Below are 114416 nucleotides of genomic sequence, written 5' to 3'. Positions count from 1 at the left end.
GTGGACGGCCTTCTGTCGGAGCTGGACGAGTACGGGGTGGAGCAGGCGCTGCGGATCGCGGAGGCGAACGAGGGTGCCGAGGTGACGGTGCTGACGGTGGGTCCGGACGACGCGAAGGACGCGCTGCGCAAGGCGTTGTCGATGGGTGCGGACCGGGCCGTGCACGTGAACGACGAGGACATCCACGGTTCCGATGCGATCGGGACGTCGGCGGTGCTGGCGAAGGCGCTGGAGCGGGCCGGGTTCGACCTGGTGATCGGTGGTATGGCGTCGACGGACGGCACGATGGGTGTGCTGCCGGCGCTGCTGGCGGAGCGGCTGGGTGTGCCGCAGCTGACGCTGCTGTCGGAGGTGTCGGTCGAGGGCGGTGTGGTGAAGGGCCGTCGGGACGGTGACTCGGCGACGGAGCTGGTGGAGGCGGCGCTGCCGGCGGTGGTGTCGGTGACGGACCAGTCGGGCGAGGCGCGTTACCCGTCGTTCAAGGGGATCATGGCGGCGAAGAAGAAGCCGGTGGAGTCCCTGGACCTGGACGATCTGGGGATCGGGGCCGGTGAGGTCGGTCTGGCGGGTTCGTGGACGGCGGTGGAGTCGGTGACGGCGCGTCCGGCGCGTACCGCGGGCACGGTCGTCAAGGACGAGGGCGAGGGCGGCAAGGCGCTCGCGGGCTTCCTCGCCGACCAGAAGTTCATCTAGTCCCACCCGTTCGCGCATCCAACGATCGATCAGGAGCAATGAATCATGGCTGAGATCCTGGTTCTCGTGGACCACGCCGACGGCGTGGTCCGCAAGCCGGCCCTGGAGCTGCTGACCCTGGCCCGCCGCATCGGCGAGCCGTCCGCGGTCGTCCTCGGCGCCGGTGACAAGGCGGCCGAGCTGGCCGCCAAGGCCGCCGAGTACGGCGCCGCCAAGGTGTACGTGGCCGACGGTGCCGAGTTCGCCGACCAGCTGGTCGTCCCGAAGGTGGACGCGCTGGCCCAGATCGCCAAGGCCGCCGACGCGGCCGCGGTGCTGGTCACCTCCTCCGGCGAGGGCAAGGAGGTCGCCGCCCGCGTCGCGCTGCGGATCGGCTCCGGCCTCATCACCGACGCCGTCGACCTGGAGGCCGGCGACAGCGGCCCGGTCGCGACCCAGTCGGTGTTCGCCGCCTCCTTCCAGGTGAAGTCGACGGTGTCGCACGGTGCCCCGGTCATCACCGTCAAGCCGAACGCCGTCGCCCCGGAGGCCGCTCCGGCCGCGGGCGCGGTGGAGGACGTCACCGTCGCGTTCACCGGCAACGCCGCCAAGGTCGTCTCGCGCACCCCGCGCGTCTCCTCCGGGCGCCCGGAGCTGACCGAGGCCGCGATCGTGGTCTCCGGCGGCCGCGGCGTCGGTGCCGCCGAGGGCTTCGGCGTGGTCGAGGAGCTCGCCGACGCGCTGGGCGCGGCCGTCGGTGCCTCGCGCGCCGCCGTCGACGCCGGCTGGTACCCGCACAGCAGCCAGGTCGGCCAGACCGGCAAGCAGGTCTCCCCGCAGCTTTACATCGCGGCGGGCATCTCCGGCGCGATCCAGCACCGGGCCGGCATGCAGACCTCGAAGACCATCGTGGCCGTCAACAAGGACCCCGAGGCCCCGATCTTCGAGCTCGTCGACTACGGCGTGGTCGGCGACCTGTTCGAGGTCCTGCCGCAGCTCACCGGCGAGGTGAAGGCCCGCAAGGCCTGACCCCGGCCTGACGGCAGGTGACGGCGCGGGGGCGCGCCCGGGAACTCCCGGGGGCGCCCCCGCGCCGTCGTTCGCCCTGGCCCACGGGTGACGGGTCCCGGCCCGTAGAGTCGGTCGGCGGCGCCGGTCGCGGAGCCCCGTGGGATCCGCGGATCCCACGGATCCTTCGGGCTTCGGGTGCGGCGCCCGGCGCACAGCGGACCGTGGGCATCCGGCCCACCGTGGACAGGGGCGAGGGAAGACGCATGACACTCTTGACGGCGCTTCGGGGCGGTTCCGGCGACTCCGCCGACGCACTGCGGATCTCCGACGGACCGGGGCTCTCCCGCGAGCGGCTGCTCGGCGCGGCCACGGCCGTCGCCGACCGGGTGGCCGGCGCCCCCGCCCTCGCGGTGCTCGCCCGGTCCACCGCCGAGACCGTGGTCGCGGTCGTGGGCGGCCTGCTCGCAGGGGTCCCGGTCGTCCCGCTGCCGCCCGACTCCGGGCCCAAGGAGCGCGCGCACATCCTGCGCGACTCCGGTGCCGCCCTGCTGGCGCACGCCGCCGGTGACGTCCTGCCGGAGGACGCCGGTGTCGCCGGGCTGCCGGTGGACCTGCGCGAGAGCTCGGCCACCTCGTACGCCGAGCCGGACCCCGCGGCGACCGCCTTCGTGCTCTACACCTCCGGCACCACCGGCGCGCCCAAGGGGGCGGTGATCGACCGCTCCGCCGTCGCCGCCGACCTCGACGCCCTCGCCGACGCCTGGCAGTGGACCGCCGAGGACACCCTGGTGCACGGCCTGCCGCTGTTCCATGTGCACGGGCTGGTGCTCGGTGTGCTCGGCGCGCTGCGGACCGGCAGCCGGCTGGTGCACACCGGCCGGCCCACCCCCGCCGGGTACGCGGCCGCGGGCGGCAGCCTCTACTTCGGAGTGCCGACGGTCTGGTCCCGGCTGGCGGCGGACCAGGAGGCGGCCGCCCGGCTCGCCTCCGCCCGGCTGCTGGTCTCCGGCAGTGCTCCGCTGCCCGTCCCGGTGTTCGAACGGCTCGCCGCGCTGACCGGCCACGCCCCGATCGAGCGGTACGGCATGACCGAGTCGCTGATCACCGTCTCCACCCGCGCCGACGGGGAGCGCCGGCCCGGCAGTGTGGGCCTGCCGGTGGCCGGGGTGCGTACCCGGCTGGTCGGCGAGGACGGCGGGCCGGTCGCGCACGACGGCGAGAGCGTGGGCGAACTCCAGGTCGCCGGGCCCACCCTGTTCCGCGGGTACCTCGATCGGCCGGACGCCGACGCCGAGGCGTGGACCGCCGACGGCTGGTTCCGGACCGGGGACGTCGCGGTGATCGGCGCCGACGGCTTCCACCGGATCGTGGGGCGGGCCTCCGTCGACCTGATCAAGAGCGGTGGGTACCGGATCGGGGCCGGCGAGGTGGAGGCGGCCCTGCGCGACCACCCGGCCGTGGCCGACGCCGCCGTGGTCGGCGCGCCGGACGCGGACCTCGGTCAGGCGATCGTGGCGTACGTCGTGCCGGACGGTCCCGTGACGGGTGAACAGCTGACGGACTTCGTGGCGTCGCGGCTCTCGGTCCACAAGCGGCCGCGGCGGGTGGTGCTGGTGTCCGAACTCCCCAGGAACGCGCTGGGAAAGGTGCTGAAGAAGCAGCTGCTGGCGGACTCGGCACACGGGTGACGGGCGGTCACCCGGCGCCGGGTCGGGTGACGGTCGCTCACCTTCCGTGAGCCTTCCTTTGGCGCACTCCACTGCGCGCCGTGACCGGACGCGTGCCTACCGTGACAAGCGGCGCGGGGCGGGCCCCAGGGACCCTCGCACCGCGTCCAGCGATTGGCGACCAGCGTTCGGCGCGACCGAGGGGATCGGCGCGATCAGCGCGATCAGCGAAGGAAGACAGCAGCATGACGACCGTCAACACCGGCGCACCGGGTGCCGCCGACGACGCGACCGGGCAGCCCGCTGCCACCACCTCCCCCCGGCCGGCGCGCGGCGCCCGCCCCTCGCGGGCCGCGCGGGTCCGCCGGGGGATAGGCATGGTGGCCGTGATCGCGGCCGGTGCCGGCGTGATCGGTCTCGGTACCGGTGTCGGGACGGCGGCGGCCGAGCCGGCGCCGGCGCACGCCGGGTGGGACGGGTCGAAGTACTGGTTCAAGAACAGTCAGGGCCAGTGGCGGTGGACGACGCACTACGACGTCTATCTGGCGAGGACCGGCGGCTCGGCCTCGACCTCGGCCTCGACCGTCTCCGCCTCGGCGGTGGCCGTCCCGTCCGGGGGCATCACCCAGGGGTGGGACGGTTCGCGGTACTGGTTCAAGAACAGTCAGGGCCAGTGGCGGTGGACGACGCACTACGACATCTACCTCGCGCGGACCGGGGGGTCGGACACCTCCGCCGCCTCGGGCTCCGCCACGGCCACGGGGGCCGGCTCCTCGGCCGACGCGGCGGCCCCCGCGGCGGACGGTGACGTGGAGGCGGCGATCGGCTTCGCGCTGGCCCAGCTGGGCAAGCCGTTCAAGACGGCCGGCAACGGCCCGGACGGCTACGACTGCTCGGGCCTCGTCCAGCAGGCCTTCCGGCGCGGCGACATCGAGCTGCCCCGGGTCGCCAACGACCAGTACGCGGCCACCACGCCGGTGACGGCCTCCCAGCTGCGGCGCGGGGACCTGCTGTTCTGGTCGGACGACGGCTCCGCCCGGGGCATCCACCACGTGGCGATCTACCTGGGCAACAACCAGTACGTGGAGGCCGCCCGGCCCGGCACGCTGATCCGGATCTCGGGGATCAGCAGCGGCTACTACCCCACCCACATGGGGCGGCCCTGACGCGTCCGCGGGTCGGCCCGGACCGGCACCCGGACCACCGCGGTCCGGGTGCCGGTCCGTGGGCGCCGGTCTGTGGGTCCGGGTTCGTGGGTGAACCGGTGCGGGCGCTCAGGTCGGCGGGGCGGTTGTCCCGGTCCCGGTCAGGTCGGCCGGGCGGGGGAGGGCACCGCGGGCGCCCAGGGCGGTGACCGCGAAGGAACCGGCCGCGACGGCGGTGGCCGCGGCCTCGGGGAGGGACGCGCCCTGGGCCAGCCGCGCGGCGAGGGCGCCGCAGAACACGTCGCCGGCGCCGGTGGTGTCGACGACGGCCACCTCGGGGGCGGGGACGCGGTGGAGTGCGCCGCCCGCCGCGACCAGCGCGCCGGCCGCGCCGAGGGTGACCACGGCTCCGTCGCCGAGTGCCGCCAGTGCGGCGGCCGTCGTGGCGGTGCCGTCCGGGCGCCGGTCCCCGGTGGTGTCGGCGGTGTCGGCGATGTCGGTGGTGGCGACGGTGGTGGCGGCGGACCGGCCGGTGAGCTGGGCGGCCTCGACGGCGTTGGCGACCAGCAGCGGGCGGCGCAGACCCGGGCCCGACCAGTCCGGGAGGACGCCCGCGGGTGCCGCGTTGTGGATCCAGCGCGGCCCGGCGGGCAACGCGGACGCCGTCGCGCGGATGCACTCCTCCGGCACCTCGCCACTGGTCAGGACGGTGTCGGCGGAGGTCAGCGCGAGGCCGGCGAGGGCCTGGGCGACCTCGGTCCCGGTGAGTCCGGCATTGGCGCCGGGGACGACCACGATGCTGTTCTCCCCGGCCGGGTCGACCAGCACGACGGCCAGTCCGGTGGGCGCGTCCGGGTCGGTGCGCACGGCGTCGGTCGCCACTCCGGCCGCCCGCAGGTCGGCCAGTGCGGCCCGGCCCTCGGCGTCGGAGCCGACCCGGGCCACCAGCCAGGTCGGCGCGCCCATGGCGGCCGCCGCCACGGCCTGGTTGGCGCCCTTGCCACCGAAGCCCTGGGCGGAGCCGGCCGCGAGGACGGTCTCCCCGGGGGCCGGGAGGACGGGGCAGCGCAGGATGCGGTCGATGTTCACGGAGCCGATGGCCACGACGCGGCCGGGCGTGCTGGGTGCGGTCATCGTTCCTCTCTATGCGCTCGGGCGCCGATGGGCAAGCACGGGCCCGGCCCGGCGGCCCCGGGCGCGGCTGGATGCACGGACGGTGCGGCGTACGGACGGTGGGGCGTACGGACGACGGGGTGCACGGACGGTGGGTGTACGGGCCGCGGGGTATACGGACGGTGGGGCGTACGAGGTGCGGAGGGGGCGTGCGCCATGGTGTCGGACTCCGGTGTCCAGGGGTGCGCGCTCCGGCGCGGCGAGGGTTGTACCGGTCCTGTGGTAGGGCCTCTGACCTGGGCACATGCCGCTGTCAAACGGAACCGGGAACCGCCATGAGCCGGGCCGACGTGGAGGTATGGGGAACGGCACGGCGCGGGTACCACCTCGGGTGGCGCTGGTTCGGCTGACGGGGGCGCCGCCCGGTGCGAACGGCACCGGGGGAGGTCGAGAAACAGGGGACGTTAGTGATCGTCTGGGTCAATGGCACGTTCGGGGCGGGCAAGACGAGCGCCTGCCGCGAGTTGGTGGAGCAGCTGCCCGGCAGCATGCTGTTCGATCCCGAGCTGGTCGGCTTCGGCCTGCGGGCGATGCTGCCGGCCGACCGGATGGCGGCGGTGTCGGACTTCCAGGACCTGCCGGCCTGGCGACGGCTCGTCCCCGAGACGGCGGCGGCGCTGCTCGGCGAGGTGCCCGGGCCGCTGGTGGTCCCGATGACGCTGCTGCGGGAGGACTACCGGGACGAGATCTTCGGCTCACTGGCCTCCAACGGCATCGCGGTGCACCACCTCGTCCTGGATCCTGAAGAAACGATCCTGCGTGCGCGCATTGCCCAGCGGGAGGAGGTGCCCGAGGACCCCGAACGCAGCGAACGGATCCGGCAGTGGTGCCTGGAGCACGTGCCCCGCTACCTCGCCGCCCGCCGCTGGCTGCGCCGGGACGCCCGGCTCGTCGACACCTCCGGACTCACCCCGCGCGAGACCGCCACCAGGCTCGCGCAGCTGGTGGGCGACGGGTCGGCCCGCTGCCCGATCGTCCAGAGCCCCGATCCCACCGGGGACACCGTGGCCGCCGCCGTCCTGTTCTTCGACGAGCAGGACCGGGTGCTGCTCGTCGACCCGGTCTACAAGCCGGACTGGGAGTTCCCCGGCGGGGTTGTCGAACGCGGTGAGGCGCCGACCGACGCCGCGCTGCGGGAGACCGCCGAGGAACTCGGCGTCCGGCTGGACCCGGCCGCGCTGCGACTGCTCGCCGTCGACTGGGAGCCGCGCACCGGTCCGCGCCGGGGCGGGCTGCGCCTGGTCTACGACGGCGGCCTGCTGGACGCGAACGCCCGGCAGGGGCTGCTGCTCCAGCAGGACGAGCTGCGCAGCTGGCGCTTCGTCAGCCTGGAGGAGGCCTCCGGACTGCTGCCGCCCGGGCGGTACCGGCGGCTCGCCGCGGCGCTGGACGCCCGCCGCTGCGGTGAGCTGCGCTACCTGGAGGCCGGGCGGCGGGCGGGGGTGGGGCTGGCGTCGACGGCGGACGCGGCCTGAGCGGTCCGGGGCTCGGGCCCGGGCACCGGGGCGGCCCGGGGTGCCGGGTCGGTGGAGCGGTCGGTCCGGCGTCCTCGGCCGGGCCGGCCGCTCCGGCGTTCGATCCGTGGTCCCCGTGGGCGCGGCGGCGGTGGCGGTGGGGCCCGGGCGAGCCGTGCGGGGCGGGTGCGGCGGCCGTGACCGGGAGCGGCAGGATGGGGCCATGCCGTTCACCCTGAGTCACCCGGCCGCCGTCCTGCCCCTGCTGCGCCTGGCGGGGGAGCGCGGGCCGCTGGTCGCGTCCGCGCTGGTCGCCGGTTCGATGGCGCCGGACGTGCCGTTCTTCGCCGAGTCGCTGCTGCCCGGGGTGTACCGGTACGGCGGGGTGACCCACCGTTGGTGGGGGGTGCCGACGGTGGACGTGGCGCTCGCGGCCGGGCTGGTGGCGGGCTGGCACGGGCTGGTGCGCGGGCCGCTGGTCGCGCTGCTGCCGCCACCGTGGTCCGGCGCGGCCGAGGCGCTGACGGTCCGCCGGGTCGGTCGGGGGCGGCCGACCGGGGCGGACCTCGCCTGGTTCGCGGCCTCGGCGGCGGTCGGCGCGGCGAGCCACGTCGGCTGGGACGCCTTCACCCACCACGACCGGGCCGGGGTCCGGCTGTTCCCGGTGCTGGGGCGGCCGGTCGCGGGCGGGCCGCCGCTGTGCGAGGTGCTGCAGTACGGCACCTCGGCGCCCGCGCTGGCGGCCGTGGCGGGATACGCGGTGCGGGCGGCCCGCTCGGTGGAGCCGGTCCGGCCGGCCGTCGAGCTGTCCGGCCGGGCCCGGCGGGCGGGCGCGGTGGTACTGGGCGCGGCCACCGCGGCGGGGGTGGTGCACCGGCTCGTTCCGCTGCGGCGCGGGCTGGTGGGGGAGCTGTGTTTCGGGGCGGGGGCCGGGCTCGCGGTCGGCGCGGTCGGGTGGGCGCTGGCCCGGGCCGCGGTGACGGGGGTCCGCGGTGGTGCGGACCGGACGGCCGGGGCGGCCGGGGTAGGGGCGGCGCGGAGGTGGTAGCCGACGGCGCACGGGAGGAACGGGGTGGTGCGGGGAGTGTGAGCGGGGCGCGGCGACCCCGGGACGCGCGGGCGTGCGGCAGCGCGCAGCAGGCGTGCGGAGACGGCCCGTCGGGCGTGGCTCCGGCCATTGGTGCGGGACGCCGGCCCGTGGCGCGCGATGCGGACGTGACGCGGGCCGCGCCGTCGTGGTGGACGGCGCGGCCCGCGAACCCTGGGACCGGCGGAGTCCGGCCGGAGCGGGGTCAGACCGAACGCGGCTCGGCGTAGCGGCGCAGGAAGAGCGCCTCGGCGAGGGCCATCCGCTCCAGCTCCAGCGGGTCGACGCTCTCGTTGACCGCGTGGATCTGGGTGGTCGGCTCCTCGACGCCGATCAGCACGATCTCGGCCTCCGGGTAGAGCGTGCGCAGCGTGTTGCAGAGCGGGATCGAGCCGCCCTCGCCGGAGGCGACCATCGGGGTGCCGAAGGCCTCGGCCATCGCCTCGCCCATCGCCTCGTAGGCCGGACCGGAGGTGTCGGCGAGGAACGGGGAACCGTTGCCCTGGCGCTCGACGGTGACCTTCGCGCCGAACGGCACCTGGGCCTCCAGGTGGGCGACCAGCGCCTCCTGGGCGGCGCCGGTGTCGGTGCCCGGGGGGACGCGCAGGCTGACCGAGGCCTTGGCGAAGGACTGCACGGAGGAGGTGGCGCCGACCACCGGCGGGGCGTCGATGCCGAGGACGGTGACCGAGGGGCGGGCCCACAGCCGGTCGGCGACGGTGCCGGTGCCGGTGAGCGCGACCCCGTCCAGCACCTTGGCGTCGGCGCGGAACTGCTCGTCCGGGTACTGCACGCCGGTCCAGGTCTGATCGGTGGTCAGGCCGGCCACGGCGACGTCGCCGTGCTCGTCGTGCAGCGAGGCGAGCACCTTGACCAGGGCCTGGAGGGCGTCCGGTGCGGCGCCGCCGAACGCGCCGGAGTGCAGGTTGCCCGCGAGGGTGCGCACCGACACGTCGACCACGGTCATGCCGCGCAGCGAGGCGGTGACGGTGGGCAGGCCGGCCGCGAAGTTGCCGGTGTCGCCGATCACGATGGCGTCGGCGGCGAGCAGCTCGGGGTGGGCCTCGGCGTACCGCTCCAGGCCGCCGGTGCCCTGCTCCTCCGAGCCCTCGACGATGATCTTCAGCCCGACCGGGTAGCCGCCGTCCGTCCGACGCAGCGCCCGAAGGGCCGTCAGGTGCATCAGGATGTTGCCCTTGCAGTCGGCGGCGCCGCGCCCGAACCAGCGGCCGTCGCGCTCGGTCAGCTCGAAGGCCGGGCTCAGCCACTCGTCCTCGGCCAGCGGCGGCTGGACGTCGTAGTGCGAGTAGAGCAGGACGGTCGGGGCGCCGGCCGGGCCGGGCAGCTCGGCGTAGACGGACTGGGTGCCGTCCGGGGTGTCGAGCAGTCGGACACCGGTCAGGCCTTCGGCGGCGAAGGCGTCGGCGACCCAGCGGGCGGCCTTCTCGCACTCCTCGACCGGGAACTGACGCGGATCGGCGACCGAGCGGAAGGCGACCAGTTCGGCGAGATCGGTGCGGGCGCGGTCCATCAGGGACCGGACGGCGTCGGCCAGGGGCTGCTGCGGCATTGGGTGTGCTCCGGGTAGGGGTGGTCCGTCCGGGGGGTGCTTCGGGCGAACGGCGTTGACGGGGGATGACGCCGATCATAGGCGGACACGAACGGACGGCCCCGGGGGGAGCGGTGCCCGGCACGGGCGCCCGGGACCGTCCGCGCGGCCGGTGCGGGCCGGTACGGCCGTGATTCGTTCGCGCGTTCGGTGCGGTGCGGCCGACGTCGGCGGGGGCGGCCGCATAGGATTGCTGCCTGTGACTGACTCCGGAAGCCCCGATTCTCGTAGCCCGCTCGACGCCGAGGCCGCCGGGCCGGACCCGCTGGACCCGCTGGACGGCGTCTGGGACGTCGTCGTGGTCGGTGCCGGACCGGCCGGCTCGTCCGCCGCGCACGCCGCCGCCGCCCAGGGCCGGCGGGTGCTGCTGCTCGACAAGGTCGAGCATCCCCGGTACAAGACCTGCGGCGGCGGCATCATCGGCCCGTCCCGGGACAGCCTGCCGCCGGACTTCCGGCTGCCGCTCCAGGACCGGGTGCACGCCGTCACCTTCGCGTATGGCGGCCGGTTCACCCGGACCCGGCGTTCCAAGCGGATGCTGTTCGGCCTGGTCAACCGGGACGAGTTCGACCTGCGTCTGGTGCAGGCGGCCAAGCAGGCCGGTGCGGTGCTGGTCACCGGAGTGACCGTCACCGGGGTCGAGCAGCGCGGCGGCGAGCACCGTACGGCGCTGGTCACGGCCGCGGACGGGCGCAGCTTCGAGGCCCGTGCGGTGGTCGGCGCGGACGGCAGCGCGAGCCGGATCGGCCGGCACGTGGGTGTCTCCTTCGACCAGATCGACCTCGGTCTGGAGGCGGAGATCCCCGTCCCGGCGGAGGTGGCCGCCGCCTGGGCGGGCCGGATCCACCTCGACTGGGGTCCGCTGCCCGGCAGTTACGGCTGGGTGTTCCCGAAGACCGAGTCCGGCAGCCTGACCGTCGGGGTGATCTCGGCCCGCGGGGACGGCGAGCGGACCAAGCAGTACCTGGCTGACTACATCAGGCAGCTGGGCCTCGCGGGGTTCCGGCCGAGCGTCGAGTCCGGTCACCTGACCCGCTGCCGGGCCGAGGACTCGCCGCTGTCCCGCGGCCGGGTGCTGGTCGCCGGGGACGCGGCCGGGCTGCTGGAGCCGTGGACCCGGGAGGGCATCTCCTACGCGCTGCGCTCGGGCCGGCTGGCCGGGGAGTGGGCGGTAAAGGTGGCCGAGGCGGGCACGGCCGCGGAGGTGCGGCGGGAGGCGCTGAACTACGCCTTCGCGATCAAGGCCGGTCTCGGGGTGGAGATGCGGGCCGGCAAGCAGATGCTGACCGCCTTCGAGCGCCGGCCCTACCTGTTCCACGCGGCGGTCTGCCTGGTCGACCCGGCCTGGCGGGCCTTCGCCCGCACCACCCAGGGGCACACCACCTTCGCCCAGGTGATCCGCCAGTACCGCTCGGCCCGCCGCCTCGCGGCCCTGGCCTCGCGCTGAGGTCCTCGCCTGGTTCCAGGGCGGGCCCGGAGCGCCTCCGGACCCGCCCTTCAGGGGTGTCCCTGAGCGGCTACGGCTGTGACTCGGGCGGCAGGATCTGACGCACGATGGTCCGGACGTGCTCCGGTGCCCCGTCCAGCTGACGTACGGCCGCGTCGAGTGCGGACCGCTGGCGGTGCAGTTCCTCGGCGAGTTCCTGGCTCCGCCGCCGGGCTTCCGTGAGGAGACCGCGCAGGTCGGCGATCTCCTCACGCGCTGTCAGGAGCTGCTGCTGGAGGCGGGCGGCCGCCGCGTCGTCGGGGGTGGCGTACTGGTGGAGCGTGATGTTCACGGCGCCGTGGATCACGCCCCCGGCGATGACGTTGACGGTGCCGTTGGCGACCACGTCGTGGTCGGTCCGCAACCGCTCCAGGTCCTTCGCGGTCTCGGCGTCCTGGGGCATCGGCGTCGGGCTGTCCAGCGCCGCACGCATGAGCCCGTGCGCTTTCCGCCTCCGTGCCCCCCGGAGCGACGGGTCCTCGGTGGTGGCCTCGACGACGGCCAGGATGAAGTCCCAGTCGTGTTCCAGGTTGTCCCCGCCCAGCCTGCGGGCGATCGTGGAGACGCTGTGCGAGATGCCCTGGTGGTCCAGTTCGCCCTGCAGCTGCCGGATGCTGATGCCGCGTTCGTTGACCAGCTGGCGCAGGAACTGGGCGAGTTCGGTGCTCTCGACCGATGAGCCCTGCGCAGGTGTGTTCCACGGTCGGCCGGGACGACGTGTCTCCTCCGCCATGACGTTGTCCTCCGTCCTCTCGAACAAACCTGGTTGTCCCGCAACGGCTCGCCGTGTCATCCGGGACAACTCCGGCCTTGGCGCCGGCGCGGCCGTGTGCGTATGGTGGAGAGCTGAGTACCACGAACCCGCCCCGAGGGTCCAATCTGCAGGGCGGGCCCGTGTTCACCTCACCGCTCGAGGGGGTCGCCACCGTGAGAATCGGTGTCGATCCCCTTGAAGCGCGCACAGAGCTTCAGGAGTTCGACCGCGACTCGGACGGTGGTTCGGCCTCTCGGGGAGCCCAGCCATGTTCCGGTGGCCTGGCCGGCCTCGTAGAGGCGTCGTCCCGTCGAACGGGTCATGCCACGCAAGCCGCCGGGCGGCAACAAGCGCTTCCTCATTTTCCCTCCCCGGATCGGACCTCCGTGCGGAGGTCGTGGACCGGTCCCTGACCGGTCCTGGGTCAGGGTGGAGAGGTCCTGCGGAAATCAGCGTACCGCCTTCTGTCCTACGTGTCTCGTGTCTGTTTCTGGAACATGATGAGACATCAAGATCGTTGTCGTGCAAGGGAGTACGCGAGAAGGGGCCGGTCCGCCGGACCGGCCCCTTCCGCTTCCCGTGCTGCTACTTGAGGCCGTTGTCGATCGCCGTGATCAGGGTGCCGCCGGGGGTGTCGCCGGTCATTTCCCAGATCATCGCGCCGAGCAGGCCCTTGGATTTCAGGTAGGCCGTCTTCTTGCCGATCGACCAGGCGTCGTCGAAGGTCCACCACTGGCCGCCGGCGCCGGTGTAGCCGTACGTGGCGACCGACTGTTCGTCGTGGTAGACGGCGAGGTTGGGGAAGGTGGTGATCAGGTTGTTGTACCCGCGGGTGCCGGCCTCCTCGGCGAACTGGCCGGGGGCGGCGCCGGTCGCGCTCTGCCACTCGCCCTTGACGCCGCCGTCGGCGACGCCCTGCCAGCCCCGGCCGTAGAACGCCAGGCCGATGGTGAGCTTGCGCGGGTTGACCCCGGCGTCGAGGTACGGCTTGACCGCCGCGTCGACGCTGAAGTGGGTGGCGTACGGGTCCTGGGCGTCCTGGTAGAGGTTGCCCTGGTGGCCGGTGCGGTTGGGCTCCCAGGAGTTGTCGCTGCCGGCGCCGTGGAAGTCGTAGCCCTGGACGTTGGCGATGTCGAGGTAGTTGAAGATCTTCGAGAGGTCCCAGCCCTGGTTGATCTTCACCGGGTCGGCCGGGGTGAAGGCGGTCAGCAGCTTGTGCGAGCCGCCCAGCGCGTCCAGCTGCTTGCGGAACTCGGCCAGCAGCAGGGTCAGGTTGGCCTTGTCGTTGGCGCTGTAGTGGTTGCCGGCGTGGCCGTCGGGCGAGCCGGGCCACTCCCAGTCGAGGTCGATGCCGTCGAAGATGCCGGCCGCGACGCCGTCGCCGCCCGCGCCGTTGTAGACCGGCAGGTTGCCCTTGATCCACACGTCGAGGCAGGACTTGACCAGCTTCTGCCGGGAGGCGTCGGTGGCCGCCGCGTCGGAGAAGTACTTGGAGTACGTCCAGCCGCCCAGCGAGACGACGACCTTCAGGTTCGGGTACTTCGCCTTGAGCTTCTTCAACTGGTTGAAGTTGCCGCGCAGTTTGCCCCAGCCGTCGTCCGCCACGCCGTCGACCGACTGGGCGGCGCTCATCGGGCGGGCGTAGTCGGCGTCGGCGTCGCCCGCGCCGGTGCCCTGGTCCGGGTCCTGCGGGTTGGCGGTGGTGCCCTTGGTGACGCCCGCCATGCAGGTCAGGTTGACCGGGTCGATGTTCTCGAAGGCGTAGTTGATGACGTCGAGCTTGGCCGCGCTGCCCGAGGTGTCGAGGTTCTTGACGAAGTACTGGCGGCCGTAGATGCCCCACTGGGTGAAGTAGCCGACCCGGGCGTACTTCCCGGCGCCGACCAGGTCGGAGGTGGTGACCTTCAGCGGCGCGGTGGCGGGCGAGGCGTTGTCCGCGCCGTCCCTGGCCTTGACGGTGAAGGTGTAGGAGGTGGACGGGGAGAGGCTGCCGACGGCGGCGGTCAGGGTGGAGCCGGTGACCGTGCGGACCAGGACGCCGTCCTGGTAGACGTCGTACGCGGCGACCTTGAGGTTGTCGGTGGCGGCGTTCCAGGCGAGTGTCACGTCGCTCGAACCCACCGCGGTGGTGCGGAGGTTGGTGGGCGCGGTGGGCGGCGTCGGGTCGGTCGCCGGGTCGAAGGTGGAGGCGGTGACCGGCGCGCTCGCCGGGCCGAGGTTGCCGCGGCTGTCCTTGGCGCGGACGGTCAGGGTGTAACTCGTCGCCGGGGTGAGGTTGGTGACCACGGCGTCGGTGGTGGTGCTCCCGCCGACCACGGTGCTGCCGTTCAGCACGTCGTAGGAGGCCACCGGGAAGTCGCCGCCGGTCGCGGCGGGCCACTTCAGCGCGAGCGTGTGGGCCGTCGCGTCGGTCACCGTCGGGGTACCCGGCGCGGACGGCAGGACGTCCGAACTGCCGTCGCACTTGTCGCCGTTGATGCGGCAGCCGGTGGGTGTGCCGACCGGGCCGTTGGCGACGAACCAGAAGCTGTACGGCTCGGTGGTCTTCCCCGCGGGGACGTTGGCGTTGTAGAACGCGGCGACGGCGGTGATGTGCCGGCCGTTGACCGTCGCGGTCCCGTTGTAGCTGTTCTGAATGGTGACCCCGGCCGGGAGGTCGAACTCCAGGGTCCAGCCGTTGACGGCGGCCGCGTTGTCGTTGCGGACGATGTAAGTGCCCTTCCACCAGGAGCCGTTGTTCTCGGTGGTGAAGGCGGCGGTGAGCTTGCCGGCCGCGTTGGCGGGGGTCGCCAGGGCGGTGATCGCGGCGATCGGGAGGAGCAGGACGGAGAGCAGCGCCAGCAGTTTGCGGCGGGTGCGGCGCGCCTGGTCCCGGCGCGCGCGTGATCGGACGGACATGGTTCTCCCTGTGACTGTGGGGGTTGGACAGGGTGACGCAGGACCGTGCGGATGGAGCCCGGTGGTGCCGGGTGAAGCCGGGTGAAACCCGATGGTGCCGGGTGAAGCCGGACGAAGCCGGGTGGTGCCGGGTGTGGTGCGGTGGTGCCCGGTCGGGTGGTGGGGGCGGTGCGTGGTCGACCGGTGTCCGCGTCGTGGGGGACGCAGCCTGGAGGCACTGTAGGAGGACTGGACCAATGCGTCAACAGGTCTGTACCACTGGCGAGTTGAGGGCGCTGGTCGCGGCCTGTCCTCAGCCGCGGCGCGGGTGGCCGGAGAGCTCGTCGCCGAGCGGGCTGCGGCTGTACAGCACCGAACGGCCGTGCCGCGCCCGGGTCAGCAGCCCGGTCCCGTGCAGCACCGCCAGGTGCTGGCTGACCGTGCCCGGCGTCACCCCCAGCCGGTAGGCGAGGTCGGTGGTGCTGGCCGGCTCGGCGAGCAGCGCGAGCAGCCGGGCCTTCGGTCCGCCGAGCAGCTGCTCCAGCGCCCGCGGGCTCACCGGTGACGGCGGAGTGGCCATCCCCGCCTGCCCCCGGGCCGGGTAACTGATCTGCGGCGGCCGGTCGTTGCTGATCATCGTGACCGCGCCCCGGGCGAAGAAGGTCGGCACCAGGACCAGTCCACGCCCGTTCACCGTGATGTCGCTGTCCCACTCCTTCCAGCGGCGGTCGACCGCCAGCACCCCGTCCGTCCAGCGCAGCCGGTGGTCCAGGTCGGCGAACAGCGCCGCCGCGCCCTGCTGCGCCAGCACTCGGGAGCGGTAGACCAGGTCCGACTCCAGCACCGCCCTGGCCTGCGGCCACCAGCCCGGCGCCAGGCAGGACTCCCAGTACTCCTCCAGGGCGTCGGCGATCCGTGCCAGCAGCCGGGCCGGGTCTGCCAGGCCCGCCGCGAGCAGCGGGGGCAGCGCTCGCTGGTGCGGCAGGAAGGTCTGCTCCAGTTCCGGGCGCAGCTGCTCCGGAGGAAGCGCCCGGACGGCGGCCAGCTCGGTGCGGAAGTCCGGCCACGGGGTGGTCGGCCGGGGCGTCAGGAAGTCCGGGATCCAGCGGTTCGCGGCGACCAGGGAGAGCAGCAGTGCGGAATCCAGCCGTGCGAAGGAGGGACGCAGTCGCTCGAAGGCGGCGGACTGGAGCCGGTAGTAGCCGGGGTGAGTCCACATCCGCAGGCTGAGTGCGGTCTCCTGGAGGGGGGAGCAGGCGAACCAGGTGGTGGCGAGGTCGGCCAGACCGAGCTTGAAGCGGTGCACGGCGGTCCTTCCCCGTCGTCGGCGTCCTCCGGTCGCCCCGCGGCCCGGTGCGCGCCGCCGGTGCGCTGCCGGATTCGGTGCCAGCCTAAATCAGTACTGCTGAGCGGCGGTGCCGGGGTGTGATCGTGCGCATGACCACCCCACCGGCGGCGACCGCCGCGCCGAGCTCCGATCCGCCCGCCTCCGATCCGCCCGCCTCCGGGGCGTCCCCCGGGGCCGGGGCGTCCCCCACCTCCGGGGCGTCCCCCGGGGCCGGGGCGTCCCCCACCTCCGGGGCGTCCCCCGGGTCCTGGGTGTCGCGCCTGCTGCACCCCGACCCGACGGTGCGACGGCTCGCCCGGATCACCCTGCTCAACACGGTCGGCAGCGGTCTCTCGCTCTCCGTCGGCGTGCTGTTCTTCACCCGCTTCCTCGGCCTGAGCGCCGGTCGGCTCGGTATCGCGCTCACCGCCGCCGGGCTCTGCGGGGTGCTCGCCAGCGTCCCCGCCGGGCGCGCCGCCGACCGCTGGGGGGCCCGGCCGGTCCTGGTCGCGCTGGTCGCCCTCACCGGTCTCGGCACCGCCGGGTACACCCTGGTGGACGGCTACCCGGCGTTCGTGGCGCTCGCCTGCCTGGTCTCCGCCGCCGACCGGGGTTCGGCCGCCGTCCGCAACGCCCTGTACGCGGAGGTGCTGCCCGCCGACAAGCGGGTCGCGGGCCGGGCCTACCTGCGGGTGGTGACCAACGTCGGCTTGTGCCTCGGCACCGCGGTCGGCGCGATCGCGCTCCAGGTGGACTCGCGGGCCGGCTACCTGACGGCGATCCTGGCGGACGCCGCCTCGTACCTGGCCGTCGCGGTGCTGTTCCAGCGGCTGCGGGTGCGCGGGTGGTCGGGTGCCGGGTCGGGTGCCGCGTCGGGTGACGCGGTCGGGGCGAGCAAGGCCGTCGAGGAGGGCGCGCCCGGGGGCGGGCGGCGCAACCCGGCGCTGCGGGACGGACCGTTCCTGGTGGTGACCGCGCTCGGTTCGGTGCTCGCCCTGCAGTTCGCGATGCTGGAGGTCGGGGTGCCGCTGTGGATCGTCCAGCAGACCGACGCGCCCCGGATCACCGTGGCCGGCACCCTGATCGTCAACACCCTGCTGGTCATCGCGTTCCAGGTCCCCGCCACCCGGGGCACCGAGCACCCGGTCGCCGCCGCCCGCGCCTGCGGACGCGCGGGGCTGGTCCTGGCCGCCTCCTGCCTGGTCCTCGGCCTCGCCCACGGCGTGCCCGCCGCGCTCGCCGCCGTGGTGGTCCTGGTCGGCGTGGCCCTCCAGGCGGGCGGCGAGGTCCTGAGTCAGGCCGGCACCTGGGCGCTCAGCTACGACCTGGCCGACGAGCGTGCGCACGGCGCCTACCAGGGCGTCTTCAACGCGGGCATGTCCGCCGCGCTGATGATCGGCCCGGCCGTCGTCTCGACCGCCGTCATCGGCCACGGCCTGGCGGGCTGGGCCGCCCTCGGCGCGCTGCTCGCCGGCGCGGGTCTCGCGATGGGCCCCGCCGTCCGGTGGGCGCGGCGGCGGGGCGCGGTTCCGGTGTGACGCGTCGGGTGCGGCCCGGGCTACTCCGGGACCACCGCGAAGGCCTCGATCTCGATCAGCACCTCCGGCAGGAACAGCGCCGCCACCTGCATCGCCGAGCCGGCCGGCAGCGGCAGATCGCCGAGCGCCTCGTCCCGTGCCTCCCGGACGGCGGGCAGGTGCGCGATGTCGGTGAGGAAGTACGTCAGCTTGACGACGTGGGAGAAGTCCGCACCCGCCGCCGCCAGGCAGCGCCGCAGGTTCTCGAAGACCTGCCGCGCCTGCGCCCCGGGGTCGCCCGGCCCGACCAGCCGCCGCTGCTCGTCGAAGGCGACCTGCCCCGACACCGCCACCAGCCGCCCGGTGGCCGTCACCACCTGGGTGTAGCCGGTACCGGGAGCGACGCCGGGCGGCTCGGTGATGTGGGTGAGGCCGGTGTCGGTGGGCTGTGATTCCGTGGTCATGCGCCCATCGTGGTCGACAGCCGATCACCGCACCACGGCTTTCACGGAGGGTGTCCTCGACACGCACCCGGCGTGACGAGAGCGACCGTCAGGAATGGTGAGCGCTTCGTGGGCACGGCACCCCGACTCCCCGACGACCACAGCGCGGTGGCGGATCCCGTACGGGCACCGAAGCACGCGGTCCAGCACACCGAGCACGACCGCACCGAGATCGTCGAGGGCGTCGTCACCCCGGTGTCGCGGACCTGGGCATGCGAGAGCGCCGCCGGGGCCGTCCGCGGGCAACTGACGCCGTGCCTGGACGCGCTGGGTCTGGTGGCGGGATCCGGCGATCTCGACCTGCCCGGATCGGAGAACCGGTTCGTCCCCGATCTCGCGGTGGTCCCGGCGGACCTGGCGGCGAAGACGGAGGGCGCGCTCCTTCCCGATCGGACGCTGCTCGTGGTCGAGGTCACCTCGCCCTCGAACGGGGAGACGGACCGGACGGTGAAGCGTCGCCGGTACGGTCAGTACGGCGCACCGCTGTACCTCCTGGTCGACCGGCAGCACCGCGCCTGCACGCTCTTCAGCGGGCCGACGCGGCTCGGCTACGCCGTCGAGGACGGGCCGCACCCCTTCGGGACGCCGGTCCGGCTGCCGGAGCCGTTCGACCTCGACCTGGACACTTCCGGGCTCTGAACGGTGACGGTGGTGGCCGGCGGGGGCGGAGGGCCTGGCCGAGCGGAGGGTGGGCATGTCAGAGTCGTCCGGGCGCCGCCGCCCACCCGTGGTCGCGGCCCCGTTCCGACCCACCCTCAGCCGGAAAGCAGGACCGTACCGATGACCAGTGAAGCGCCCTTCGTCCGGATCGCCACCGAGGACGCCGTCACCACGCTGACCCTCGACTCGCCGCACAACCGCAACGCGCTCTCCCGCCGGCTGATGGCCGAGCTGACCGCCGGACTGGCCGGGGCGGCCGCCGACCCGGAGGTGCGCGCGGTGGTGCTGACGCACGCGGGCAAGGTGTTCTGCGCCGGGGCGGACCTCTCCGAGGCGACCGGGGCGGACCCGACGGTCGGGCCGCGCGGGCTGGTCGACCTCCAGCGGGCGATCGTCGACTGCGCCAAGCCGGTGATCGCCGTCATCGACGGGCACGTCCGGGCCGGCGGGCTGGGGCTGGTGGGCGCGGCCGATCTGGCGATCGCCGGACCGGCCGCCACCTTCGCGTTCACCGAGGTCAGGCTCGGGCTCGCGCCGGCCGTGATCTCGCTGCCGCTGCGCCCCAAGCTGGACCCGCGCGCAGCCTCCCGGTACTACCTGACCGGTGAGGTGTTCGACGCGGCCGAGGCCGCCCGGATCGGTCTGATCACCCGGGCGGCCGACGCGCCGGAGGCGGCCGAGGTCGCGCTCAAGGAACTGCTGGACGCCCTGCGGCTGGGTTCGCCGCAGGGCCTCGCGCACTCCAAGCGGCTCGCCAACGCCGAGGTGGTGCGCTCCTTCGAGCGGGACGCCGACGAGCTGGTCGAGCTGTCGGCGCGGCTGTTCGGCTCCGAGGAGGCCCAGGAGGGCATGCGGTCGTTCCTGGAGAAGCGGCCCGCACGCTGGGTGCGTTAGGTGTTCCGACCCGTGAGGTCGGCTCAGCCGATGGTGGCGGTCTCGCGCCAGAGCTCGAGCAGCGCCTCGTCGCCCGCGTGCTCGACCCGCCCGGTCCCGGCGGGCAGCCGGTTCCAGAGCAGCAGGTAGAGGTCCCGGGCCGGGCCGGTGAGGGTCAGGTCGGCCGGGGCCTCGGTGAGCTCGACGGACAGCGGGTCCGTGCTGACGGTCGCCAGCCAGCGGCCGGGCCCGTCGGTGGTGCTGATCTGGACGGTGCGCGGCCGCTCGGTGCGCAGCCGGGAGCGGTCGCGGGCGAGGAAGCCGCGCAGCAGTTCGTCGATGCCGTCGAGCGCGAGCCCGGGTGCGGTCTCCGGTCCCTCGGCGCCGGCGGCCGCGTCGGCGTCGATCCGGTGCACGGCCGTCTCGTGCGCCTGCCGGCGGGCCCAGAACGCGAGCGGGCTCGGGGCCGTCGGCAGGAAGGTCCAGCAGTCCAGGTCGGCGGGGGCGGCGAGGAGCGTGTCGACCAGTGCGCCGTGGCCCGCGCGGAACCAGTCGATCAGGACGGCGTCGTCCGGCTCCTCCGCCCAGATCGCCTGCTGGCTCGCCTCGTCCATCGGCGTCGGCCGGCCGTCCCGGAGGTGGGTGGTGGCCCAGCGGTGCACATGGCCGGTGTGCAGGACGAGGTCCCGCAACCGCCACTCCGGGCAGGTCGGGACGGCGGCGTCGAGGTCGGTGCGGGCGGCGGCGTCCGCGAGCAGGCCGCCTTCGCGGCGCAGGGCGTCGATGTGTGCGGTGATCTCCATGATCGGGATTCTGGCAGCACCGGCGGCAATCGGACGCGTGTTCCCATGGACGGGCGGCGGAAATGTTGTGGGGGCGGTGCGCGGCGGGCCGCCGACGGTGACGGGGGACGCTGTGCGGCGGGCCACCGGCGGTGACGGGGTGGAGCGGGGCCGGGCGGGCGACGGGCTCGTGTGACCTTGGCCGCCTCGGCGCCGGGCGGACCGTACGGACCGGTAACGTGAGCGCATGTCGATCACGCGTTCCCTGTTCAGCGCCACCCGGGCCGGCGGCCGGCGCGTTGCGGGTCGGCTCGTCCACCGGGGCTGGCAGTGGGTGCAGCGGGCCGGTTCGGTCTCCAGCGAGAACCCCGGACCGTACCGCTTCGGCGAGCTCGGCGCGGGGACGAAGCTGAGCTTCCCGCTCGGCGCGGTCTTCAACGAGCAGTGGATCACCATCGGCCCGTTCTCGATCATCGGCGAACGGGTGACCATCTGCGCGGGCTTCCTCCCCGGCCTGGATCTCGGGCCCGAGCCGATCGTGCGGATCGGCGGCGGCTGCGTGATCGGCCGGGACAGCCACATCGTCGGCCACCAGTCGATCGTGCTGGGCGACGACGTGTGGACCGGCCCCGGCGTCTACATATCCGACCAGGCGCACGAGTACCGGGCGACGGACCTGCCGATCGGCAAGCAGTGGCCGCGCAACGAGCCGGTGGAGATCGGCTCCGGGAGCTGGATCGGCACCGGAGCGGTGATCCTCCCCGGCGCCCGGCTGGGCCGCAACGTGGTCGTCGCGGCCGGTTCGGTGGTGCGCGGCGAGGTGCCCGACCACACGGTGGTGGCGGGTGCGCCCGCCAAGGCCGTCCGCCGCTGGACGCGGGAGGAGGGCTGGCAGCCGCCGTTCCGCAACGAACCGCCGCGGCCGCTCCCGGACGACATGACCGCCGCACAGCTGCGGGCGCTGGCCGGCTGGGACCTGCGGCTGCCCGGCGAGTCCGAGGTCTGACCGCGCCGGACAATTCGGTTGCCGCCGTTGCGCGGCGTCGGATAGGAAACTCGCATGCTTCGAGGCGAGAAGATCGGGCTGCGGGCCCGGCACGAGGACGACATCCCGGTCCTGCTGACCGAGCTCCACGACGACGTGGCCAACTCCTCGCGGGCCGAGAGCGCGCCGTGGCGGCCGATCCCGCCCGGAGCGAAGGAGTCCCGGCTCTCACTGGACCGCGTGGACGACGCGGTCGTGCCGTTCTCCGTGGTGGAGCTGGGCAGCGGCGCGCTCCTCGGCAGCGCGAGCCTGTGGGGCATCGACAACCACAACCGCCTCGCGCACCTCGGGCTCGGGCTGAGGCCCTCCGCCCGCGGCCGGGGTCACGGCAGCGAGGTGGTCTCGCTGCTGTGCCACTACGGCTTCGTCGTGCGCGGTCTGCGGCGGCTGCAGGTCGAGACCCTCGCGGACAACGCCGCGATGCTCCGCGCCGCCGAGGGCAACGGCTTCGTCCGGGAGGGCGTGCTGCGCTCCTCCGCGTGGGTGATGGGCGAGTTCCTGGACGAGGTGCTGCTCGGCCTGCTGGTCGAGGACTGGAAGGGCCGGGGTCGGGAAACGGTTCGGGGCTGAGCAACGGTCCGGGGCTGAGCAACGGTCCGGGGTCAGGGGACGGTCCGGGCGCCCGGGGTGTGCCCCGCGGCGGCCCGTTCGGCGTCGCGGGCGGCGAGGGCGGCCGTGATCCGGGGCAGGTCGGCCGGCCGGGTGGGGTCCAGGCCGGTGCGGGCGGCGATCCGGCGGAGCCGGTAGTCCACGGTGTTGGGGTGCAGATGGAGCACCTGGGCCGTGTGGCGTCTGCTGAGACCCCCGGCGAGGTGGACCCGCAGCGTGGTGAGCAGCTCGCCCGCGCCGTCCAGCGGGGCGAGCAGTGCGGCGAGTCGCGAGCGGGCCCGGCTGGGCCGGCTGAGCTGGTACTCGACCAGCAGGTCGTCCAGCCGGTGCAGGCCGGGTGCCCGGCCGACGGCCAGGGCCACCTCGAGGACCTCCGCCGCGAGCGCGGCCGCCGCCGGGACCTCGGCGGGCGCCGAGGCCGCCCCGCCCGCCCGGACGGTGACGCCGGCCGCGCGGGCGAGCCGCCGCAGGGTCTCGGCCAGCCGCTCCCAGGCCTGTTCGGGCACGGCCTCGGGGTCGTGCTCCAGCGGGACCAGCACCACACCGCCGCCGGCGGTGAGCGCCGACAGCGCCGACTGCCGGGTGGCGTGGTCGAGTTCGGTGCGCAGCCGGCGCAGCTTGCGGTGCCCCGCCACGGCCCGGTCGACGTCGGGCGAGCGCTCGTCGGGGTGTTCGGCGACGGCGAGGCGCAGCACCGCGTACGCGGGCGGCAGGACGGTCCCGGCCCGGCCGGCCGCCGCCTCGGCCTCGGCGGGCGCGCCGTCCAGCAGTGCGGTGACCAGGGCTCCTCGGGCGGCCCGCCGTTCGTCGGCGTCGCCGCGGCCCTCCGCCAGGTATCCGGCGCAGGTCGCGGCGGCGGCCCGGCGCAGGTGGTTGAGCATCAGCCGGTTGAGCAGCAGCAGGTCGGCCGCGTCGCCGTCGTCGGCGTGCCGGGTGATCAGCTCCCAGCAGACCTCCATGCCGAGATGGTGGGCGAACAGGACGGCGTCCAGTGGCACACCCTCCTCGGCGCGCCGGGCGGCGGCCTCCCGGACGGCGGCGAACTCGCCCTCGGGGGCCGGGAGTCCGGTGCGGACGGCATGGGCGAGGGCGCGGATCCGGCGCGCGGCGACCGGGACCAGTTCGCCGGTGGCCAGTTCGCGGGGGAAGCGTCGGTAGGCGGGTACCCGGTCCAGCAGCGCGGCGACCAGGGCCTCGGCCAACTCGGGCACGGCGCTCAGCAGACGCTGGTCGGCGGCGGTGCCGCCGATCACCGGGATCCGCCAACCGGTTTCGGTGGGGGGTGAATTGTGACCGGTCACAGAGAACTCCGTCGAGGTCTGGAAGCTGCCCGAGACCCAGGTCGGAGGGGCGACCGCAGGATGGAGGCACTCGGGTTACCTGTTGGTAACAAACTTCCGCTCCGGAGGCAACCGTTGAGAACCCCACTTCTCCGCTCCGCCGCAAGGCCGTTGCGCCGCAGGCTTCTTGGGTCTGCCGGTGCGGCGCTGCTGGCCGGCGCACTGCTCGCCGGCGGTCCCGCCGGCGTGGCCCGGGCGGCGGACGCGACCCCCACCGCGATCCCCACCGCGTCCGCCGCCGCTGCCTCCGTACCGGCCGCCGCGGGCGAACTCCCGCCCGACGGCGACACGGTGGCCTCGCCGCCCGGCGCCAACGACTGGAACTGCCGGCCGAGTGCCGCCCATCCGAACCCGGTGGTCCTGGTGCACGGGACCTTCGCCAACCGGTACGAGAACTGGCTGGTGCTCTCGCCGCTGCTGAAGAGCCTGGGCTACTGCGTCTTCGCCCTGGACTACGGCACGGTCCCCGGCATCACCTCCTCCGGCAGCGGGCTGCTGCTGCCGATCGGCGGGCTCGCCCCGGTCACCGACTCGGCGGCCCAGCTCGGGCGCTTCGTCGACCTGGTGCGCGGCGCGACCGGCGCGGCCGAGGTCGACCTCGTCGGCCACTCGCAGGGCGGCATGCTGCCGAACTACTACCTGAAGTTCCTCGGCGGCGCGGCCAAGGTCGGCAAGCTGGTCGCCCTCGCGCCGTCCAACCACGGCACCACGCTGGACGGCATCACCAATCTCGCCCCGTACTTCCCGCGCGTCGCCGAACTGATCTACACGGCCTGCGCGGCCTGCCGGGACCAGGCGGTCGGCTCCGACTTCAACCGGCGGATGGCCACCAGGCCGGACACCGTCCCGGGTGTGCGCTACACCGTGATCTCCACGGTCTACGACGAGGTCGTCACGCCCTACCGGAGCCAGTTCCTGGACGGGGCGGGCGGCGCCGGTGCGGCGGCCGTGGACAACGAGGTGGTCCAGGCGCACTGCCCGCTGTCGCTCGCCGAGCACGTGGCCGTCGCCTTCGCGCCGACTGCGCTGCACCTGGTCACCAACGCGCTCGACCCGGCCCACGCCACCCCGGTGCTCTGCGGCTGAGGCCGTCACCGGGGTGCGTCCGGACCGGCCTCCCGCCGTCGCGCGGGAGGCCGGTCCGTCCGTCCGTCCGTCCGCCCGTCCGTCCGCCCGTCCGGCCGCCCGCCCGTCCGTCCGTCCGTCCGTCCGCCCGTCCGCCCGTCCGTCCGTCCGTCCGCCCGTCCGCCCGTCCGCCCGTCCGTCCGCCCGTCCGTCGGCCCGTCCGGCCGCCCGGTGCGCCGGGTGTCGGTGGTGGCCGGGATACTGCCGCTCACCCGAGGACAGGAGAGTGGCATGGGCTGGGTCGACGAGGTACCGGTGCCGGTGACGGACGCGTGGGCGGACTGGCTCGCCCACGCGGAGGCGCTCGACGCGGCGGGTGATCCGCGGGGGGAGGCGATCCGGCTGGAGCACTCCGGGGCGGCGGGCGACGACGCGCAGCTCGCCGCGCTGTACCGGCGGGTGGAGCGCGACTGCGGGCTGGACGGGCTGCGGGCCGACGGATCGTGGCGCCTCGGCTGGTTCCGCGGTTTCCTCGACACGGCCGTGTTCCGGCCGGCGCCGGAGACCGCGGCGGGGCGCCGGGCGCTGGTGGCACGGCTCCTGGCGGAGCTGCCGCACACCGGCGCCCACGACCCGGACGATCCGGAGCAGTGGGAGGCCGTGCTGGTCGACGCGTTGCTGTGCCACCCCGCCTCCGGGCGGCTGCGCACACTGGAGCTCCACCTGACGGACCATCACCATTCCGCCGGGACGGCGGCCGCCGCGCTCGCCGCGCGGCAGCGTCCCCGGCTCGCGGAGCTGTATCTCGGGCACGACTTCGACACGCTCTTCGAGCTGCACCGGACCTCGACGGGCAACCCGCTGGAGGTCGAGCGGTACCTGCACCACCCGGTGGTCCCGCCCGAGGTGGGCCGGGCGCTGTGGCCCGCGCTTCCCGCCCTGCGCGCTCTGGAGCTCGAAGGGGCCTTCCTGCTCGACAACGTGGTGCACGACGGGCTGACGCACCTCCGGACCAGGGGCGCGGTCTTCTCGGACGGCTCCCTGTTCGGGACGTCCACGCCGGGTCTGGTCACGCTGGAGGTGGAGATCGACCACGACGTGCACGGCACGGTCTCCGGCAATGCGCAGCTGGCGGAGCTCGACCCGGCCGGGTACCCCCGGTTGAGGCACCTCGACCTGGGCGCGGCGGTCTTCGAGCCCGAGGAGGCCGGCGACTTCCTCGTCCTCGCCGAGAGCCCGCTGCTGCCGCAGTTGGCGAGCCTGACCGTGCGGGAGCTGGTGATCGAGGACACCGACGCGGAGCGGGAGCCGCTGGAGGTCCTGGCCGGGCTGGCCCCCCGGTTCGCCCATCTCGATCTGCGGGTGGAGGGCGACACGGAGATCGAGGGGGCCGACGAGCAGGCGGTGGAGCGGGTGCTCGCGCTTCTCGGCCTCGGGGCGGAGGAGAGCGAGGGCGAGGGCGAGGGCGAGGGCGAGGACGAGGACGAGGGCGAGGGCGAGGAGTGAGGCGGCGTGCCGGGCCCGGTCAGTCGACGGCCGTGCGCAGGACGAGCACGGCGGTGGTCCCGGTGGGGCGGAGGGTGTGGGTCGCGGGGGCGGTGAGGTGCGCGGCGTCGTAGCGGGCGAGGGTGGTGCCGGCGTCGAGGGTCGCGGTGCCGGAGAGACAGACCAGCAGGACGGTGGCCCCGGTCGGGACCTCCACCGTCCGGGCCTCGTCCGCGAGGGTCACCTCGGCGGTGGCCCGGCCGCGCCGGGTCATCACGTTGAAGTCGACCAGCGGGCCGCCGAGCAGCCGGCAGTCGGTGGCCGCGTCGCCGGAGAAGGCGAACGGGCGGAACGGCGCGTCGACGACGTGCTCGGTGCCGTCCACGGTCAGGGCCATCCCCGGGCCCTCGACCAGGGTGATCACCCGGTCCACGCCGGGGAAGGCGGAGAACGGTCCGGCCGACCCGACGTCGGCGAGGCTGACCCGCCACCGGAAGTCGTCCAGCCCCGAACCCGCCGGGTACCCGGCGACCTCCCTGGTCACCCCGCCGCCGTTGCGCCAGGCGGTGGCCGGGCGATCGGCGGCGCGGAGGAGCTGGACCGGTCCGGTGCTGTTCGTCATGGCGCGATCCTCGCACGGGGCCGCAGCCGCGGGGGAGGGGAAGCGTCCGGCGCCCGCCGGGCGGTCAGTGCCGCCGGGCGGGTCAGTGCCGCCGGACGGCCAGTGGGAGGAGGGCGGCGACGGTGGCCGCGCCCGCCACGGTGGTGAGGGCGAGCGGCAGGCTGGTCGCGTCGGCCAGGAAGCCGATCACCGGCGGGCCGATCAGCATGCCGCCGTAGCCGAGGGTGGAGGCGAGGGCGACGCCCCGGGGGCCGCCGGCGGCACCGGCCCGGGCGATGGCGAGCGGGAAGAGGTTGGCCAGCCCGAGCCCGACCAGGACGAACCCGGCGAGGGCGAGCGGGACCAGCGGGGCGAGCGCGGCCAGCAGCATGCCGGCGGCCGCGGTGAACCCGCCGAGCAGCATCACCCGGTGCTGGCCGAGCCGCACGGACAGCCAGGTGCCGCCGATCCGCCCGGTGGTCATGGCGAGCGCGTAGGCGACGTAACCGGCGGCGGCCACCTGGGCGCCGGCGTGGACGTCGTCGGTCAGGTGCACGGTGGTCCAGTCGGCCACGGCGCCCTCGCCGTACGCGGTGCAGAGCGCGGTGAGGCCGAGCAGCAGGACCAGCAGGCGGCCGGCGCCGGCGGCGGTGCCGCCGGAGGGGGACGTGGAGGAGGACGGGGCGGCGGACGTGGAGGAGGACGGGGCGCCGACCGGTCGCGCCGCGGGGCTGCGGAGCAGGGCGGCGCCCGCGAACGCGGTGACCGCGAGGCCGAGCAGTCCGGCGATCGCCAGCCACTGGGCGGCCGTCAGGGTGCCGGCGAGCAGGCCGCCCGCCCCGGCGCCGAGCAGGCCGCCGAGGCTGTACCCGGCGTGGAAGCTGGGCATGACGGGGCGGCCGAGCTCGCTCACGATCTCGACGGCGGCGCTGTTCATGGCGACGTTCGCCCCGCCGTAGCCGGCGCCGAAGAGCAGCAGGACGCCGCCGAGCGCGGGCACCGAGTGGGTGTGCGCGGGCAGCGGGACGGCGACCGCGAGCAGGGCGAGCGAGGCGACGGTGACCGGCCGGGAGCCGTACCGCAGGCAGAGCCGGCCGACGACCGGCATGGTGGCCACGGCGCCCGCCGACACGCAGAGCAGGGCGAGGCCGAGCGCCCCGTGCGAGGCGCCGACCTGGTTGCGGATGTCGGGGATCCGGACGACCCAGGCGGCGAAGAGCAGGCCGTCGACGGCGAAGAAGGCGGTCAGGGCGAGCCGGGCGCCGCCCCAGGAGGGGAGGAGGGACGCGGGGAGGGTGCGGGATCGGGCGGCGATGCTGCGAGACTGGGGGGACGGCCGGTCGGCGGGGGCATGGGGACGAATTTTGTTTCGGAGCGGCACAAAGTAAGAATAGGGACGTGCAGCTCTCACCTTCAAGTCCGAAGCCCGGGACCGGGGCCGAACTCGACGCGCAGCGCGACGCCCACCGCCGCGCGGCCCCCGACCGCGGCCGGACGCTGCTCGGTCCGGCGCTCCAGCTGATCCACACCGGCCAGACCCCGACCCGCTCGGCCCTCACCCGCGCGCTCGACGTCACCCGGGCCACCGCCGGCGCCGTCACCGCCGAACTGGAGGCACTCGGGCTGATCACGGTCGACTCCCGCCCGGCCGGCGGCGGCCGCGGCCGCCCCTCGCACCGGCTCGCCATCGACCCCGCGGGCCCGGTGGTCGTCGCCGGGCAGATCCACGCCGACGGTCTGAGCGTCACCCTGGCCGGCCTCGGCGGGCTGCTCGACCCGCCGGTCCACCTGCCGCTGCCCGCCGCCACCGACCCGGTGCGGATGCTGCGCGCGGTGGCCCAGGCGGGCGCCGAACTCGCCCGCGCCACCGACCGCCGCTGCCTCGGCGCGGCGCTCGCCCTGCCGAACCCGGTCACCGAACCGGACGGCACGGCACTGGCCGCACTGCACTTCGCCTGGCCCAGCGGCACTCCCGTGGCCGACCTGTACGACGTCGAGGTGGGGCGCGCCGAGCACGGTCCGAAGGCGTTCGACCCGCTGCCCACCTCCATCGCCAACGACGCCAACCTGGCCGCCCTCGCCGAGTACCGGCACGGTGCCGGACGGGGAGCCCGGCACCTGCTGCTGGTCACCTCCGGCCACCGCGGGGTCGGTGGCGCGCTGGTCATCGACGGGCGGCTGCACACCGGCAGCGCCGGGCTGGCCCTGGAGGTCGGCCATCTGACCGTCGATCCGCAGGGCCGGCCCTGCCAGTGCGGCAACCGGGGCTGCCTCAACTCCGAGACCGACCCGGACGCGCTGTTCGCCGCCGCCGGTCTGACGCCGGACCCGGCACGACGGCTGCTCGACCAGGCCGGTGAGCTCTGCCGGGCCGCCGCCGTCGACGAGCGGGCCCGGGCGGCCGTGGAGCACGTCATCGACCGGCTGGGCCTCGGGCTGGCCGGGGTCGTCAACATCCTCAACCCGGACCGGGTGGTGCTCAGCGGGCTGCACCGCGACCTCCTGGAGGCCGCGCCGGACCGGCTGCGGGCGGTGGTGGCCGACCGCAGCCTCTGGGGGCGCAGCGGCCGGGTGCCGATCGTCGGTGCCGAGCTGGCGCACAGCGCGCTGGCCGGGGCGGCGGAACTCGGCTGGCGCCCGTACCTGGCCGATCCGCAGTCGGTGCAGGTGGGGTAGCCGCGCAGCGGGGAGCCGTGGGTCCCGGTGGTCGATAAGCGGAGCCTGGAGCTTCACATAATGTCACTTATCGTGACACTCGTACACTCGTAGTGAGCGCATCGGAGGGGGGCTTCGAAGAACTCGCACGAGGAGAGTGGCAGGCCGTGGGGACCGAACCGATCGTCGACGTCGACCGCACCGACCCGGAGTACCGGAGTTGGCTCAAGGAGGCGGTCCGCAAGGTCCACGCGGACGCCAACCGCTCGGCCGACACCCACCTGCTGCGCTTCCCGCTGCCCGCCGAGTGGGGCATCGACCTCTACCTCAAGGACGAGTCCACCCACCCCACCGGCTCGCTCAAGCACCGGCTGGCGCGCTCGCTCTTCCTCTACGGCCTCTGCAACGGCTGGATCCGCCCCGGCAAGCCGGTCATCGAGGCGTCCAGCGGCTCCACCGCCGTCTCCGAGGCCTACTTCGCCCAGCTGATCGGGGTGCCGTTCATCGCGGTGATGGCCAAGTCCACCAGCCAGGCCAAGATCGACCTGATCGAGTTCCACGGCGGCGAGTGCCACCTGGTGGACCGGCCCGACGAGGTGTACGCGGCCTCGGCCGAGCTCGCCGAGAAGACCGGCGGTCACTACATGGACCAGTTCACCTACGCCGAGCGCGCCACCGACTGGCGCGGCAACAACAACATCGCCGAGTCGGTCTTCGCCCAGCTGCGCCTGGAGCCGCACCCCGAGCCCACCTGGATCGTGGCCACCGCCGGCACCGGCGGCACCTCGGCGACCATCGCCCGCTACGTCCACTACATGCAGTACGACACCCGGATCTGTGTCGCGGACCCGGAGAACTCCTGTTTCTTCGACGGCTGGGTGCGGGAGGACCCGGACGCCGTGTGCGACCGGGGTTCGCGGATCGAGGGGATCGGCCGCCCCCGGATGGAGCCGAGCTTCGTCCCCGGGGCGATCGACCGGATGATGAAGGTCCCGGACGCCGCCTCGATCGCCGCCGTCCGGGTGCTGGACGGGGTGCTCGGCCGGAAGGCGGGCGCGTCCACCGGGACCGGGCTGTGGAGCGCGCTGCGGATCGTCGCCGAGATGCGGGCGGCCGGGGAACGCGGGAGCGTGGTCACCCTGCTCTGCGACCCGGGCGACCGCTACCTCGACAAGTACTACGCGGACGAGTGGCTGGCGGGGGAGCGGATCGACATCGCGCCCTACCTGTCCGGGCTGGAGTCCTTCCTGGCCGGCGGAGCCTGGACGGACTGACGGACTGACGGACTGACGGACTGGCGGGCCGACGGACTGGCGGGCCGACAGGGCGCCGAGCCGACGGGCCGACGGGCCGCCCGCTCCGGGGTCGGCGCCCCGCCGCCGTGGCGGGGCCGCCCCCGGTCGGCCCGGGCTACGGCAGTCGGGGCGCCGGAAGGTCGGTGGGGACGAGCAGCTGGAGGTCCTCCGTGGACGGGTCGTCGAGCTGCGCCACCCGCATCGCGTGCCGCTCCACCATGGTCTCGAAGACCTGGCGGGCGGTCCGGCCGTTGCCGAAGGCGGGACCGCGCTCGATGCCGGCGAAGTGCTCCAGCAGCGCCAGCTCGGTGGCGTCGGCCAGCGCGTACTCGTGCTCCGCGCACTGGGCGCGGGCGATCTCCAGCAGCTCCTCGGCGGTGTAGTCGGGGAAGGTGACGGTCCGGGAGAACCGGGAGGAGACGCCGGGGTTGGCCGACAGGAACCGCTCCATCTCGGCGGTGTAGCCGGCCACGATGACCACCACCTCGTCCCGGTGGTCCTCCATCAGCTTCACCAGGGTGTCGATCGCCTCCCGGCCGAAGTCGCGGGCGCCGTCCTCGGGGGCGAGCGCGTACGCCTCGTCGATGAAGAGCACGCCGCCGCGGGCCCGGTCGAAGGCGGCGGCGGTGCGGATCGCGGTGGAGCCGATGTGCTCGCCGACCAGGTCCACCCGGGCCACCTCGACCAGGTGCCCGCGCTGGAGCACCCCGAGCGAGGCGAGGATCTCGCCGTAGAGCCGGGCCACCGTGGTCTTGCCGGTGCCGGGGGCGCCGGTGAAGACCAGGTGGCGGCGGAGCGAGGGGGCCTTGAGCCCGGCCTGCCGACGCCGCCGACCGACCGAGATGAGGTCGATCAGGGTCCGGACCTCCTGCTTGACGGTGGCCAGGCCGACCAGTCCGTCGAGTTCGGCCAGGGCCTCGTCGGCAGGCCGGCAGTCCGGGATCGGCCCGATCACAGCGGGTGCGGCAGAGGCCAGGGAGCCTGTGGAGGCGGCGAGTTGGGCGCGCGGTCCGGGGATCTCGGCGGCCGTCGACGGCAGCGCCGCGACATCGTCCGAGGTGCAGCCCTCCACCACCGGGCCGGGCTCGGAGAACTCGAAACCGGCCCGCTCGTTCTGCTCGGCCCGGCACCGCGTCAGCACCGTGCGGCAGCCGTCGATGATGTGGAAGCCGAAGCCCTTGCCGTGCGAGACCCGGCAGTCCTCGAAGGTGCCCCGGCCCTGGGCGGAGACGTAGACCCCGGCGTCGGAGCCGGCCCTGACGGTGCAGTCCCGGAACACCGGGTCGGCGCCCTTGGTGACGATCACCCCGGTCGCCACGTCGGAGATCTCGCACTTGGTCAGCACGCCGCCGCTGCCGTGGTCGCGGAACCACAGCCCGGTGCCCGCCTCCTGCACCCGGCAGCCGCTGAGCGTCACCGTGGCGCCGCCGCTGACCGACACCGCCGAGCTGCGGATCCGGCTGAACGAGCAGCCCTCGGCGACGGCGGCGGAGTCGCGGTCCAGTACGAACAGGGCGTCCGGCAGGTCGTGCAGGGCGCAGTCGGTGAGGGTGAGCCGGGCGCCGTCGCTGACCCACAGCGCCGGGTACTCGCCGTTGGAGCCGTGGATCTCGCAGGACTCGGCGCTCGCCTCGGTGCCCTGGTCCCAGACCGAGAGCGCGCCGCGCCCGAAGTCCCGCACCGTGGAGTGGGCGAGGCTGAGCCGGGCCCGGCCGCGAAGGTCGGCCGCGTTCTCCGGCAGGTCGTGCACCCGGCAGCCGGTCAGCACGAGCTCGGCCTCGCCGTCGAGCGTGAGGCCGTTGCCGGTGACCCGGTGGATGTCGCAGTCGACCAGCCGCCCGCGGGCCCGGTCCTCGGCCTGCACCCCGCTGCCGCGGATCTCGTAGATCTCGCAGCCGGTCAACTCGGCGGCGCTGCCCGGGTCGGAGAGCAGGACACCGGCGCCGCTCGCGTGGTGCACCCGGCAGCGCTCCAGCGCGGCGGTCGCGCCGCCGAGCACGGCGAGTCCGGCCTGACCGGCGGCGGAGACCTCGCAGTCCTCGAACGCCGCCGCGGTGCCCGGGCCGCGGAGCCGCAGTCCGAGCCCGTCCGGGTTGGAGACCGCACAGCCCTTGAGGGTCGGCCGCGCGCCGTCGGTGACCTCGAACCCGGCGGCGGAGCGGGTCTCGACCCGGCAGCCGGTGAAGGAGGGGGCCGCGTCCGCACCGGACACCAGCACGGCGGGGGAGGACCGGTCGCTGCCCTCGATCACCAGGTCCAGGACGGCGGCCGAGGCCGTCACGGTGAGCGGGACGCCCCCGGGAGGGTCGATCCGGACGGTGCCGGGGCCCTGGGCGGGGACGATCGTGACCACCTTGTCCACGACCACGTTCTCCCGGAAGGTCCCCGGCCGCACCGTCACCGTGTCGCCGGGTTCGGCGGCCGCCAGGGCCTCGGTGAGCGTGTCGTACTCGCCGGCGCGCCGCCGCCAGCGGGATGCGCTGTCCTGGGTGACCCGGACCCTGTGCTCAGCCATGACGGTTTGTTGTCCCCACCTTCATCGAGCCGGCGATCTGCGGACCGGACGCACGCGGGCCCGTTCGCCCGGACGCGGCGCACGGGGTGCGCGGGTCGTCCGCCCACCGTAGCGCGCCCGCGCGGATGCTCCCGCCGTTCGGTACCGCTCGGTGACGGGCGGGGCCGGGCGCGGTCGCGGGTTCACCACATGCTTCAACGAGTGCGCACAGTTCCGGTTCCGGGACGCGGGTGCGGAACCGGCCGCGGCGGCGACGGGGGCCGCGGTGGGCGGGCGGCGGTTGCGGGGCCGGCCGGGAGCCCCGGGCGCGGAGAACGCGCGCGGCCACCGGCGCGTGGGCGCCCGCACCGTGCGCCGGGAGCGCCCCGGCACCTTCCGGTGAGGGCGCCCGCGGCGGACCGGCCGCTCAGACCAGCCGGTCGGACGGCCAGACCATGCCGTCCTCCAGGACCTCGACCTCGTCACCGAGCCGCAGCGTGCCCAGCACATCGCCCTCGACGCCCGCCGGGCGCTCCGGGATCAGGTTCTGCCCGAAGGCGGCCTTCTTCAGCAGCCGGTGGTGCTTGGCCAGGGTGCGCAGCGGCTCCGGGCCGCGCCGCTCGCCGCTCTCCTGGTCGGTGGTGGTCACCACGCAGCGCCCGCAGGGCTTGACCACCCGGAAGGTCAGCTCGCCGATCCGGATCCGGCGCCAGCCGTCCTCGGCCCAGGCGTCGCTGCCGGAGACCACCGCATTGGGGCGGAACCGCTCCATCGGCAGGGTCTCGTGGCCGTCCGGGTGCGCCTCGGCGATCAGCCGGTTGAGCTCGGCCAGCGAGGCGGTGGTGGCGAGCAGCAGCGGGAAGCCGTCGGCCATCGAGACCGTGTCGCCCGGGGAGGAGAAGCCCGGATCGACGGGCCGGGCGCGCGGGTCGTCCAGGTGCACCAGCCGGTAGTCGCCGAGCTGCTCGGCGATCCACAGCTGGGCCTCCTTCTCGGCCTCGGCGGCGTGGAAGCGGGTGCCCCAGACCTCGACGTCGGCGAGCTGGTCACCGAGCGCGACCGAGGGGGCGGGGATCTCGGCGCGGGAGCCGCCGGGAGTGGTGAGGACGAGGGCGCCGGCGGGGGTGAGCCCGGTGCGGACCTGGCCGAGGGCCGGGTTCTCGCGCTGGCTGACGAAACGGCCGGTGGCGTCGGCGAGCATCCAGCGGCGGTCGCCGGCCAGACCCCACGGTTCGACGGGAGCGCTCTCGGGGCTCAGGCGGTACATGGACTTGACGGGGTAGACGTGGAGTCCGGTGAGCTGCATGTCTCCATCCTGCCAGCACCGCCGGGACCGGCCGCGGGTGAGTCCCCGGTGCTGCGGCGGCACGTGCCCCGGCTCGTTGCTTCGGACGTTGCCCCGGGACGTTGCCCCGGGAGGTTGTCCGACACGCTGCCCCGACACGTTGCCCGAACGCGCACGGACCGCCCGGAACGCCGGTGTGGGGCGGCGTTCCGGGCGGTCCGTGGATGACCCGTTTCTCCGTACGCCCGGCGTCGTTCGGTGCGCGCCGGGTGGTGCTCAGGTGGTGCGGGTCCGGGCCGGGTGGGGGTCCGGACCGGGCGGTGTCAGTAGCCCTGTGCCTGCGGCTGGTAGCCCTGCTGGTACTGGCCGTGCTCGCCGTACGGGCCGGGCCGCTGCGGCTGCATCGGGCGGACCGGGGCGACCGGGGTGACGGCCGGACGCAGCTGGGCGCCGCCGAAGGACTGGTCGGCCGAGCCGCCGAAGCCGCCCTGGTGGCCGCCCTGGCCGCCGAAGCCCTGCGGGCCGCCGAACGACTGCTGGCCGCCGAAGGACTGCGGGCCGCCCTGGGGCTGGCCGGCCGTGCCGTGCGGACCGGCCGGCTGGGCGCCGAAGGTCTGCTGTCCGCCGTTGCCGCCGACGAAGGTGTTCTGGCCACCGAAGCTCTGGCCGCCGGAGGGCTGGTACCCGCCGGTGGAGGCCTGGGTGAAGCCCGGCGTCGGAACCTGCGGGCGCTGGCCCGGCAGATAGGGCTGCGGAGCGCCGTACCCGGGGACCGCCGGCTGGGGCGCGGCGGCGTACGCGGGGGCGGGCTGCGCCGGGATGTACGTGGTGGCCGGACCGGAGGGGGCGCTGCTCGGGCCGGGGCCCAGGGCGAGGCGGGCCGGCGGCAGGGCGGGGAGGTTGCCACCGGGACTGTCGTACCCGGAGCCGTACCGGTTCTCGTAGGACTGGCCGGGGAGGCCGGATCCGTAACCGGTCGACAGGGCCGGCGGCAGGGCGGCCGGCACGTTGATGGGCGCGATCTGCGGGACACCGCGCTCTGCGACGAGGCTGTCGTAGATGGGCGTGCCGGAGGAGAAGGACGGAGAGGGGTAGCCGACTCCGTCGTAGGAGCGGGGCGAGGTCATGGGGCATACGGTAAGCCCACAACGAGCCTACTGAGGAGACTGGGAGGCGGAGCAGTTCGAGTGTTTACACAAGCTTCGCTCGAACAAAGGTTTCGAAAGTAGTAAGAACGGACAAATTGGCGATGACTTCAGGCCACTCCGTGCCCGCTCCGGGGGCTCGAACGGGGCCCGCACGCGCCCGTCGAAGCCCCGTGCGGTGACGGGGCGGTGGACGGTTCGGGGACTGTCGAAGAAACTTCTGCGGGCAGGGCGTGTACCGGCGCATTCGAGCCCCCGCCGACGGTGTGGCGGGGGCTCGTGAATGTTTCGGGGATAAAGTCCCCGTCAGAGCATTCGCGGGGTCCGTCCGGGCAGTTCGCGGGGCCCGTCCGGGCCCCGGACGGGCCGGACCCGGGCCGCTCCCGGCCGGCCGGGGAGGCCGAACCCCGCTGGAACGCCCCCGACTTGCCGCCGGTCCGCCCCCGGCCTGCCGCCCGCCCGACGCCGGACGGCCGCCCGGTGGCCACCGAGCGGCCACCGGGCCGTGCGCCGCGTCCCGGTGCAGCGGCGCCGCGTCCGCTCAGCGCACCTCGGCCGGGCGGGGCGTGCCGCCGTTCTGGGCGGGGAAGCCCGGCAGTCCGGCCACCTCGGAGGTGCAGAACGAGCAGCGCACCGCCGCGACCGGGATCCTGCTCAGGCACTCCGGGCAGTCCGCCTTGGCGACCGGCGCCGGCTTGTCGCCGTCGAGCCGCGCCTGCAGCTTGCCGACCGGCACCACCACGATGAAGTAGATCACCGCGGCGACCAGCAGGAAGCTGATCAGCGCGTTGACGAAGACGCCGTACGGGAACCGGGTGCCGGCCACGTCGAAGGTCTTCAGGGTGAAGTCGCCGACCGCGCCGGTCGCGACCCCGATCAGCGGGGTGAGGAAGGCGGTCACGAACCCGGTGACCACGGCCGTGAAGGCCGCGCCGATCACGATGCCGACCGCGAGGTCGACGACGTTTCCACGCAGCAGGAAGCTGCGGAATCCCTTGAGCACCGGGAACTCCAAATCCGTACGGGGAGAGGTGGGACGGGACCACGGGCCCCGGCCGGACATCCTGCCGACCGGGGGTCCCCGCGGTCCAGCCGCGTTCACCCGATCCGCGTAACGGGGACGCGGCCCGGCGCGGTCGGATCAGGCGGAGCGCAGACGCTCCGCGTACGGCTGGATCCGGGCCACCGCCTCGGCGATCCGGCGGACCGTCGGCGCGTCCATCTGGGACCACAGCGGCACGGTCAGCACCGAGTCGGCGAGCCGGTCGGTGAGCGGCAGCGCCTCGGCCTGGCCGAGGTGGGCGTAGGCCCGCTGGCGCTGCACCGGCGGGTGGAAGTAGCGGCGCGAGTCGATCCCCTCCGCCCGCAGGGCGTCGGCGAGCCCGCGCGGGTCGAGGCCGAACGCGGCGGCGTCCAGGACGAGCGTGAGGTCCTTGAAGGTGGAGGTGTCGCCCTCCTCCGGCAGGGCCAGCCGCAGCCCCGGGAGCCCGGCCGTGACGGCGGCGAACTCGGCCACCAGCGCGCCCCGGTGGGCCACCCGCTCGGGCAGTCCGGCCAGCCAGTTGAGGCCGACGGCGGCGTGCAGCTCGCTCATCCGGGCGTTCAGGCCGGGGAACAGCGTGTCGTAGTCGCCGGGGTTGCCGTAGTCGCGGGCGGTGCGCAGCCGCCGGGCGAGCGCGGCGTCCCGGGTGGCGACCAGGCCGCCCTCGCCGGCCACCGCGACCTTGGTGGGGCTCATCGAGAACACCTCGGCGTAGCCGAAGTTGCCGACCGGCACGCCCTTGCGACGGCTGCCGAAGCCGTGCGCCGAGTCGTAGACCAGCGGCACCCCGGCGGCGTCGGCGACCTCCTGGAGGCGCTCGACCTGGCAGGGCGTGCCGTAGACGTGGGTGGCCATGAGCGCGGCCGGGCGGTCGGCGGCGGCCAGCCGGGCGGCGGCGTCCTCCGGGTCGAGGGTGATGTCCCGCTCGCGGGCCTCGGCGAACACCGGGGTGCCACCGGCCCAGTGCGCGGCGTGCGCGGTGGCGGAGAAGGTGAAGCCGGGCATCACCACCGCGCGCCCGCCGTCCACCTCGGCGGCCTGGAGCACCAGCATCAGTCCGGTCGTGCAGTTGGAGACCGCCACCACGTGCGGCACCTCCAGCAGCGCGGCCGCGGCCTCCTCGAGTTCGGCGACGGTGCGCCCGTTGGTGAGCTGTCCGCTGTCGAGCACGGTGCCGAGCCGCTCCAGCAGCGCGGCGCGGTCGGGCACCTGGACCCGGGTGAGCGGCAGCCCGTCGGGGAAGGCGGGAGTGCCGCCGAGGGCGGCGGGCAGGGCAAGGGTGTCGGTGGTCATGGCGCGGTCGATCCCCCCTGGGACGTTGACGGTGACGGTGACACGATGGACGACGGTGGAGCGGTGGACGACGGTGACACGGTGGACGAGGGTGAGGCGGTGGACGACGGCGGGACGGTGAGCCGGACGGGCGGTGCCGCCGCCGCGGGCACGGACGGTGCCGCCGGTGGCCCCGGCGGCTCGGGCGTCCGCCGGGCGCCCCACTGCCCGGGCGAGACCCGCCAGACCGGTGGCGGCCGGCGGACCGCGGTGCGGCCCCGGCTCGCGGTGGTGGCCGGGACGACCAGCAGCACCAGGGCGAGCGGCAGCACCTGGACCCGTTCGCGGGACAGGATGCCCATGTTGTTGATGGTCGAGAAGGCCCAGCAGAACAGCAGCGTGTAGACGGCGGCGAAGGCCACGTAGGAGCGCTGCACGAACAGCCGGGGCAGCCGGGACAGCCGGGGCCAGGCCCTGATGAACATCACCAGCAGCGCGAAGCACTCCACCGACTGGATCAGGTTCTGGATGTTGGAGGCCTCGAACGGGAACGGCCGGAACAGCACGCTGATCACCGCGACCGGCAGCCCCGCCGGATTGAGGCTGAACTGCGGCGCGGCGTCCTCGGGCGCGGTCGCGTTGATCATCGAATTGCCCTGGCTGGTGCGTCTGGAGGTCTCCGAGAGCACCTGGTTGACGGCGTCTCCGCCGGTCCCGTCGGTGCCGAAGAAGGTCGAGACCTGCTGGAGCATCAGCACCGCCATCGCGCCCAGCACCACCGCGGTCAGGATGGTGCGCAGCGGCCCCAGCGCGCTGGCCTGCTGCGGACGGCGGCGCAGCACGTACGCGACCATCAGCCCGGCCCCGGCCAGCGCGGTGACGTGCGGGCGCACCATCGCGGTGCCCACCGAGCCCAGCGCGATGCAGAAGAAGGCGCCGAACCGCCGGTCCAGCAGCCGTGCCGTGCCGTAGGTGGTGAGGCCCAGACAGAACATCATCCAGGCGTCCTTGCCGATGCTGGAGGGCCAGAACAGCAGCGAGGGCAGGAAGAAGACCAGCTTGGCGTACTTGCGGGTGTCCGCCTCGGGGAAGGCGATCTGCAGCGCCCGCCAGAACAGCAGCAGGCCCCAGAAGCCCAGCCAGGAGAAGACCAGGAAGCCGCCGATCAGCGAGGGGCCGGTGATCGCGTACACGATGCCGGTGACGATGATGACGAAGCCGGTGCCGGCGACCTTCATGCCGAGGTCGTAGTGGACGCCGCCGAGCAGGTCGGCCTGGTCCAGGTAGGCGGCGAGCTCGGTGCCCTTCTGGTGGTACATCTTGGCGTCGGCCGCGCCCCCGTACAGCACGAAGGCCATCAGGTAGCGGGGGAAGGCGCAGAGCAGTTTGGCGGTCATCGCCAGCAGCAGCAGCCGGAAGACGTCCCGCTCGGGGTTGGCGGCCGCGATCCGCGCCAGCAGCGGGGTGCCGATGGCCATCAGTGCCGGGAGGATCAGCAGCGCGCCCCAGGTGTCGTACGAGGTGTGCACCGAGGCGAGCACGAAGAGCGTGACGTAGCCGGTGACCAGCGCGGCGGCGAGGGCGGACGGCCAGGGGACACGGCGGAGCACCGCCGGGGCGGGCCGGGGGACGCGCCGGAGCACCGCCGGGGCGGTGGCCGCCGGGCCCGGTCCCCCGGGCGCCGCCATCAGAACACCTCCAGGTCGCCGAGGCTGAAGCGCCAGTCCGCCAGGGTGAGCGGGGTGGCGCCGCCCGGGCCGCGGGCGGCGAGGGTCATCCCGGTGCGCGGGGCCCGCAGGTAGCCGGCCCGCAGCGCCGCGTCGGCGGCCTCGGTGCCGGGGGAGAGGTGGGTGGCGACGTGGTCGCAGCCGGACTCGCGGGCGGCGGCGCGCAGCAGCCGGACGGCGCTGTCCCGGTCGCCGGGGCGGACCACCAGGTCGGCGAGGGTGAACTCGGCCAGCGGGCCGCGTCGTCGGGGCCGGCCGACGGCCAGGCCGGTCAGTTCCCCGCCGCGGTGCACGGTGAGCACCCGGTAGTCCAGGCCGGGTGCCTCGCCGTACCGCCAGCGCAGGAACTCCGGGGTGCGGTGGACGGCGAGCCGGGGGTCGGTGGCGTCGGCGGCGGCGCGTTCGCGCAGCAGTTCGGCCAGCGGGCCGTGCACGCCGGTCACCGCCGGGTCGGCCAACCAGGCCCGGGCGGTGGGCAGTCGGCAGTCCGGGGGGCCGGCCGGCGCGGCGGCCGGACGGCGGGCGAGGGCGGCGCGCGCCCCCCGGGCGAAGGCGGTCGGGCGTACGGCGCGGACCGCGATCGGTACCCGGCCCAGCTCCTGCCAGCCCATCTTCCGGTAGCCGGGCAGGCTGTTGCCGTTGGGTGTGTTGAACACCAGCTCGGTGTCCCCGGCGACCTGGTCGAGCAGGTCCAGGGTGAGCCGGCGGAAGATGCCGCGGCCCTGGAAGTCCGGGTGGGTGGCGGTGTCCACGGGGCGGACGGCGTTGACCGGGCGGCCGTCCGCTCCGCCCGCCTGCCACCGCCAGCGCAGGAAGAGGCGGACCCCGGCAAGTCGCCCGTCGGCGGTCTCGGCGACCAGCCCGGGGCTGGCGCCGAAGGGATTGCGAAGGTGCTTCCAGGCGAAGAACTCGGCGGTGCGGGTGCCGGTGGGTCCGCCCGCCAGCGAGGCGGTGAGCAGGTCGAGCACGGCGGGAAGGTCGGGCTCGGCCGGCGGGCGGAAGGTCAGCTCGGCGGGGGCGGGCAGGGCGCTCACGTCCGGACTCGCTCTCCCATCGGAGGTCGGGGGGTCAACGGGGAAACGTCGGTGCTCCGGGGTTCTCCGGCTGCGGGTGCTCCGGCTGCGGGTTCTCCGCTCAGTGCCGCAGGACCCGCGTGTACACGGCCTCGACGGCGCGCTGGGCGCCCGCCACGTCGAAGCGCTCGGAGCGCTCCCGGGCGGCGGTCGCGAGCCGGGCGCGCAGGTCAGGTTCCTCGGCCAGTCGGGCGAACGCGTCGGCCAGCGCGGACGGGTCGCCGGGCGGGACGAGGTAGCCCTGCTCGCCGTCGTCCAGTACCTCGGGCATGCCGCCGACCCGGGTGACCACCGAGGGCAGTCCGCTGGTCATCGCCTCCATCAGCGCCACCGGCAGGCCCTCCTGGCGCGAGCTCAGGGTGAACACGTCCAGCGCGGGCAGCAGGTGCGGCACGTCGGGGCGCGACCCGGTCATCAGGACGGCGTCCGCGATGCCCAGTTCGGCGGCCCGGGCGCGCAGTTGCCCCTCGAGGGGCCCCGCTCCGATCAGGACCAGCCGGGCCCGGGGGTGGCGGCGCAGCAGGTCGGCGTGGGCGGCGAGCAGGGTGGCCTGGTCCTTCTTGGGGGTCAGGTTGCCGACCGTACCGACGACGAACGCCTCGTCGGGCAGGCCGAGTTCGGCCCGGGCGGCGGCCCGGGCAGCCGGCCCGCCGGGGGCTCCGGCCAGGTCGGGGCCGTGGTGCACCACGGTGACCCACTCGCCGGGGCGGCGCCGTCCCGGCGGGACGGTCCGGGCGACGGCGTGCGAGACGGCGATCACCGCGTCGTTGCGCCGGTAGGTGAGCGCGTTGGCCCAGCGGGTGGCCGGGCGGTAGCGCTCCCAGACGTTGTGCTCGGTGTGCACCAGCCGCGGTCCGGGGCCGGTCAGGGTGGGGGTGAGCAGTCGGGCGGCGGCGGCCGGTACCGGCATGTGGGTGTGCACCAGGTGGTACCGGCGTTCGACGAGCAGCCGGCGCAGCCGCAGCGGCCAGCGCGGATCGGCCCGGCCCGGGGTGCCGGGGACGCCGCCCAGGCAGTGCACGGTCACCCCGGCCTCGGTGAGTGCCGGGGCGAGCGCGTCCTTCCACGGCAGGACGTAGGCGACCTCGATCCGGTAGCGCGAACGGTCCGCGTGGCGGGCGCAGTTGAGCAGCAGCTGTTCGGCGCCGCCGCGGCCGAGGCCCTTGGCCAGCCACAGCACCCGCACGGGTGCGTCCGCCGGGCCGGGCTCCGGGTCGGGCTCCGGCGTCCGTTCCGGCCCCGGCTCCGCTGCCCGCGGCGCGCCGCCCGGGGGCGGGTCGTTCGGCGGCGCGTCGCCCGGGGGCGGGTCGTCCAGTGGTCCGCTCATCGCTCCTCCGCCTCGCGCAGCAGGGCCGGTTCGCCCTGGTCGCCGCCGTACCCGCGGCCGTTGGCGCCACCCGGGGCGGCGTTCTTCGGGTCGGCGTTCTTCGGGTCGGGGCCGGTCGGGCCGTCGCGGTTCGGACCGGCGTGGTACGGGCCGGTGTTGTCCGGTCCGGTGCCGTTCTCCCCGGACGGCGCGCGCCGGGCCCAGCTGGGGGTGGTCCGTCCGCCGCTGCGCTCCCCGGGCGGTTCGGCGGCCCGGTCCGGCGCGGGGGCGGAGGTCCGCTCCGCCGCCGGTCCGGACCGGCGCGGCAGCGCCGTCGGCTGCTGCTGGTGCTGCCCGCCCCGCCCGGCCGGTCCGGTCGCCCCGGCGACGCCCGCGGGCCCGCGCCGCCGCCCACCGGAGCGGCCGTCGGTGCCGAGCAGTGCCACGCCCGCCACCGGCACCCCGGTCCGGGAGAGCAACTCGGCCACCCGGTCCGCCTGTTCGGGGGTGACATTGCCGCTGCGAACGGTGACCAGCACGGCGTCCGCGTGCTGCACCAGGTCGTAGGCGTCGTTGGCGTGCAGCAGCGGGGAGGTGTCGATCAGGACGATGTCCGCGTGCGGCCGGACCCGCCGCAGCACATCGCCGGCCCGCAGTACCAGGGCCGCCGGGTAAGCGGTGGTGTTGCCGCCGGTGATCAGCGAGACCCCGGCGACGTTGGTCGGCCGGATCAGCTCGTCCAGTTCGTCGAGCCGCTCACCGCTGAGCAGTTCGGCCATCCCGGGCCCGTCGCCCACGCCGAGGTGGGTGTGCAGCTGCGGGTGGCGGAAGTCGCAGTCCAGGACCAGGACGCCGCGGCCGGTCTCGGCGAGTGCGGCGGCCAGGTTGGCGATGGTGATGGTCCGGCCGTCGCGGCTGCCGCCGGAGGCGACCAGGACCACCGGCGCCGGTTCGGTGAGCGGGCGCGGCACGGTCCGCTTCGCGTCGTCGCCGCCGGCCGGCCGGGCCAGCGTGTCCGGGCCGGTCAGCAGCAGGGTGGAGCGCAGCGAGCGGTAGGCCTCGGCGGCCGGGTCGGACGGCCGGGCGCGTACCAGCGGTTCGCGCACCCGGCGCTGCCGGCGGGACAGGTGCGGCACCTCGCCGATCACCGGCAGGCTGAACGCCTCCTCGACCGCGTTCCGGCTGCGCAGCCGGGTGTCCATCCGGCTGAGCATGAGCGCCGCGACCACGCCGAGCGCCAGGCCGAGGAACACCGCCAGGCCGAGCCGGACGCTGCGGCTGGGGGAGGAGAGCAGGTTGCTGGTGCCCTGGCGGGCGTCGATGCTGCCCCACTGCTGGATGGCGTCGGTCTGGGCGCTGTTGGCCAGCTTGCTGATCGTGGTGAGGGTGGTGGTCAGCGAGGTGTTGGCGGCGGTCAGCTTGGGCTGGAGCTTGGGCTGGTCGGCGGGGGCGGAGCGGTTGTACTGGGCCTGGATCTCGTTCAGCTGCTGCTGCTGGGCGTCCGCCTGGGCCTGCAGCTTCTTGATCGTCTCCGCGGCGCTGCGGGCCGACTCGTCGCTGTAGCCCTTGATGATCGCGGCCGAGTACGCGGTGGCCAGGTCGGAGCAGGACTGCCCGGTGGGGCCGGTGGTGGCGATGGTCAGCATCTGGGGGCTGTCGGCGGTGACGGTCCGGCGGGCGATCAGCTCGGACGCGTCGGCGATGCCGAGCTGTTTCGCGGCGGCCGCCGCGACGTCCGCGCCCTGGGCGTAGGAGAGCACCTGGTCGGCCCGGACGGTGTCGCCGGCGCCGGCGACCGGGGTGATCGCGACCTTGCACTTCCATTTGGCGTTGTCCACCGTGTCACCGGCCGGGGTCAGCAGCCAGCCGACGACCAGCGCGGCGAGCGTGCAGCCGACGAGCAGTCGCCAGTAGCGCCGCAGGACGGTGAAGTGGTTTGCCGGTTCCACCGGTTGGATCCCCTCGCGTTCGTGGTGCGGTGGTGCTGTCAGCGCCCGCCGCCCCCCTGTCCGGGAGCGCGGTGGGTCCGGGTACCGCTGGTCGGGTCACGCGCCGGGGCGCGACCGGCAGACCCTCGCGGGCACGGTGGAATCCCTCGGCTGATGTCGCAACCCGCCCCCCTGACGACTCGCGGACAACGTCCTGAACGACGTACTCCCCACGGTGTGGTCCGGCCCGGTGGTGCACCGCGTGCGCCGCACGCCGACCGCCGCCCCCGCCGGATCCCCTTGCGATGCTTCCCGAGCCCCGACGTGCGGCGCAACCGCTTTGGCGATACTGGTCCGGGAGATCGTGTCCACCGGCCGCCGACCCGCCCGGATCCGGACAGAACGGGCCGTCGGCGGTGTACGCCCCTCGTACCGGGCGGGGGCGCACACGCCGACGGGTCCCGGCTCCGGGGCGGGGGCCGGGACCCGTCGGTGTGTCCCGGCTCGGGGCGGAGGCCGGACCGTCCGGGCCCGGGGCGCGCTCAGACCGTCCGCAGCCGCAGCGAGCGCTCGTAGAACCCCACCATCTGCGCCGACACCTGGTGCAGCGTGAACGAGGTCAGGAACCGGGCCCGCGCCGCCTTCGCCCGCACCCGCGCCGCGGCCCGGTCCTCCAGGGTGTCGGTGAGCGCCGCCGCCAGCGCGGCCGGGTGCTCCGGCGTCACCAGCCGGGCGTAGTCCTCGGACCCGACCGTCTCCCGCAGGGCCGGCACGTCGGCGGCCACCAGCGGCACCCCGACGCCCATCGCCTCCATCGCCGCGCTGCCGAGCCCCTCCCAGCGGGACGGCACCGCGAACGCGTCCGAGGCCGCCATCAGGTCGAAGACGTCGTCGCGCGGGCCGAGGAACCGCACCCCGCCGGTCGCCGCGGCCAGCGCCCGCAGCCGCTCGCTCTCGCCGCCCTCGCTGCCGGCCAGCAGCAGCACCGCCTCCGGCTCCGCCCGGAGCACCTGCGGCCAGGCCTCCAGCAGGACGTCCAGGCCCTTCTGGTACTGCTGCCGGGCCGCGGCCAGCACCACCGGTACGTCCTGCGGCAGCTCCAGCGCCGTCCGGACGGCGGCCCGCCGGTCCGGCGTCACCGATCCGAGCAGCTCGGGGTCGCGCCCGCGCGGCACGACGTCGATGCGCTGCGACGGCACCCGCAGCCGCCGGGCCATCGCCCCGGCCACGTACCTGGTCAGCGCGTGGAAGCGCCGGGTGCCCTGCGCGGTCGTGGCGTCCACCGCCTGCGCGGCCCGCACCTTCCACGGGTTCAGTCCGCGCGCGTTGCGGTGCTCCGGCCCGTACGCCGCGTTGACCAGGCTGGTCACCACCGGGGTGCGGGCCGCCAGCGCGGCCGCCCGGCCCAGCACGTCCGACTCGTAGAGCGTGGTGTGCACGAGGTCGGGCCGCCGCTCGCGGACCAGCCGGTGCAGCGCCGCGACGGTACCGCCCCGGGTGGCCCGGCCGACCCCGAACACGTCCGCCCCGGCCGCGGTGAGCTCGGGCTGGAAGCCGCCGGGGGAGTCCTTGAGGTACGCGACGTCGAGCTTCACCCCGGCCCGTACCAGCTGGGGGGTCATCGCCACCAGGCCCTGCTCGGCCCCGCCGACCCGGCTCACGCTGTCGATCACATAGAGCACATGCACAGGCCAACCCCCGCCCTCCTGGGCGCCCCCGGTCTCCCGTGCCGGGAGGGCGCCCTGACTGCCGCTCAGCATCGCAGGTCGCGGTCGGCGCCCGCCAGCGGTTCGGTCAGACCGGCGCCGGGGCGGGGTGCGCCGCCGGCGGGGCGCCGCGGACCGGACGCCGGCGAACGGTCAGGGGGCGGTCGGCAGCGCGGAACGGGGCGCGTTCACCCCCGGCAGGGCGTACGACGGCTCCCGGGCGGCGCCCTTCCGGAGGCCGTACGCCGACCAGCGGACCACCGCCGGGTTGCGCGAAGGGGTCGTTCCTGACGGGAGGCTGTGCCAAGGTCGTTGCCATGCCCGAAGCGACACCGGTCAGGACGGCCGGAACCCGCCCCCGCATCCTTCACCTCATCACCGATCCACGCCGTCGCGGCGCCCAGAACCTCGCCCGCGACCTGCACCGCGAACTGTGCCGCAGGGGCCAGGCCTCGGCACTGCGGGCTCTCGCCCCGCACCCCGACGCCCATCCGGACGCCCCCGACACGCGCGCCACCGCCGTGCTCGGCCCCGGCCGGCTCCACCCGCGCACCCTCGGCGCCCTGCGCACCGCCGCCCGCACCGCCGACCTCGTCGTCGCCCACGGTTCCTCCACCCTCCCGGCCTGCGCGCTCGCCCTGGCCGGGACCCGCACCCCGTTCGTCTACGTCTCCATCGGCGACCCCCGGCACTGGACCGCGGGCCCGGTCCGCCGACTGCGCACCGGTGCCCTGCTGCACCGCGCCGCCGCCGTCACCGCCCTCGCCGACGAGGCCGGGGAGTTGCTCGTCGAACGCTTCCGGCTGCCCGCCGCCCGGGTCCGCACCATCCCCAACGCCCGTGCCGCCGACCGCTACCCGCCGGCCGCCGACGAGGCCGACCGCCGCGCCGCCCGGCACGCGCTCGGTCTGCCCTCGGACGGCCTGCTGGTCGCCTGGCTCGGCGCGATCGCGCCCGAGAAGCGGCTGGACCTCGCCCTCGACGCCCTCGGCCGGCTCCCGGACGTCCGCCTCGCGGTCGCCGGCGACGGCCCGCAACGCTCCGCGCTGGAGCGACATCCGGCCGCCACCCGGGCCCACTTCCTGGGCACCCTCGCCGACCCGGCGCCGCTCTACCGGGCCGCCGACGCCGTCCTGCTCAGCAGCGACAGCGAGGGCGTGCCCGGGGTGCTGATCGAGGCGGCGCTGGCCGGTCTGCCGGCCGTGGCCACGGACGTCGGCTGGGTCGGCTCGGTGGTCCGCGACGGTGTCACCGGCGCGCTGGTCGCACCCGGCGACCCACCGGCCCTCGCCGAGGCGCTGGCCAAGGTGCTGGCCGGCGACCGGGCCGGACTCGGCGCCGCGGCCCGGGCGCACGCGCTCGCCCACTGCGAGCTCGACGTGGTGGCTGACGCCTGGCAGCGGCTGTTCGGCGAGGTCTGCGGCCGCGTCGGCGGCTCGGCGGGACCCGCCGGACGTGCCGGACCTGCCGGACCCGTGCTACGGGTGGACCCGGACGGCGTCGCGACACGCAGCGTGGCGACGGACGGCGTGGCGAGGAACGGCGCGGAGACGGACGGCGTGGCGACGGACAGCACGGCGAAGGGCGGTCCGGACGGCGGACGCGGCTGACGCGTCCCGGTGCGCCGGGCCGGGTGCGCCGATCGGGCGAATCCCGGCCCGACGCACCGGGACGACCTGGCCGATGACGTTCCGTCACCGCCATGCTGCCCCGTGTGAAGTCGATCCTTCGAACCACCCTGCTGCTCGCCGTCGCCGCCGGGATCGCCGCATCCCCCGTCCAGGCCGGCGCCGTCACCCACCAGCCGCCCCGTGAGGGCGCCCAGTACGTCCGCCTCGACCACCCGCAGCCGGTGCGCGAGAGCGCCCGCACCGAGGCGATCGAGTTCTTCTGGTACGACTGCGGTCACTCCCAGCAGCTCGAACAGCCGCTCCAGGCCTGGACCGAGCGGCACCGCGCCGACGTCGACCTGCGCCGCGTCCCGGCCATCTGGCAGGGCAGCCGCGAGGAGACCGCCCAGCGCGGCCACGCCCGCCTCTACTACACGCTGGAGCGGCTGGGCCTGGTCGAGCGCCTGCAGGCGGCCGCCTTCCGCGCGGTCCACAGCAACGAGCAGGACGTCACCACCGAGGACACCGCCACCGACTGGGCCCTGCGCCAGGGCGTCGACCAGCAGAGCTTCCGCGAGGCCTACCGCTCCGAGGACACCCTGCGGGCCGTCGACGAGGCCGCCGCGCTCTTCGTCCGCTACGGCATCAACGAGCTGCCGACCGTGGTGGTGCAGGGCGAGTACCGCACCTCGCCGACCAACGCCGGCGGCGTCGAGGCGATGCCCGAGGTGATGGACCACCTGGTCTCCCAGGAGCAGCAGCGCCACCCGCGCGCCCACGCGCTGTACTGACGTCGCCCCACCCCTCCCGACCGCCGACGGGCGGGCCGGTCGCACCGCGGCCGGCCCGCCCCTTTTCGGTCGTCGGCCGGGGTGCGGCGGATCACCTTCACCGAACCGACCCCCGGCGGCCACACTCTGTGCCAGAGTGGGGCCGGGCCGCACCGCGACGGCGTCAACAGCCGTTGTGACGGGCCCACTTCTCGATACCACCGGTACCGGAGAGGGCAGGTGTCCGTGGGGGGACAACGCGCGCAGCTCGTCGACGAGCGCGACAGCCAGACAACGCAGGCCCCGGGGCGACGCCCGTCGGCCGCCGACGGGCCGCCGCCCGAGCTGATCTTCAAACGGGGGCTCCGCCCGGCCCAGGTGGCCCGCGAACTGTGGGGCGCCCGTGAACTCGTCCGCGCGCTCGCCGAGCGCGACCTGCGCGCCCGGTACAAGCAGGCGGTGCTCGGCTTCGCCTGGGCGGTGCTCACCCCGCTCGCGCTGTGCGCCATCTTCACCCTGGTGTTCCGCCGCGCCGTGCACGTCGAGACCGAGGGCGCCGCGTACCCGCTGTTCGCCTATGTCGGCCTGATCGTCTGGCAGTTCTTCAGCAACACGATGAACCAGGGTGCGCTGAGCCTCGCCAACAACCTCAGCCTGCTGAACAAGGTGTACTGCCCGCGCGAGGTGTTCCCGCTCGCCACGATGCTGGTCGCCACCGTCGACATGCTGATCGGCACCGCGGTGCTCGGTCTGCTGTTCCTGGTCTTCTGGACCGCCCCCGCGGTGACCTTCCTCTGGGTCGTGCCGCTGCTGGGCATCCAGTTCGCCTTCACCTACGGCATCGCCCTCGTGCTCTCGGTGGCCGTGGTGTACCTGCGTGACGTCCGCCACCTGCTGCCGATCATCACCCAGATGGGAGTGTTCGCCACCCCCGTCGCCTATCCGCTGGCCCAGATCCCGGAGCGCCTCCAGGAGCTGTACGTCGGGATCAACCCGCTCGGCGCCGTGATCGAGGGCTACCGCAACGCCCTGCTGTACGGGCAGGCGCCGGACGCCGCGCTCACCACGATCGCCGCGGTCTCCTCGGTGGTGTTCCTGGTCGGCGGCTACCTGCTGTTCAAGAAGCTGGAGACGGGGATCGCCGATGTCGCCTAGCCAGACCCTCCCGCTCGGGACCATCCGCACCGACCAGGTGTGGAAGCGCTTCAAGGCCGACCAGCAGCGGATGCTGCTGCGCGACAAGGTCGATTCGCTGGCCCGCCGGCTGCGCGGCGAGAAGGGCGAGGACTGGCGCTGGGCGCTGCGCGACATCTCGATGCACATCGAGCCGGGCGAGTCGGTCGGCCTGATCGGCTCCAACGGCTCCGGCAAGTCCACCCTGCTGAAGATGCTGACCCGGGTGATGTACCCGTACGGCGGGGTGATCGACGTGCGCGGCCGGATCGGCGCGCTGATCGAGATCCGGGCCGGCATCCACCCGGACCTGACCGGCCGGGAGAACATCTACCTGTTCGGCGCGCTGCTCGGCCTGCGCCGGCGCGAGGTGGCGACCCGCTTCGACGACATCGTGGAGTTCGCCCGGCTCGGCGGTGCCATCGACCGGCAGGTGAAGTTCTACTCCTCGGGCATGCAGATGCGTCTCGGTTTCGCCGTCGCCGCCTACCTGGAGCCGCACGTGCTGCTGGTGGACGAGGTGCTGGCGGTCGGCGACGCGGTGTTCCAGCAGCGCTGCCTGGACCGGATGCGCGAGGTCGCCGAGCAGGGCACCACCATCGTCTTCGTCTCGCACGACCTGCCCGCGGTGGAGTCCATCTGCCGGCGCGGCATCTGGCTGGAGCAGGGCTCGATCCGGGTGGACGCCGGGATCAAGGACGCGATGGCGGGCTACCGCGACTCGATCGAGGCGCAGTCCGAGGCCGGCGGGCGCACCGGCGAGCCGCTCCAGCTGCTCAAGCACGAGGTGCGCGGCGAGGAGCGGGACAGCCTGACCACCGACGAGCCGATGACCGTCGAACTCACCCTGGGCGGCGAGTACCGGGGCGACGCGACCCTGCACCTGGGCGTCAGCGAGGGCACCTCCAGCCCGATCTTCCAGATCAGCCACGAGATCCGGCTCGCCGGCGGGGACCGCCAGGTCTCCTGCGTGATCCCCCGGCTGCCGCTGCCGCGCGGCCGGTACACGCTCTGGGCCGGCGTCTACAGCATCGGCCGGACCGACGGCGGCACGCTGATGAGCTGGCACTCGGTGGGCCAGTTCGACGTGTTCGGGCCGATGCTGGACTCCCCGCCGCGCGCCGTCGTGCTGGCCGCGCCGGTGTTCGTCCCGCACCACTGGGAGGAGTGAGGCGTGAGATCGGTCCGGGTGCTCGTCCATCTCAACAACCTGGCCCTGGGCGGCGCCCAGTTGAACGCCGTCGACATCGCCCGCACGCTGCGCGACCGGGGCCACGACCCGGTGCTGTTCGCCCAGGGGGTGGACGGCCCGGCCCCGTTGGTCGAGGTCGCGGCCGGCCACGGCCTGGACGTGGTGGTGGCGGGCGGCCCCGACACCCCGCACTCCGAGGTCCGGCGCCGGCTGGGCCGGCTGGCCGCCGAGCACGGCAGCCAGCTGCTGCACGCCTGGGAGGTCCGGGCGGCCCGCAACTCCTACTTCGGGCCCGGCCGTTACGGCCGGATCCCGGTGGTGACCACCTTCTACGGGATCCGGATGCTGCGCGGCCTGCCCCGGCACCAGCCGCTGGTCCTGGGTCTCGGCGCGCTGCTGGGCGACGGCCGGGCCTTCGGCCACCGGGACGTCAGTCTGATCGAACCGCCGGTGAACACCGCCACGGACGCCCCCGGCCTGGTCGACGGCGCCGCGTTCCGCCGCCAGCACGGTGTCGGGGAGGACGAGTTGCTGCTCGCCATCGTCACCCGGCTGGTCCCCGCGCTGGAGAAGGACGCCGGCGCGGAGCTCACCGTGGACGCCGTCCGGCACCTGGACGACCCCCGGGTCCGGCTGGTGATCGTCGGCACCGGCCCCAGCCTGGAGCCGCTGCGGGCCCGCGCGGCCGCCGCCAACGAGGCGCTCGGCCGCCGGGCCGTCCTGGTCCCGGGCCAGCTCGCCGATCCGCGCCCCGCCTACCAGGGCGCCGACATCGTTCTCGGCATGGGCGGCTCCGCCCTGCGCGGACTCGCCTTCGGCAAGCCGGTGGTGGTGCACGGCGCGGCCGGGTACGCCGCCGTGCACGAGCCGGGGCCGCTGGTCGAACCGCACGCCTCGCGCTGCATGTACGGCTTCGGGGACGGCTCGCGCGCGCCCGAGGCGCTGGCCGCCCAGCTGCGGGGACTGCTCGACGACCCGGCGCGACGGGCCGAACTGGGCGCCTGGGGGCGGGATTGGGTGGTCGGCCGGTTCTCGCTGGAGAGCGTCACCGGTGCCTTCGAGGAGCTCTACGCCCGGGTGCTCGCCCGGCCGGGCCGCGCGGTCGGCTGGCTGAAGGACCTGGAGCAGATGACCAGGTACGAGTTCACCAAGCCCACCGCCCTGCGGCTGCTGGGGCGGTGACACCGACTCCTCCCGCGGCCGGTCCGCTCCCGGACCGCTGCTTTCCCGGGCGACCCCCTCCGGGGCGACCCTTTCCCGGGCGGCCCCTTCCGGGGCGACCCTTTCCCGGGCGGCCCCTTCCGGGGCGACCCTTTCCCGGGCGGCCCCTTCCGGGGCGACCCTTTCCCGGGCGGCCCCTTCCGGGGCGACCCTTTCCCGGGCGGCCCCTTCCGGGGCGACCCGTTCCGGGGTAACCCTTTTCCTAACCAGTACTGCGGTGTTTAATGGTTAGCATGAGCGAGCTGACGATCCCGCACATCCATCACCGCCACGTCGACGTCGACGGCCTGCGCGTCTTCTACCGCGAGACCGGACCGGCCGACGCCCCGGTACTCCTGCTGCTGCACGGATTCCCGTCCGCCTCCCACCAGTTCCGGCGGCTCTTCGACGTGCTCGGCACCCGTTACCGGCTGATCGCCCCCGACTACCCCGGCTTCGGCCACAGCGACAGCCCCGCACCCGAGGCCTTCCGCTACCGCTTCGACACCCTGGCCGACGTCGTCGAGGGGTTCTGCCGGGCCCTCGGCCTCGACCGCTTCGCCCTCTACGTCTTCGACTTCGGCGCCCCCGTCGGCCTGCGGATCGCCACCCGCCACCCCGAGTGGATCACCGGCCTGATCGTCCAGAACGGCAACGCCTACGAGGAGGGACTCTCCGCCCAGGCACGGGAGTTCATCGCCAACCGCCCCGGCGTCGATGGCGCCGCCGAACGCGCCCGCGCCATCCTGGTCGAGGAGATCACCCGGGCCCAGTACGAGGGCGGGACCGGCGACCCCTCGCTGGTCGCCCCCGACGGCTGGACCCTCGACCAGCACCACCTCGACCGGCCCGGCCGCAAGGACATCCAGGTCGAACTCGCCCTCGACTACCACAGCAACGTCGAGCTCTACCCCGTCTGGCAGGACTGGCTGCGCACCCACCGGCCGCCGGCCCTGGTGGTCTGGGGCCGCAACGACCCGTTCTTCACCGAGCCCGGTGCCCGTGCCTACCTGCGCGACCTGCCCGACGCCGAACTCCACGTGTTCGACACCGGGCACTTCGCGCTGGAGGAGAAGCTGCCCGAGATCGCCCCGCTGATCGACGACTTCCTCGCCCGCCTCAAGCCCTGAGCGGCGTCCGGGCCGCCGGGTCAGCCCCGGCGCAGCAGCAGGGTGACGAAGCCGAGCGTCCCCCGGTAGCCGTGCAGCCACTCGGCGCGGTGCAGGTCGGCCGCGGCCCGGGCGTCCGCCGCGTCCGGGTGGCCCGGGTTGTCCAGCGCCCAGGCGGCCAGTGAACCCGTCCAGGAGAACTCGTAGTCGTCCCACTCCGCCGGGCTGCTGACATGGCCGAACACCGGCGTCCAGCCGGCCGCCACCACCCGGTCCACGGTGGTGGCCAGGTCCGCGTACTCCTCGCGCGCGGCGCCCAGGCCGCCCAGCGCCGCCGACGAGGGCTCGCGCTCCCAGAACCCCTCGCCCACCAGCACCCGGCCGCCCGGCGCCAGATGCTCGCGGGCGGCGGCCAGTGTCGGCAGCAGCCCGCCGAAGGCGTGCGTCGCGCCGACGTTCAGGACCAGCTCGAACGGCTCACGGTCGGTGAACTCCCGGACATCGAGATGGTGCAGCCCCAGCCGCCGCTGCACCCCGCCCGCCTCCGCCGACTCCCGGGCCCGGGTCAGCGCGCCCGCGTCCAGGTCCACCCCGACCGCCCGGAGCCGCGGTCGCGCCGCCAGCGCCCGCAGCAGCCAGGCACCCTGCCCGCAGCCGAGGTCGAGCACCCGCCCCTCCTCCTCGGGGCCGAGCGCCCGCTCCAGCAGCGTCGCCACGGCCTCGTCGGAGAGGGGTGCGGCGATCGGGTGATGGGCGTGGGCGAGCCGGGAGATCGTCTGACGGTCCATTCGAACAGTGTGGCCCACCCGGGCCCCGCCCGTCCGCCCTTCGGCCCTCCGCCCGTCCGCTACTTGTACGTCCGGCCCTTCCAGGCGGCGCCCCGGCCGCGCCAGTGCTGCACCGCCGAGTCGACCGTCATCAGCAGGTACAGCGCCGCCGTGAACGGCAGCAGCAGCGCGGCCGGGGCCGGCTGCCGGTAGTAGCGCAGCATCGGCACGAAGGTGCCCGTCATCAGGGCCCAGGCCGCCCCGCCCGCCACCGCCACCGGCCAGGCACCCGCCGCCACCCCCACCAGCACCGCCACCGGCGGCACCAGGTACACCAGCGTCAGCCCGAGCACCGTCCCCAGCAGCAGCACCGGAGAATGCCGCAGCTGGGCGTACGCGCTGCGCGACACCATCCGCCACAGCTGCGCCAGCCGCGGGTACGGGCGCACGCTGTCCACCTGCTCGGCCAGGCCCAGCCAGGTGCGGCCCCCGGTGGCCTTCACCGCCCGGGCGAGGGACACGTCGTCGATGACCGCGCCCCGGATCGCCGCCACCCCGCCGGCCCGCTCCAGTGCCTCCCGCCGCACCAGCGAGCAGCCGCCCGCCGCCGCGGCCGTCCGGGAACCGGGCCGGTTGCTCCACCGGAACGGGTACAGCTGGGCGAAGAAGTAGACGAAGGCCGGCACGATCAGCCGCTCCCAGCCCGTCTCCACCCGAAGCCGGGCCATCTGCGACACCAGGTCCAGCCGGTTCGCCTCCGCCGCCGCCACCAGCTCGGCCAGCGAGTCCGGCCCGTGCGCGATGTCCGCGTCCGTCAGCAGCAGGTACTCGGCGTCCGCCCCCACCAGCTCCACCCCGTGCCGCACCGCCCACAGCTTGCCGGTCCAGCCCGGCGGCAGCGGGGGAGGGGAGGCCACCGTCAGCTCCAGGCCCCCGGGCGCGGCGAGCGAACGCGCCAGCGCACCGGTGCCGTCCGTACTGTGGTCGTCCACCAGGACGACCCGGGCCCGCCCCGGGTACTTCTGCGCCAGCAGGCTCGGCAGGGACAGCGGCAGCACCTCCGCCTCGTCCCGGGCCGGGACCACCACCGCCACCTGCGGCCACCGCGCGGGCGGACGGCGCGGCGGCAGACGGACATCGGTACGCCAGAACAACCCGTGGCAGCCCGCCAGCCAGAGCCAGACCAGCAGGGAGAGCACGGCGATCCACAGCAGGACGGTCACCCGGGCAGTCTGCCGCACCAGGGGCCAGCTTCGGGGCATCGACTAAAGTCTTGAAGCGTGAAGATCGCACTGATGGACTCGGGAATCGGCCTGCTGGCCGCCGCCGGCGTACTCCGGACCAAGCGCCCGGACGTCGATCTGGTGCTCTCCTCCAACCCCGCCTCGATGCCCTGGGGCCCCCGGACGCCCGAGGAGATCACCGAACTCGCCCTCGGCTGCGCCCGCGCCGCCGCCGCGCACGAACCGGACGCGCTGATCATCGCCTGCAACACCGCCTCCGTGCACGCGCTCGCCGCCCTCCGCGCCGAACTGGAGCCCGCGCTCCCGGTCATCGCCACCGTCCCGGCGATCAAGCCGGCCGCCGCGCTCGGCGGCCCGGTCGCCATCTGGGCCACCCCGGCCACCACCGGCAGCGCGTACCAGCGCGGACTGATCCGCGACTTCGGCGGCACGGCCGCCGTCACCGAGGTGGCCTGCCCCGGGCTCGCCGACGCCGTGGACCACGGCGACCAGGCGGCCATCGACGCGGCCGTCGCCGACGCCGCCGCCCGCACCCCGGCCGGAACGGCGGCCCTCGTCCTCGGCTGCACGCACTACGAACTGGTCGCCGAACGCATCCGTGCCGCCGTCGCACCGACCGCCCTGCCGTCGCTCACCCTGCACGGCTCCGCCGAACCGGTCGTCGCCCAGGCCCTCCGCCGCGTCGCCGACCCCACCCGCCGGGGCAACGGCACCCTCACCGTCCTCCACGCCGGCATCCCGACCACCCTGCCCGCCGTCGCCCTGGCCTACCCCGGCACGGCCCTGCTCGCAGCCGCCCCGATCACGGCCCCGGCGGCCTGACCTCTTCTGCTCGCGGTCGGCCGTGCTCTCCGTGACGGCCGTACCTTCTGCGTCGGCCGTGCTTCCTGTGCCGGCCGTAGCTCCTGTGCCGGCTGTGCTTCCTGCGTCGGCCGTACCTCCTGTGCCGGCGGCCCGACCGCCGGCCTGGCCCGACCGCCGGCCTGGCCCGGTGTGGCCTGTGGCCCGCCTGGTAGCCGGGGCTCGGTGACGGCGCGTGGGGTCTGCCGCCCGTCTCGCCTTTCGGAAGCGGACGGCAGGTCGCCCGGCGCGGGACCGCGGTGGCCCCCTTGCGGCCTGCCTCCGAGCAGTCGATCGCGCAGGCTGCGGCACGAGCCCGGCGTCCCGACGGGCTCGGCCGATCCTTCGACGCGGCCCGTTGCTCTCACGCCGGACCTCGGCCCCCGCCGGCCCCCACCTCCAAGGGTGACCCGGGTTGCGCCTCGCGACTGTGCCCGGCCGCCGCGTCAGCGCTGCGAGGCGGCCCACCGTGCGGGCGACCCTCCGACGCGCCGACTCGCCTGCGCACCGAGTAGCCCCGTGCCGTTCAACGGAGCCTTCCGCCGCACGGGCGGTGGTGCCGTGCGCAGGAAGTCGGCCGATCCGACTTCTCGCGTGTTGGGCGGACGGCCAACACGCGAACCCCCACGCCCGTCGCCCAAAGGTGCTGTCGGTCGGCGACGGGGGCAGCCGCGCCGCAGCCCCGCGGTCGGGCGCCAGAAGTCGGCCGATCCGACTTTGCGCCTATTAGTCCGATGACCAATAGGCGCCGCTCCGAGATGTGCGCCGCTGGGCCCCGTGGCCCTAGGGCCGGGCTCGAAAGATCAGCCCGGTCGACCTCCCGCGTGTTGGGTGGTTGACCAATATGCTGGCCCGAACTGTGCTGCCCGGAGGTGTTGTCCGCGAGGTCGGCCTCTTTCGATCTGCGGGAGGGCGGGCCTTGTGGACGGCCGGTCCGGCCCTCCATTGTTGGACGGTTGACCAATAGGTGCCTCGCGTGCCTGTCGCTCGGGGGCGCCTTTGATGGACGGGGGCGGCTGTACAGTCCCGCGATCCGGGTCGAGCGCGAGAAGTCGACGAATCCGACTTTTCATGCGTTGGGCGGTTGATCAATAGTCCGGGTTTGCGCATGCTCCCGCTGGGGCCCGCAATGTGCGATGGGTCGGCTCGAAAAGTCGACCCCGACCCCGCCTGTCGCCCTGTCGCCATTGTTGGTCAACTGACCAACAAGCAGCTCCAGAGATGGTCGGATGGCGGCTGTCTGTGGATCGGGCATCGGCATGGGGTGGCGCCCACTGAGGGCCGCGCGCGATCGCCGACTGTCCGTGCCCGGGCTCGCCACCTGGTGGCAGACGGCCGATCGGTCGGCAGGCGGTTCGGAGCTCCCGTCCGTGGACGGGGTTCGGCCGCTTCTTCTCACCCGAGGGCCGTGCGCCGGAACTCCGTCGCTCCGTCTTTGCGCGCGCGACTGCCCGGCTGATCCGCCCGACCCGCTCCGACCTGGGGCCCGGATGTGGAAACGGGGCAGGACCCGGTCGGCCCAGGCCGTCCGGTCCACCTCCACCGGGCGGGGTCGAGGGTGGTGCTGATCGAAGGTGGTGCTGATCGAAGCCTCCGCCCGGCTGGGCGCAGGCGGCGCGCGAGAAGGCGGCCCGTCCGACTTCTCGCGCTTCCCGCGCGCGGGGCGGTGAATCGCGCGGGAGCTCCGGCCGGTCGACGGAGCTTCGCCCTCGGACGTCGGCCGGTTCGACTGCCGGTGCCGGTGCCGGTGTCGGTGCGTGCCGGTGCGTGCGTGAAGACGGGATCGGCTCAGTCCGCCCACCCCAGGGCCGGGCGCCGGACGTCGGCCCACTCGACTTCTCGTGCGCGGGCGGGTGCGCCACGGGCAGGGGCAGGGGCGGCGCCAGGAGCAGGGGCAAGGGCGGCCGTGGGCCGCTCGCGCAGGAAGTCGGTGGGGACGACTTCCTGCGCGCGGGGTCAGGCGGCCTGGCCGCGCCAGCGGCGATAGGCGGGTTCGAGGCCGGACAGGATGGTGTCGAAGCGACGGGTGCTGGTCGTCGAGTCGACCTGGAGCCGGCTGATCTGGAGCGGGTGGGAGGGCAACCGGGGGCCGAGGCGGTGGTCGGAGAGGAAGCCGAGCCGGTAGCCCAGTTCCTGGAGGACTCCCTCGGCCCGAACGTCGTGGCCGCCGTCCGGGTAGGCGAAGGCGATGGGGGGCTCGCCGAGCCAGTGGGTGAGGGCCTCGTGGGCGCCGGTGATCTCGGCCCGGACGGTGGCGTCGTCGCAGCGGCCGAGGCACGGGTGCCCCTGGGTGTGGTTGCCGATGGCGACGCCGCCCTCGCGGAGCGCCAGCAGGTCGGCCGGGGTCAGCTGGTCCTGGCCGGGCGGGCGCCGGTCCGCGCTGACCCGCAGCTCCTGGAGGCTGCGCCGGCGGTCCGGGTCGGGCATCGCCTTGAGCCGGCGGAGCAGCTGGGAGGGGTGGCCGCAGTCGAGCGAACGGGCCCGACCGCCGTGCCGGGCGAGGAAGTCGGCCTCGTGCCACCAGAACGGCCGCTCCGTCCCGATCAGCTCGGAGATGACGAAGGCCGCGGCCGGGATGCCGCGTTCGATCAGCGCGGGCAGCGCGTGTGTGAGGACGCTGCGGTCGGCGTCGTCGAAGGTCACCAGCACACTGCGGGCGGGCAGCGGACGTCGCTCGGCGACGGCTTCCTGCACGGCGGCGAGCGAGACGGGTGTCGCGAGTCTTCGCAGCCGGTCCAGCTGCGCGCCGAACGATCGGGGGTCGGTGACCCCGTGGTACGCGAGCACGGCGAGCCGTTGCGCCGCCCTGGCCCGGAACAGCGGCTGGACGGGCGCGAACCGCAGCCACTCGCCCCGCGCGTCGGCCGGGCTGCCGGCCGGGCCGTGTGCCGGAGCGCCGGCCGGGCCCTCGGCGCCCTCGCGCGTCCGCCCCCCGGGCGTGGCGGTGGGCGTGGCAGCGGGCGGCGCCGCCGGTGCGGGCGCCAGCGCCCGGGCCGGCCGGGAGCAGGTGCGGGTGGCCGTGGCGGACCGGGTGGCCGCGGGGGACCGCCGCGTCCGGTCACCGGGCCGGGTGTCGATCGGCTGCCCGTCGATCGGCACGGCACTCGCGGGGGACGCGGCCGCCGGTCGCGCGGGGCCGGGCGCGGGCGGCGGGGCGGCGGTCGGTGGCGGCCGCAGGTCCGACAGGGCGGTCACCACGGCCCTGTTGAGTGCGGTGAGGCCGGAGGTCGTCGTCGTCGTGGAATGGGACTGCGGCACGGTTCCCCCTCGGTCGCCGATGCGGCGTGGCGGTACCGCCGGAGGACAGAGCCCGGCCTCCGACTCCAGGGCACGGCGGCTCCGCCCCCTGGGTATCTCCGGTCCACGGCGGGGACTCCCAACCCGCACCGCGGACGGCTCCTGGATCGCTCAATGTAATGGAGACAGCTACGCCCCGTTGATGGTTGTACCGGACCGGCAAGGTTTTTTCGCAGCGCGGGAACAATCCCGGGACAGGGCCGGAACGAAGCCGGAACGAAGCCGGGACGACGCCGGACCGGGAGCCGGAACCGGCGCCGGAACGAGCGCCCCGGCGCGCGCCGGGGCGCACCGGCGGAGCGCGTGCGCGCGCCCCGGCCGGCCGCCTCGACGGTGACCCGGCGTGGCCGAAGAGTCACGCCCTGCGGGCTGCTCCGGCGGCGGCCCCGAGGTACCTTGGGCTCATGGCAGACGCGGAACGTGATCACTACCACCCGCACGGCGCGACCCGGATGACCCGGTTCTGGCACGGTGGTGCCCTGGTCACCCACCAGGTGCCGCTGGCGCTGGTCGGTCTGGGCTGCCTCGCGCTGGGCATCGTGGTCGCGGTCGTGGTTCCGGACAGTGACGGACCGGCCTGGGCGATGGCGGTCGCGGGCTGCCTCGCCGCCGGCGTGCTGATGCTCGGCCGGATCGGTGTCGCGGTGTTCCGCCGGCACCGCCGCGCGGCGGCCTGAGCCGACCGGGCGAGGGCGACCCGCCGTCCCCGAGCGGCGCCCCGATGTCCCGAAGCGGCCTCCCGGAGCGGGTGTGCCGGTGCCCCCGCCCGGGGTTTTGTCGAATTCCGCCGTAACCGCTCGCACGCCGAACTCCCGATCGGATCCATCCGGTCGGATCGGCCGGTTTTCGGCCCAACTGCCAACTCCTTCTCGCTTCTTTCACAATTCCGGGGCACCAGCCCCACAGTTCCCCCTACTGTGATGTCGGTCCGGAGCGCCAACTGCGCCGGATGCGAGGCCACTTGCCGGCGCCGGGGAGGGTGCCGCAGAGGGGGGAACGATGAGCGGCAGCGCCGCGCCCGGAACGGCCCCGGTCACCGGGGGGATCCGGGCCCAGGTGAAGCGCCAGCTGGCGCGCCGGGTCGGGAGCAGTCCCGGCGAGGGCGCCACCGTGCTGATCTACCACCGGGTCGGCGGCGGCAGCCCGGACGAGCTGGACGTCGCCACCGCCGACTTCGCCGCCCAGGCCGACCTGCTCGCCGCCCTGCCGCCCGGTCGGGTGGTCTCCCTGGACGAGGCCACCGACCGGATCGAGTCGGGCCGCCGCACCCCGGGTGTCGTCCTGACCTTCGACGACGGATTCGCGGACGTGTTCGAGAACGCCTGGCCGCTGCTGCGCGAGCGCCGGCTGCCGTTCACCGTCTACCTGGCCAGCGGCCACGTCGGCGGCGAGATGCGCTGGGAGGGATCGACCGCCAAGGCCGCCGGTGCCCCCGCGCTCAGCTGGGAGCAACTGCGCGAGATGACCGCCTCCGGTCTGTGCACGGTCGCCAACCACACCCGCACCCACGCCCGGCCCGAGCTGCTCACCACCGCCGAGCTGGACGCCTGCAACGACGAGGTCGAGCAGCACCTGGGCGTCCGCCCCAGCCACTACGCCTACACCTGGGGCGTGCCGGTCCCGCACATGGAGCCCGCGCTGCGCGCCCGGTTCCGGACCGCCGCCACCGGCGAGGTCGGCCGCAACACCCCCGGGGTCGACCCGGTACGGCTGCGCCGGGTGCCGGTCCGCCGCACCGACCCGATCGACTTCTTCCGCGCCAAACTCCACGGCCGGCTGATCCCCGAGCGCGCCTACGCCAGGATCGTCGCCACCGCGAAGGCGGTGGGCGCCCGTGCCTGAGGACCGGATACCCCCGCGCCTGCGCGGCCCCGGCGGCCGCCCGTTGCGGGTCGCCCACCTCACCACCGTCGACATGAGCCTCCAGCTGCTCCTCGCCACCGAGCTCAAGGTGGACCTGGAGGCCGGCTTCGAGACGTACGGGATCAGCGCTCCGGGCCCGTACCTGCCGGACCTGGCGGCGATCGGCGTGCGGCACGAGCCGCTGCACGCGCTGACCCGGGCCTGGGAGCCGCGCGCCGACGCCGCCGCGGCCCGCGAGCTGCTGGCCGTGCTCCGCCGGATCCGCCCGGACGTGCTGCACACCCACAACCCGAAGACCGGTGTGCTCGGCCGGATCCTGGGCCGGCTGGCCCGCGTCCCGGTGGTGGTCAACACCTGCCACGGGCTGTGGGCGCAGGTGCACGACCCGTTCGCCAAGCGCGCCTTCGTGCTCGGCGCGGAGGCCTTCGCCGCCCGGTTCTCGCACGCCGAGCTGTACCAGAACGGCGAGGACCGCCGGACCCTGGCCCGCGCCGTCCCGGCCCGCCGCTCGCGGGTGGTCGGCAACGGGGTGGACCTCACCCGCTTCGCCACCGATCCCGGTGAACGCGCCCGGGCCCGGGCCCGGCTGCGCGCCGAGCTGGGCCTCGGGCCGGACGAGCTGCTGGTCGGCGGGGTCGGCCGACGGGTCGCCGAGAAGGGCATCGGGGAGTACGCCGAGGCCGCCCGCGCCCTGGCCGGCAAGGCCAGGTTCGTCTGGATCGGCCCCGACGACCCGGACAAGCCGGACGCCCACGGCGCCGAGTCCGGGGTCGCTTTCCTCGGTCCGCGCGCCGACATGCCCGCCGTCTACGCCGCGCTGGACGTCTTCGTCCTCCCCTCCTACCGGGAGGGGTTCTCCCGTTCCGCCATGGAGGCCGCCGCCGGTGGCCTGCCGATGGTGCTCAGCGACATCCGGGGCTGCCGCGAGGTCGGCACCCACGACGAGCACCTGCTCCTCGCCCCGCCCGGGGACGCCCGGGCCCTCACCAGTGCGCTGGACCGGCTCCTCACCGAGCCCGGACTGCGCGAGCGCCTCGGCACGGCGGCCCGCCGCCGTGCCGAGGCGGAGTTCGACCAACGGGCGGTCGCCGCCGTCTCGCTGGCCACCTACGCGGCCGTCGCCCGGGTGAAGGGGCTGCCCTGGACGGTCGGCTGAGCCCGCCCACTGACCACACCACCGCATCAGGGGAAGGACCGTCATGAAGCGAGGGGGGGACCTCGCGATCACCGTCCTGACCGGGATCGTCGCGATTCCGCTGGGTCTGGTGATCGCTCTGCTGATCCGCTGCACCATGGGCGGACCGGTGCTCTTCCGGCAGACCCGGACGGGGCTGCGGGGCAAGGAGTTCGAGATCCTCAAGTTCCGCACCATGCGGGACAAACGTTTCCCGGAGGAGCCGGACGCTCCCCGGATCACCCGGCTCGGGGACCTGCTCCGCCGGACCAGCCTGGACGAGCTGCCGCAGCTGTGGAACGTCGCACGCGGCGAGATGGGCGTGATCGGGCCTCGGCCCACACTCCCCGAGCAGGTCGTCCACTACTCCCGCCGCCAGCGCGGCCGGCTCGACGTGCGGCCCGGCCTCACCGGCTGGGCCCAGGTCCAGGGCCGCAACTCCATCACCTGGCCGGAGCGGATCGAGCTCGACCTCTGGTACGTCCGGAACCGCTCGCTCGGCCTCGACCTGCGGATCCTGCTGCTGACCGTCAAGGTGCTGCTGAACCCGGCCGGGATCACCGCCGCCGGCGGGGTCAACCCGGGCTTCCCGGCGCCGACCGAGCCCGCCGACACGGCGGTCGCGGTCACCGCCGTCGCCCCGGTCACCGCCGCGGCGCCGGGGCAGGCCGAGCCGGCTCCCGCCGTGATCGGCCTGCCCCGGCAGGCCACCGGGCCGCGGCCGGTCCCGCCGCTCCGCGCCCGGCCGTCCCGCCCGGCACCGGTCGGCGCCGCCGTCGAGGAGGCGTCCTGACCGCCGGACCCGGCAGGATGGCTCCCGTGCCCACCGCAGCGGACCCGCCCGCACTCTGGATCGCCGGCGCCGGAGGCGTCGGCCGCGAGGCGCTGGACACCGCGCTCGCGGCCGGCGTCCCGGTCGCGGGGTTCCTCGACGACCGTCAGCACGGTGCCACCGTCCGCGGCCTGCCCGTCCGCAGGCCCGCGGACCTCGGACCCGGCGCCCGTTACCTGGTCGGCATCGCCGACCCGGCCGTCCGGCAGCGGCTGTCCGCCCTGCTGGACGGCCTGGGGGCGGAACCGTTCACCCTGGTCCACCCCCGGGCGCTGATCGCCCCGGACACCCTGCTCGGCCCGGGCTGCCTGGTGATGGGCGGCGCGTACGTGTCCAGCAGCGTGCGGCTTGGCCCGCACAGTCAGGTCCACTACAACGCGACGGTCGGCCACGACACGGTGTTCGGCGAGCGGGTGACGGTCTACCCGGGCGGCAACGTCTCCGGAGCCGTGCTGCTGGCCGACGGCGCCACCGTGGGCTCCAACGCCGTGGTGCTCCAGGGCCGAAAGATCGGTGCCGGGGCCTTCGTCGGCGCGGCCGCGGTGGTGACCAGGGACGTGGCTCCCGGCGAGGTGGTGGTCGGCTCCCCGGCCCGCCCGCTCCGCCGGACCTGAGCACTCCGCCCGGCCCACCGCCGCCCGCCCGCACCGCCGTACCTGCTCACCGTTACCGCCGCACCCGCCCGGTGGGCGCCCCTCCGGGCGGGTCCGGCGCCCGGATAGGCTTCGGCACATGGCGATTCCGAAGTTCCTGGCCGATCTCCGCGCGGTGGTCGGCCCCCGCAAGCTCTGGCTCAGCGCCGCCGCCGCCGTCGTCCTGGACGAGAAGGGCCGGGTACTGCTCGTCCAGCGCGCCGACGACGGCAACTGGGCGCCGCCGGGCGGCATCCTCGACCCCGGCGAGCAGCCGGCCGACGGAGCGGTCCGGGAGTGCCTGGAGGAGACCGGGATCGCCACCGTGGCCGAACGGCTGGTCGCGCTCACCGTCTCGCCGGACATCACCTACCCCAACGGCGATGTGACGCAGTACCTGGAGGTCGTCTTCCGCTGCCGCCCGCTGGGCGAGGAGATCCTGGCGGACGAGGACGAGACGCTCGCGGTCGGCTGGTACCCGCTGGACGCGCTGCCGCCGATGGGGGAGCGCGAACTCGGCTGGATCGACCGGGCGGTTTCCGGCCCGGTCGAGACGGCCTTCCAGTGGGACGGCGCGCTGCGCCCCTGACGAGCTAGAGGGTGCGGAACCAGGACGCCGTCCGCTCCAGGCCCTCGCGCAGCGGGACCGGGCGGACGTCGGGGAACAGCTCGCGCAGCCGTGTGTTGTCGGCCTGCGAGTCCCGGACGTCGCCCGGCCTGGGCTCGGTGTGCGCGACCTCGACGGGGTGGCCGAGCACCGTTTCCAGCTCGCCGACCAGTTCCAGCAGCGAGGTGCGGGTCCCGAAGGCCAGGTTGACCGGGTCCGCGCTCACGACCCGCCGCAGCACCGCGTCGGTGATCACCTGGGTGACGGTGCCGACGAAGGTGAAGTCGCGGCTCTGCCCGCCGTCCCCGTGCACCGTCAGCGGCCGCCCGGCGAGGGCGGCGTCCAGGAAGGCCGGGACGACCGCCGCGTAGGCGTGCCCGGCGGGCTGCAGCGGGCCGAACACGTTGAAGAACCGCAGCGGCAGCACGCCCAGCCCGTAGCAGTGGTGGTAGGCCGCCAGATAGGCCTCGGTGGCGAGCTTGCTGACCGCGTACGGGCTCATCGGCGCGGTGCGCATGGTCTCCCGCTTGGGCAGCTCCCGGTTGGCGCCGTAGACCGAGGAGGAGGACGCGGCGGCCACGTAGAGGCCGCCGGCGCGGCGGGCGGCCTCCAGGACCTCCAGGGTGCCGGTGGCGTTGGCGTGGTGACTGGCCAGCGGATCGGCCACCGAGCGCGGTACGGAGGGCAGCGCGGCGAGGTGGACCACCGCGTCGGCCCCGGCGAAGGCCTCGTCCAGCAGCTCCGGGTCGAGAATCGTGCCCTCGTGGAGCACGGCCCCGGTGCCGGCCAGGTTGGCCTTCTGCCCGGTGGAGAGGTTGTCCACGACCCGGACCTCGTCCACCTCGGGGCGGGCCAGCAGGGCCCGGACCAGGTTGGCCCCGATGAATCCGGCTCCGCCGGTGACGACCACACGCATGGCTGAGGTTCCCCCCTCACGACGACCCGGCCCGCTCGGCCGGCCCCGCGCCGATGGTAGCCGCGCGGTCACCCGCCGTGTGCCGGAACGCCGAGAACGGCCGGAGGCGGCCGGAAGCGGTCACGGGGGAGCGGTGGGAGGCCCCGCCCGGTCCGCGCCCCCGTCCCGTCGGCTCCCCCGTCCCGTCGGCTCCCCCGGTCCCGGTCAGCCCTTGGGCTGGCGGTACGCCTCCTCGGCGGCGTCCAGTACCGCCGCGAGGTCGCCGCCGGCCGTGGCGGTGGCCACCGCGGCCACCGCGCCCTCGACGAACGGGGCGTTGGCGAACCGCACCGGGAACGGCAGACCGTGCTCGTCGGCCTCGGCGAGCAGGGCCCGGACGGTGGTCACCGCACCGCCGAGGTCGGCCAGGACGACCACGCCGTGCCCCTGGTCGACCCGGCGGGTGGCGGCGGCGACGAGCACCGCGCTGATACCGGGTCCGGCGACGAGGTCCCCGCCGGTGCTCGCCACCGGGGCGGGTCCGGCGGAGGGGGTCAGCGCGAGCGCCAGGGTTCGGACGGCATTGGCGAGTTCCTGGCTGTGCGAGACCAGGACGACCCCGACCCGGCCGTGCACGGGCGGCCGGCCGGGGGTGGGCCGGGGCAGCGGGGCGGGTCCGGACGGGGTGCGGGGCGCCGGCGGCTGCGCCGAGGCGGCCTCGGAGATGGGGATGACATCGGCGCGGGTGCCGTCCCGGCGGCTCATCGGCTGCTCCTCGGGGCGTTCGGTGGGGGCTTCCCGCGGTGCGGGCTCCCCACACTCTGGCAGTTCGCCCGCCGCGCGCCCGTGCGGGACACGCGCCCCGGGGAGTGCGCTGGGGCGTGCGGAGCGACCCCCGCCCGTCGTCGACGGTCCGTCCTCCCCCGACCGGTGGAGACCTGGTGATCCCGCTGACCGGGACCGCGGCGGTGACTAGGCTGGGCGCGTTCAGGCCGTCGGGAGGAGACAGCAGCAGTGGCAGCCAACAGCGGGACCGGGGTGGAGGCGACCGAGGTGGCGGAGCTCGCCGCGAGCGGGAAGCCGAAGGTGGACTTCACCGGGGCGACCTGGCTCTTCAGCAGCCAGGGTGTCGGGGACGTCCAGATCGCCTTCGTGGACGGCTACATCGGAATGCGGGACGGCCGTCAGGAGGACGGCCCGATCCTGGTGTTCACGCCGGGGGAGTGGCGGGCCTTCGTGCTCGGCGCGCGGGACGGCGAGTTCGACCTCACCTGACCGGATCCGGGGCCGTGCCCCCGGCCGGGTGCCGGTCCGGGCCGCCGGGTCGGTACCCGGCCCGGGTGTCGGACGTCCCCAGGCCGGACATTCCGGCGCCGAATACCCCGGCGCCGGATACCCCGCCGGGGTGTCCAGGGGCGGTCGTACGCCCCCGAAGGTCTCCGGTGGTCATCATTCCGATCACATTTGAACGTGCCCCGTCATAATTTCTGTTGACTGCTGGACAAACGCAGCTCAGAGTATGAGCACAGGCAGACGCCGTGCCCACCGCCCCCACGCGGCCAGACACGGCGCCTGCTGTGCGACCCGGCAGCGCTGCCGAGCCTCCTCCCAGTCATCCCTCTGCGCACCGGGGGTGCGTCGGCCGGTCCCGGCCCACAAGGGGCCGGCAGTCGCCGGGAGGATGGCGCCGGTCCCCGAGAGCGACTCAGGGGCGGCACCGTGCTCGGGACCCGCACGCCCCCACGCGGCGGCGTCCCGAGCAGGTCTGCGGGAGCGACGGGCCGGGGCCCCGCAGACCTTGCCTGTGAAACATGGAACTGTTGGCTTGTGTGCTGTGCGGCGCGACGGCGGAGCTGGGTGCTCGGCACGACGGTGTGCACAGTGAGGGAAACGCGTGTAGGGCCGCGTTGCGACAGGCCGTCCCCCCGGAGGGTGAAACCCAGAACGGCTGCCGTGCTGAACCGAACGTAGCCCGGACGGTTGCTCAGAGTCAACATTGGTCTCTGAGCGTGGATCTCCGTCCGGCGCCCCACCCACCCCGCGAGCGCGGTGTGGCGGGCACGTACGATGTTCCCATGTCTTTTCTCCGCCGTCGCTCCGGTCAGCCCACCGGCCCGGACTTCGACGTGCTCGCCATGGACCCGGGCGACTGGCCCGGCGACTTCGGTGCAGCCATGATGACCGGCCCGGACGGCGCCTGCCAGGGGATTTTCCTGCGCTACGACCTGTTCGGCGGCAGAGGCCCGGCGATGTTCATCGGCAACCTCCCCGAGGGCTCGCCGGCCCGCGAGACCGGCGACAGCGTGCCCTTCGAGGTGCGCCAGCTGCTCGCGGCGCTGGAGAACGAGGAACCGGTCGACTTCGTCTCGGCGGAGGACTTCCCCGTCATGCTCGGGGACGATCTGCTGATCGTGAAGAAGGTCAAGGTCAGCGAGGGCCGGGTCTTCTGTGCCCAGTTCGGCCGGAGTGACGGTGTGCAGGTCACCATCGCCTCCTGGGACCGACCGATTTCGGACGATCTCTACCAGTTGCTCAAGCCGCTGCCCGCGGACATGTTCCAGCAGGGCTGAACGAGGCGGGCCGATGGCCCGGAGGGCAGCGTTCCGGTTCCCGTTCGGCCGCCCCCGTGGTGTCCACCGGGCTGCCCGTCGGGACATCCGCCGAGGCGTCCCGCCGCGTTCTCCGGCCCGACCCGACCCGGGCCGCCCCGTGCGGGCCGCCCCGCCCCGTCCGGGCCTCGGGCGCTGCTTGACGGCTTCGATCACGGCTTCGTAAAGTCGCGAACATGCCGTGCCGTCTCCCGCTGCTGACCCGTCGCAGCTACCTCGACCTGCGGCGCACCGCCAGCGCGGCGTGTCCGGGTCACTGAGGGGGATTCGTCCCCCGAGGCGGCGGGCGGCCGGCCGAGCGGCCGGCGCCGATCCGGGGGCGGCCCCTGTGCCGGACCCCGGGTCCCGGGGTGGCCATCGAGCCGGAGTCCCGGGCCGCCGCCAGGTACCGCGCGCCCGTCCCGGCGTGCCGCCCGCCGTTCCCCGCACCAGCCGACGGGGGTGCCGGCGCCGACAGTGGAACGGCCGAGCCCCCGACAACGGCGGAGGCGTGGCCGGGCCGGCCGTCGGCACCGGGCCCGAAGCCCGCCGTCGGGTGCGCACCCCGAGCCCACGCTGCCGCCCCGGAGGCCCAAGCCCCATGCGTACCGTCGCTGCCGACCAGCCGTCCGCCGTCCCGTCGACCGGCCCCGAGCCCTCCCCCGTCGAGGCCGCCCTCGCCGGCCTGCCCCGGGTCGTCGACCTGCTGGCCGCCCGGGCCGAGGAGCACGACCGCGACGCGACCTTCCCGTACCAGGGCATCGAGGCGGTGCACGAGGCCGGACTGCTGACCCTGACCGTCGGCGCCCGCTACGGCGGCCCCGGCGGCACCCTCGCCGACACCGTCCAGGTCCTGGCCCAACTCGGCCGCGGGGACGCCTCGGTGGCCGTGGTCACCGCCTTCACCCTGCTCCAGCACGCCGAGCAGGCCCGGACCGCGGGCTGGCCGACGGCCGGCTACCGGCGGTTGCTCACCGAGTCCCGGCGCGGTCCGGCCCTGGTCAACACCCTGCGGGCGGAACCCGGGAGCCGCGAGGGCGAGCCGCCGGCCACGGTGGCGCGACGGGACGGCGAGGACTGGCTGCTGACGGGCCGGAAGACGTACTGCACCGGCGCCGAGGCGCTGGCCTGGATGGCGGTGACCGCCCGGACCGACGAACCGGAACCCCGGACCGGCACCTTCCTGGTGCGCGGCGAGAGCGAGGGCCTGGAGGTCGATCCGACCTGGGACCAGCTCGGTCTGCGGGCCAGCGCCAGCCACGACGTGGTCCTCGAGCAGGTGCGGGTACCGGCCGAACTGGCCCTCGGCCTGAACCCGCCCGCCGGCGCCGGAAAGGGAGCCGCCGCTTCCGCCGCTGCCGTCCCGGCGGCCGAACTGGCCCGCGCCTGGCACGATCTGGCGCTCTCGGCGGTGGCCGTCGGGGTGGCCCGCTCGGCCCAGGACTGGCTGGTGCGCTTCCTGCACCAGCGAACTCCGGCCAATCTGACCGAGCCGCTCGGCAGCCTGCCCCGCTACCGCAGCGCGCTGGGCGAGATCGAGGCCCAGCTGATCGGCGCCGAGGAACTCGTGCACGGGCTGGCCGCGCGGGTGGACCGGGCCGAGCCGGAGGCGGTGGCCCGGACGGGGCCGGCGCACCTGCTGGCCACCCGGGCGGCGACGGCCGCCGTCCAGCAGGCCGTCTCGCTCACCGGGAACCCGGGGCTGAGCCGGCGTCACCCGTTGGAGCGGTACCTGCGGGACGTGCTCAGCAGCCGGGTCCATCTGGCCCCGGACGAGGTCGTCCTGGAGGCCGCCGGTCGGGCCGCCCTGGAGCGCGGCGTGCGGCACTGACCGGTCCTCGACCGGGGCGCCCTCCGGCCCCTCCGGAGGAGCGTCGTCCGGCAGTACCGGCCCGGACGGGCCTCACCTGGTCCCGACGGCGGCCCGGACGGCCCGGCGGGCCAGCGCGGCGTCGTCGTAGAGCCGGCGGATCATGATCCGCTGCTCCTCGCCGGCGCCCGGCACGTCGTACAGCCGGATCTCCCGCATCAGCACCAGCACCAGGTTCACCAGGAACGCGTCCCGGGCCATCGTGCCGCCGCTCTGCGCGAGCTGGCTGATCTGCCGACGGGCCGCGGTGTCACCGGAGAGGACGCTCCAGAGCACCGCCAGGTCGTAGCCGGGCAGGTACCAGCCGGCCTGCTCCCAGTCGACCAGCACCGGACCGGACGGCGCCAGCAGCATGTTGCTGAGCAGCGCGTCGCCGTGGCAGAGCTGGAGCGGACCGTGGCCGAGCCCGTGCAGCAGACCGCGCAGGTCGCCGGCGTCCCGGTCGGTGAGCTGGCCCACCGAGTGGTAGCGGGCGATCTCCAGCTGGTAGTCCAGCCGGGGCTGGAAGACGTCGGTCGGCGGGCGCCACAGGTTGAGCGTCCGGACGGCGGTGAGCAGCGCGCGCACCTCGCCGGGCGTGGGGGCGTTGACCGGGTGGCGCTCCCGGGCCGCCGGCCGGCCGGGGACCCGCTCCATCACCAGGACGCAGCGGTCGTGGTCGGCGGCCACCAGCCGGGGCAGCCGTACCGGCGGACGGTGCCGCACGAAGGCCCGGTAGACCGCGACCTCGTGGTGGAAGTCGGCGACCAGCTGTTCGAAGTACTCGCTCCGCACGGCCTGCGGGGCGAGGCACTTGGCCACCACCGGCGCCCGGCCGATGGTGCCCGCCACCAGGATGTGGCGGCTCCCCTCGCGCAGCACCTGGCGCGGGGTGAAGGCGGGGCATATCCGCGCGACCCCGGCGAGGGCGGCCCGGACGGCCGGGGTCTGCAGCGCGGAGGGGTCGATCCGCTCCTGCGTCATGGGCTGGCCCGGCCGGGCCGGCGGCCGCAGCAGCCGGCCGTCGCCGGGGCGGACGGCGGGGATCCGGGCGCCGGGCACGCGGGGGCCGGCGGTCTCGGCCGGGCGCAGTCCGAGTGCGGTCCGGGCGGCCTGGCCCCGCGCGTCCCCGGACCGGCCGTCGGCGGCGCGCGGGGCGGCGGGCCGGGACGGCGGCGGGACCTGCTTCGGGCCGGGACGGCCGACGGCTGCGGTGGGGGGGCGCAGCGCGGTGCGGGTCGTGGTCGGCGTCGGGGAGGTCGCTGAGGAGTACATGGGGTGAGGGTGGTCCCTTCCTGTCCGTCTGCGGGTGCGCCCCCGCGGGGGGTCACGGGGTGGGCCGGTGCCGTGTGCTTCCTGGCGCGACGGCGGTCCTGCCCCGGCCGGGTGGTGTGCGGGCGCCGGGCACGGACGCCGGGGCCGGAGCCCCGTGCTGCGGCGGTGGACCGGCCGTCCGCACCCTGGGGAATGCGGTCGGCCGGTACTGCCGTGGCCGTGCCCGGCGCTCCCGCGCCACCCGGCCGCGCCACCCCCTCGGGTGAGGACCGGGGGCGCCCCGCGACCCGTGCGGGGGAACCCCGTACCGGCCTGGGACACCGCCCGACCCGGGGGTCGAGGTGGCGCACCTCTACATGACACCCGGATGCCGGTGGTTGGTAATGTGGCGGACCCTGGCGAAGCCTGGCGAATGCTCGCCCGGCACATGACGGAGCCTCTAGCCTCGAACCAGCCGAGGAACCTGGGGGCTTCACGTGAGCAGGGGACCCAACACCCGACTCGCCGATCTGTTCGTCCTGACCGGATGGTCCAAGGGCGAGCTCGCGCGGCTGGTCAACAGGCGCGGTGCCGCGATGGGACAGCAGCAGCTGTCCACCGACACCTCGCGGGTGCGGCGGTGGATCGAGCAGGGGGAGATCCCGCGCGATCCGGTGCCGAGGGTACTGGCAGCCGTGTTCACGGAGCGGCTCGGCCGTGTCGTCACCACTGAGGACCTCGGTCTGGAACGACACCGGCCCACCAGGACCGGAGCGGCGCAGTCCGCCACCTCGTCACCATGGGAGCCGGATCGAACGGCCGCGGTCCTCACCGAGTTCACGGGAATGGACCTCATGCTGAACCGACGTGGATTGGTGGGCGCGGGTGCCGCGCTCACGGCGGGGGCGGTCGTCGCCGACTCGCTGAAGGGCTGGCTGGGAGGGGCCGAGGTCGCCTACGCGGCGTCGGCCCCCGGCCCGCGCCCGGTGCTCACCCAGGGCGGTGCCCGTCCGGTGGTGGACCTGTACGACCCGGGCCCGGTCGGGCTCGACGAGGTGGAGGCGCTGGAGCGCTCGGTGCAGGTGTTCCGGGCCTGGGACGCGGCCCGCGGCGGCGGACTGCAGCGCAAGGCGGTGGTCGGCCAGCTCAACGAGGTGGGCGGTCTGCTGACGCACCGGCACAGCCCGGCCGTGACCCAGCGGTTGTGGCTGGTCGCGGCCAACCTGGCGGTGCTGGCGGGCTGGATGTCGCACGACGTGGGCCTGGAGCCGACCGCGCAGAAGTACTTCATGCTGGCCGCGGACTCCGCCCGGGAGGCCGGCGACCGGCCCCGGGCCGGTGAGGCGATCTCCCGGGCGGCGCGCCAGATGGTGCACCTGGGGCGGGCGGACGAGGCGATCGGCCTGATGGCGGCGGCCAAGGCGAGCGGCGGCCGGATGCTGCCGAGGACGCGCGCCATGCTGAACACGGTCGAGGCCTGGGCGCACGCCTCGATCGGGCAGTCGCAGGCGACCTGGCGGCTGCTGGGCGAGGCGGAGGAGCTCTTCGCCGAGGACCCGGACGGTCCGCCGCCGTCGTGGATGCAGGTCTTCGACGAGGCGGAGCTGCGCGGCATGCAGGCGCTGGTGCTGCGGACGCTCGCCGAGCACGACCGGGCGGCCGCGGACCAGGCCCGTCGGCACGCCGAGCGGGTGATCCGGCTGCGGGAGGGGACGGGGCAGCTGCGGTCGGCGCTGTTCGACCGGATCACGCTGGCCTCGGTGCACTGGCTCACCGGGGAGCCCGACGCGGCGGACACCCAGTGCAAGCTGGTGCTGAACCTGATCGGCCAGAACTCCTCGCACCGCACCTGGGACCGGCTGCGGGAGATGTACCGGCTGACCGCGCGCTACCGGGGGGTGCCGGTGGTGGACGAGCTGCGGGAGCAGTTGGGGCGGGAGCTGCGGGCGGCGGACGCGAAGAAGCGGCCCGCGCGCGCCTGACCGGGGCCGGCTGCGGCGGCCGGGTCCCGGGGCCGGAAGGGCTCGGAGGGCTCGAGCGGCGCGAAGGGTCCGAGTGGCTCGAGTGGCGTGAAGGGCTCAGAGGGCCGGTGGGGTCGTGACGACTGGTGGGTCGTGACGGCCGGTGGGTCGGGGCCGGTCAGGAGGGGTTCGCGGGGCGCAGCAGCATGCGCAGCGCGGTGACGGTGCCGTCGGTGCCCAGCACGGGTTCGCCGGTGCACTCGATCATGCCGTGCCCGCCGTCGGGCCGCCGGACCTGGAGGGTGCCGAAGGCGTACCGTCCGTGCACCAGCGCGTCGGTCATCATCCGGCGCAGCTGCGGCCGGTCCGCCTCGCTCAGGCGGTCGGGCAGCCGGTCGAGGCTGAGCGGTCCGTGTCCGGGGTCGCAGCCGAGCAGCCGGTAGGCCTCGGCGGACCAGCGGACGTCGTCGGTGAGGAGGTCCCACTCGGCGGAGCCGATCACGGCCGCGCCGGTCGAGGTGCGGATGGCGCTGTCCACTCTCTCGCCCACCGGCCCCTCGCCGTCCGTCGTGCCCTCGCTCGGGGGCGCGACGGGTGGTGGGCCGGTCGTGGGCGACTTTGGCATGGTGAGTCCAGTGGTCCGTTCGTGGAGAGCGGCCGGTGCGTGGTGGCATCGACTGTCGCACAGCGTTCTCACCCTTGTGGGCGATTTGGACAGATCGCCGTCAAAGTTCCCCCGGCATATGCCAGTGCGCACAAAGGGCCGGTCGCCCTGTGTGCGACAGGCTGCCCGAGGCGGTAACCTTCGGTGATTCCGGCGCCCGGGCGCCCACCGCAGTACCCACCAGAGACCCCGGCGACGGAAATCCCGTTGCCACTACGACCGCCGCAACGGATGCTGACCTCATGTTCGAGCCAGTGATAGCACCCAGTGCCAGCCTCCTCGGCCTCCTGCAGCGAGGTCGCGGTGACGGGCAGCTCCATGCGCTGGCCGCCGACCGCACCGAGGCCATCGCCGCGCTGGAGGAGTGCGTCACCAGGGATCCGCGAGCCGACTGGCAGGTCGAGAACCGTTCCCTCTACTACGCGCGCCTCTACATGGAGCTGGAGGCGCCGCTCGACGGGATCGAGGACCACCTCCACTCCCCGGAGGACCTCCTCGACGAGGACGAGGCCCGCACCGGCCTCGCGCTCTCCGTCCTGGGCCACCTCGCCGCGTACGGCCGGCGGGACGCGCTGCTGATGCTCCGCGAGTACGCCGCCACCGGCACCAGCTGGGCCTGGGCGCTGGACGAGCTCGCGCTGCGCGACGACGACCGGGGCCTGCTGCTGCTCGGGACGGCCGTGCTGGACCGTTTCGCCCCCGGCCCCGAGGGCGACGCCGAGCTGCGCGAGATGGTGCGGAGCGCTTACGAGCCCAGGCCCTGGCGGCTCTGGGCCGCCTACCACCCGAGGGTCGCGGCCGCCGCCGAGCAGGCCCCCTTCGACGTGTGGCAGCGACAGCTGAACCGCAGCGGTGTGACCCCGGGCTGGTCCACGGCCGATGTGCTGGCCTGGGCCGACCAGGGGGAGCTCGGCGGCCTCGCTGCCGCGGCCTTCGCCGGCGGCCCGGCCCGTGCCGGCTCCTCGCAGGAGGACGGACCGGGTCCGGACGCGGTGGACCGCCGCGCCGCCGCCGCCGCCCGCTGCCTGGCCGCCGTGGTGCGGCCGGAGGACCGGCCCGCCGTCCTGGAGGCGGCCCGCACCGGTCTCCCCGGTGCCCGCCGGGCGGCCCTGCGCCACCTCGTCGACCGGCAGGACCCGGCCGCGGCCGGGCTGATCGAGGCCGCCGCGGCGGAGGTCGACGACCGGCTGGTCCGGTTCGCCCTGGAACTGCTCGGGCGGATGCGCGGTCCGGAGGCGCTGGCCCATGCCCGCCGCTGGGCCGATCCGGCCACCGGGGGTGCCGACAGCGCCCTCGGCGAGGCCGCCGTGCGCCTGCTGGCCGACGCGGGCGAGCCCACCGACGCGCCGCTGGTGGTGGGCGGGCTGCGCCGTTGGGTGCTGCTGCACGGGGTGTCCGGCGCCGACGCCGGGCTCGGGACGCTGGTCGACGGCGCGGGGCGGCTGACCGCCACCGAGGCCGTCCCGGTCCTGCGCCACATCTACGGCGAGGCCGTCTCCTCGGAGCTGCGCGGCCGCGCAGCCCGGGCGCTCGCCGCGACCGACGTGCACTTCCCGGAGGGGCCGGCCGTCGAGTGCCTCTGGGACTGCGAGGAGTCCACCCGGGAGCTCGCCGCGAGGCACGTCGCCACCACCGGTGACGCCCGCGTGCTGGAGCGCCTGCGCCGCCTCGCCGCCGATCCGGCCGAGGAGGCCGAGGTGCACGCCGCCGTGCGCGGCCGGCTCACCTCCGCCCGCGAGCGCAGCAGGTAGCCGTCGCGGACGCGCGCGGAGCGGCCGGGACGAACAAGCAGCGGAACGACGGAGCGGGCCGGTCCACCACGAGGGTGGACCGGCCCGCTCCGTCGTTCCCCGGCCCCGGGGCAGGACCCCGGCCCGGGGAATGGAACGCGGTTCTACTTCGCGACCACGCCGGCGTCCGGTGCCAGGGTGCCCACGGACACCAGGACGATGATCAGGATGCCGAGCGCGATCCGGTAGATCACGAACGGCATGAAGCTGTTGTTCGAGATGTACTTCAGGAACCAGGCGATCGCCGCGTATCCGACCACGAAGGCGATCCCGGTGGCCAGGACGGTCGGCCCCCAGGCCGGCGCGGGGCCCTCGCCGATCTTGAACAGCTCCAGCACGCCGGAGGCCAGCACCGCCGGGATCGCCAGCAGGAACGAGTACCGGGCCGCCGCCTCCCGGCTGTAGCCGAGCAGCAGGCCGGCGCTGATCGTGCCGCCGGAGCGGGAGACGCCGGGGATCAGGGCGAGCGCCTGGGCCATGCCGTAGGTGGCCGCGTGCGGCAGGGTCAGGTCGGAGATCGGCTTGGCGTGCCGGACCGCCCGGGTCCGGTCGGCGATCGCGAGCACCACGCCGAAGAGGATCAGCGTGCTGCCGATGATCCGCAGATCGCGCAGGTCCTGCTCGATGGTGTCCTGGAACAGCTTGCCCAGGATGCCGATCGGCAGGGTTCCCATGATCACGAACCAGCCCATCCGCGCGTCCTGGTGCGAGCGCAGCGCGGGCCGGAACAGCGAGAGCGTCCAGGTCTTGATGATCGAGGCTATGTCGCGGCGGAAGTAGATCAGCACGGCGGTCTCGGTGCCGAGCTGCGTCACCGCGGTGAACGCGGCCCCCGGGTCCTGCCAGCCGAACAGGGCCGGGAAGACCCGGAGGTGGGCGCTGGAGGAGATCGGGAGGAACTCGGTGAGCCCCTGGATCAGGCCGAGGACGGCCCCGTGGAACCAGTCGATCACCGGACACCCGCCCGGGGTATCCGTCGGTCGATGCGCATGAAGCGTTCCTTGTTGGTCGGTGCGGGAACGGCCCTGCGAACCGGTCGGCGCGGTCCAGCGGCGCGGTCCGATGGCAGGCGAACGACCGGTCCCGCCCGGCGCTCGGGCCGCGCGCGGGCCCGGCGTCCGCCTGATGCTACGCCGTTCGGGTGACAGCTTTTCGCCCGCCCCACCCCCGGTGCACCGTCCGTCGCCCCGGTCCTCCCGTCTGTCGCCCTGTTCCTCCCCGCTTCCTCCCGGCTTCCTCCGGTTTCGCCCCGACCTCCTCCGGCTTCCTTTGATTCCGTCCGGGCCGCGCCCGGGCCGTGCTCAGGCGGTGGTCGGCCGGGCCCGCGCCCAGGTCCGGTCCTCGGTCGGATAGGTGTCGACGGTCAGCCCGGCCTCGGAGAGGGCCCGTTCGAACTCGGTCCGGTCCATCGGGCGGGACGGGAAGGTCTGGGTCCACCGGGCGTCCGGGAACTCGTACACCACGTGGATCCGGTTCACCCCGTCTCCCAGGGGTGTGGCCGATTCCACCCTGACCAGGCCGTCCTCCCCGATCGCCCGCTCGCGCGGGACGTTCGTCTGCCAGTCCTCGCCCTCGCGCTGGACGAGCACGCAGCCGTCCGGGGCGACGTGCCGGCGGCAGGTCTCCAGCAGGCCCCGGCGGACGGCGAGGCTGCCGGCGTGCACCAGGAAGGAGGCGAGCAGGACGACGTCGAAGCGTTCGCCGAGGTCCAGCCGTTCGATCGGGGAGAGTACCGTGCGGGCCCCGCGGATCCGCTCCAGCATCCGTGCCGACTCGTCCACGGCGGTGACCCGGAAGCCCCGCTCCACCAGCGGGTGGGTCATCCGGCCGACACCGCAGCCGAGTTCCAGCAGGCTCGCGCCGGACGGCACGGCGCCGGCGATCACCTCGATCTCGTCGCGGACCGGCAGCCGTTCGTACATCTCGACCGCGCAGCCGTCCGGGGTGATCGCCCCGGGGCCGGTGCCGTCGTATCCCTCGCGTCGTTCGTCGGTCATGCGAACCATCGGAGCACGGCCGGTGCGCGGTGGGAAGAATGCGGCCCGATCAGGCTTGGAAGATACCCCCAGGGGGTATGCAGTCGTCGACGAGCCGGGCAGCACGGCGAAGGAACGAGTACCTGGAGGACGACATGGCGCACCCCGCCCAGCACGAGCGGCAGCACAGCGGTCACAGTCACCACGGGCACGATGGGGGTCACGGGCGGCACGAGGAGCACGGGCGGCACATGAACCACGAACAGCACCGACACCATGCGGACCACATGGACCATTCAGACCATTCGAGCCACTCGAGCCACTCGGGCAGTGCGGGGCACGCGCACCACGGGGCCGGCGGCGGTGGCGTGACCTGGGCGGCCGCCGCGCAGGCGACCCTCCACTGCCTCACCGGCTGCGCCATCGGCGAGATCCTCGGCATGGTTCTCGGCACCGCCTTCGGCCTGCACAACGGCGGCACCGTGGTGCTCTCGGTCCTGCTGGCCTTCGTCTTCGGCTATGCGCTGACCATGCGCGGCGTGCTCAAGGCGGGCCTGGACGTCCGCACCGCGGTGAAGGTCGCGCTGGCCGCCGACACCGTCTCGATCATCGTCATGGAGATCATCGACAACAGCGTGATGGTTACCGTTCCCGGTGCCATGGACGCGGGTCTCGGTGACATCCTGTTCTGGTTCGCGCTGGCCGGTTCGCTGGTCCTGGCCTTCCTCCTGACCGTCCCGGTCAACAAGTGGATGATCGGCAAGGGTCGCGGCCACGCCATGGTGCACGCCTACCACCAGCACTGACCGGTCCAACGGCACCGACCGTGCCACCAGCACTGACCGGTCCAACGGCACCGACCGTGCCACCAGCACTGACCGGTCCACCGGCGCTGCCCGCCGCCCCGGACGCCGCGGCCCGCGCCGACCCCTCCGCAGGGGTCGGCGCGGGCCGCGGCGTTCTCGCGTGCCGGGGTCCGGGTCCGCCGTGCCGGGTCCCGGCTCCCGGCCCCGCTCAGGCCGGGCGGTCCAGCTCCGTGAGGGTCGTGCGCAGCCAGTCCCGCTCGGCGGCGGTGGTGGCGCGCGCGATCAGCAGCATCCCCCGGCGGAACGGGTCGGCGGTCTCCTCGGCACCGACCGGCCGGTCCCCGTCGTAGAAGAAGCTCGCCGGTTCGTCGAGGAACGCGAGGCGGCGCCGGAGCACGGCCGCCTGCGTGGCCGGCTCGTCGTCGAGGTGGCGGAGGAAGGCGAGCACGGTGAACCAGCGGTTCTCGTCGCTGATGTCCAGGTCGTCCGGGGTGTGCAGGCGCTCCAGCAGGGTGGCCCGGCCGGCGTCGGTGAGTCGCAGGGTGTGCCGGGGGGCGGCCGCCGCGCCGGGTTCGGTCGAGCGGACGAGGAGTCCGTCGGCTTCCAGGCGCTTGATCGCCGGGTAGAGCGTGCCGTCGCTGATCGGCCGCACGTGGCCGGTGAGCGCGGCGAGATGGCGGCGCAGTTCGTAGCCGTGCAGGGGCCGGTCGTGGAGGAACCCGAGGATCGCGAGCTTCAGCATGGGCCCACTCTGCCAGACCGGGCGATATATATCGGTGTTGCTATACCTCGGCATCGAGGTATGGTCACTGCGCCGCCCCGGGAAAGGTGCCGGGCGGTGGCCGTCGCCGGGGGTTTTCCCCGGGCCCCTGTCGACAGCAGGAACAACAGAAGGAGAACGACCGTGCGCGACACCACCGTCACCCCCGACGGGGACCGGATCCGCTGGGTGGAGGTCCCCGGAAAGGAGCCCGTCCGCCTCTACCTGCACGGCCTCGGCTCCAGCTCGCCCGTCTACTACGCCGCGGCCGCCGCCCACCCCCTGCTCACCGGCCACCGCGCGCTGCTGCTCGACCTGCTCGGCTTCGGCATCAGCGACCGTCCCACCGGCTTCTCCTACACCCTGGAGGCGCACGCCGACGCCGTCGCGGCGGCCGTCCGGGCGGCGGGGGCGGAGCAGGTCGAGGTGATCGGCCACAGCCTGGGCGGCGCGGTCGCGATCGTGCTCGCCCACCGGCATCCGGGGCTGGTCGGCCGGCTGGTCCTGGTCGACTCCGTCCTCGACCCGGTGGCCCCGACCAGGGGCCCGGGCGGCAGCGGGCTCGCCTCCTTCACCGAGGAGGAGTACCTGGCCGGCGGGTGGGAGCAGGTGGAGCGGTGGGCCGGCCCGTTCTGGTGGGCCACCATGCGGCTCGCCGGACCCGAGGCACTGCACCGCAGCGCCGTCCACCGCTGCCGGCCGACCGTCCCGACCCTGCGCGAGCAGCTGCGCGGTATCGACGTGCCGCGCACCTTCCTCCACCCCGAGGCCGACGGTGAGCCGACCGGCGCGGACGCGCTCCGGGAGTCGGGGGTGGCACTGGTGGCGGTGCCGGACTGCGGGCACAACATCATGATCGACAATCCGGACGGCTTCGCCGCGGCCACCGCCGCCGCCCTGGCATAGGGTCGTTCCGCCTGTCCGCCTGTCCGCTCGCGCGCCCGTCCGCCCGCTCGTCCGCTGACCGCCCGCCGTCCGTCCGTCCGTCCGCCGCCCGATCCCGCGAGGAGTGCCCGTGCTGCCGATCGACGTGCCCGAGGCGCTGCGCTCCTCCCTCGCCGAGGCCGACGGAGCGGCCGGCCGCGCCTGGGTCGACGGACTGCCCGCGCTCGCGGCCGGGGCGGCGGACCGCTGGGGGCTGCGTCCCGACGGTCCGCCCGCGCACGGTGCCGTCGCCCTGGTCCTGCCCGTCCGGCGGGCCGACGGCTCCCGGGCCGTGCTCAAGCTCCAGCGCGCGGACGAGGAGACGGCGGGCGAGCCACTGGCGCTGCGGGCCTGGAACGGCCGCGGCGCCGTCCGGCTGCTCGAGCACGACCCGGCCACCGGGTCGATGCTGCTGGAGCGCCTCGACCCGGCCCGCTCCCTGCTCACCCTCCCCGACGACCGGGCCGCCACCCTCGCCCTCGCCGACCTGCTGGCGGAGTTGACGGATCACCGGGCCCCGCCCGGCCTGCGGACCCTGGCCGGGATCGCGGACGGCATGCTGGCCGAGGTCCCGGCCGCGCGGGAGCGACTGGCGGCGGAGGCCGACCGCCGGCTGCTGGCGGACCTGGCCGCCGCCCTCCGCGAGGTCCGGCCCGAGCCGGGCGACCGGCTGCTCCACTGGGACCTGCACCACGGCAACGTGCTCGCCCCGCCCGGCCCCGGCCCCCGCGCACCCTGGCTCGCCATCGACCCCAAGCCCCTGGCCGGCGACCCGGGCTTCGAACTCCTCCCGGCCCTGCGCAACCGCTGGTCCGACCTCACCGCCACCGGCGACCTCCCGCGCGCCCTGCGCCTGCGCTTCGACCTGCTGACCGACCGCCTTGCCCTGGACCGCCCCCGCGCCACCCGTTGGACCCTCGCCCGCGTCCTGCAGAACGTGCTCTGGGACATCGAGGACGGCGAGCATGCCGTCGACCCGGCCCAACGCGCGATCGCCGAGGCCCTGTCGGGGCGATCGACATCCGCGCCGCGGTAGGCGACTTCGATCGACGACAGCGTGGGGTGGGGGGTGCCGGGAGCGGCGTGCCACCCGACGGGACGAGGACCCTTCCGCGCGCGTTTCCGCGATCGGTGGCGGCCACCTCGGTGACCCGCACGCGGCGGCGACGGCCGAACCCGGTCACGAGGTCATCGGCGTGGACGTCGACCGGGCCGAGGTCGACCGGCTGGACGCGGGCGGACGCCCGATCCGCGGGGCCGGGCTGCCGGGACTGCCGACCCGGCACACCGCCGACGGCCGCCTGCGGTTCACCAGGGACAGCACCGGAGCGACCTCACCGACGACCTGACCGCCGCCCTCACCGGAGCCGAGCTCGTCGTCCTGGCCACCGAGTGGCCCGACCCCGGCGGGCAGCCGACGGCACGGCGCACCAGCTGGGCCCGGAAGCCTCCGTGCGGGCCCGCGGGCCTGCGGGCCCTGGTCGCGTTCGCGGTGCCCGGCCCGGACCGGTCCACGTCCTCGGTGATCTGCTCGAGGACGGTCGGCCGCTGCCGGGATCACCCGCTCAGGACGGAAAAGCGCAGCGGGGTGCCCGGGCGGGTCTGTGCGGCGGCGGCGAGGTCGGCGGGGGGCACGACGCCGACGACGGGGTAGCCGCCGGTGGTCGGGTGGTCGGCCAGGAAGACCACCGGCAGCCCGTCCGGCGGGACCTGGACGGCGCCCAGCACCATGCCCTCGCTGGGGAGTTCGCCGTCCCGGGCGCGGACCAGCGGCGGTCCTTCGGTGCGCAGCGCGATCCGGTTGCCGGCCGGCGAGACCCGGTAGGTGTCGCGGGCGAGCCGGGTGAGCGCGTCCGGGGTGAACCAGTCCGCCCGGGGGCCGAGCCGCAGCCGCAGCACCAGTTCCCGCGGGGGAGCGGGCAGCGGGACCAGGTCCGCCGCCGCCCGGCCGGGCGGCCGGGGGCCGACCGGCAGGCGGTCGCCGGCGGACAGCGGGGCCGGGCCGAGCCCGGACAGCAGGTCGGCCGAGCGGCTGCCGAGCACCGGCGGGACGGCGATCCCGCCGGCGACGGCCAGGTAGGCGCGCACCCCGGCGGTCGCGGTGCCGACGTCGAGCACCGCCCCGGCGGGCACCGCGACCGGCGCGCCCCAGGCGGCGGGCCGGCCGTCCACCCGGACCGGGCAGGGGGCCCCGGTCACCGCGACCAGCAGCGGCCGCAGGGCCCGCACCGCGACGCCGCCCAGGGTGGTCTCCAGGGCGGCGGCCCCGGGTCCGTTCCCGAGCAGGCGGTTGGCCGCCCGGAGCGCGGGTTCGTCCACCGCCCCGGCCCTCGGCACCCCGAGGTGGGCGACCCCGCGCCGTCCGAGGTCCTGCACGGTGGTCAGCGGACCCGGCCGTACCACCTCGAGCCCGTCCGTCCCGGCGGTCACCGGGTGCCTCCCCGGACCGGGGTGAAGCGCACCCGGGTGCCCGGGGCGAGGAGCGTGGCCGGGGTGCGGGTGGTGTCCCACAGGGGGAGCGCGGTGCGGCCCAGCAGCTGCCAGCCGCCGGGGGAGGAGCGCGGGTAGACGCCGGTGTAGGGCCCGGCCAGGGCGACCGAGCCGGCCGGGACGGTGCTGCGCGGGGTGGCCCGGCGCGGCACCTCGTACCGCGAGGGCAGGCCGGTGAGGTAGCCGAAGCCGGGGGCGAAGCCGCAGAACGCCACCACGTACTCGGGCGCGGTGTGGATCCGGACCGCCTCCTCGGGCCGGACGCCCCAGTGCGCGGCGACCTCGGCGAGGTCGGCGCCGTCGTAGACGGTGGGCACCTCGATCAGCGGACCGGAGGCGGTGGCCGCCCGGTCCGGGCGTGCGGTGCGCAGCAGCCGGGCCAGCGCGGGGACGTCGGCCACGCCGTCCAGCAGGACGGTGTGCGCGGCGGGCACGATCTCCTCGACCGGCGGCAGCCCGCCGGCCGACTGCCGTTCGCGCAGCCAGTGGTAGAGCGCGGTGACGTCGGCGGCGTCGGGCAGCTCGACCAGCAGCGCGTGCTCGCCGACGGGGCGCAGCACCGGGCCGGGGGTGTCGGCGGCCGGGCGGCCGGCTCGGTCGCCGGCCCGGCCGCCGGTGCTGCCGGTGCCGCCCGCCGTCATGCGAAGGCCTCCACCCGGACCCCCGCCGAGGCGAGCGCCCCCCGGATCCGCCAGGCGAGCTGGGCCGCGCCGGGGGTGTCGCCGTGGACGCAGAGCGAGCGCGCCTCGACGGCGATCCGCTCGCCGCCGATCGCGTCAACGGCGCCGTCGCGGGCGATGCCGACCGCGCGGGTGATGACGGTTCCGGGGTCGTGCACCACGGCGTCCGGTTCGCGGCGCGGGACGAGGGTGCCGGCCCAGGTGTAGGCGCGGTCGGCGAACGCCTCGGTGACCACCGGCAGCCCGACGTCCCCGGCGACCGCCAGCAGCCGGGAACCGGGCAGGCCCAGGACCGGCAGCGGTCCGTCGCAGACCGCCCCGGCGCGCAGGATCCCGGCGACGACGGCCTCGGCCTGCTCGGAGTCGGCGACCACCCGGTTGTAGAGGGCGCCGTGCGGCTTGACGTAGGAGACCCGGGAGCCGGCGGCGCGGGCGAAGACCTGGAGGGCGCCGATCTGGTAGGCGATCTCGTCGGCGAGTTCCTCCGGCGGCACGTCCATGGCCCGGCGGCCGAAGCCGGCGAGGTCCCGGTAGGAGACCTGGGCGCCGATCCTGACCCCGCGTTCGGCGGCCAGCGAGCAGACCCGGCGCATGGTGGAAGGGTCTCCGGCGTGGAAGCCGCAGGCGACGTTGGCGCTGGTGACGACGGAGAGCAGGGCCTCGTCGTCGGTCAGCGTCCAGCGTCCGAACCCCTCACCGAGGTCCGCATTGAGATCGATCACCGCATCGGTCACGCCCGTCCGCCTCCCAGCAGCTGTTGAGGCAGATGGTAGGGCCTGCGCCCGGTCGGCCCGCCCCGGGTGACGGTCGGGCGGCCCCCGGTGACGGTCGGTCCGTCTTCCGGCGGCGGTCGGGCCACCCCCGGTGACGGTCAGCCCGCCGCCGGGGCCGTTCCGTGTCCGGGGCCGCCCGACCCGCCCGGCCCGCCCGGCTCGGTCGGCCGGGGTCCTTCGGGGAGCCGGGCCACCCGCGCGGCGAGCTCGGCCCGTTCGACCAGCGGCCGCAGCGCCCGCAGCACGATCAGCAGCGGTACCACGCCCACCACCCCGAACGACATGTCGATGAAGCGCCAGTACAGCGGGATGCCCCGGAGCGGCCCGCAGATCAGCGCGAGCGGGACGATGCCGGCGCAGGCCAGCACCGCCCAGCGGATCACCCAGACGTTGCGCACCGGGTCCTTGAGCGGTCCCGCGAACGCCGCCGCGATCACCAGGTGGGCGAAGGCGAGCCAGTCGGTGCCGTAGGCGAGGAAGGGGTAGCGGTCGTTGGTCCCGGCGATGCCGTCCCGGACCCGGACGATCCAGTCCAGCAGGGCGGGGAAGCGCTCGGTCACCGGCGCGCCGGGGCCGGCGGCCAGGTCGGCGAGCCAGCGGGTCTCGCTCTCCAGGGGGAAGGCCGTCAGTCCGCTCAGGACCAGGCACACCACGAAGACCCGGAGCAGGCGCCGCACCCTTCGCAGGGTCGTCCGGTCGCTGTCGGTCGCGTCGTTCATCTGCGTCCACCCATGACGAGGAGGCAGGTCGGGCTGCTCCCGCCTGCACGGGAGTGACTCTATGCCTCTGAATTGAACGTGTTCAACTCGCTCCGGCGAAGGTGTCCCGGAGCTGCCGCGGAGGTGGCCGGACGCACGCGGGCCCGGTACCCGGGGCGGGTACCGGGCCCGCGTGGACACCCGGAGGGAACCGGGGTCAGGGCGTGTAGGTGAAGGCCGTCGGCGTCGCGGCGGAACCGCCCGGGGTGACCAGGGTGACCGGGACGGTGCCCGAGCCGGCCGGGGCGGTGACCACGCACGCGGTGTCGGTGCAGCTGCCGCTCGCCGGGGTGTTCCCGAACAGCGCGAAGCCGTTGGTCAGACCGGTGCCGGTGATCGTCACCGCGGTGCCGCCGGCGGCCGGGCCGGTGCTCGGCGCGAGCGCGGTCACGGCGGGCGCGGCCGGGGTCACCGGAGCCTGGGGCCCGCTGCCCAGCAAGTAGCGGGAGACGTTGTCGGACGGGTCGACGTCGTCCTTGTTGGCCGCCGTGACGGTGATCACCCCGGACGGCCGGGTGCCGTGCGAGCTGACCTGGACCTTCATGAAGTCGCTGCGCCCGGGCGCCCGGGTGCCGGTGAACACGGCCTCCAGTCGGCGGCCGTCGGGGGAGACGGTCTGGGTGAAGGTGTAGTCGTACGGGGTGGAGTACATCAGCGCGCCGCTGGTGGTGAGACCGGGCGGCAGGTCGACGGTCAGCCGGGTCACCCCGGTGAGGTCGGTGGTGCCGGTGGACTTCCAGGTCACGCTGAAGCTGGTGTTGTCGACCGGGAACATCGGGTAGTTGCCGGCCTGCGTCACGGTGACGTTGGGGCCGCTCGCGGCGGTGGCGGCCGCGACGGCGGTGGGCGCGGCGGTGGCGGCTGCGGCGGCGACGGTGAGCGTGGTCACGGCCAGTGCGGCGGCGAGGCCGCCTCGAACCAGTCTGGTGATCATACGAAGCATCATGGCCGAGTCCGGGGATCACCGGGAGGCTTTTCTCGAAAGCGAGTTCTATTGGGGGGAGGCCCGGCCGGGCCCCGGCCCCGGGCCTGTCCGGAAGGTCCGTTTCGGTCGATGTCGGGGCCTGCCTCTACTCTTGTCCACCGTGACCGTCATCGCCGACCAGCCCACCGAGCACGGCCCCCGGCCGCCCGCCGGGCCCGCCGTCGCCGCCGCGCGGCCCGCGCCCGGCCCCGCCGCCGACGAGGGCCTGGCGCGCCGGCTCAAGGCGCTGGCCTGCACCGCGCCCCTGCACGACCTGGACAACCGCAAGGTGATGCTGGCCGGCGAGTACGGCGGCTACGCGATGGCCGAGGTCGGGCTCGCCGCGATCGACCTCGTCACCCTCAACATGGACTTCGACACCGGCGCCGACCGGGAGATAGTGCTGGCCCGGCTGCTGCCCCGGGTCGCCGCCCAGGCCCCCGGCCGCACGGTCGCCGAGCACCAGCGGGTCGGCCGCTGGGTGCTGGAGTCCCTGATCAACGTCGGCAGCGTCGACCGCGGCTTCCGCGCCGTCTACGGCACCTTCGGCGCCGACGGCGAGTACGTCCGCCGCGACTACGACTTCAAGCTGATCGAGGAGGTCCCGGGCCCCGACGGCGGCGTCTACCTGCGCACCACCGACGAGGCGGTCAACGTCCTGGTCGGCGCGCTGGACACCGACGTCACCTCCGCCCAGATCGCCGCCGAGGTCAAGCTGGAGGTGCTGATCCGGCGCGGCCGCCTGGCCGACGCCCAGCTCGCCGCCGAGCAGGCCCGCTACCGCACCGTCCAGTACGCCGAGACGCTGCGCCGCGCCCTGGAGGCCACCCGCCGCAACGTCCGCGCGGTCGACTGGATGCAGGCGATCCCGGACCTCATCGACGAGGCGCTCGACCACATCGCCGACCGCTACCGGCACGAGAACGCGATTCTCACCAACATCCGCAAGGCCCGCGACGAGGCCGAGGACCCGGAGCACAAGCGCCGGGCCGCCGAGCTGGTCGACATCGTCAAGGACTGCATCCGCCGCCACACCCAGCTGCAGACCAGGCTGCTGGAGGCGGGTCCGCTGTTCCGCGCCGAGCAGGACCGGCAGGCCTTCGCCACCCCCGGCGCCCGCAGCGGCATCGACCTCTACGGCCAGCTCCTCGCCCCGCTGCTCCGGCTGCCGATAGCGCAGGCCGTCCGGCCCACCGGCGCGTTCTTCGCCCGCGGCACCGGACTGCGCACCCCCGTCTCGGTGCGCGTCGCGGACCTGGTCGACCTGCTGCTCACCCCGCCCGTCGAGCGCGAGCACCTCGGTGCCGAGCTGCCCGACCCGGACCTCGTCGCCACCCCGGACGACAGCCGGTTCTCCGAGGCCCAGCTGGAGGCCGCGCTGGTCCTGCTCGACCTGCCCGCCGACGCGCCCCGCCGGCTCTCCGGACTGCTCGCCGAGGCCCGCGGACAGGACCCCGAACTCCCGTACCTGGTCGCCCTGCTGGCGGTGCACGCGGCCAGTCCGCCGGTCGGCACCGCCTACCGGCAGGGCGAGGAGCGGCTGCTCTTCGCGGTCGACGACGGCACCCCGCTGCACGACCCGGAGTTCGGCGGCGCCGACCTGATCGTCGGCAGCGCCCTGCTCGACGCGGCCGGGATGGCCGCCGACCGCAAGGACGCCGGCTGACCGCCGGCCCCCGCGTCCCGCCGTGAAGCCACACCGAACGATCCGCCCGTGAACCGCCCGCCCGTGAACCGCCCGCCCGTGCACCACCCGCCCGCGCACCACCGCAACGCCCCCGAGGAGCACCGCCCGTGACGACCCACCACGACACGTCCTGGGCGCCCGAGACCGAACCGGCCGCCCCCGCGCCGATCACCCCGGCCGACGTCGCGGACGCCGCCCGCCTGGTCTCCTTCGGCCTCCAGGCCAAGCTGCTCCCCGCCCGCGACACCGAGTACGCCGAACTCGTCCGCCGGCACCGCGAGGACCCGCCGTTCGCCCGCCTCGCCGACGCCGTCGCCACCGGCATGGGCCTGGTCGTCCTGGAGGTCTCCCCGCGCGCCGGCATGGCCGTCGCCGCCGCCGAGGACTCCGTCTTCGCCGTCCGGATGGGCGACTACTCGCGCCGCGCCGCGTCCGAGTCCACCGACCGCTTCCTGCACGGCCTGGCCCACCTGGCCGTCGCCGCGATGGCCTTCCCCCGCCCCGAGGACCTCTCCGACGACGGCTACCTCGGCCGGATCACCGTCAACGGCGTCGACGCCTTCGTCCGCCAGGCCTGCCGCCGCCTCGAGGAGCAGGCCGCCGCCGACGGCGACAACACCGACCCGCAGAGCGACGCCCCCGGCCTGGAGGCCGCCTGGCGGGTCTGGGCCCGGCGCACCGCCACCGGAGCCACCAAGGACGCCCGCCGGCTCTCCGGCTCGACCATCGGCATCGTCGCCAAGGCCGTGCTGTTCCTGGTCGACTCGGGCTTCCTGCAGAAGGTCTCCGACGACGCCGGCGGCACCTACCGCACCACCGCCCGCTACCAGCTCCAGGTCCGCGACCTGGCCGGCGGCGCCGCCATGGCCGAACTGCTCGACCTCGGCATCGTGCCGGTGTCCGACGGCAGCGCCTCCCTGCTGCCCCCGGACACCGGGGACGACCTGGTCGCCGACGCCGGACTGCCGTTCCACTCGCTCTAGCCCCCGCGCCCCGACTCCCCAGCCCCGCCCCGGCCCCCACCGGACCGCCCAGCCGACCCATCCACCCGCCTCCTGGAGAACCGCCGCACATGTACGAGCTCAACCGGGTCCGCCTCTACTCGATCGGACCGGCCGGCGCCCGCTACGCCGACACGGTGCTCGACCTGCGCGGCGTCGGCGAGCCCGTCTCCGACCCGGCGCCCCAGCAGATCGGCCTGTTCGGCGAGGAGACCGACGGGCCGGTGCGCCGCCCCGCCCCGGCCGGCGTGCTCTTCCTGGAGAACGGCGGCGGCAAGTCCGTCCTGCTCAAGCTGATCTTCTCGGTCATGCTCCCCGGCCACCGCAACACCCTGGGCGGCGCCAGCTCCGGAGTGCTCCGCAAGTTCCTGCTCGCCGACGACTGCGGCCACGTCGCCCTGGAGTGGCAGCACACCGTCACCGGCGAGCCGATCGTGGTCGGCAAGGTCAGCGAGTGGCGCGGCCGCCAGGTCTCCTCCGACCCGCGCAAGTTCGCCGAGACCTGGTACTCCTTCCGCCCCGGCCCCGGCCTCACCCTCGACTCCCTCCCGGTCGCCGAGCGGATCAGCCTGGCCGGCGACCAGAAGGCCCGCGGCCGCCGCCGCACCATGAAGGGCTTCCGCGACGCCCTCACCGAGGCGGGCAAGGCCCACCCGCACCTCGACCTGGTCTTCGAGGACGGCCACGACCGCTGGACCGAGCACCTCGGCGAACTCGGCCTCGACCCCGAACTCTTCCGCTACCAGCGCGAGATGAACGCCGACGAGGGCGAGGCGGCCGGCCTGTTCGCGGTCAAGCAGGACAAGGACTTCACCGACCTGCTGCTGCGCGCCGTCACCGACACCCGGGACACCGACGGCCTCGCCGACCTCGTCCACGGCTTCGCCGCCAAGCTCGGCCTGCGCTCCGAGCTCACCGCCGAACGCGACTTCACCGCCGGCTCGCTGGACCTCCTGGAGCGCATCGGCGAGGCCACCGCCGCCCGCGAGAGCGTCCGCGAGTCCCACCGCACCGCCGAACGCCGCACCCGCCGGCTCGCCCACGCCCTCGCCTCGCGCGCCGCCGCCGAACGCGACCGGGCCGAGGACCTCGCGATCGAGGTCGCCGCCGCCGCGGGCGCCGTCACCGCCGCCGAGACCGACCGCACCCGGCACACCCTGATCGCCGCCGAACTCACCCACCGGCACGCCACCCTGGCCCTCGCCGCCGCCACCGCGGAGGCCGCCGGGCTGCGCCGGGAACTCATCGAGGCCCGCACCCTGCACTCCGCCTGGCAGGCCGCCGAGGCCGTGCTGCGCCACCGCGCCGCCGCCGACCGGGTGACCAGGGTCGCCGCCGCGATCCGCGAGGCCGAGCTGGACGCCGCCCCCGCGCTCGCCGCCCGCGCCCGCGCCGCCACCGCGCTGGCCCGCGCCCTGGAAGCCGCCGCCGGGGCCGCCGAGGACCGCGCCGACACCGAGGAGCAGCGCGCCGCCGAACTCCAGGCCGACGGCGGCCGCGCCCAGACCGACGCCACCGAGGCCGCCACCGCGGCCCAGAAGGCCCGCAGCGAGGCCGAGCACCTGCGCCAGCGCCTCGCCGAGGTCGAGCAGGAGACCGCCGCCGCCGTCGAGGCCGGCTTCATCGACTCCGACGGCGACGTCGACCCGGCCAGGGCCGCCCTGCACGCCGCCGACGTGGAGAAGGCCGCCGGCGCCGCCCTCGCCCAGGCCCGCACCGCCGCCGAGACCGCCGCCGCCCGGCTGCGCGAGGCCGCCGCCGCGACCGGCCGCGCCGAACTCGCCGCCGCCCGCGCCACCGACGCCCGCAAGGCCGCCGGCCAGTCCCTCGCCACCGAGCAGCGCACCGCCGCGCTGCTCGCCACCGAGCCCCGGCTCGCCGACCTGCTCTCGCTGACCCCCGCACCCGTCGACTGGAGCGAGGACGGGTCCGGGGCCGAGGAGGACGCCGGCTTCCTCACCCCCGCCGTGCTCGACCGCAACGCCGAGTACCTGCGCGAACTCCTCGACGAGTCCATCGCGACCGCCGAACGCACCCTGTTCGACCTGCGCACCGCCGCCGCCGACGACTCCCGGATCCTCGCCGCGCTCGGCGACGGCGGCCTGCTGCCGCCCGGACCGGACGTGCTCGCCACCGTCGAGTACCTCGCCGAGCACGGCATCCCCGCCCTGCCCGGCTGGCGCTACCTGGCCCAGTCCGTCGACCCGGCCGACCACGAGGCGATCCTCGCCGCCCGGCCCGAACTCGTCGACGGCGTGGTCGTCACCGACCCGAGCTCGCTCGAGCGGGCCCGTGAGGCGCTGGGCTCCGCCGCCCTGCTGCCCCGCTCCACCGTCGCCGTCGGCGCCGCCGCCTCGCTGATCGCCCCGATCACCGACGAGCCGGCCTTCTTCCTCGTGCCGCCGAACCCGGCCATGCACGACGAGTCCGCCGCGGACGACGAGCGCCGCGAACTGCGCGCCCGCGCCACCGCCCGCGAGGAGCACATCCGCGAACTCGCCGCCCGGCTCGGCGGCGACCGCGCGCTCGCGGCCCGGCTCGCCTCCTGGCACGCCAGCTGCCCGCCCGGCACCCTCGCCGAACGCGCCGCCGCCGCCGAGGCCGCCCGCGAGCACGCCGAGCAGGCCGCCGCCGCCCTGGCCACCCTGCGCGCCGACCACGACGAGGCCGAGGCCGACCACGCCGTCGCGGCCGCCGCCCACGAGGAGCACCGGGAGGGCGCCCAGCGGGCCCGCCGCCGCGCCGACGCCCTCTCCGGCCTGGCCTTCCGCCTGCGCGAGCGCGCCAACTGGAGCCGCCGCCGGCGCGAACTCGCCGACGACGCCGCCGAGTGCGACCGCCGCCGCACGCTGTGCGCCGAGCGCGCCCGCACCTGCGACGAGGACCGCCGGGCCGCCCAGCGCGCCGCCGACGACGCCCGCCGCACCGCCCGCACCCTGCGCGCCGAGCGGGCCGAGATCGCCGCCGCCGAGCAGTCCGAGGAGCCCGTCGACCCCGCTCCCGCCGCGCTGCCCGCGCTGCGCGAGGCCTACCGCTCCGCCTCCCAGCTCTACGAGAAGGTCGGCGTCGGCGCCGACCTGCGCGCCGAGCAGGCCCGCGCCGAGGGCGACGAGGCCGCCGCCGCGACCGAACTCGACCGCCTCACCAACAAGGTCCGCACTCGCGCCGAGGAACTGCTCGGCAGCCCCGACGGCGCCGACGGTCCGGCCCGCCAGGCCGCCGCCGCCCGCGCCGAGGAACTCGTCGCCACCATCGAGACCCGGGCCGCCTCGGCCAGCGAGCAGCTCGGCCGGCTCCGCGGCGAGGCCGAACGCTCCGCCCCCGCCGACGGCGAGGCGCACACCGAACTGCCCGAGGAGCTCGTCCCCACCGACCCCGAGCACGCCCAGACCCTGCTGCGCACGGCCACCGGCCGGCTCGCCGAGCGCCGCGAGGCCGTCGACACCGCCCGCACCGCGGCCGCCGACCTCCAGCGCACCTTCGACGCCGCCCGGTCCGCCGCCGCCGACTTCGACGAGCACGCCGGGCAGCTCCGGGACGGCCTGCGCGAGCAGGAGGAGGACGGACCGGCCGTCGAGCCCTACCTCGGCGCGCTGGCCGACGCCCGCACCGCCGCCGCCGAGGCCCGCCGCGCCCTGCGCACCGCCGTCGGTGAGCTGTCCGCCGCCGAACTCGCCGTCCGCGACGCCTCGGACGCGCTGGTCCGGCACGCCAACGCGGCCCGCTACGAGGCCGTCCGCACCCCGGCCCGGCAGCAGATCCGCGAACTGCCCGCCTCCGCGCTGCCCGACCACGCCGCCAACTGGGCGGTCGCCTTCGCGCCCCGGCTGCGGGTGCTGACCGACGAACTCGCCCAGCTGGAGCGCAACCGGGGCTCGATCGTCGACCGGCTGCGCGGACTGGTGGAGTCCTCGCTGACCACCCTGCGCGCCGCCCAGCGGCTCTCCCGCCTCCCCGAGGGGCTGGGGGAGTGGTCCGGCCAGGAGTTCCTCCGGATCCGCTTCGAGGACCCGGACCACGCGACCCTGGTCGAGCGCCTCGGCGAGGTCATCGACGAGGCCACCCGCGCCGCCGTCCGCAAGAACAGCGACCTGCGTCGGGACGGCATGTCGCTGCTGCTGCGCGGGGTGGCCGCCGCGATCGGCCCCAAGGGCGTCTCGGTGGAGATCCTCAAGCCGGACGCGGTGCTGCGCGCCGAGCGGGTCGGCGTCGGCCAGATGTCCGACGTGTTCTCCGGCGGGCAGCTGCTCACCGCCGCCATCGCGCTCTACTGCACGATGGCCGCGCTGCGCGCCAACGACCGCGGCCAGTCGCAGCTGCGACACGCGGGCACCCTGTTCCTGGACAACCCGATCGGCCGGGCCAACGCCACCTACCTGCTGGAGCTCCAGCGCGCGGTGGCCGACGCCCTCGGCGTCCAGCTGATCTACACCACCGGCCTGTTCGACACCACGGCGCTGGCCGAGTTCCCGCTGGTGATCCGGCTGCGCAACGACGCCGACCTGCGGGCCGGGCTCAAGTACATCTCGGTCGAGGAGCACCTGCGGCCTGGTCTCCCGGCCCCGCAGGACCCGGACGGTCCGGCCGTGCACGGCGAGATCACCGCCACCCGGATGTTCAAGCGCCCGGCGGAGGTTCCCGCCACGTCCTGATCGGCCTACGGTGGACCGCATGCTGACGATCGCTCACTTCAGTGACATCCACCTGGGCCAGGACCACCACGGCGACGCGGGGGAGCGGGCCCGTCGACGGGCCGAGCAGGTGATGGCGTACGTGGACGCCCTGCCCGGCCCGGTGGACGCCGTGCTGGTCACCGGCGACCTCGCCGACAACGGACTGCCGGCCGAGTACCGGGAGGTCGCCAAGGCGCTGACCTCCCGGTACCCGGTGCTGCTCTGCCCCGGCAACCACGACGTCCGCGAGCCCTACCGCGAGGTGCTGCTCGGCGAGGAGCCGTCCGGCGGCCCGGTGAACCGGCTGCACGCGCTGCCCGGCGCCGACGTGCTGATGCTCGACTCCTCGGTCCCCGGCCGGCACGACGGCCTGCTCGACGAGGAGACCCTCGGCTGGCTGGACCGCACGCTGGCCGGGGGCCCGGCGGACCGCCCGGCGCTGGTCGCCTTCCACCACCCGCCGGTCACCCTGCACCTGCCGTACGTGGACCCGATCCGGCAGTTCGGCGAGGAGCGGCTGGCCGAGGTGCTGGGCCGGCACCCCCGGGTGCGGGCGCTGCTCTGCGGCCACGCGCACACCGCGGCCGCCACCGTGTTCGCCGGACTGCCGCTGCTGGTCGCGCCGGGCGTGGTCTCCACCGTGCCGCTGCCCTTCGAGGGCCGCGCGGAGATCGTCTTCGACCAGCCGCCGGTGATCGCCTTCCACCTGCTGGGCGACGACGGCCGGCTGACCACGCACTACCGGGTGGTCGCCCCCGCCTGACGCGGTCCGGGACCGCCCGGGTAGGGCGGCGGCTGCGTTCCCGGACGCTGCGGCTGCGCTTGCGGCTGCTGGGGCTGCTGGGGCTGCTGCGGGTACGGCGGTCGGGCCCGCGGCGGTTGCCGGTACTGCGGCGGACCGGCCGGAGCGTGGCTGCCGCCCATCGGCGATGCGGAGTTCGGTGCGCGCACCCGCTGCGCGGCGACCTGGCGGGAGATCAGGATCTCCAGCAGGCACCACATCGTGCCGAACACCCCGAGCCCCATCGCCATCAGGGCCGGAGTCATCAGCCAGCTGTCGGCGTACGAGGAGAGCGCCGCCACCACGATGCCGACCAGTGTGAACGCCAGGCAGAGCACCGCGCGGACGACGGCGGTCCGCACCTCGTCGGGAAGCCGGCGGCGACGGCGGGCGGTTGGCATCGGGCGACCCCCAGGCACGGAGCGGCGGACGAGCGGCGGGCGGTACGGCGGACGGTCGGCGGGGCGGGCGCCGCGAACGCGCCCCCGCGCTCCACTCTGCCCAGTCGTACCCGGACTATGCCCACGAATCCCCCGAACTGATGCCAAATCGTATGATCCGGCTCGGACCGTACCGAACGGCGCGCCGAATCCCCGGTGCGCTCAGCCGAGTTGCTGGTTCAGCTCGGTCAGCGCGCCCTCGACGATGGTCCGCATCGCCCGCTCGGCCCGCTCGGCGTCCCCCGCGCAGACCGCCTCGGCGACCTCGCGGTGCAACCGGATCGCGTACGGCTCCGGCTGATGGGGCATCAGATGGTACTCGGTCCGGCCGGTCAGCACCGCACCGACGGTGTCCCCGAGATGCGCGAACATCTCGTTGCGCGAGGCCTGCAGCACGGTGGAGTGGAACTCGATGTCGTGCCGGAGGAAGGCGGCGAGGTCGGCGGCGCGCGCCGTCATGGTCAACTCGACCGCCAGCGCGCTGAGTCGGCGCCGCTCGTCGTCGGTGGCGTGCCGCGCCGCGAGCGCCGCCGCGGCGGGCTCCACGGCCAGCCGCAGTGAGCCGAGCGAACGCAACTGCGCGGAGCGGTCGGCGCCGGCCAGCCGCCAGCGGATCACCAGCGGATCGAAGACGTCCCAGCCCGACCGGGGCTGCACGGTGATGCCGACCCGTCGGCGGGAGGCCACCAGTCGCATGCCCTCCAGGATCCGGACCGCCTCGCGGACCACCGTCCGGGAGACGCCGAACCGCTCCTCCAGCTCCTCGGCGCGCAGCACGGTGCCCTCGGGGAGCTCCCCGGACGCGATGGCCGGCCCCAGTTCCGCGAGCAGTCGGCCGGGCAGCCCCTGGATCTCCATCCCGCCAGCCTAGTCGTCCGGGGTGGCCCCCACCCCCGTACCCCCGGGCCCCGGTGCTGGTCCGGCAAAAGTATGACGATTTGGTTTCCGCCACTTGAATACGTCATACCTTTGAGGCGATAGTGGCGGCCAGGCAACGAAGGAGCACCACCTCATGGCTCTCAGCGTCGAGAACCAGGACACCCCCCGCGCACCCCTCACCGTCGTGGTGATGGGCGTCTCCGGTGTCGGCAAGACCACCCTGGCCCGCCTGCTGGCCGAACGCCTCGGCCTGCCCTTCGCGGAGGCGGACGACTTCCACCCGCCCGCCAACATCGCCAAGATGTCGGCCGGCACCCCGCTGGACGACGACGACCGCGCGCCCTGGCTGCGCGCCGTCGGCGCCTGGCTGGGCGAGCGCGCCGAGGCCGGTACCGGCGGTGTCGTCACCTGCTCGGCGCTGAAGCACGACTACCGCGACATCCTGCGCGCGGCCTGCCCGGACGCCTGGTTCCTGCACCTCAGCGGCCGGACCGGACTGGTCGAGGACCGGCTCGCCCGGCGCACCGACCACTTCATGCCGCCGTCCCTGCTCGGCTCCCAGTACGCCGCCCTGGAACCCCTCGGCCCGGACGAGCGCGGCGCCGTCCTGGACATCGGGCCGAGCCCCGAAGAACTCGTCGAGAAGGCCGCCGCCCTGCTGCGGCCCGTCAATGGAGACCTCGCGTGACCCCCACCCTCACCGTGCTCGCGGCCGCCCCACCGGTCCTCCCGCACACCGACAGCGACGGCCGGCTGCTGGTCGCCGTGCTGCTCGCCATCGGCGCCATCGTGCTGCTGATCACCAAGCTCAAGCTGCACCCCTTCCTCGCCCTGACCCTCGGCTCCGGCCTGCTGGCCGCGGTCGCGGGCGCGCCGTTCGACAAGCTGCTCAGCAGCTTCTCCACCGGCTTCGGCGCCACCGTGGCGGGCGTCGGCCTGCTGATCGGCCTGGGCGCGATGCTGGGCAAGCTGCTCGCCGACTCGGGCGGGGCGAACATCATCGCGGACACCGTGCTGTCCAGGTCCCGGACGAAGGCGCTGCCCTGGGCGATGGCGCTGATCGCGGCGGTGCTCGGCCTGCCGCTGTTCTTCGAGGTCGGCGTGGTGCTGCTGGTCCCGATCGTGCTGCTGGTGGCCCGGCGCGGCAACGTCCCGCTGATGCGCATCGGCATCCCGGCGCTGGCCGGCCTGTCCGTGCTGCACGGCCTGGTGCCCCCGCACCCCGGTCCGCTGGTCGCGGTCGACGCGCTCAAGGCGGACCTCGGTGTCACCCTGGCGCTCGGCCTGCTGATCGCCGTCCCGACGCTGATCGTCGCCGGTCCGCTGTTCGCCCGGGTGGCCGAGCGCTGGGTCGGCCCGCTGGAGATACCGGAGACCGACACCCCGGTCGAGCCGGCGAAGCGCGAGCACACCCCCTCCTTCGGTGCCGTGCTGGCGACCATTCTGCTGCCGGTGGTGCTGATGCTCGGCAAGGCGCTGGCGGACGTCGTGATCGACGATCCGAAGGCGCTGCCGCAGCGGGTGCTCGACTTCGTCGGCTCCCCGCTGATCGCGCTGCTCGCCGCGACCCTGCTCGGCATGCTGACGCTGGGCCGGGCGGCCGGCTTCGACAAGGCCCGGATCTCGGAGACCGTCGGATCCTCGCTCGGCCCGATCGCCGGCATCGTCTTCATCGTCGGTGCGGGCGGCGGTTTCAAGCAGACCCTGATCGACGTCGGCGTGGGCACCGCGGTCAGCGACTGGTCGTCGAAGTGGCACATCCCGGCGCTGCTGCTGGGCTGGCTGATCGCGGTGCTGATCCGGCTCGCCACCGGTTCGGCGACGGTCGCCACCATCACCGCGGCCGGTATCGTCGCCCCGCTGGCGGCGGACATGTCGTCCACCCACGCGGCCCTGCTGGTGCTCGCCATCGGCGCCGGCTCGCTGTTCCTGTCGCACGTCAACGACGCCGGCTTCTGGCTGGTGAAGGAGTACTTCGGGATGAGCGTCGGCCAGACCCTGAAGTCCTGGTCGGTGATGGAGACGGTGATCTCGGTGGTCGCGATCGCCCTGATCATGCCGCTCAGCCTGATCGTCTGACCCCGGAACGTGACAAGGGCGGGTGCTCCCGAGGGAGCACCCGCCCTTGTCACGTTCCGGGCCGGTTCCGGCGGTTCACCGCACGCCCGGCGGCAGGGTGCCGCCGGGCGTCGCCGGTGCCCAGGTGGGCGGGGCCGCGGCCTCCTGCGGATCGGTCTCCCGCAGCAGGATCCGCCAGCCGTCCGCGCCGCCGTTGCCGTCGAGCCGCAGCTTGAGCTGCTTGACCTGCCCGCTGCGCTCGAAGTAGAGCACCACGGACTGCCGGACCGAGCCCTCGCCGTGGAACTCGGCGGTGACCGGGCCCTGCGCTCCCTGCTGGAAACTCCGGACCCAGTTCGCCGCGGTGGTGTCGGCCTCGGCGGCCGACCCGTCGGAGGTGGCCAGCGCCGCCAGCCCGTTCCGCGAGCCGTCGGCGAGCCGCCACACCACCTCCTGGGTGAGCCGCAGGCTGCCGGTGGAGGGGTAGCCGACGACCCTCAGCGGCTCGTGGGCCGCGTAGTCGTCGGCGTACCGCAGCCCGTCGTCGCCGGCGAGGCACCAGGCGGTGATCGCGGAGGCGGTGACGGCGCCCGCGAGGGCGGCGGCGGTCGTCGTCCTCCACCGGCGGGCCATCAGGAGCTGCCCAGCGGCCGGACGATCCAGAACCGCTCGACCGGCGTACCGTAGCGGCGCTGGCGGGCGAGGGCGTCGTAGAGGGTCGTCTGGTCGGTCAGACCGTGCTGGCGCAGTTCCATCTTCCGTCCGTAGCTCACCACGACGGCGGCGTGGTTGATCCCCCAGTCGGAGTACCACTTGAAGAACACCAGGTCGCCGGGCTTGGCCGAGTGCACGCTCATGATCGACTGCGTGTACCGGTAGCCGGTCAGGTGGTTGTAGAGGTTCTGCGCGGCGGACCAGGTGTAGCTCTTGAAGGGCTTCCAGAACAGGTAGCCCTGGTCCCACCAGGCGTAGTCACGGGTGCGGTTGCCCTGCCGGGTCCGCATCCCGCCGCCGTGGTACAGGGCCTTGGAGACGAAGTTGGTGCAGTCCTGGTTGTACTCGCGGCGGACCCCGATGTTGCGCCGGGCCCAGTCCGCGGTGCCGTTGCCGTAGACGCCCGCGTAGCTCGCGGTGGTCACACCCGCCGGTGCGGCGGGCTCGGGCACCGGGAAGCCGTCCGTTCCGAGCGGGATGTCGCCGGAGGTGGGGGCCGGCGTCTGGTCCGGTCCCGTGACGTCGACCTGCGCCGCGGCGGCGGCGGAGGAGCCGAGCTTCTGCTCGGCCGAGTTGTCGTCGACCTCCGAGACGAGCTTCGCGGCGCCGCCGGTGACGGTGAACTCGAAGCGGCGGTTGGTGATGTTCTCGGTCGGGGTGTCCACCCCGGCCTCGCGGATCTGGGTGACCTCCTTGACGGTCGCCCGGACCACGACCCTGGCGGGGTTCTGCTGGTCGACCACGACGTCGGACAGCGTCGACGCGGCCGCCACGTAGGTCTGGCCCTGGCTCGCGAGGCCCTCGCGGCTGCCGACCACCGCGTCCTCCTGGGTGGCCAGGAGGTCGACGAAGACCGTGCCGTGCGCGGCCACCGCCGCGGCGTCGGGCACCGTCGCCCCGGTGGTGACGCGCACCTTGTTGCGGGCGTCCAGGTACTCCTGCACGAAGCCGCGGTAGAGGTCGCTGCCGCCGGCGGCGGGCTTGCCCTGGGTGTAGCCGGAGTACGTCGCGGGGCTGGCGCCGAACGAGTTGTTCGTCGTCACCACGAGCCGGTAGCCGCGGGTGTTGTCCAGGCCGGCCGCCACCGCGCGGGTCTCGGCGGTGGTGAACTGCTTGACGACGGCGCCCGTGTCCTGCGCCTCGACCTTGACGGTGTAGTACAGGTCCTCGCTGGCACCGTGGTCCACCGGGCTGTTCCAGCCGCCCACCAGGCCGGCGTCACCGACGCTGACGGTGAGCTGCTGGGGCGCGGCGGGCGCGGTCGGCGTGAGGTAGTCGATCTTCAGCCGGGGCCGCTTCGACCCGTCCGCGGCGCCTGCCGAGTGGTAGGCCGCGGGGGCCGAACCGGCGGCCGGGCGCAGGGCGATGCCGTAGGGCAGACCCCGGTCGGTCCAGGACTGGAGCACCGACGCCAGGTCGAGGTCGGCGAGGCCGGTGGCGGTCGCGTAGCTCTCGTTGCCGGAAGCCGCCACGAGCTGGGCGCCGGCCTGGCCGGGGGTCCACTCGCTGCCGAGCTGGAAGACGTCGGCGGTGGCCGCCGGGCAGTCGGCCGTGCAGTCCGACCGGGTCAGCTCCAGCTTGGCGGAGGTGATCCTGGCACCCCTCGGGAGCGAGGTCAGGTCGGGCTTGAGCCAGCTGGACCAGGAGGTGCCGTCGAAGGTGCCGACCCGAAGGACGGACGCGTCGGGGGCCGGGCAGGCGCCGGTGTCGCAGCCGGTGCCCGAGGTGGCGACCGAGGCCGAGGCGAGGGAGGTGTCGCCCACGGTCAGTGTGACCGGGACGGGCGGGGCCGGGGGAGCCTGGACGCGTACGTTCAGCTCCTGGTCCGCGGTCCACGCGGAGCAGCCCACCGGGGTGCAGGCCCGGGCGGCCCAGCGGTAGCTGCCGCCGTCGGTGAGCGCGCCCTCGGGGACCTGGACGGTGGCGCGGGCGCCGCTCTCGGCGGAGGTGGAGGGCAGGCTGGTCGGCAGGGGGGTGCCGGCGGCGTTCTTCAGGACGAACTCGGTCCTGACCCGGGACTGGTTGGGGCTCGTGGACAGGGCCGAGAACAGCGGGGTGAGGGTCTCCTGGGCACCGGTCTGCAGCGCCGTCGGCACGTCCGGCAGCGGACTGACGCTGAACGTCACCCAGGGCGACCAGCTCAGGTTGTAGTGCAGCCCGTCGTAGGGCGAGCTGCGGAAGCGGTAGGTGTGCCCGTACTCCAGCAGCCCGGCCGGGACGGTGACCTCGGACGGGGTGCCGCTGGGCACGTAGCCGGAGACGTTGACGGCGCCCACCTGGGCCCCGGAGATGGCGTCGACCAGCTGGAACGTGCCGGTGACCTTGTCGCCGTCGGGGTCGACGAAGGTGTCCCGGAGCACCGGGGTGGTGGTCTCGACCCGCCAGGTGCCGGTGCCGTCCTGGAGGAACGGCGGGCCCGCCTGCTGCTTGGTGCCGGTGCGCGGGCGGTAGTTGTAGTTCACCGTCAGCTTGGGCACGTTGCTCGCGGCGTTGGCGGAGTTCACCTCCTTCCAGTACTTGGTGGACACCTCGTCGGGCGCGCGCAGGCCCATGCCGGAGGTGCTGTTCTTGGCCGAGGCCCAGGTCTGCACGAGGTCGGTGACGTTGGCGTTGATCCAGCCGTCGCCGCCGCAGGCGTCGCGGCCCTTGGTCTCGGTGGAGCTGCCCTTCTTGGCCTTCCAGGCCGGCTGGGCGGTCCAGCGGGAGGCGGTGGACGCCAGTCCGGTGTCCCAGACCTCCCAGGTGTAGGGCTGGCAGTCGCTGTTGCCGGAGTGGAAGTTGTACAGCGACAGGGTCGCGCTGGAGACCAGCGCGTCGGCGATGCCGGCGGTGTTCCAGTTGATGAAGGCGCGGGCCTCGCGGGAGCTGCCGTCGGCGTTCTTGGTGCCGGAGTTGCCCCAGTAGATCTCGGTGTCGGCCGACCAGTCGACCGTCTCGCCCTTCTGCACGCGGGTGTCGAAGGCGTTGCCGAGACCGGCGGTGGCCGGGTCGACGGTCACCGGGTAGACGGTGGCCGGGTCGGCGAGGAACGCGGCGTCCGGGGTGAAGACCAGGTCGACGGTGTCGCCGCGCTGGACGACCTCCAGGCCGACCCGGGCCTGCCGGGGGTGCTCGCTCGAGCCGGGCGCGGTGGTGGCGTCCCACATCACCGGGGCGGGCAGCACGGCGCGCTTCTGGCCGTTCTTCCGGTCGGTGAACAGCACGCTGCCGTCCGGCTGCGCCTCGGCCCTGGTGCCCTTGGCGCGCAGCGGCATGGTGTAGCTGTAGCCGCCGGTGGCCGGGCGCTGCTTGAGCGTCACGAACTGCTCGAAGCCGGTGCGGGTGGCCTCGACGACGAGGTCGCCGGCGCCGTCGCCGATGGCGTCCCGGTAGGTGGCCCGGGTGCCGTTCAGCTCGGGCTTGGGCAGCCCGCCGCGCCACTCCAGGCCGAGCTGGTCGTCGCCGGAGCCGAGCGAGACGAGGGTGCGGGCCGCCTCGGCGCCGGCTGCCTCCGCGCCGGCCGGCGCCGCCTGGAGGGCCTTGGACTCGGCGAGCGAGCGGGGGCGCTTGCCGCCCGCGCCGGCCAGCTTGAGGCCGTTGGGGTGGGCGGCGGGTGCCACCGAGCCGTCGGCGGCCGTCTTCAGGGTGAGGTCGACGTCGGCCCACTTGCCGTCGCGCAGGAAGCGCACCGGGCCGGCCGAGAGTTCGGTGGTGAGGGTGCCGTCCGGGTTGGCCCAGGTGGTGGAGGTCTCGTCGCGCTCGGAGACGGCCTCGATCCGCTTGCCGGTCTTCTGCGCGACGGCGCGGGCGGTGCCGACGCTCAGCCCGGGGTCGAGGGCGGCGGCGGTGGGGGCCTTGCCGGGGGTGGGCTTGGCCTGCGGCTTGGCGGCGAAGGCCACCGGCGAACCGGCGGCCAGCGTCAGCGCCAGCGCGACGGCGAACGGACCGGTGAGGGTCCGTCTTGGGGTGTTCATGGGGGCTCCTTGACCCACTCTTGAGCAAGAGTGATGGCGGGAGCATAGGCAAGATCAAATGGCAAGATGATCATGACAAATGGGATATTGATCGGACAAAAGCTACCAATGCCTGGGAATTTCCTGGGAATGGTGATCCGATCGATACCAACACCGGTGAACCTCCCCGGAGCCGGGCAATGCCGCAGGTCGGCGCACAGGCCGCAGGTCGGCACACATGCCCGAGGGCGGCGCACATGCCGGAGGGCGGGCACCCCCCCGCTCCGGGGTGCCCGCCCTCCGACTCTCCGGCGGCCGTGCGGGTCTCGCTCGGCCGTGCCGGTCGCTCCCTGCCCTGTTGCCTACTTGGCCGCGCGCTTCGCCAGGAACGCCTCGACCTCGGCCCGGATCTCCGGGGTGTCCAGACCGCGGACGGTCATCGTGGTGCGGCGGCGCAGCACGTCGTCGGCGGTGTACGCCCACTCGTTGGCGGCCGCGTAGGCGACCTGCGCCCAGACGTCCGGGCCGTCCTCGTGGATCGGCCGGCCCAGCTCCGGGTTCTCGTCGATCATCCGGGCGATGTCGAAGGACAGCGTGCCGTAGTGGCTGGCCAGGTGCTTGGCGACCAGCGGCTCCATCCGCGAGCCCGGGTCCCGGTCGATCAGCAGGCGGTGCGCGACGGCGTTCGGCGCGCCGACACCCGGCAGCGGGACGGTCGGGGCGATCGGCGACATGTCCTCGCCGAGGGAGGTGCCGGGCACGTGGGCCAGCTTCTCCAGCACGGTGCGGCCGATGTGGCGGTAGGTGGTCCACTTGCCGCCGGCGACCGACAGCATGCCGCCCTTGCCCTCGGTGACGACCGTCTCGCGCTTGGCGGCGGCGGTGTCGCCCGGGCCGCCGGGCAGCACCCGCAGGCCGGCGAAGCTGTAGGTGATCAGGTCGCGGTCGATGTGCTCGTCACGGATCGCGTGCGCGGCCTCGCCGAGGATCTGGTCGACGTCCGCCTCGGTGGCCCGGACGTCCTTCGGGTCGCCGGTGAACTCCTCGTCGGTGGTGCCGAGCAGGACGTGGTCCTCCCACGGGATGGCGAAGGAGACACGGTACTTGTCGATCGGGATGGTCAGCGCGGCGCGCCACGGCGAGCGGCGCTTGACCACCACGTGGGCCCCCTTGGACAGCCGGATCGACGGCGCGGCGCCGGCGTCCTCCATCCGGCGCAGGTGGTCCACCCACGGGCCGGTGGCGTTCAGCACCAGGCGGGCGTCGACGCCGAACTCGGTGCCGTCCAGGCGGTCCTTGAGCTCGGCACCGGTGACCCGGCCGCCGGTGAAGCGCAGGCCGGTGACCTCGGCGTGGTTGAGCACGACGGCGCCGGCCTCGACCGCGGCGCGCACGGTCATCACGGCGACGCGCGAGTCGTTCATCTGGTGGTCGCCGTAGACGGCCACCGAGCGCAGGCCCTCGGTGCGCAGCGCGGGCACCTGCTGGGCGGCGTGCGCGGCGGTCGAGACCCGGCCCATGCCGTCACGGAAGGCGGAGAGCGCCGAGTAGAGGAAGACGCCGGCGCCGAGCTTGGGCGCGCTGTGCGGGCCGCCCTTGTAGACCGGGACGAAGAAGGTCAGCGGGTTGACCAGGTGCGGGGCCACGTCGGTGGAGAGCACCCGGCGCTCCTTGTGGTTCTCCGCGACCAGCTTGACTGCACCGGTCTGCAGGTAGCGCAGACCGCCGTGGACGAGCTTGGAGGAGGCACTGGAAGTGGCACCGGCGAAGTCGCCGGCGTCGACCATGGCGACCTTCAGACCGGCCTGGGACGCGGTCCAGGCGACGGCGGTGCCGAGGATGCCGCCCCCGATCACCAGCAGGTCGTAGGTGGCCTTGCCGAGCAGCTCGCGGGTCTCGGCGCGGGAGGCGGTGCGGCCGGCGGTGCGCTCGGCGCCCAGGGTCGGGATGGTTGCCATGGTGTGTGTACGGCGCGCGGGTCGGGCGGCGCCGTTACTCCTCTCGGTGTGCGTACGGCCTCTGTGCGGAGAGACCGGGTCGGCCCGGTGCGACGGGCCGGTGAAACGGGAGCGGGCCGGCCGGGGCACGGGGCCCCGACCGGCTTCGCGATCAGTTGTTCTCTTCCTCCTCCACCCAGCCCATGGTGCGCTCGACGGCCTTGAGCCACTTCTTGTACTCGCGCTCCCGGGTGGCCTCGTCCATGCGGGGCGTCCACTCGGCGGCGCGGTGCCAGTTGGCCCGCAGGGTGCCGAGGTCGTTCCAGAAGCCGACCGCCAGGCCCGCCGCGTAGGCGGCGCCGAGGGCGGTGGTCTCGGCCACGTACGGGCGCTCGACCGGGGCGTCCAGGACATCGGCGATGTTCTGCATGAGCAGGTTGTTGCTGGTCATGCCGCCGTCGACCTTGAGGGCGGTGAGCTCGACCCCGGAGTCCTTCTGCATGGCGTCGACGACCTCGCGGGTCTGCCAGGCGGTGGCCTCCAGGACGGCCCGGGCCAGGTGGCCCTTGGTGACGTACCGGGTCAGGCCGGCGATCACACCGCGGGCGTCGGAGCGCCAGTACGGGGCGAACAGACCGGAGAAGGCCGGGACGAAGTAGGCGCCGCCGTTGTCCTCGACCGTGTTGGCGAGGGTCTCGATCTCGGCGGCGGTGGAGATGATGCCGAGCTGGTCGCGCAGCCACTGGACCAGCGAGCCGGTGACGGCGATCGAGCCTTCCAGGGCGTACACCGGGGCCTGGTCGCCGATCCGGTAGCCGACCGTGGTCAGCAGGCCGTGGTACGAGTTGACGATCTTCTCGCCGGTGTTCAGCAGCAGGAAGGTGCCGGTGCCGTAGGTGGACTTGGCCTCGCCCTCGTTGAAGCAGGTCTGGCCGAACAGCGCGGCCTGCTGGTCGCCGAGCGCGGCGGCGACCGGGACGCCCGCCAGGTCGCCGACGGCCTCGCCGTACACCTCGGCGGAGGAGCGGATCTCCGGCAGGACGGCCATCGGCACGCCCATCGACTCGGCGATCTCCTCGTCCCAGGCCAGGCTCTTGAGGTTCATCAGCATGGTCCGGCTGGCGTTGGTCACGTCGGTCACGTGCTTGCCGCCGTCGACACCACCGGTGAGGTTCCAGATGACCCAGGTGTCCATGGTGCCGAAGAGGATGTCGCCGGCCTCGGCGCGCTCGCGCAGGCCCTCGACGTTGTCCAGCAGCCAGCGGATCTTCGGGCCGGCGAAGTAGCTGGCCAGCGGGAGGCCGGTCTCGCGGCGGAAGCGGTCCTGGCCGACGTTGCGGCCCAGCTCGCGGCAGAGCGCCTCGGTGCGGGTGTCCTGCCACACCAGGGCGTTGTGCACCGGCTCGCCGGTGTTCTTGTCCCACAGGACGGTGGTCTCGCGCTGGTTGGTGATGCCGATCGCGCGGATGTCGTCCTTGGTCAGACCGGCCTTCTCCAGCGCGCCGCGGACGACCGACTGGACCCGGGTCCAGATCTCGGCGGCGTCGTGCTCGACGTAGCCGGGCTGGGGGAAGATCTGCCGGTGCTCCTGCTGGTCGACGGAGACGATCCGGCCGTCGGCGCCGAAGATGATGCAGCGGCTGGAGGTGGTGCCCTGGTCGATCGCGGCGATGTAGTTGCCAGTGGAGGTCATGAGGGTCCTCGGCTCAAGAGGTTGGCGGGGGAGGTGGGCCTGACTCTCAGGTCAGTCCCCGTGCTCGGGTGGGGTGGAAACCCGGGGGGATCAGAACGCGGCGTGGTACAGGCCGCCGGCCAGCAGACCACCGATGATCGGACCGGCCACCGGGATCCAGGCGTAGGACCAGTCGGAGCCGCCCTTGTTGGGGATCGGCAGCAGCGAGTGGACGATGCGCGGACCCAGGTCGCGGACCGGGTTGATGGCGTAGCCGGTCGGGCCGCCGAGCGAGAGGCCGATGCCGACCACGGTGAAGGCGACGATCAGGATGCCGGTGCCGGAGAGGCCGAGGCCCTTGGTCAGGCCCTGGGTGAGGATGGCCAGGCAGAGCACGAAGGTGCCGATGATCTCGGTGAGCAGGTTCTGGACCGGGTTCCGGATCTCGGGGCCGGTCGAGAAGATGCCGAGGGTGGGCTCCTGGTTGGCCTGGAACTGGCCGAGGTAGGTGAGCCACACGAAGACGGCGCCGATCATCGCGCCGAGCAGCTGGGAGCCGAGGTAGACCGGAACCTTGCTCCAGTCGCCGCTGTCGACGGCGAGGGCCAGGGTGACGGCCGGGTTCAGGTGGGCGCCGGACTTCGGAGCCGACATGTAGGCGGCGATCATCACCGCGAAGCCCCAGCCGAAGGTGATCGCCAGCCAGCCGGCGTTCAGGGCCTTCGACTTCTTGAGCGTCACGGCGGCACAGACGCCACCGCCGAGAAGTATCAGGGCGGCGGTGCCGAGGGTTTCGCCGACGAAGATGTCGCCGTTGGAGAACGCGGACACAAAGACTCCCTTGTCCATATGGCCCGGAGGTGCGGGTGGGGGCAGGGGCCGGGCGGATCGCTGGGCGGGTGAGCGCTCTGTGGGATGGATTCGCACGGCCATCGTTCGACAATGTCGACCGTCATGCGGAAGCTTCCTCCCCGGGTCGCCCTCCCGTCAAGGCCGGGTTACGCAGCTGTGACCCTTCGCTCGCCGCGCTACCCGTAGTCACCGAACGGATCATCGCAATTTTGGACAAAACGGTAAGGCGCGGACGGGCATTTCGCCCGTCCGCGCCTCAGCGTGAACGTCTTCCTGTGGTGCCGCGGGCCCGCGGCGGGGCGGCCGGGCGGCCGCGGGCCGGGGGTGGCCGGGACCGGGCCGCTCCGAGCGGTCAGAACCGTCCGGCGCCCAGGTCCCGGGAGATCGCCCGGGCCGCGCTGCGCACCGAGGCGACCAGCGAGGGCTTCACGAAGCCGTCCTCGCAGACCCGCTCGACCGCGCCGCTGATGCAGACCGCGCCGACCGGATTGCGCCGCCGGTCCTGGATCAGCGCGCCGATCGAGGCCACGCCCTCCCAGGTCTCCTCCACCGCGTCGGCCCAGCCGCGCTCACGGGTCAGCGCCGCCTCGGCGTCCACGTCCGCGGCCTCGGTCAGCGTCCGCGCGGTGTACGACTCGAACGGGCCCTCGCCCAGCTCGCCGCGCGCCACCGGGTCGTAGGCCAGGAGCACCTTGCCCAGCGCGGTCGAGTGCAGCGGCTGCATCGAGCCGACCTCCAGTACTTGCCTGGTGTCGTCCGGCCGGAACACGTGGTGCACGATCAGCACTCCGCGCTGGTGCAGCACCCCCAGATAGACGGTCTCCCCGGACGCCCGGGCCAGGTCGTCGGCCCAGACCAGTGCCCTGGCACGCAGCTCGTGCACGTCCAGGTAGCTCTGGCCCAGCCGCAGCAGCTCGGCGCCCAGCTGGTACTTGCCGCTCTCCGGGTCCTGCTCGACGAATCCCTCCTGCTGGAGGGTGCGCAGGATCCCGTGGGCGGTGCCCTTCGCCAGGTCCAGCGCCGTCGCGACCTCCGACAGGCCCAGGCGGCGCTCGCCGCCGGCCAGCAGACGCATGATCGCGGCGGCCCGGGAGAGCGACTGGATCGGGCCGGGCATTGGTACCTCCGCGCGGACAGGCGGTCGACATTGTCGACCGCAGTGGTAACGGCACGAGTCTGCCAGGCCGTCGCCGTTCCGTGCACCTTCCCCCTCGGTAACCTGCGTCGGCCGACCCGGTCGTGCGCCCGCGCACCGCCGTCCGTCCGGTCCGGGCCGCCTACCGGCGGGTGCTCGGCTCCCCGGCGTCCGGCCGTCCGGGGTGCCGCTTCCCGGCGTCCCGCTTTCCGGCGTCCCGCTCCCCGGTCGCGGCGGCCACCCCGGCGGCCACCGCCCGGATCCCGGCCGGTCCGACCCGGCAGCAGCCGCCCACCAGCCGTGCCCCGTCGGCCAGCCAGCCCGCCACCCCGCCCCGGCCGTCGGCGGCCCGGGGCGGACCGGCCGCACCGAAGGCCGGCTCCCCGCACCACGCCCCGGCCGCCGGGTCCCAGCCCTCGCCGCTGTTCGGGTAGACCACCACCGGCTTGCCCGACACCCGCGCCGCGAGCGCCACCGCCCGGTCCGCCTCCTCCGGCGCGCAGCAGTTCACCCCGACCGCCACCACCTCGTCCGCCCCGGCCGCCAGCGCGAACGCCTCCGCCAGCGGCTGCCCGGCCCGGGTCCGCCCGCCCGCCGCCGCGAACGACAGCCAGACCGGTACGCCCAGCCCGCGCACCGCCCGCAGCAGCACCCGCGCCTCGTCGACGTCCGGCACCGTCTCCAGTGCCAGCACGTCGGGCCCGGCCGCCGCGAGCACCTCCAGCCGGGGCCGGTGGAACGCCTCCAGCTCGGCCGGCGTCAGCCCGTACCGGCCCCGGTACTCCGAGCCGTCCGCCAGCACCGCCCCGTACGGGCCCACCGAGGCCGCCACCCACCGGCGGGGGCCGGGCAGTCCGCGGGCCGCCTCCCGGGCCAGCTCCACACTTCCGGCCATCAGCCGGGCGGCGGCCGCCCGGCCCACCCCGCGCCGGGCGAAGCCGGCGAAGCTCGCCTGGTAGCTCGCGGTGATCGCGACCCGCGCGCCCGCCTCGAAGAACGCCCGGTGCGCCGCCACGACCGCCTCCGGCGCGTCCGCCAGCAGCCGGGCCGACCACAGCGCGTCCGCCAGGTCGAAGCCGGCCGAGGCGAGCCGTTCGGACAGTCCGCCGTCCAGCACCAGCGGCCCGGCCGCCAGGGCGGCCGCGAAGTCCGCCGGGGGTGCGTCGTCGGGCGTGGGGGCGGAGGCGGGCCGGTCGGCCCCGGGCCGGTCCATCACGTCCTCCTCGGGGCGGGCGGCGTCCCGGCCGGTCCGGAGGACGCCCTGGTCACAGGGTAGGAGCGGCCGGCCGCGGCCGGGGCGGAAAACCATTTGCCGCAGAGTCAAGGGATCGCTACGTTGTGCTCAGAACGAGAAGGACGGCCGCCCGCCACCGCGGGCCCGGCGGGGGAGAGGAGCGCGCAGCGTGGACACCACCGAGCAGGAGTGGCTCGCCTCCTACGATCCGCGCGCCTACACCCCGGTCGCCGTCACCGTGGACGTGGTGGCCCTGACCCTGCGCCAGGGCCGGCTCCACGTCCTGCTGGTCGAGCGTGCCCTCCCGCCCTACCAGGGGCGCTGGGCCCTGCCCGGCGGCTTCCTGCGGGCCGGCGAGGAGAGCCTCGACGAAGCCGCCGCCCGCGAGCTCGCGGAGGAGACCGGCCTGCCCGGCACGGTCGGCGCCGAGGCCGCCCTGAGCCGGATCCATCTCGAACAGCTCGGCAGCTACGGCGTACCCGACCGCGACCCGCGGATGCACGTGATCTCGGTCGCCTACCTGGCCTTCGCCCCCGACCTGCCCGATCCGCGGGCCGGCAGCGACGCGGCACACGCCGCCTGGCACCCCGTCACCGACCTCGATCTCCGGCCCGCCGGCCGGTCCGAGTCCGCCGGTGCTCCCGCCGACACCCACGGGGGTGGCGTCGGCGGGAGCACCGGCCCCTCCGGCCCCTCCGGCCCCTCCGGCCCGGAGTACCCCGTGCCCCCGGAGCACCCCGCCGATCCGGCCGCACCCCCGCCCGCCGGGGCACCCACCCCGATCGAGCTCGCCTTCGACCACGCCCGGATCCTCGCCGACGGCCTCGACCGCGCCCGCGCCAAGATCGAGTACAGCCCGCTGGCCACCGCCTTCCTCCAGCACGACTTCACCATTCCCGAGCTGCGCGCCGTCTACGAGGCCGTCTGGGACGAGAAGCTCCACCCGGGCAACTTCCACCGCAAGGTGCTCTCCGTCCCCGGCTTCGTCGAGGGCACCGGCACCACCACCGAACGCGGCGGCGCCCGCGGCGGCCCCCGGGCCCGCACCTACCACGCCGGCGACGCCACACTGCTCCACCCGGCCCTCCTCCGCCCCGCCCAGGGCGATCCGCCCCAGCAGCCCCCACCGGCGCTCTCCCCGGGCCGGACCACCTGATCACCACCCCGCTCCCGGCCGCCCGCACTACCATCCGGCCATGACGACTCAGGAGGCCGACACCGTGCGCCAGCAGCCCAACTCCCACTGCCACTTCTGCGGATCCCCCTACCCGGCCGGCACCGACGGCTGGCCCCGCACCTGCTCCGCGTGCAGCGAGATCAGCTACCGCAACCCGCTGCCCGTCGTCGTCACCCTCCTGCCCGTCACCGGCGAGGACACCGCCCCCGGCCTGGTGGTCATCCGCCGCACCATCGAGCCCGGCTACGGCGAACTCGCCCTCCCCGGCGGCTACATCGACTACGGCGAGAGCTGGCAGCAGGCCTGCGTGCGCGAGCTGCGCGAGGAGACCGGCATCCTGGCCGAGCACACCGACGTCACCCTGGTCGCCACCGACTCCGACACCCGCGGCGGCTTCCTCTGCCTCTTCGGCCTCCTCCCCGCCCGCCCGCTCGCCGACCTCCCGCCCTCCGTCCCCACCGACGAGACCGACGGCTGGCAGCTCTCCACCCCCGAGACCCCGCTCGCCTTCCCCTTCCACACCCGTGTCTCCCGCTCCTGGTTCAACGGCGAATTCACCCGCCCCTGACCAGCGGCGGCCGCGCCGGGCAGACCCTGGCGCCCCGGCCGCTCACATGGCAGGGTCTGCACGGACAGCCCCCAACCGGACGCGGGCCCTGCCACAAGCGACCCCGTCCGCCCTCATCACCGGCCGGGAGACCACCACCGTGAGCACCCCACCCCAGGACCAGCCGCTCTGGCGCCCGAACCCCGAGCGTGCCGCCGGCACCGGGATCGTGGCCTTCCAGGCCTGGGCCGCCCAGCACCACGGCGCCCCGGCCGCCCCGCTCGCCCCCACCACCTCGGACGCCGAGGCCGCCGCCCGCTACGCCGCCCTGCACGCCTGGTCGGTCGAGGACCTCGACCGCTTCTGGACCGCCGTCACCCAGTGGTTCGACGTCCGCTTCACCCAGGCCCCCGAGGCCGTCCTCGCCGACCCCGCGATGCCCGGCGCCCGCTGGTTCCCCGGCGCCCGCCTCAACTACGCCGAGCACGCGCTGCGCGCCGGCGAGCAGGCCGGGAACGCCGACCGCCCCGCCGTCCTCCACCTCGACGAGACCACCGACGAGCCGCTCGTCCTCACCTGGGCCGAACTCCGCCGACAGGTCGGCTCCCTCGCGGCCGCCCTCCGCGCCCGGGGCGTCCGCCCCGGCGACCGCGTCGGCGCCTACCTGCCCAACATCCCGCAGGCCGCCGTCGCCCTGCTCGCCACCGCCGCCGTCGGTGCCGTCTGGACCAGCTGCGCCCCCGACTTCGGCGCCCGCAGCGTCCTCGACCGCCTCCAGCAGATCGAGCCGGTCGTCCTCTTCGCCGTCGACGGCTACCACTACGGCGGCAAGGACCACGACCGCACCGAGGTCGTCGCCGAACTCCGCCGCGAACTCCCCACCCTGCACACCGTCGTGCACGTCCCCCTGCTCGGCGCCCCCGCCCCCGAGGGCGCCCTGGCCTGGGAGGACCTCACCGCGGAGGACACCGAGCCGGTCTTCGAGGCCGTGCCCTTCGACCACCCGCTCTGGGTCCTCTACTCCTCCGGCACCACCGGCCTGCCCAAGGCCATCGTCCAGAGCCAGGGCGGCATCCTGGTCGAGCACCTCAAGCAGGCCGGCCTCCACCTCGACCTCGGCCCCGAGGACCGCTTCCTCTGGTACACCTCCACCGGCTGGATGATGTGGAACTTCCTCCTCGCCGGCCTGCTCGTCGGATCCACGGTCGTCACCTACGACGGCAGCCCGGGCCACCCCGACACCGGCGCCTTCTGGTCCGTGGCCGCGCGCACCCGCGCCACCGTCCTCGGCACCTCCGCCGCCTACGTCATCGCCAGCCGCAAGGCCGACCTCCACCCCGGCCGGGACCTCGACCTCTCCGCCGTCCGCTGCCTGGGCACCACCGGCTCCCCGCTCCCGCCCGACGGCTTCCGCTGGATCTACGAGGAGGTCAAGGAGGACGTCTGGCTCGCCTCCGTCAGCGGCGGCACCGACGTCTGCTCCTGCTTCGTCGGCGGCGTCCCCACCCTCCCGGTCCACCTCGGCGAGATCCAGGCCCCCAGCCTCGGCGCCGCCGTCGAGTCCTGGGACGTCAACGGTCACCCGCTCACCGACGAGGTCGGCGAACTCGTCGTCACCAAGCCCATCCCGTCCATGCCCACCGGCTTCTGGAACGACCCCGAGGGCACCCGGTACCACGACAGCTACTTCGACACCTACCCCGGCATCTGGCGCCACGGCGACTGGATCACCGCCACCTCCCGCGGCACCGTCGTCATCCACGGACGCTCCGACTCCACCCTCAACCGCCAGGGCGTCCGGATGGGCTCCTCGGACATCTACGAGGTCGTCGAGCGCCTCCCCGAGATCGCCGAATCCCTGGTCATCGGCCTGGAGGAGCCCGACGGCGGCTACTGGATGCCGCTCTTCGTCGTCCTGACCCCCGGTGCCGAACTCGACCAGGACCTCATCGGCCGCATCCGCACCTCGCTGCGCACCGAACTCTCCCCCCGCCACGTCCCCGACGAGGTCATCGCCGTCCGCGGCCTGCCGCACACCCTCACCGGCAAGCGGATCGAGGTCCCGGTCAAGCGCCTGCTCTCCGGGACCCCGCTCGACCAGGCCGTCAACCCCGGCTCCGTCGACAACCTCGACCACCTGCGGTACTTCGAGCAGCTCCGCCTGGAGCGCGAGCGAGCCGCCGCCGAGTGACCGGCCCCCGGACACGCCGAAGGGGCCCGCTCCACCGGCCGGTGGAGCGGGCCCCTTCGTGTCGTCCCGCGAGCGCTACTCGCCCGACAGCACCTGCTGCGCCGCGGCCCGGGCCTCCTCGGCGCTGTCCGCCGCCCGGGCCGCCTCGGCGGCCCGGCGGCACTGCGCCAGCGTGTACTTGGCCAGCGCCGTCCGCACGTAGGGGATCGACGCCGCGCCCATCGACAGGCTGGTGACACCGAGACCGGTCAGCACCACGGCCAGCAGCGGGTCGGAGGCCGCCTCGCCGCACACACCGCAGCTCTTGCCCTCGGCCTGCGCGGCCTCGGCGGCGAACGCGATCAGGTCCAGCAGCGCCGGCTGCCACGGGTCCTGCAGCCGCGCCAGCGCACCGACCTGGCGGTCCGCGGCGAAGGCGTACTGGGCCAGGTCGTTGGTCCCCAGGGAGAGGAACTCGACCTCCTGGAGGATGGAGCGCGCCCGCAGCGCGGCCGACGGGATCTCCACCATCGCACCGAACTTGGCGCTCAGCCCGGCCTCGCGACACGCCTCGGCGAAGTCCTTGGCGTCCTTGCGGTCGGCCACCATCGGGGCCATCACCTCGAGGTGCACCGGCAGGCCCTCGGAGGCCGTCGCCAGCGCCCGCAGCTGGGTCCGCAGCACCTCCGGGTGCTCCAGCAGGGTGCGCAGACCGCGCACACCGAGCGCCGGGTTCGGCTCGTCGGCCGGGGTCAGGAAGTCCAGCGGCTTGTCCGCGCCCGCGTCGAGCACCCGGACCACGACCCGGCCCTCCGGGAACGCCTCCAGCACCTTGCGGTACGCCTCGACCTGCTTCTCCTCGGTCGGCGCCTTCGCCGAGTCGTCCAGGAAGAGGAACTCGGTGCGGAAGAGACCGACACCCTCGGCGCCCGCCTCCAGCGCGGCCGGCAGGTCGCCCGGACCGCCGACGTTGGCCAGCAGCGGCATCCGGTGCCCGTCCGAGGTCGCGCCCGGACCGGAGGAGGCCGCCAGCGCCGCCTTGCGCTCGGCGGCGATCCGGCGCAGCTCGTCCTGCTTCTCGGTGCTCGGCTCGACCAGCACGTCACCGGAGCTGCCGTCCACCGCGACGACCGTGCCCTCGGCCACGTCGGCCGCCCCCGGCAGCGCGACCACGGCCGGCACGCCCATGGCCCGGGCCAGGATGGCGCTGTGGCTGGTCGGCCCGCCCTCCTCGGTCACGAAGCCGAGCACCAGCGTCGGGTCCAGCAGCGCGGTGTCGGCCGGAGCGAGGTCCCGGGCGAACAGCACGTACGGCTCGTCGCTGTCCGGCACACCCGGCATGGGCACGCCCAGCAGGCGCGCGACGATCCGGTTCCGCACGTCGTCCAGGTCGGCGACCCGGCCGGCCAGGTACTCGCCGGCCGAGGCGAGCAGCGCCCGGTAGGCGGCGAAGGCGTCGTAGACGCCGCGCTCGGCGCTGCTGCCGACAGCGATCCGGCGGGAGACGTCGGCCATCAGCTCGGGGTCCTGCGCCATCAGCGCCTGGGCCTCCAGCACGGCCTGGGCCTCGCCGCCCGCGAGGTTGCCGCGGGCGATCAGGTCCGCGGCCACGGCCTCGACGGCTGCCTGGGCGCGGGCCTGCTCGCGCGGAGCGTCCTCGGTCGGGATCTGGGTGGCCGGGGGCTCCAGCACGGCGGTACCCATGTGGCGCACCTGGCCGATCGCGACTCCGTGGCTGACACCCACGCCTCGCAGCGTCTTCTCCATGTCTTTCTCCGTGAGAGAGGCGGCCCCGCCGGGTACCGCTGTGTGCCGGGCCGCCCCGACCGGAGCGGTGGGGCGGGTGTGTCCTGTAAGAGGGGACCGGTAGAAGGGGAGAGGTCAGCTCCAGCTGAACAGGGCGTCGCCGACGGCGACCTCCCCGCTCTCCAGCAGCCCGCCGAGCGAGTCGGCAGCGGCCTCCAGCGCGACGATCGGCGAGATCGGCGACTTGCCGGCGGCCTCGACCGCGGCCGGGTCCCACTTGATGACGGCCTGGCCGCGGGTGACCGTGTCGCCCTTGTTGACGAGCAGCTCGAAGCCCTCGCCGTTCAGCTGGACGGTGTCGATGCCCAGGTGGGTCAGGACTCCGTGCCCGTCCGCGTCGACGACGACGAACGCGTGCGGGTGCATCGAGACGACCACGCCGTCGACCGGGGCGACGGCCTCGGTCGGCCGACGCACCGGGTCGATCGCGGTGCCGGGGCCGACCATCGCGCCCGAGAACACGGGGTCCGGCACGCCGGCGAGCCCTACGACCTTGCCGGTCAGCGGCGACGTCACAGTGGTCATGGATGAGCCTCCCAAGTGCGCAGTACAGGCGAGCGGCCGCGAACGCGGCGGGGTGATCGACTGAAGCCTAAATCATGTCAACTT

Annotated in this window: 94 protein-coding genes (1 of these 94 running past the window's edge); 47 read left to right on the top strand and 47 right to left on the bottom strand. The window is 74.8% G+C overall.

What is annotated here, in order from left to right:
- From BLU95_RS08275 to BLU95_RS08260, 4 genes are all read left to right on the top strand, one after another.
- On the top strand, positions 1–693 hold the 3' portion of the coding sequence (locus BLU95_RS08275; RefSeq protein ID WP_093859420.1) for an electron transfer flavoprotein subunit beta/FixA family protein. Its footprint begins 93 nt before the window's first position; the window shows 693 of its 786 coding nt (coding positions 94–786); the start codon falls outside the window, past its left edge; its stop codon occupies positions 691–693.
- A 45-nt stretch (positions 694–738) separates the two neighbouring features.
- Entirely contained in the window at positions 739–1701 is a 963-nt protein-coding gene (locus BLU95_RS08270; RefSeq protein ID WP_093859419.1) for an electron transfer flavoprotein subunit alpha/FixB family protein, read from the top strand.
- A 245-nt stretch (positions 1702–1946) separates the two neighbouring features.
- Positions 1947–3371 carry an acyl-CoA synthetase gene (locus tag BLU95_RS08265; protein WP_093859418.1) on the top strand — a complete coding sequence of 475 codons (1425 nt, stop codon included), beginning with the start codon at positions 1947–1949 and terminating at the stop codon, positions 3369–3371.
- A gap of 224 nt (positions 3372–3595) precedes the next feature.
- On the top strand, positions 3596–4516 hold the full coding sequence (locus tag BLU95_RS08260; RefSeq protein WP_093859417.1) for a C40 family peptidase: 921 nt from the start codon (positions 3596–3598) through the stop codon (positions 4514–4516).
- A 108-nt stretch (positions 4517–4624) separates the two neighbouring features.
- On the opposite strand, the gene BLU95_RS08255 is transcribed toward BLU95_RS08260, so the two are convergent.
- A complete protein-coding gene (locus tag BLU95_RS08255) occupies positions 4625–5629 on the bottom strand; it encodes a PfkB family carbohydrate kinase (RefSeq protein WP_093859416.1) in 1005 nt (334 codons plus the stop codon).
- A 446-nt stretch (positions 5630–6075) separates the two neighbouring features.
- Between BLU95_RS08255 and BLU95_RS08250 the strand changes: the two genes are divergently transcribed.
- On the top strand, positions 6076–7143 hold the full coding sequence (locus BLU95_RS08250; RefSeq protein WP_093859415.1) for an NUDIX hydrolase: 1068 nt from the start codon (positions 6076–6078) through the stop codon (positions 7141–7143).
- Positions 7144–7345: 202 nt separating this feature from the next.
- On the top strand, positions 7346–8170 hold the full coding sequence (locus BLU95_RS08245; RefSeq protein ID WP_093859414.1) for a DUF4184 family protein: 825 nt from the start codon (positions 7346–7348) through the stop codon (positions 8168–8170).
- Positions 8171–8414: 244 nt separating this feature from the next.
- Here the strand turns inward: BLU95_RS08245 and BLU95_RS08240 are convergent, their stop codons facing one another.
- Complete coding sequence (locus BLU95_RS08240) at positions 8415–9779, bottom strand: dipeptidase (RefSeq protein ID WP_093859413.1); 1365 nt, start codon at positions 9777–9779, stop codon at positions 8415–8417.
- Between the two features lie 238 nt (positions 9780–10017).
- On the opposite strand from BLU95_RS08240, the gene BLU95_RS08235 reads away from it, so the two are divergent.
- Entirely contained in the window at positions 10018–11265 is a 1248-nt protein-coding gene (locus BLU95_RS08235; protein ID WP_093859412.1) for a geranylgeranyl reductase family protein, read from the top strand.
- 70 nt (positions 11266–11335) lie between these two features.
- On the opposite strand, the gene BLU95_RS08230 is transcribed toward BLU95_RS08235, so the two are convergent.
- From BLU95_RS08230 to BLU95_RS08220, 3 genes are all read right to left on the bottom strand, one after another.
- Entirely contained in the window at positions 11336–12037 is a 702-nt protein-coding gene (locus BLU95_RS08230; protein WP_093859411.1) for a hypothetical protein, read from the bottom strand.
- 606 nt (positions 12038–12643) lie between these two features.
- Entirely contained in the window at positions 12644–14956 is a 2313-nt protein-coding gene (locus BLU95_RS08225) for a glycosyl hydrolase family 18 protein (protein ID WP_093859410.1), read from the bottom strand.
- Positions 14957–15248: 292 nt separating this feature from the next.
- Positions 15249–16241 (bottom strand): ArsR/SmtB family transcription factor, encoded by a 993-nt coding sequence (locus tag BLU95_RS08220; RefSeq protein WP_093859409.1) that lies wholly within the window; start codon positions 16239–16241, stop codon positions 15249–15251.
- A gap of 131 nt (positions 16242–16372) precedes the next feature.
- Between BLU95_RS08220 and BLU95_RS08210 the strand changes: the two genes are divergently transcribed.
- Positions 16373–17800 carry an MFS transporter gene (locus tag BLU95_RS08210; RefSeq protein ID WP_159424823.1) on the top strand — a complete coding sequence of 476 codons (1428 nt, stop codon included), beginning with the start codon at positions 16373–16375 and terminating at the stop codon, positions 17798–17800.
- Between the two features lie 20 nt (positions 17801–17820).
- Here the strand turns inward: BLU95_RS08210 and BLU95_RS08205 are convergent, their stop codons facing one another.
- Complete coding sequence (locus BLU95_RS08205; protein ID WP_093859406.1) at positions 17821–18243, bottom strand: RidA family protein; 423 nt, start codon at positions 18241–18243, stop codon at positions 17821–17823.
- A 108-nt stretch (positions 18244–18351) separates the two neighbouring features.
- Here BLU95_RS08205 and BLU95_RS08200 point away from each other — a divergent pair, with 108 nt between their 5' ends.
- Positions 18352–18921, top strand: coding sequence for a Uma2 family endonuclease (locus BLU95_RS08200; protein WP_173862017.1), 570 nt, complete (start codon positions 18352–18354; stop codon positions 18919–18921).
- 141 nt (positions 18922–19062) lie between these two features.
- A complete protein-coding gene (locus tag BLU95_RS08195) occupies positions 19063–19836 on the top strand; it encodes an enoyl-CoA hydratase family protein (protein ID WP_093859405.1) in 774 nt (257 codons plus the stop codon).
- Positions 19837–19859: 23 nt separating this feature from the next.
- Here the strand turns inward: BLU95_RS08195 and BLU95_RS08190 are convergent, their stop codons facing one another.
- Complete coding sequence (locus BLU95_RS08190) at positions 19860–20618, bottom strand: maleylpyruvate isomerase family mycothiol-dependent enzyme (RefSeq protein WP_093859404.1); 759 nt, start codon at positions 20616–20618, stop codon at positions 19860–19862.
- Positions 20619–20844: 226 nt separating this feature from the next.
- Here BLU95_RS08190 and BLU95_RS08185 point away from each other — a divergent pair, with 226 nt between their 5' ends.
- Both BLU95_RS08185 and BLU95_RS08180 read left to right on the top strand, forming a co-directional pair.
- On the top strand, positions 20845–21603 hold the full coding sequence (locus BLU95_RS08185) for an acyltransferase (RefSeq protein ID WP_093859403.1): 759 nt from the start codon (positions 20845–20847) through the stop codon (positions 21601–21603).
- Positions 21604–21657: 54 nt separating this feature from the next.
- On the top strand, positions 21658–22212 hold the full coding sequence (locus BLU95_RS08180) for a GNAT family N-acetyltransferase (protein WP_093859402.1): 555 nt from the start codon (positions 21658–21660) through the stop codon (positions 22210–22212).
- Between the two features lie 32 nt (positions 22213–22244).
- Here the strand turns inward: BLU95_RS08180 and BLU95_RS08175 are convergent, their stop codons facing one another.
- Positions 22245–23552, bottom strand: a complete 1308-nt coding sequence (locus BLU95_RS08175; protein WP_093859401.1) for a PucR family transcriptional regulator — start codon at positions 23550–23552, stop codon at positions 22245–22247.
- A 201-nt stretch (positions 23553–23753) separates the two neighbouring features.
- On the opposite strand from BLU95_RS08175, the gene BLU95_RS08170 reads away from it, so the two are divergent.
- Both BLU95_RS08170 and BLU95_RS42185 read left to right on the top strand, forming a co-directional pair.
- Positions 23754–24677 carry an esterase/lipase family protein gene (locus tag BLU95_RS08170; RefSeq protein ID WP_400754362.1) on the top strand — a complete coding sequence of 308 codons (924 nt, stop codon included), beginning with the start codon at positions 23754–23756 and terminating at the stop codon, positions 24675–24677.
- A 270-nt stretch (positions 24678–24947) separates the two neighbouring features.
- The gene (locus BLU95_RS42185) at positions 24948–26162 is read left to right on the top strand and encodes a hypothetical protein (RefSeq protein WP_093859399.1); all 1215 of its coding nucleotides are present in this window, start codon (positions 24948–24950) and stop codon (positions 26160–26162) included.
- A gap of 19 nt (positions 26163–26181) precedes the next feature.
- On the opposite strand, the gene BLU95_RS08160 is transcribed toward BLU95_RS42185, so the two are convergent.
- Positions 26182–26763 carry a HutD/Ves family protein gene (locus BLU95_RS08160; RefSeq protein ID WP_093859398.1) on the bottom strand — a complete coding sequence of 194 codons (582 nt, stop codon included), beginning with the start codon at positions 26761–26763 and terminating at the stop codon, positions 26182–26184.
- 82 nt (positions 26764–26845) lie between these two features.
- Entirely contained in the window at positions 26846–28123 is a 1278-nt protein-coding gene (locus BLU95_RS08155; RefSeq protein ID WP_502689815.1) for an MFS transporter, read from the bottom strand.
- A 116-nt stretch (positions 28124–28239) separates the two neighbouring features.
- Here BLU95_RS08155 and BLU95_RS08150 point away from each other — a divergent pair, with 116 nt between their 5' ends.
- Positions 28240–29418 (top strand): ROK family protein, encoded by a 1179-nt coding sequence (locus tag BLU95_RS08150; protein WP_231978700.1) that lies wholly within the window; start codon positions 28240–28242, stop codon positions 29416–29418.
- A 146-nt stretch (positions 29419–29564) separates the two neighbouring features.
- Positions 29565–30671 (top strand): PLP-dependent cysteine synthase family protein, encoded by a 1107-nt coding sequence (locus BLU95_RS08145; protein WP_093859396.1) that lies wholly within the window; start codon positions 29565–29567, stop codon positions 30669–30671.
- 136 nt (positions 30672–30807) lie between these two features.
- Here the strand turns inward: BLU95_RS08145 and BLU95_RS08140 are convergent, their stop codons facing one another.
- From BLU95_RS08140 to BLU95_RS08095, 10 genes are all read right to left on the bottom strand, one after another.
- On the bottom strand, positions 30808–33207 hold the full coding sequence (locus BLU95_RS08140; protein ID WP_093859395.1) for a right-handed parallel beta-helix repeat-containing protein: 2400 nt from the start codon (positions 33205–33207) through the stop codon (positions 30808–30810).
- 406 nt (positions 33208–33613) lie between these two features.
- Positions 33614–34492, bottom strand: coding sequence for an MOSC domain-containing protein (locus BLU95_RS08135; RefSeq protein ID WP_093859394.1), 879 nt, complete (start codon positions 34490–34492; stop codon positions 33614–33616).
- Positions 34493–34794: 302 nt separating this feature from the next.
- The gene (locus BLU95_RS45810; protein ID WP_400754311.1) at positions 34795–35598 is read right to left on the bottom strand and encodes a DUF6643 family protein; all 804 of its coding nucleotides are present in this window, start codon (positions 35596–35598) and stop codon (positions 34795–34797) included.
- 559 nt (positions 35599–36157) lie between these two features.
- Positions 36158–36619 carry a large conductance mechanosensitive channel protein MscL gene (gene mscL / locus BLU95_RS08125; RefSeq protein WP_093864720.1) on the bottom strand — a complete coding sequence of 154 codons (462 nt, stop codon included), beginning with the start codon at positions 36617–36619 and terminating at the stop codon, positions 36158–36160.
- A 138-nt stretch (positions 36620–36757) separates the two neighbouring features.
- The gene (locus BLU95_RS08120; RefSeq protein ID WP_093864719.1) at positions 36758–37951 is read right to left on the bottom strand and encodes a DegT/DnrJ/EryC1/StrS family aminotransferase; all 1194 of its coding nucleotides are present in this window, start codon (positions 37949–37951) and stop codon (positions 36758–36760) included.
- Positions 37948–39618, bottom strand: coding sequence for a hypothetical protein (locus tag BLU95_RS08115; RefSeq protein WP_093859393.1), 1671 nt, complete (start codon positions 39616–39618; stop codon positions 37948–37950). The genes BLU95_RS08120 and BLU95_RS08115 overlap by 4 nt, the downstream gene beginning before the upstream one ends.
- A complete protein-coding gene (locus BLU95_RS08110; RefSeq protein ID WP_231978405.1) occupies positions 39618–40691 on the bottom strand; it encodes a GNAT family N-acetyltransferase in 1074 nt (357 codons plus the stop codon). Before BLU95_RS08110 ends, BLU95_RS08115 begins: the two co-directional genes overlap by 1 nt.
- A gap of 100 nt (positions 40692–40791) precedes the next feature.
- Positions 40792–42057: a glycosyltransferase gene (locus tag BLU95_RS08105; protein WP_107452498.1), complete on the bottom strand. Its 1266-nt coding sequence runs from the start codon at positions 42055–42057 to the stop codon at positions 40792–40794.
- A complete protein-coding gene (locus BLU95_RS08100; RefSeq protein WP_093859392.1) occupies positions 42054–43985 on the bottom strand; it encodes a tyrosine-protein kinase family protein in 1932 nt (643 codons plus the stop codon). The genes BLU95_RS08105 and BLU95_RS08100 overlap by 4 nt, the downstream gene beginning before the upstream one ends.
- Positions 43986–44506: 521 nt before the next feature.
- A complete protein-coding gene (locus tag BLU95_RS08095) occupies positions 44507–45637 on the bottom strand; it encodes a glycosyltransferase family 4 protein (RefSeq protein WP_231978403.1) in 1131 nt (376 codons plus the stop codon).
- A 350-nt stretch (positions 45638–45987) separates the two neighbouring features.
- On the opposite strand from BLU95_RS08095, the gene BLU95_RS08090 reads away from it, so the two are divergent.
- The 6 genes from BLU95_RS08090 (at position 45988) to BLU95_RS08060 (ending at position 52745) form a co-directional block, all read left to right on the top strand.
- Positions 45988–47280: a glycosyltransferase family 4 protein gene (locus BLU95_RS08090; protein ID WP_093859390.1), complete on the top strand. Its 1293-nt coding sequence runs from the start codon at positions 45988–45990 to the stop codon at positions 47278–47280.
- Between the two features lie 104 nt (positions 47281–47384).
- Positions 47385–48071, top strand: a complete 687-nt coding sequence (locus BLU95_RS08085) for a thiol:disulfide interchange protein DsbA/DsbL (RefSeq protein ID WP_159424822.1) — start codon at positions 47385–47387, stop codon at positions 48069–48071.
- 225 nt (positions 48072–48296) lie between these two features.
- Complete coding sequence (locus tag BLU95_RS08080) at positions 48297–49205, top strand: ABC transporter permease (RefSeq protein WP_093864716.1); 909 nt, start codon at positions 48297–48299, stop codon at positions 49203–49205.
- Complete coding sequence (locus BLU95_RS08075) at positions 49195–50394, top strand: ABC transporter ATP-binding protein (RefSeq protein WP_093859388.1); 1200 nt, start codon at positions 49195–49197, stop codon at positions 50392–50394. The genes BLU95_RS08080 and BLU95_RS08075 overlap by 11 nt, the downstream gene beginning before the upstream one ends.
- Before the next feature lie 3 nt (positions 50395–50397).
- On the top strand, positions 50398–51597 hold the full coding sequence (locus tag BLU95_RS08070; protein WP_093859387.1) for a glycosyltransferase family 4 protein: 1200 nt from the start codon (positions 50398–50400) through the stop codon (positions 51595–51597).
- Between the two features lie 272 nt (positions 51598–51869).
- Complete coding sequence (locus tag BLU95_RS08060) at positions 51870–52745, top strand: alpha/beta fold hydrolase (RefSeq protein WP_231978401.1); 876 nt, start codon at positions 51870–51872, stop codon at positions 52743–52745.
- Positions 52746–52765: 20 nt separating this feature from the next.
- On the opposite strand, the gene BLU95_RS08055 is transcribed toward BLU95_RS08060, so the two are convergent.
- Positions 52766–53512 carry an SAM-dependent methyltransferase gene (locus BLU95_RS08055; protein WP_093859385.1) on the bottom strand — a complete coding sequence of 249 codons (747 nt, stop codon included), beginning with the start codon at positions 53510–53512 and terminating at the stop codon, positions 52766–52768.
- Positions 53513–53571: 59 nt separating this feature from the next.
- Positions 53572–54753, bottom strand: coding sequence for a glycosyltransferase (locus BLU95_RS08050; RefSeq protein ID WP_093859384.1), 1182 nt, complete (start codon positions 54751–54753; stop codon positions 53572–53574).
- 18 nt (positions 54754–54771) lie between these two features.
- Here BLU95_RS08050 and BLU95_RS08045 point away from each other — a divergent pair, with 18 nt between their 5' ends.
- Complete coding sequence (locus BLU95_RS08045; RefSeq protein WP_093859383.1) at positions 54772–55557, top strand: glutamate racemase; 786 nt, start codon at positions 54772–54774, stop codon at positions 55555–55557.
- A gap of 1974 nt (positions 55558–57531) precedes the next feature.
- Here the strand turns inward: BLU95_RS08045 and BLU95_RS08040 are convergent.
- Complete coding sequence (locus BLU95_RS08040; RefSeq protein ID WP_231978399.1) at positions 57532–58833, bottom strand: polysaccharide deacetylase family protein; 1302 nt, start codon at positions 58831–58833, stop codon at positions 57532–57534.
- 443 nt (positions 58834–59276) lie between these two features.
- Between BLU95_RS08040 and BLU95_RS08035 the strand changes: the two genes are divergently transcribed.
- The 6 genes from BLU95_RS08035 to BLU95_RS08010 all read left to right on the top strand — a co-directional run bounded on the left by BLU95_RS08035 (position 59277) and on the right by BLU95_RS08010 (position 63962).
- The gene (locus BLU95_RS08035) at positions 59277–59549 is read left to right on the top strand and encodes a hypothetical protein (protein WP_093859382.1); all 273 of its coding nucleotides are present in this window, start codon (positions 59277–59279) and stop codon (positions 59547–59549) included.
- 322 nt (positions 59550–59871) lie between these two features.
- Positions 59872–60714: a polysaccharide deacetylase family protein gene (locus BLU95_RS08030; protein ID WP_093859381.1), complete on the top strand. Its 843-nt coding sequence runs from the start codon at positions 59872–59874 to the stop codon at positions 60712–60714.
- A complete protein-coding gene (locus BLU95_RS08025) occupies positions 60707–61891 on the top strand; it encodes a glycosyltransferase family 4 protein (protein ID WP_197698731.1) in 1185 nt (394 codons plus the stop codon). Before BLU95_RS08030 ends, BLU95_RS08025 begins: the two co-directional genes overlap by 8 nt.
- A 43-nt stretch (positions 61892–61934) precedes the next feature.
- Positions 61935–62702, top strand: a complete 768-nt coding sequence (locus BLU95_RS08020; RefSeq protein ID WP_093859380.1) for a sugar transferase — start codon at positions 61935–61937, stop codon at positions 62700–62702.
- Positions 62703–62728: 26 nt separating this feature from the next.
- Entirely contained in the window at positions 62729–63355 is a 627-nt protein-coding gene (locus BLU95_RS08015; RefSeq protein ID WP_231978397.1) for a NeuD/PglB/VioB family sugar acetyltransferase, read from the top strand.
- 118 nt (positions 63356–63473) lie between these two features.
- Positions 63474–63962, top strand: coding sequence for an NUDIX hydrolase (locus BLU95_RS08010; RefSeq protein ID WP_093859378.1), 489 nt, complete (start codon positions 63474–63476; stop codon positions 63960–63962).
- Between the two features lie 4 nt (positions 63963–63966).
- On the opposite strand, the gene BLU95_RS08005 is transcribed toward BLU95_RS08010, so the two are convergent.
- Both BLU95_RS08005 and BLU95_RS08000 read right to left on the bottom strand, forming a co-directional pair.
- Positions 63967–64896 (bottom strand): NAD-dependent epimerase/dehydratase family protein, encoded by a 930-nt coding sequence (locus BLU95_RS08005; protein WP_093859377.1) that lies wholly within the window; start codon positions 64894–64896, stop codon positions 63967–63969.
- A 204-nt stretch (positions 64897–65100) separates the two neighbouring features.
- A complete protein-coding gene (locus tag BLU95_RS08000; protein WP_093859376.1) occupies positions 65101–65640 on the bottom strand; it encodes a PTS-dependent dihydroxyacetone kinase phosphotransferase subunit DhaM in 540 nt (179 codons plus the stop codon).
- A gap of 273 nt (positions 65641–65913) precedes the next feature.
- Between BLU95_RS08000 and BLU95_RS07995 the strand changes: the two genes are divergently transcribed.
- The 3 genes from BLU95_RS07995 to BLU95_RS07985 all read left to right on the top strand — a co-directional run bounded on the left by BLU95_RS07995 (position 65914) and on the right by BLU95_RS07985 (position 69294).
- On the top strand, positions 65914–66150 hold the full coding sequence (locus BLU95_RS07995; protein ID WP_093864713.1) for a DUF397 domain-containing protein: 237 nt from the start codon (positions 65914–65916) through the stop codon (positions 66148–66150).
- An 800-nt stretch (positions 66151–66950) separates the two neighbouring features.
- Positions 66951–67445, top strand: a complete 495-nt coding sequence (locus tag BLU95_RS07990; RefSeq protein ID WP_030396879.1) for a hypothetical protein — start codon at positions 66951–66953, stop codon at positions 67443–67445.
- Between the two features lie 619 nt (positions 67446–68064).
- Complete coding sequence (locus BLU95_RS07985) at positions 68065–69294, top strand: acyl-CoA dehydrogenase family protein (protein WP_093859375.1); 1230 nt, start codon at positions 68065–68067, stop codon at positions 69292–69294.
- Between the two features lie 72 nt (positions 69295–69366).
- Here BLU95_RS07985 and BLU95_RS07980 read toward each other — a convergent pair whose 3' ends face one another.
- Positions 69367–70587 carry an aminoglycoside phosphotransferase family protein gene (locus BLU95_RS07980; RefSeq protein ID WP_231978392.1) on the bottom strand — a complete coding sequence of 407 codons (1221 nt, stop codon included), beginning with the start codon at positions 70585–70587 and terminating at the stop codon, positions 69367–69369.
- Between the two features lie 476 nt (positions 70588–71063).
- On the opposite strand from BLU95_RS07980, the gene BLU95_RS07975 reads away from it, so the two are divergent.
- A complete protein-coding gene (locus BLU95_RS07975) occupies positions 71064–72548 on the top strand; it encodes a DNA-binding protein NsdB (RefSeq protein ID WP_093859374.1) in 1485 nt (494 codons plus the stop codon).
- Between the two features lie 157 nt (positions 72549–72705).
- Here BLU95_RS07975 and BLU95_RS07970 read toward each other — a convergent pair whose 3' ends face one another.
- Positions 72706–73152, bottom strand: coding sequence for a PAS domain-containing protein (locus BLU95_RS07970; RefSeq protein ID WP_159424821.1), 447 nt, complete (start codon positions 73150–73152; stop codon positions 72706–72708).
- Positions 73153–73433: 281 nt separating this feature from the next.
- Here BLU95_RS07970 and BLU95_RS07965 point away from each other — a divergent pair, with 281 nt between their 5' ends.
- Positions 73434–74942: a hypothetical protein gene (locus BLU95_RS07965; protein WP_093859373.1), complete on the top strand. Its 1509-nt coding sequence runs from the start codon at positions 73434–73436 to the stop codon at positions 74940–74942.
- A gap of 143 nt (positions 74943–75085) precedes the next feature.
- Here BLU95_RS07965 and BLU95_RS07960 read toward each other — a convergent pair whose 3' ends face one another.
- The 3 genes from BLU95_RS07960 to BLU95_RS42180 all read right to left on the bottom strand — a co-directional run bounded on the left by BLU95_RS07960 (position 75086) and on the right by BLU95_RS42180 (position 77253).
- The gene (locus tag BLU95_RS07960; protein WP_231978698.1) at positions 75086–75931 is read right to left on the bottom strand and encodes an undecaprenyl-diphosphate phosphatase; all 846 of its coding nucleotides are present in this window, start codon (positions 75929–75931) and stop codon (positions 75086–75088) included.
- Between the two features lie 351 nt (positions 75932–76282).
- Positions 76283–76978, bottom strand: coding sequence for a class I SAM-dependent methyltransferase (locus BLU95_RS07955; protein ID WP_093859371.1), 696 nt, complete (start codon positions 76976–76978; stop codon positions 76283–76285).
- Entirely contained in the window at positions 76975–77253 is a 279-nt protein-coding gene (locus BLU95_RS42180; RefSeq protein WP_159424820.1) for a hypothetical protein, read from the bottom strand. The genes BLU95_RS07955 and BLU95_RS42180 overlap by 4 nt, the downstream gene beginning before the upstream one ends.
- Here BLU95_RS42180 and BLU95_RS07950 point away from each other — a divergent pair.
- Positions 77245–77763 carry a DUF4396 domain-containing protein gene (locus BLU95_RS07950; protein ID WP_093864712.1) on the top strand — a complete coding sequence of 173 codons (519 nt, stop codon included), beginning with the start codon at positions 77245–77247 and terminating at the stop codon, positions 77761–77763. The two genes, BLU95_RS42180 and BLU95_RS07950, sit on opposite strands and share 9 nt — an antisense overlap.
- A gap of 208 nt (positions 77764–77971) precedes the next feature.
- Here the strand turns inward: BLU95_RS07950 and BLU95_RS07945 are convergent, their stop codons facing one another.
- Complete coding sequence (locus BLU95_RS07945; protein WP_093859370.1) at positions 77972–78505, bottom strand: PadR family transcriptional regulator; 534 nt, start codon at positions 78503–78505, stop codon at positions 77972–77974.
- Between the two features lie 162 nt (positions 78506–78667).
- Between BLU95_RS07945 and BLU95_RS07940 the strand changes: the two genes are divergently transcribed.
- The 3 genes from BLU95_RS07940 to BLU95_RS07930 all read left to right on the top strand — a co-directional run bounded on the left by BLU95_RS07940 (position 78668) and on the right by BLU95_RS07930 (position 80796).
- Positions 78668–79429, top strand: a complete 762-nt coding sequence (locus tag BLU95_RS07940) for an alpha/beta fold hydrolase (protein ID WP_093859369.1) — start codon at positions 78668–78670, stop codon at positions 79427–79429.
- A gap of 103 nt (positions 79430–79532) precedes the next feature.
- Positions 79533–80483, top strand: coding sequence for an aminoglycoside phosphotransferase family protein (locus tag BLU95_RS07935; RefSeq protein WP_502689814.1), 951 nt, complete (start codon positions 79533–79535; stop codon positions 80481–80483).
- Positions 80413–80796 carry a hypothetical protein gene (locus BLU95_RS07930; protein ID WP_093859368.1) on the top strand — a complete coding sequence of 128 codons (384 nt, stop codon included), beginning with the start codon at positions 80413–80415 and terminating at the stop codon, positions 80794–80796. The genes BLU95_RS07935 and BLU95_RS07930 overlap by 71 nt, the downstream gene beginning before the upstream one ends.
- 208 nt (positions 80797–81004) lie before the next feature.
- On the opposite strand, the gene BLU95_RS07925 is transcribed toward BLU95_RS07930, so the two are convergent.
- The 5 genes from BLU95_RS07925 to BLU95_RS07905 form a co-directional block, all read right to left on the bottom strand.
- A complete protein-coding gene (locus tag BLU95_RS07925) occupies positions 81005–81877 on the bottom strand; it encodes a 5-oxoprolinase subunit C family protein (RefSeq protein ID WP_093859367.1) in 873 nt (290 codons plus the stop codon).
- A complete protein-coding gene (gene pxpB / locus BLU95_RS07920) occupies positions 81874–82578 on the bottom strand; it encodes a 5-oxoprolinase subunit PxpB (RefSeq protein WP_093859366.1) in 705 nt (234 codons plus the stop codon). Before pxpB ends, BLU95_RS07925 begins: the two co-directional genes overlap by 4 nt.
- On the bottom strand, positions 82575–83351 hold the full coding sequence (locus BLU95_RS07915; RefSeq protein WP_173862015.1) for a LamB/YcsF family protein: 777 nt from the start codon (positions 83349–83351) through the stop codon (positions 82575–82577). The genes pxpB and BLU95_RS07915 overlap by 4 nt, the downstream gene beginning before the upstream one ends.
- Positions 83352–83488: 137 nt before the next feature.
- The gene (locus BLU95_RS07910) at positions 83489–84109 is read right to left on the bottom strand and encodes a hypothetical protein (RefSeq protein ID WP_231978390.1); all 621 of its coding nucleotides are present in this window, start codon (positions 84107–84109) and stop codon (positions 83489–83491) included.
- 196 nt (positions 84110–84305) lie between these two features.
- Complete coding sequence (locus BLU95_RS07905) at positions 84306–85082, bottom strand: IPT/TIG domain-containing protein (RefSeq protein ID WP_107452496.1); 777 nt, start codon at positions 85080–85082, stop codon at positions 84306–84308.
- 160 nt (positions 85083–85242) lie between these two features.
- Between BLU95_RS07905 and BLU95_RS07900 the strand changes: the two genes are divergently transcribed.
- The 4 genes from BLU95_RS07900 (at position 85243) to BLU95_RS07885 (ending at position 93236) form a co-directional block, all read left to right on the top strand.
- Positions 85243–86778, top strand: coding sequence for a hypothetical protein (locus BLU95_RS07900; protein WP_093864709.1), 1536 nt, complete (start codon positions 85243–85245; stop codon positions 86776–86778).
- 128 nt (positions 86779–86906) lie between these two features.
- A complete protein-coding gene (locus BLU95_RS07895; RefSeq protein ID WP_030396861.1) occupies positions 86907–87782 on the top strand; it encodes a hypothetical protein in 876 nt (291 codons plus the stop codon).
- Positions 87783–87871: 89 nt separating this feature from the next.
- Positions 87872–92452 (top strand): hypothetical protein, encoded by a 4581-nt coding sequence (locus BLU95_RS07890; protein WP_093859364.1) that lies wholly within the window; start codon positions 87872–87874, stop codon positions 92450–92452.
- Positions 92453–92471: 19 nt separating this feature from the next.
- Entirely contained in the window at positions 92472–93236 is a 765-nt protein-coding gene (locus tag BLU95_RS07885; protein WP_093864708.1) for a phosphodiesterase, read from the top strand.
- Here BLU95_RS07885 and BLU95_RS07880 read toward each other — a convergent pair.
- Complete coding sequence (locus tag BLU95_RS07880) at positions 93212–93655, bottom strand: hypothetical protein (protein WP_159424819.1); 444 nt, start codon at positions 93653–93655, stop codon at positions 93212–93214. The two genes, BLU95_RS07885 and BLU95_RS07880, sit on opposite strands and share 25 nt — an antisense overlap.
- Before the next feature lie 201 nt (positions 93656–93856).
- Positions 93857–94552 carry a FadR/GntR family transcriptional regulator gene (locus BLU95_RS07875; RefSeq protein WP_093859362.1) on the bottom strand — a complete coding sequence of 232 codons (696 nt, stop codon included), beginning with the start codon at positions 94550–94552 and terminating at the stop codon, positions 93857–93859.
- 154 nt (positions 94553–94706) lie between these two features.
- Here BLU95_RS07875 and BLU95_RS07870 point away from each other — a divergent pair, with 154 nt between their 5' ends.
- Positions 94707–95261, top strand: a complete 555-nt coding sequence (locus BLU95_RS07870; RefSeq protein WP_093859361.1) for a gluconokinase — start codon at positions 94707–94709, stop codon at positions 95259–95261.
- The gene (locus tag BLU95_RS07865) at positions 95258–96652 is read left to right on the top strand and encodes a GntP family permease (RefSeq protein WP_045941850.1); all 1395 of its coding nucleotides are present in this window, start codon (positions 95258–95260) and stop codon (positions 96650–96652) included. The genes BLU95_RS07870 and BLU95_RS07865 overlap by 4 nt, the downstream gene beginning before the upstream one ends.
- 75 nt (positions 96653–96727) lie before the next feature.
- Here BLU95_RS07865 and BLU95_RS07860 read toward each other — a convergent pair whose 3' ends face one another.
- From BLU95_RS07860 to mmuM, 7 genes are all read right to left on the bottom strand, one after another.
- Positions 96728–97264 carry a hypothetical protein gene (locus BLU95_RS07860; protein WP_093859360.1) on the bottom strand — a complete coding sequence of 179 codons (537 nt, stop codon included), beginning with the start codon at positions 97262–97264 and terminating at the stop codon, positions 96728–96730.
- Positions 97264–101298: a DNRLRE domain-containing protein gene (locus BLU95_RS45495; protein WP_093859359.1), complete on the bottom strand. Its 4035-nt coding sequence runs from the start codon at positions 101296–101298 to the stop codon at positions 97264–97266. Before BLU95_RS45495 ends, BLU95_RS07860 begins: the two co-directional genes overlap by 1 nt.
- Before the next feature lie 341 nt (positions 101299–101639).
- Complete coding sequence (locus BLU95_RS07850; protein ID WP_093859358.1) at positions 101640–103235, bottom strand: glycerol-3-phosphate dehydrogenase/oxidase; 1596 nt, start codon at positions 103233–103235, stop codon at positions 101640–101642.
- Positions 103236–103386: 151 nt separating this feature from the next.
- Entirely contained in the window at positions 103387–104907 is a 1521-nt protein-coding gene (glpK, locus tag BLU95_RS07845) for a glycerol kinase GlpK (protein WP_093859357.1), read from the bottom strand.
- Positions 104908–104997: 90 nt separating this feature from the next.
- Entirely contained in the window at positions 104998–105735 is a 738-nt protein-coding gene (locus BLU95_RS07840; RefSeq protein WP_093859356.1) for an MIP/aquaporin family protein, read from the bottom strand.
- A 355-nt stretch (positions 105736–106090) separates the two neighbouring features.
- The gene (locus BLU95_RS07835) at positions 106091–106855 is read right to left on the bottom strand and encodes an IclR family transcriptional regulator (RefSeq protein ID WP_093859355.1); all 765 of its coding nucleotides are present in this window, start codon (positions 106853–106855) and stop codon (positions 106091–106093) included.
- A gap of 160 nt (positions 106856–107015) precedes the next feature.
- Positions 107016–108086, bottom strand: coding sequence for a homocysteine S-methyltransferase (gene mmuM, locus BLU95_RS07830; RefSeq protein WP_093859354.1), 1071 nt, complete (start codon positions 108084–108086; stop codon positions 107016–107018).
- A 190-nt stretch (positions 108087–108276) separates the two neighbouring features.
- Here mmuM and BLU95_RS07825 point away from each other — a divergent pair, with 190 nt between their 5' ends.
- The 3 genes from BLU95_RS07825 to BLU95_RS07815 are packed head-to-tail and all read left to right on the top strand — an operon-like array spanning position 108277 to position 112022.
- A complete protein-coding gene (locus tag BLU95_RS07825; RefSeq protein ID WP_093859353.1) occupies positions 108277–109263 on the top strand; it encodes an NUDIX hydrolase in 987 nt (328 codons plus the stop codon).
- Between the two features lie 40 nt (positions 109264–109303).
- Positions 109304–109852, top strand: coding sequence for an NUDIX domain-containing protein (locus BLU95_RS07820; protein WP_093859352.1), 549 nt, complete (start codon positions 109304–109306; stop codon positions 109850–109852).
- 46 nt (positions 109853–109898) lie between these two features.
- Positions 109899–112022, top strand: coding sequence for an acetoacetate--CoA ligase (locus tag BLU95_RS07815; protein ID WP_093859351.1), 2124 nt, complete (start codon positions 109899–109901; stop codon positions 112020–112022).
- 75 nt (positions 112023–112097) lie between these two features.
- On the opposite strand, the gene ptsP is transcribed toward BLU95_RS07815, so the two are convergent.
- Both ptsP and BLU95_RS07805 read right to left on the bottom strand, forming a co-directional pair.
- Positions 112098–113768 carry a phosphoenolpyruvate--protein phosphotransferase gene (gene ptsP, locus BLU95_RS07810; protein ID WP_093859350.1) on the bottom strand — a complete coding sequence of 557 codons (1671 nt, stop codon included), beginning with the start codon at positions 113766–113768 and terminating at the stop codon, positions 112098–112100.
- Between the two features lie 114 nt (positions 113769–113882).
- Complete coding sequence (locus BLU95_RS07805; RefSeq protein ID WP_093859349.1) at positions 113883–114332, bottom strand: PTS sugar transporter subunit IIA; 450 nt, start codon at positions 114330–114332, stop codon at positions 113883–113885.
- Positions 114333–114416 lie beyond the last annotated feature (84 nt).

The organism is Streptomyces sp. TLI_053 (genome assembly GCF_900105395.1).
In the GTDB taxonomy this organism is placed as follows: Bacteria; Actinomycetota; Actinomycetes; order Streptomycetales; family Streptomycetaceae; genus Kitasatospora.
The sequence above is the reverse complement of the archived record's forward strand: the minus strand, read 5'-3'. Positions and strand labels throughout refer to the sequence as shown.

Excerpts from the sequence above, each read along its gene's own strand:
- BLU95_RS07890 (WP_093859364.1), top strand. The coding sequence starts at position 87,872 with ATGTACGAGCTCAACCGGGTCCGCCTCTACTCGATCGGACCGGCCGGC.
- BLU95_RS08140 (WP_093859395.1), bottom strand. The coding sequence starts at position 33,207 with ATGGCTGAGCACAGGGTCCGGGTCACCCAGGACAGCGCATCCCGCTGG.
- BLU95_RS08205 (WP_093859406.1), bottom strand. The coding sequence starts at position 18,243 with ATGACCACGGAATCACAGCCCACCGACACCGGCCTCACCCACATCACC.
- BLU95_RS08265 (WP_093859418.1), top strand. The coding sequence starts at position 1,947 with ATGACACTCTTGACGGCGCTTCGGGGCGGTTCCGGCGACTCCGCCGAC.
- BLU95_RS08020 (WP_093859380.1), top strand. The coding sequence starts at position 61,935 with ATGAAGCGAGGGGGGGACCTCGCGATCACCGTCCTGACCGGGATCGTC.
- BLU95_RS42185 (WP_093859399.1), top strand. The coding sequence starts at position 24,948 with ATGGGCTGGGTCGACGAGGTACCGGTGCCGGTGACGGACGCGTGGGCG.
- BLU95_RS08050 (WP_093859384.1), bottom strand. The coding sequence starts at position 54,753 with ATGCCCCGAAGCTGGCCCCTGGTGCGGCAGACTGCCCGGGTGACCGTC.
- BLU95_RS08035 (WP_093859382.1), top strand. The coding sequence starts at position 59,277 with ATGGCAGACGCGGAACGTGATCACTACCACCCGCACGGCGCGACCCGG.
- BLU95_RS07870 (WP_093859361.1), top strand. The coding sequence starts at position 94,707 with ATGGCTCTCAGCGTCGAGAACCAGGACACCCCCCGCGCACCCCTCACC.
- BLU95_RS45495 (WP_093859359.1), bottom strand. The coding sequence starts at position 101,298 with ATGAACACCCCAAGACGGACCCTCACCGGTCCGTTCGCCGTCGCGCTG.
- BLU95_RS07990 (WP_030396879.1), top strand. The coding sequence starts at position 66,951 with ATGTCTTTTCTCCGCCGTCGCTCCGGTCAGCCCACCGGCCCGGACTTC.
- BLU95_RS07965 (WP_093859373.1), top strand. The coding sequence starts at position 73,434 with ATGTTCGAGCCAGTGATAGCACCCAGTGCCAGCCTCCTCGGCCTCCTG.
- BLU95_RS08230 (WP_093859411.1), bottom strand. The coding sequence starts at position 12,037 with ATGGCGGAGGAGACACGTCGTCCCGGCCGACCGTGGAACACACCTGCG.
- BLU95_RS07985 (WP_093859375.1), top strand. The coding sequence starts at position 68,065 with ATGCGTACCGTCGCTGCCGACCAGCCGTCCGCCGTCCCGTCGACCGGC.
- BLU95_RS08005 (WP_093859377.1), bottom strand. The coding sequence starts at position 64,896 with ATGCGTGTGGTCGTCACCGGCGGAGCCGGATTCATCGGGGCCAACCTG.
- BLU95_RS08030 (WP_093859381.1), top strand. The coding sequence starts at position 59,872 with ATGAGCGGCAGCGCCGCGCCCGGAACGGCCCCGGTCACCGGGGGGATC.
- ptsP (WP_093859350.1), bottom strand. The coding sequence starts at position 113,768 with ATGGAGAAGACGCTGCGAGGCGTGGGTGTCAGCCACGGAGTCGCGATC.
- BLU95_RS08075 (WP_093859388.1), top strand. The coding sequence starts at position 49,195 with ATGTCGCCTAGCCAGACCCTCCCGCTCGGGACCATCCGCACCGACCAG.
- BLU95_RS07860 (WP_093859360.1), bottom strand. The coding sequence starts at position 97,264 with ATGGCCCGCCGGTGGAGGACGACGACCGCCGCCGCCCTCGCGGGCGCC.
- glpK (WP_093859357.1), bottom strand. The coding sequence starts at position 104,907 with ATGACCTCCACTGGCAACTACATCGCCGCGATCGACCAGGGCACCACC.
- BLU95_RS07905 (WP_107452496.1), bottom strand. The coding sequence starts at position 85,082 with ATGATCACCAGACTGGTTCGAGGCGGCCTCGCCGCCGCACTGGCCGTG.
- BLU95_RS08000 (WP_093859376.1), bottom strand. The coding sequence starts at position 65,640 with ATGAGCCGCCGGGACGGCACCCGCGCCGATGTCATCCCCATCTCCGAG.
- BLU95_RS08225 (WP_093859410.1), bottom strand. The coding sequence starts at position 14,956 with ATGTCCGTCCGATCACGCGCGCGCCGGGACCAGGCGCGCCGCACCCGC.
- BLU95_RS07910 (WP_231978390.1), bottom strand. The coding sequence starts at position 84,109 with ATGAACGACGCGACCGACAGCGACCGGACGACCCTGCGAAGGGTGCGG.
- BLU95_RS08270 (WP_093859419.1), top strand. The coding sequence starts at position 739 with ATGGCTGAGATCCTGGTTCTCGTGGACCACGCCGACGGCGTGGTCCGC.
- BLU95_RS08240 (WP_093859413.1), bottom strand. The coding sequence starts at position 9,779 with ATGCCGCAGCAGCCCCTGGCCGACGCCGTCCGGTCCCTGATGGACCGC.
- BLU95_RS08135 (WP_093859394.1), bottom strand. The coding sequence starts at position 34,492 with ATGCAGCTCACCGGACTCCACGTCTACCCCGTCAAGTCCATGTACCGC.
- BLU95_RS45810 (WP_400754311.1), bottom strand. The coding sequence starts at position 35,598 with ATGACCTCGCCCCGCTCCTACGACGGAGTCGGCTACCCCTCTCCGTCC.
- BLU95_RS08245 (WP_093859414.1), top strand. The coding sequence starts at position 7,346 with ATGCCGTTCACCCTGAGTCACCCGGCCGCCGTCCTGCCCCTGCTGCGC.
- BLU95_RS07850 (WP_093859358.1), bottom strand. The coding sequence starts at position 103,235 with ATGGCAACCATCCCGACCCTGGGCGCCGAGCGCACCGCCGGCCGCACC.
- BLU95_RS08160 (WP_093859398.1), bottom strand. The coding sequence starts at position 26,763 with ATGACGAACAGCACCGGACCGGTCCAGCTCCTCCGCGCCGCCGATCGC.
- BLU95_RS07875 (WP_093859362.1), bottom strand. The coding sequence starts at position 94,552 with ATGGAGATCCAGGGGCTGCCCGGCCGACTGCTCGCGGAACTGGGGCCG.
- BLU95_RS07950 (WP_093864712.1), top strand. The coding sequence starts at position 77,245 with ATGGACCATTCAGACCATTCGAGCCACTCGAGCCACTCGGGCAGTGCG.
- BLU95_RS07805 (WP_093859349.1), bottom strand. The coding sequence starts at position 114,332 with ATGACCACTGTGACGTCGCCGCTGACCGGCAAGGTCGTAGGGCTCGCC.
- BLU95_RS08195 (WP_093859405.1), top strand. The coding sequence starts at position 19,063 with ATGACCAGTGAAGCGCCCTTCGTCCGGATCGCCACCGAGGACGCCGTC.
- BLU95_RS07880 (WP_159424819.1), bottom strand. The coding sequence starts at position 93,655 with ATGCCAACCGCCCGCCGTCGCCGCCGGCTTCCCGACGAGGTGCGGACC.
- mmuM (WP_093859354.1), bottom strand. The coding sequence starts at position 108,086 with ATGGACCGGCCCGGGGCCGACCGGCCCGCCTCCGCCCCCACGCCCGAC.
- pxpB (WP_093859366.1), bottom strand. The coding sequence starts at position 82,578 with ATGACGGCGGGCGGCACCGGCAGCACCGGCGGCCGGGCCGGCGACCGA.
- BLU95_RS07815 (WP_093859351.1), top strand. The coding sequence starts at position 109,899 with ATGGCAGGGTCTGCACGGACAGCCCCCAACCGGACGCGGGCCCTGCCA.
- BLU95_RS42180 (WP_159424820.1), bottom strand. The coding sequence starts at position 77,253 with ATGGTCCATGTGGTCCGCATGGTGTCGGTGCTGTTCGTGGTTCATGTG.
- BLU95_RS08105 (WP_107452498.1), bottom strand. The coding sequence starts at position 42,057 with ATGAGCGGACCACTGGACGACCCGCCCCCGGGCGACGCGCCGCCGAAC.
- BLU95_RS07970 (WP_159424821.1), bottom strand. The coding sequence starts at position 73,152 with ATGCCAAAGTCGCCCACGACCGGCCCACCACCCGTCGCGCCCCCGAGC.
- BLU95_RS08180 (WP_093859402.1), top strand. The coding sequence starts at position 21,658 with ATGCTTCGAGGCGAGAAGATCGGGCTGCGGGCCCGGCACGAGGACGAC.
- BLU95_RS08255 (WP_093859416.1), bottom strand. The coding sequence starts at position 5,629 with ATGACCGCACCCAGCACGCCCGGCCGCGTCGTGGCCATCGGCTCCGTG.
- BLU95_RS08060 (WP_231978401.1), top strand. The coding sequence starts at position 51,870 with ATGAGCGAGCTGACGATCCCGCACATCCATCACCGCCACGTCGACGTC.
- BLU95_RS08185 (WP_093859403.1), top strand. The coding sequence starts at position 20,845 with ATGTCGATCACGCGTTCCCTGTTCAGCGCCACCCGGGCCGGCGGCCGG.
- BLU95_RS07840 (WP_093859356.1), bottom strand. The coding sequence starts at position 105,735 with ATGGACAAGGGAGTCTTTGTGTCCGCGTTCTCCAACGGCGACATCTTC.
- BLU95_RS07885 (WP_093864708.1), top strand. The coding sequence starts at position 92,472 with ATGCTGACGATCGCTCACTTCAGTGACATCCACCTGGGCCAGGACCAC.
- BLU95_RS07945 (WP_093859370.1), bottom strand. The coding sequence starts at position 78,505 with ATGCTGAAGCTCGCGATCCTCGGGTTCCTCCACGACCGGCCCCTGCAC.
- BLU95_RS08115 (WP_093859393.1), bottom strand. The coding sequence starts at position 39,618 with ATGGCGGCGCCCGGGGGACCGGGCCCGGCGGCCACCGCCCCGGCGGTG.
- BLU95_RS08190 (WP_093859404.1), bottom strand. The coding sequence starts at position 20,618 with ATGGAGATCACCGCACACATCGACGCCCTGCGCCGCGAAGGCGGCCTG.
- BLU95_RS07820 (WP_093859352.1), top strand. The coding sequence starts at position 109,304 with ATGACGACTCAGGAGGCCGACACCGTGCGCCAGCAGCCCAACTCCCAC.
- BLU95_RS08120 (WP_093864719.1), bottom strand. The coding sequence starts at position 37,951 with ATGACCACCGACACCCTTGCCCTGCCCGCCGCCCTCGGCGGCACTCCC.
- BLU95_RS07930 (WP_093859368.1), top strand. The coding sequence starts at position 80,413 with ATGCCGTCGACCCGGCCCAACGCGCGATCGCCGAGGCCCTGTCGGGGC.
- BLU95_RS08260 (WP_093859417.1), top strand. The coding sequence starts at position 3,596 with ATGACGACCGTCAACACCGGCGCACCGGGTGCCGCCGACGACGCGACC.
- BLU95_RS08090 (WP_093859390.1), top strand. The coding sequence starts at position 45,988 with ATGCCCGAAGCGACACCGGTCAGGACGGCCGGAACCCGCCCCCGCATC.
- BLU95_RS08010 (WP_093859378.1), top strand. The coding sequence starts at position 63,474 with ATGGCGATTCCGAAGTTCCTGGCCGATCTCCGCGCGGTGGTCGGCCCC.
- BLU95_RS07835 (WP_093859355.1), bottom strand. The coding sequence starts at position 106,855 with ATGCCCGGCCCGATCCAGTCGCTCTCCCGGGCCGCCGCGATCATGCGT.
- BLU95_RS07955 (WP_093859371.1), bottom strand. The coding sequence starts at position 76,978 with ATGACCGACGAACGACGCGAGGGATACGACGGCACCGGCCCCGGGGCG.
- BLU95_RS08055 (WP_093859385.1), bottom strand. The coding sequence starts at position 53,512 with ATGGACCGTCAGACGATCTCCCGGCTCGCCCACGCCCATCACCCGATC.
- BLU95_RS08210 (WP_159424823.1), top strand. The coding sequence starts at position 16,373 with ATGACCACCCCACCGGCGGCGACCGCCGCGCCGAGCTCCGATCCGCCC.
- BLU95_RS07980 (WP_231978392.1), bottom strand. The coding sequence starts at position 70,587 with ATGTACTCCTCAGCGACCTCCCCGACGCCGACCACGACCCGCACCGCG.